At 71.6% G+C, this 112078-nt stretch carries 101 protein-coding genes and 2 pseudogenes (1 of these 103 only partly in view); 48 read left to right on the top strand and 55 right to left on the bottom strand.

Annotated features, from left to right (window positions below):
* Positions 1 to 368: 368 nt before the first annotated feature.
* Entirely contained in the window at positions 369 to 9950 is a 9582-nt protein-coding gene (locus ACIBAF_RS06825) for a polymorphic toxin-type HINT domain-containing protein (RefSeq protein WP_399462054.1), read from the top strand.
* A complete protein-coding gene (locus tag ACIBAF_RS06820) occupies positions 9947 to 10504 on the top strand; it encodes a hypothetical protein (RefSeq protein ID WP_399462053.1) in 558 nt (185 codons plus the stop codon). Before ACIBAF_RS06825 ends, ACIBAF_RS06820 begins: the two co-directional genes overlap by 4 nt.
* Here the strand turns inward: ACIBAF_RS06820 and ACIBAF_RS06815 are convergent.
* The 7 genes from ACIBAF_RS06815 to ACIBAF_RS06785 form a co-directional block, all read right to left on the bottom strand.
* The gene (locus ACIBAF_RS06815) at positions 10481 to 11335 is read right to left on the bottom strand and encodes a MerR family transcriptional regulator (RefSeq protein ID WP_399462052.1); all 855 of its coding nucleotides are present in this window, start codon (positions 11333 to 11335) and stop codon (positions 10481 to 10483) included. The two genes, ACIBAF_RS06820 and ACIBAF_RS06815, sit on opposite strands and share 24 nt — an antisense overlap.
* A gap of 89 nt (positions 11336 to 11424) precedes the next feature.
* Positions 11425 to 12384: an amidohydrolase family protein gene (locus tag ACIBAF_RS06810; RefSeq protein ID WP_399462051.1), complete on the bottom strand. Its 960-nt coding sequence runs from the start codon at positions 12382 to 12384 to the stop codon at positions 11425 to 11427.
* Positions 12385 to 12438: 54 nt separating this feature from the next.
* Positions 12439 to 14025 carry a Na+/H+ antiporter gene (locus ACIBAF_RS06805; RefSeq protein WP_399462050.1) on the bottom strand — a complete coding sequence of 529 codons (1587 nt, stop codon included), beginning with the start codon at positions 14023 to 14025 and terminating at the stop codon, positions 12439 to 12441.
* Positions 14026 to 14092: 67 nt separating this feature from the next.
* On the bottom strand, positions 14093 to 14464 hold the full coding sequence (locus ACIBAF_RS06800; RefSeq protein ID WP_399462049.1) for a DUF2255 family protein: 372 nt from the start codon (positions 14462 to 14464) through the stop codon (positions 14093 to 14095).
* A gap of 11 nt (positions 14465 to 14475) precedes the next feature.
* Positions 14476 to 14907: a nuclear transport factor 2 family protein gene (locus tag ACIBAF_RS06795; RefSeq protein ID WP_399462048.1), complete on the bottom strand. Its 432-nt coding sequence runs from the start codon at positions 14905 to 14907 to the stop codon at positions 14476 to 14478.
* Positions 14908 to 14981: 74 nt separating this feature from the next.
* Positions 14982 to 15998 (bottom strand): zinc-dependent alcohol dehydrogenase family protein, encoded by a 1017-nt coding sequence (locus ACIBAF_RS06790; protein ID WP_399462047.1) that lies wholly within the window; start codon positions 15996 to 15998, stop codon positions 14982 to 14984.
* A 63-nt stretch (positions 15999 to 16061) separates the two neighbouring features.
* Positions 16062 to 16394, bottom strand: a complete 333-nt coding sequence (locus ACIBAF_RS06785; RefSeq protein ID WP_399462046.1) for a carboxymuconolactone decarboxylase family protein — start codon at positions 16392 to 16394, stop codon at positions 16062 to 16064.
* Between the two features lie 247 nt (positions 16395 to 16641).
* Between ACIBAF_RS06785 and ACIBAF_RS06780 the strand changes: the two genes are divergently transcribed.
* Positions 16642 to 17469, top strand: a complete 828-nt coding sequence (locus tag ACIBAF_RS06780) for a helix-turn-helix domain-containing protein (RefSeq protein ID WP_399462045.1) — start codon at positions 16642 to 16644, stop codon at positions 17467 to 17469.
* A 97-nt stretch (positions 17470 to 17566) separates the two neighbouring features.
* A complete protein-coding gene (locus tag ACIBAF_RS06775) occupies positions 17567 to 18436 on the top strand; it encodes a helix-turn-helix transcriptional regulator (RefSeq protein ID WP_399462044.1) in 870 nt (289 codons plus the stop codon).
* A gap of 263 nt (positions 18437 to 18699) precedes the next feature.
* Here the strand turns inward: ACIBAF_RS06775 and ACIBAF_RS06770 are convergent, their stop codons facing one another.
* Together ACIBAF_RS06770 and ACIBAF_RS06765 are read right to left on the bottom strand one after the other, a co-directional pair.
* On the bottom strand, positions 18700 to 19398 hold the full coding sequence (locus ACIBAF_RS06770; RefSeq protein WP_399462043.1) for a type 1 glutamine amidotransferase domain-containing protein: 699 nt from the start codon (positions 19396 to 19398) through the stop codon (positions 18700 to 18702).
* A gap of 25 nt (positions 19399 to 19423) precedes the next feature.
* Positions 19424 to 19816, bottom strand: coding sequence for a nuclear transport factor 2 family protein (locus tag ACIBAF_RS06765; RefSeq protein WP_399462042.1), 393 nt, complete (start codon positions 19814 to 19816; stop codon positions 19424 to 19426).
* Positions 19817 to 19902: 86 nt separating this feature from the next.
* Here ACIBAF_RS06765 and ACIBAF_RS06760 point away from each other — a divergent pair, with 86 nt between their 5' ends.
* Together ACIBAF_RS06760 and ACIBAF_RS06755 are read left to right on the top strand one after the other, a co-directional pair.
* Positions 19903 to 20874, top strand: coding sequence for an aldehyde dehydrogenase family protein (locus ACIBAF_RS06760; RefSeq protein WP_399462041.1), 972 nt, complete (start codon positions 19903 to 19905; stop codon positions 20872 to 20874).
* A gap of 96 nt (positions 20875 to 20970) precedes the next feature.
* Positions 20971 to 21096: a hypothetical protein gene (locus tag ACIBAF_RS06755; protein WP_399462040.1), complete on the top strand. Its 126-nt coding sequence runs from the start codon at positions 20971 to 20973 to the stop codon at positions 21094 to 21096.
* A 252-nt stretch (positions 21097 to 21348) separates the two neighbouring features.
* Here ACIBAF_RS06755 and ACIBAF_RS06750 read toward each other — a convergent pair whose 3' ends face one another.
* Positions 21349 to 22569: a metallophosphoesterase gene (locus ACIBAF_RS06750; protein WP_399462039.1), complete on the bottom strand. Its 1221-nt coding sequence runs from the start codon at positions 22567 to 22569 to the stop codon at positions 21349 to 21351.
* 236 nt (positions 22570 to 22805) lie between these two features.
* Here ACIBAF_RS06750 and panD point away from each other — a divergent pair, with 236 nt between their 5' ends.
* The 3 genes from panD to ACIBAF_RS06735 are packed head-to-tail and all read left to right on the top strand — an operon-like array spanning position 22806 to position 24274.
* Positions 22806 to 23225 carry an aspartate 1-decarboxylase gene (gene panD / locus ACIBAF_RS06745; protein ID WP_399462038.1) on the top strand — a complete coding sequence of 140 codons (420 nt, stop codon included), beginning with the start codon at positions 22806 to 22808 and terminating at the stop codon, positions 23223 to 23225.
* A 38-nt stretch (positions 23226 to 23263) separates the two neighbouring features.
* A complete protein-coding gene (locus tag ACIBAF_RS06740) occupies positions 23264 to 23611 on the top strand; it encodes a GNAT family N-acetyltransferase (RefSeq protein ID WP_399462037.1) in 348 nt (115 codons plus the stop codon).
* Positions 23612 to 23614: 3 nt separating this feature from the next.
* Positions 23615 to 24274, top strand: a complete 660-nt coding sequence (locus tag ACIBAF_RS06735) for an aspartate/glutamate racemase family protein (RefSeq protein ID WP_399462036.1) — start codon at positions 23615 to 23617, stop codon at positions 24272 to 24274.
* A gap of 445 nt (positions 24275 to 24719) precedes the next feature.
* Here the strand turns inward: ACIBAF_RS06735 and gndA are convergent, their stop codons facing one another.
* On the bottom strand, positions 24720 to 26159 hold the full coding sequence (gene gndA / locus ACIBAF_RS06730; RefSeq protein ID WP_399462035.1) for an NADP-dependent phosphogluconate dehydrogenase: 1440 nt from the start codon (positions 26157 to 26159) through the stop codon (positions 24720 to 24722).
* A gap of 190 nt (positions 26160 to 26349) precedes the next feature.
* On the opposite strand from gndA, the gene ACIBAF_RS06725 reads away from it, so the two are divergent.
* Positions 26350 to 27573: a transglycosylase family protein gene (locus ACIBAF_RS06725; RefSeq protein WP_399462034.1), complete on the top strand. Its 1224-nt coding sequence runs from the start codon at positions 26350 to 26352 to the stop codon at positions 27571 to 27573.
* Here the strand turns inward: ACIBAF_RS06725 and ACIBAF_RS06720 are convergent.
* Entirely contained in the window at positions 27563 to 28684 is a 1122-nt protein-coding gene (locus ACIBAF_RS06720) for a DMT family transporter (protein WP_399462033.1), read from the bottom strand. The two genes, ACIBAF_RS06725 and ACIBAF_RS06720, sit on opposite strands and share 11 nt — an antisense overlap.
* A 209-nt stretch (positions 28685 to 28893) precedes the next feature.
* Here ACIBAF_RS06720 and ACIBAF_RS06715 point away from each other — a divergent pair, with 209 nt between their 5' ends.
* The 5 genes from ACIBAF_RS06715 (at position 28894) to ACIBAF_RS06695 (ending at position 35227) form a co-directional block, all read left to right on the top strand.
* Positions 28894 to 29691 (top strand): (2Fe-2S)-binding protein, encoded by a 798-nt coding sequence (locus tag ACIBAF_RS06715; protein WP_399462032.1) that lies wholly within the window; start codon positions 28894 to 28896, stop codon positions 29689 to 29691.
* 38 nt (positions 29692 to 29729) lie between these two features.
* Positions 29730 to 30881, top strand: coding sequence for a glycogen synthase (gene glgA / locus ACIBAF_RS06710; protein ID WP_399462030.1), 1152 nt, complete (start codon positions 29730 to 29732; stop codon positions 30879 to 30881).
* Positions 30882 to 30933: 52 nt separating this feature from the next.
* Positions 30934 to 32154, top strand: coding sequence for a glucose-1-phosphate adenylyltransferase (glgC, locus tag ACIBAF_RS06705; RefSeq protein ID WP_399462029.1), 1221 nt, complete (start codon positions 30934 to 30936; stop codon positions 32152 to 32154).
* 103 nt (positions 32155 to 32257) lie between these two features.
* Positions 32258 to 33616: a wax ester/triacylglycerol synthase family O-acyltransferase gene (locus tag ACIBAF_RS06700; RefSeq protein WP_399462028.1), complete on the top strand. Its 1359-nt coding sequence runs from the start codon at positions 32258 to 32260 to the stop codon at positions 33614 to 33616.
* Positions 33617 to 33718: 102 nt separating this feature from the next.
* Positions 33719 to 35227 carry an SDR family NAD(P)-dependent oxidoreductase gene (locus ACIBAF_RS06695; RefSeq protein ID WP_399462027.1) on the top strand — a complete coding sequence of 503 codons (1509 nt, stop codon included), beginning with the start codon at positions 33719 to 33721 and terminating at the stop codon, positions 35225 to 35227.
* 95 nt (positions 35228 to 35322) lie between these two features.
* Here the strand turns inward: ACIBAF_RS06695 and ACIBAF_RS06690 are convergent, their stop codons facing one another.
* A complete protein-coding gene (locus ACIBAF_RS06690) occupies positions 35323 to 36081 on the bottom strand; it encodes an SDR family oxidoreductase (protein ID WP_399462025.1) in 759 nt (252 codons plus the stop codon).
* Between the two features lie 25 nt (positions 36082 to 36106).
* A complete protein-coding gene (locus ACIBAF_RS06685; RefSeq protein WP_399462023.1) occupies positions 36107 to 36556 on the bottom strand; it encodes a hypothetical protein in 450 nt (149 codons plus the stop codon).
* Between the two features lie 437 nt (positions 36557 to 36993).
* On the opposite strand from ACIBAF_RS06685, the gene ACIBAF_RS06680 reads away from it, so the two are divergent.
* On the top strand, positions 36994 to 37167 hold the full coding sequence (locus ACIBAF_RS06680) for a hypothetical protein (protein WP_399462022.1): 174 nt from the start codon (positions 36994 to 36996) through the stop codon (positions 37165 to 37167).
* Between the two features lie 85 nt (positions 37168 to 37252).
* Here ACIBAF_RS06680 and ACIBAF_RS06675 read toward each other — a convergent pair whose 3' ends face one another.
* Complete coding sequence (locus ACIBAF_RS06675) at positions 37253 to 38596, bottom strand: amidase (RefSeq protein WP_399462021.1); 1344 nt, start codon at positions 38594 to 38596, stop codon at positions 37253 to 37255.
* A gap of 139 nt (positions 38597 to 38735) precedes the next feature.
* On the bottom strand, positions 38736 to 39449 hold the full coding sequence (locus ACIBAF_RS06670; protein WP_399462020.1) for a FadR/GntR family transcriptional regulator: 714 nt from the start codon (positions 39447 to 39449) through the stop codon (positions 38736 to 38738).
* A gap of 259 nt (positions 39450 to 39708) precedes the next feature.
* Between ACIBAF_RS06670 and ACIBAF_RS06665 the strand changes: the two genes are divergently transcribed.
* The 4 genes from ACIBAF_RS06665 to ACIBAF_RS06650 are packed head-to-tail and all read left to right on the top strand — an operon-like array spanning position 39709 to position 42567.
* The gene (locus ACIBAF_RS06665; protein WP_399462019.1) at positions 39709 to 40467 is read left to right on the top strand and encodes an SDR family NAD(P)-dependent oxidoreductase; all 759 of its coding nucleotides are present in this window, start codon (positions 39709 to 39711) and stop codon (positions 40465 to 40467) included.
* Positions 40464 to 41435: an aldo/keto reductase gene (locus ACIBAF_RS06660; protein WP_399462018.1), complete on the top strand. Its 972-nt coding sequence runs from the start codon at positions 40464 to 40466 to the stop codon at positions 41433 to 41435. Before ACIBAF_RS06665 ends, ACIBAF_RS06660 begins: the two co-directional genes overlap by 4 nt.
* The gene (locus ACIBAF_RS06655; protein WP_399462017.1) at positions 41432 to 41746 is read left to right on the top strand and encodes an L-rhamnose mutarotase; all 315 of its coding nucleotides are present in this window, start codon (positions 41432 to 41434) and stop codon (positions 41744 to 41746) included. Before ACIBAF_RS06660 ends, ACIBAF_RS06655 begins: the two co-directional genes overlap by 4 nt.
* The gene (locus ACIBAF_RS06650; RefSeq protein ID WP_399462016.1) at positions 41743 to 42567 is read left to right on the top strand and encodes an amidohydrolase family protein; all 825 of its coding nucleotides are present in this window, start codon (positions 41743 to 41745) and stop codon (positions 42565 to 42567) included. Before ACIBAF_RS06655 ends, ACIBAF_RS06650 begins: the two co-directional genes overlap by 4 nt.
* Here the strand turns inward: ACIBAF_RS06650 and ACIBAF_RS06645 are convergent.
* Complete coding sequence (locus ACIBAF_RS06645) at positions 42555 to 43976, bottom strand: lipase maturation factor family protein (RefSeq protein ID WP_399462015.1); 1422 nt, start codon at positions 43974 to 43976, stop codon at positions 42555 to 42557. The two genes, ACIBAF_RS06650 and ACIBAF_RS06645, sit on opposite strands and share 13 nt — an antisense overlap.
* 97 nt (positions 43977 to 44073) lie before the next feature.
* Between ACIBAF_RS06645 and ACIBAF_RS06640 the strand changes: the two genes are divergently transcribed.
* Genes ACIBAF_RS06640 through ACIBAF_RS06630 form a run of 3 tightly spaced genes read left to right on the top strand, consistent with a single transcriptional unit; the run spans position 44074 to position 47551 of the window.
* Positions 44074 to 44517 (top strand): hypothetical protein, encoded by a 444-nt coding sequence (locus ACIBAF_RS06640; RefSeq protein WP_399462014.1) that lies wholly within the window; start codon positions 44074 to 44076, stop codon positions 44515 to 44517.
* A gap of 46 nt (positions 44518 to 44563) precedes the next feature.
* On the top strand, positions 44564 to 46651 hold the full coding sequence (locus tag ACIBAF_RS06635; protein WP_399462013.1) for a SpoIIE family protein phosphatase: 2088 nt from the start codon (positions 44564 to 44566) through the stop codon (positions 46649 to 46651).
* A gap of 36 nt (positions 46652 to 46687) precedes the next feature.
* The gene (locus ACIBAF_RS06630; RefSeq protein WP_399462012.1) at positions 46688 to 47551 is read left to right on the top strand and encodes an Fpg/Nei family DNA glycosylase; all 864 of its coding nucleotides are present in this window, start codon (positions 46688 to 46690) and stop codon (positions 47549 to 47551) included.
* A gap of 59 nt (positions 47552 to 47610) precedes the next feature.
* On the opposite strand, the gene ACIBAF_RS06625 is transcribed toward ACIBAF_RS06630, so the two are convergent.
* The 3 genes from ACIBAF_RS06625 to ACIBAF_RS06615 all read right to left on the bottom strand — a co-directional run bounded on the left by ACIBAF_RS06625 (position 47611) and on the right by ACIBAF_RS06615 (position 49626).
* Positions 47611 to 48270 (bottom strand): zf-HC2 domain-containing protein, encoded by a 660-nt coding sequence (locus ACIBAF_RS06625; protein ID WP_399462011.1) that lies wholly within the window; start codon positions 48268 to 48270, stop codon positions 47611 to 47613.
* Positions 48271 to 48411: 141 nt separating this feature from the next.
* Complete coding sequence (locus ACIBAF_RS06620; protein ID WP_399318474.1) at positions 48412 to 48927, bottom strand: hypothetical protein; 516 nt, start codon at positions 48925 to 48927, stop codon at positions 48412 to 48414.
* Between the two features lie 147 nt (positions 48928 to 49074).
* Positions 49075 to 49626, bottom strand: a complete 552-nt coding sequence (locus tag ACIBAF_RS06615) for a sigma-70 family RNA polymerase sigma factor (RefSeq protein ID WP_399462010.1) — start codon at positions 49624 to 49626, stop codon at positions 49075 to 49077.
* 222 nt (positions 49627 to 49848) lie between these two features.
* Between ACIBAF_RS06615 and ACIBAF_RS06610 the strand changes: the two genes are divergently transcribed.
* Complete coding sequence (locus ACIBAF_RS06610; protein ID WP_399462009.1) at positions 49849 to 51000, top strand: CapA family protein; 1152 nt, start codon at positions 49849 to 49851, stop codon at positions 50998 to 51000.
* A gap of 37 nt (positions 51001 to 51037) precedes the next feature.
* On the opposite strand, the gene ACIBAF_RS06605 is transcribed toward ACIBAF_RS06610, so the two are convergent.
* A complete protein-coding gene (locus ACIBAF_RS06605; RefSeq protein WP_399462008.1) occupies positions 51038 to 51511 on the bottom strand; it encodes a universal stress protein in 474 nt (157 codons plus the stop codon).
* 194 nt (positions 51512 to 51705) lie between these two features.
* On the opposite strand from ACIBAF_RS06605, the gene ACIBAF_RS06600 reads away from it, so the two are divergent.
* Positions 51706 to 52551, top strand: a complete 846-nt coding sequence (locus tag ACIBAF_RS06600; RefSeq protein ID WP_399462007.1) for a polysaccharide deacetylase family protein — start codon at positions 51706 to 51708, stop codon at positions 52549 to 52551.
* 33 nt (positions 52552 to 52584) lie between these two features.
* On the opposite strand, the gene ACIBAF_RS06595 is transcribed toward ACIBAF_RS06600, so the two are convergent.
* Positions 52585 to 53253 (bottom strand): class F sortase, encoded by a 669-nt coding sequence (locus tag ACIBAF_RS06595; RefSeq protein WP_399462006.1) that lies wholly within the window; start codon positions 53251 to 53253, stop codon positions 52585 to 52587.
* Positions 53254 to 53587: 334 nt separating this feature from the next.
* On the opposite strand from ACIBAF_RS06595, the gene ACIBAF_RS06590 reads away from it, so the two are divergent.
* Positions 53588 to 54094 carry a hypothetical protein gene (locus ACIBAF_RS06590; protein WP_399462005.1) on the top strand — a complete coding sequence of 169 codons (507 nt, stop codon included), beginning with the start codon at positions 53588 to 53590 and terminating at the stop codon, positions 54092 to 54094.
* 95 nt (positions 54095 to 54189) lie between these two features.
* Here ACIBAF_RS06590 and ACIBAF_RS06585 read toward each other — a convergent pair whose 3' ends face one another.
* The 3 genes from ACIBAF_RS06585 to ACIBAF_RS06575 form a co-directional block, all read right to left on the bottom strand.
* A complete protein-coding gene (locus ACIBAF_RS06585; RefSeq protein ID WP_399462004.1) occupies positions 54190 to 54732 on the bottom strand; it encodes a hypothetical protein in 543 nt (180 codons plus the stop codon).
* A gap of 212 nt (positions 54733 to 54944) precedes the next feature.
* Positions 54945 to 55709 carry a hypothetical protein gene (locus tag ACIBAF_RS06580; protein ID WP_399462003.1) on the bottom strand — a complete coding sequence of 255 codons (765 nt, stop codon included), beginning with the start codon at positions 55707 to 55709 and terminating at the stop codon, positions 54945 to 54947.
* A gap of 21 nt (positions 55710 to 55730) precedes the next feature.
* Complete coding sequence (locus tag ACIBAF_RS06575) at positions 55731 to 56375, bottom strand: hypothetical protein (protein WP_399462002.1); 645 nt, start codon at positions 56373 to 56375, stop codon at positions 55731 to 55733.
* A gap of 277 nt (positions 56376 to 56652) precedes the next feature.
* On the opposite strand from ACIBAF_RS06575, the gene ACIBAF_RS06570 reads away from it, so the two are divergent.
* The 3 genes from ACIBAF_RS06570 to ACIBAF_RS06560 all read left to right on the top strand — a co-directional run bounded on the left by ACIBAF_RS06570 (position 56653) and on the right by ACIBAF_RS06560 (position 60920).
* Positions 56653 to 57648 (top strand): SCO0930 family lipoprotein, encoded by a 996-nt coding sequence (locus ACIBAF_RS06570; RefSeq protein ID WP_399462001.1) that lies wholly within the window; start codon positions 56653 to 56655, stop codon positions 57646 to 57648.
* A gap of 327 nt (positions 57649 to 57975) precedes the next feature.
* Positions 57976 to 58788, top strand: a complete 813-nt coding sequence (locus ACIBAF_RS06565) for an SAM-dependent methyltransferase (RefSeq protein WP_399462000.1) — start codon at positions 57976 to 57978, stop codon at positions 58786 to 58788.
* Positions 58785 to 60920 (top strand): putative bifunctional diguanylate cyclase/phosphodiesterase, encoded by a 2136-nt coding sequence (locus ACIBAF_RS06560; RefSeq protein ID WP_399461999.1) that lies wholly within the window; start codon positions 58785 to 58787, stop codon positions 60918 to 60920. The genes ACIBAF_RS06565 and ACIBAF_RS06560 overlap by 4 nt, the downstream gene beginning before the upstream one ends.
* 47 nt (positions 60921 to 60967) lie before the next feature.
* Here ACIBAF_RS06560 and ACIBAF_RS06555 read toward each other — a convergent pair whose 3' ends face one another.
* Positions 60968 to 61837: a LysR family transcriptional regulator gene (locus ACIBAF_RS06555; protein ID WP_399461998.1), complete on the bottom strand. Its 870-nt coding sequence runs from the start codon at positions 61835 to 61837 to the stop codon at positions 60968 to 60970.
* A 140-nt stretch (positions 61838 to 61977) separates the two neighbouring features.
* Between ACIBAF_RS06555 and ACIBAF_RS06550 the strand changes: the two genes are divergently transcribed.
* Positions 61978 to 62868, top strand: coding sequence for an NAD(P)H-binding protein (locus tag ACIBAF_RS06550; RefSeq protein WP_399461997.1), 891 nt, complete (start codon positions 61978 to 61980; stop codon positions 62866 to 62868).
* A gap of 4 nt (positions 62869 to 62872) precedes the next feature.
* Here ACIBAF_RS06550 and ACIBAF_RS06545 read toward each other — a convergent pair whose 3' ends face one another.
* Positions 62873 to 63757 (bottom strand): LysR family transcriptional regulator, encoded by an 885-nt coding sequence (locus ACIBAF_RS06545; protein WP_399461996.1) that lies wholly within the window; start codon positions 63755 to 63757, stop codon positions 62873 to 62875.
* Positions 63758 to 63887: 130 nt separating this feature from the next.
* On the opposite strand from ACIBAF_RS06545, the gene ACIBAF_RS06540 reads away from it, so the two are divergent.
* From ACIBAF_RS06540 to ACIBAF_RS06515, 6 genes and pseudogenes are all read left to right on the top strand, one after another.
* Positions 63888 to 64559: a succinate dehydrogenase gene (locus tag ACIBAF_RS06540; RefSeq protein ID WP_399461995.1), complete on the top strand. Its 672-nt coding sequence runs from the start codon at positions 63888 to 63890 to the stop codon at positions 64557 to 64559.
* Entirely contained in the window at positions 64560 to 66509 is a 1950-nt protein-coding gene (locus ACIBAF_RS06535; RefSeq protein WP_399461994.1) for a fumarate reductase/succinate dehydrogenase flavoprotein subunit, read from the top strand.
* Positions 66506 to 67255, top strand: a complete 750-nt coding sequence (locus ACIBAF_RS06530; RefSeq protein ID WP_399461993.1) for a succinate dehydrogenase/fumarate reductase iron-sulfur subunit — start codon at positions 66506 to 66508, stop codon at positions 67253 to 67255. Before ACIBAF_RS06535 ends, ACIBAF_RS06530 begins: the two co-directional genes overlap by 4 nt.
* Before the next feature lie 313 nt (positions 67256 to 67568).
* Complete coding sequence (locus ACIBAF_RS06525; protein WP_399461992.1) at positions 67569 to 68342, top strand: GNAT family N-acetyltransferase; 774 nt, start codon at positions 67569 to 67571, stop codon at positions 68340 to 68342.
* Positions 68342 to 69252 (top strand): annotated as a pseudogene (locus ACIBAF_RS06520) (lysophospholipid acyltransferase family protein). Before ACIBAF_RS06525 ends, ACIBAF_RS06520 begins: the two are co-directional and overlap by 1 nt.
* Before the next feature lie 11 nt (positions 69253 to 69263).
* Positions 69264 to 70319: an NAD-dependent epimerase/dehydratase family protein gene (locus ACIBAF_RS06515; protein WP_399461991.1), complete on the top strand. Its 1056-nt coding sequence runs from the start codon at positions 69264 to 69266 to the stop codon at positions 70317 to 70319.
* 22 nt (positions 70320 to 70341) lie between these two features.
* On the opposite strand, the gene ACIBAF_RS06510 is transcribed toward ACIBAF_RS06515, so the two are convergent.
* Together ACIBAF_RS06510 and ACIBAF_RS06505 are read right to left on the bottom strand one after the other, a co-directional pair.
* Positions 70342 to 71355, bottom strand: coding sequence for an LLM class flavin-dependent oxidoreductase (locus ACIBAF_RS06510; protein WP_399461990.1), 1014 nt, complete (start codon positions 71353 to 71355; stop codon positions 70342 to 70344).
* Positions 71356 to 71406: 51 nt separating this feature from the next.
* Positions 71407 to 72612 (bottom strand): right-handed parallel beta-helix repeat-containing protein, encoded by a 1206-nt coding sequence (locus tag ACIBAF_RS06505; RefSeq protein ID WP_399461989.1) that lies wholly within the window; start codon positions 72610 to 72612, stop codon positions 71407 to 71409.
* 108 nt (positions 72613 to 72720) lie between these two features.
* Here ACIBAF_RS06505 and ACIBAF_RS06500 point away from each other — a divergent pair, with 108 nt between their 5' ends.
* Positions 72721 to 73212 carry a hypothetical protein gene (locus tag ACIBAF_RS06500; RefSeq protein ID WP_399461988.1) on the top strand — a complete coding sequence of 164 codons (492 nt, stop codon included), beginning with the start codon at positions 72721 to 72723 and terminating at the stop codon, positions 73210 to 73212.
* Positions 73213 to 73218: 6 nt separating this feature from the next.
* Here the strand turns inward: ACIBAF_RS06500 and ACIBAF_RS06495 are convergent, their stop codons facing one another.
* The 5 genes from ACIBAF_RS06495 to egtA form a co-directional block, all read right to left on the bottom strand.
* Positions 73219 to 73434, bottom strand: coding sequence for a dodecin (locus tag ACIBAF_RS06495; protein WP_399461987.1), 216 nt, complete (start codon positions 73432 to 73434; stop codon positions 73219 to 73221).
* A gap of 82 nt (positions 73435 to 73516) precedes the next feature.
* Positions 73517 to 74479: an L-histidine N(alpha)-methyltransferase gene (gene egtD, locus ACIBAF_RS06490; protein WP_399461986.1), complete on the bottom strand. Its 963-nt coding sequence runs from the start codon at positions 74477 to 74479 to the stop codon at positions 73517 to 73519.
* The gene (gene egtC / locus ACIBAF_RS06485; RefSeq protein WP_399461985.1) at positions 74476 to 75267 is read right to left on the bottom strand and encodes an ergothioneine biosynthesis protein EgtC; all 792 of its coding nucleotides are present in this window, start codon (positions 75265 to 75267) and stop codon (positions 74476 to 74478) included. Before egtC ends, egtD begins: the two co-directional genes overlap by 4 nt.
* The gene (egtB, locus tag ACIBAF_RS06480) at positions 75267 to 76640 is read right to left on the bottom strand and encodes an ergothioneine biosynthesis protein EgtB (protein WP_399461984.1); all 1374 of its coding nucleotides are present in this window, start codon (positions 76638 to 76640) and stop codon (positions 75267 to 75269) included. Before egtB ends, egtC begins: the two co-directional genes overlap by 1 nt.
* Entirely contained in the window at positions 76637 to 77947 is a 1311-nt protein-coding gene (gene egtA / locus ACIBAF_RS06475; protein WP_399461983.1) for an ergothioneine biosynthesis glutamate--cysteine ligase EgtA, read from the bottom strand. Before egtA ends, egtB begins: the two co-directional genes overlap by 4 nt.
* Before the next feature lie 340 nt (positions 77948 to 78287).
* On the opposite strand from egtA, the gene ACIBAF_RS06470 reads away from it, so the two are divergent.
* Positions 78288 to 79142, top strand: a complete 855-nt coding sequence (locus ACIBAF_RS06470; protein WP_399461982.1) for a TIGR02452 family protein — start codon at positions 78288 to 78290, stop codon at positions 79140 to 79142.
* Here ACIBAF_RS06470 and ACIBAF_RS06465 read toward each other — a convergent pair.
* The 3 genes from ACIBAF_RS06465 to ACIBAF_RS06455 all read right to left on the bottom strand — a co-directional run bounded on the left by ACIBAF_RS06465 (position 79127) and on the right by ACIBAF_RS06455 (position 81492).
* Positions 79127 to 79579 carry a type II toxin-antitoxin system PemK/MazF family toxin gene (locus ACIBAF_RS06465; RefSeq protein ID WP_399461981.1) on the bottom strand — a complete coding sequence of 151 codons (453 nt, stop codon included), beginning with the start codon at positions 79577 to 79579 and terminating at the stop codon, positions 79127 to 79129. The genes ACIBAF_RS06470 and ACIBAF_RS06465 overlap by 16 nt on opposite strands.
* A 46-nt stretch (positions 79580 to 79625) precedes the next feature.
* Positions 79626 to 81119: a flotillin family protein gene (locus tag ACIBAF_RS06460; protein WP_399461980.1), complete on the bottom strand. Its 1494-nt coding sequence runs from the start codon at positions 81117 to 81119 to the stop codon at positions 79626 to 79628.
* Between the two features lie 154 nt (positions 81120 to 81273).
* Positions 81274 to 81492 (bottom strand): hypothetical protein, encoded by a 219-nt coding sequence (locus ACIBAF_RS06455; protein WP_319347097.1) that lies wholly within the window; start codon positions 81490 to 81492, stop codon positions 81274 to 81276.
* A gap of 204 nt (positions 81493 to 81696) precedes the next feature.
* On the opposite strand from ACIBAF_RS06455, the gene ACIBAF_RS06450 reads away from it, so the two are divergent.
* A complete protein-coding gene (locus ACIBAF_RS06450) occupies positions 81697 to 83085 on the top strand; it encodes a glycoside hydrolase family 43 protein (RefSeq protein ID WP_399461979.1) in 1389 nt (462 codons plus the stop codon).
* A gap of 107 nt (positions 83086 to 83192) precedes the next feature.
* Complete coding sequence (locus ACIBAF_RS06445) at positions 83193 to 83864, top strand: phosphatase PAP2 family protein (RefSeq protein ID WP_399461978.1); 672 nt, start codon at positions 83193 to 83195, stop codon at positions 83862 to 83864.
* A gap of 61 nt (positions 83865 to 83925) precedes the next feature.
* Here the strand turns inward: ACIBAF_RS06445 and ACIBAF_RS06440 are convergent, their stop codons facing one another.
* From ACIBAF_RS06440 to ACIBAF_RS06420, 5 genes are read right to left on the bottom strand one after another with little or no spacing between them, the layout of a single operon-like run.
* On the bottom strand, positions 83926 to 85323 hold the full coding sequence (locus ACIBAF_RS06440) for an MATE family efflux transporter (protein WP_399461977.1): 1398 nt from the start codon (positions 85321 to 85323) through the stop codon (positions 83926 to 83928).
* A complete protein-coding gene (locus ACIBAF_RS06435) occupies positions 85323 to 86381 on the bottom strand; it encodes a cysteine synthase family protein (protein ID WP_399461976.1) in 1059 nt (352 codons plus the stop codon). The genes ACIBAF_RS06440 and ACIBAF_RS06435 overlap by 1 nt, the downstream gene beginning before the upstream one ends.
* A 17-nt stretch (positions 86382 to 86398) precedes the next feature.
* On the bottom strand, positions 86399 to 87805 hold the full coding sequence (locus ACIBAF_RS06430; RefSeq protein WP_399461975.1) for a Y4yA family PLP-dependent enzyme: 1407 nt from the start codon (positions 87803 to 87805) through the stop codon (positions 86399 to 86401).
* On the bottom strand, positions 87802 to 88833 hold the full coding sequence (locus ACIBAF_RS06425) for an ornithine cyclodeaminase family protein (protein WP_399461974.1): 1032 nt from the start codon (positions 88831 to 88833) through the stop codon (positions 87802 to 87804). Before ACIBAF_RS06425 ends, ACIBAF_RS06430 begins: the two co-directional genes overlap by 4 nt.
* Positions 88830 to 89819 carry a TauD/TfdA family dioxygenase gene (locus tag ACIBAF_RS06420; RefSeq protein ID WP_399461973.1) on the bottom strand — a complete coding sequence of 330 codons (990 nt, stop codon included), beginning with the start codon at positions 89817 to 89819 and terminating at the stop codon, positions 88830 to 88832. The genes ACIBAF_RS06425 and ACIBAF_RS06420 overlap by 4 nt, the downstream gene beginning before the upstream one ends.
* A 216-nt stretch (positions 89820 to 90035) precedes the next feature.
* On the opposite strand from ACIBAF_RS06420, the gene ACIBAF_RS06415 reads away from it, so the two are divergent.
* The 4 genes from ACIBAF_RS06415 to ACIBAF_RS06400 are packed head-to-tail and all read left to right on the top strand — an operon-like array spanning position 90036 to position 94940.
* Entirely contained in the window at positions 90036 to 91592 is a 1557-nt protein-coding gene (locus tag ACIBAF_RS06415) for an ABC transporter substrate-binding protein (protein ID WP_399461972.1), read from the top strand.
* Positions 91577 to 92593 carry an ABC transporter permease gene (locus ACIBAF_RS06410; protein ID WP_399461971.1) on the top strand — a complete coding sequence of 339 codons (1017 nt, stop codon included), beginning with the start codon at positions 91577 to 91579 and terminating at the stop codon, positions 92591 to 92593. The genes ACIBAF_RS06415 and ACIBAF_RS06410 overlap by 16 nt, the downstream gene beginning before the upstream one ends.
* Positions 92590 to 93411 (top strand): ABC transporter permease, encoded by an 822-nt coding sequence (locus tag ACIBAF_RS06405; RefSeq protein WP_399461970.1) that lies wholly within the window; start codon positions 92590 to 92592, stop codon positions 93409 to 93411. The genes ACIBAF_RS06410 and ACIBAF_RS06405 overlap by 4 nt, the downstream gene beginning before the upstream one ends.
* Positions 93408 to 94940 carry an ABC transporter ATP-binding protein gene (locus ACIBAF_RS06400; RefSeq protein ID WP_399461969.1) on the top strand — a complete coding sequence of 511 codons (1533 nt, stop codon included), beginning with the start codon at positions 93408 to 93410 and terminating at the stop codon, positions 94938 to 94940. Before ACIBAF_RS06405 ends, ACIBAF_RS06400 begins: the two co-directional genes overlap by 4 nt.
* Positions 94941 to 95037: 97 nt before the next feature.
* On the opposite strand, the gene ACIBAF_RS06395 is transcribed toward ACIBAF_RS06400, so the two are convergent.
* From ACIBAF_RS06395 to ACIBAF_RS06380, 4 genes are all read right to left on the bottom strand, one after another.
* The gene (locus ACIBAF_RS06395) at positions 95038 to 95646 is read right to left on the bottom strand and encodes a dihydrofolate reductase family protein (RefSeq protein WP_399461968.1); all 609 of its coding nucleotides are present in this window, start codon (positions 95644 to 95646) and stop codon (positions 95038 to 95040) included.
* The gene (locus ACIBAF_RS06390; protein WP_399461967.1) at positions 95643 to 96521 is read right to left on the bottom strand and encodes a metalloregulator ArsR/SmtB family transcription factor; all 879 of its coding nucleotides are present in this window, start codon (positions 96519 to 96521) and stop codon (positions 95643 to 95645) included. The genes ACIBAF_RS06395 and ACIBAF_RS06390 overlap by 4 nt, the downstream gene beginning before the upstream one ends.
* Before the next feature lie 84 nt (positions 96522 to 96605).
* Positions 96606 to 97967: a 6-phospho-beta-glucosidase gene (locus ACIBAF_RS06385; protein WP_399461966.1), complete on the bottom strand. Its 1362-nt coding sequence runs from the start codon at positions 97965 to 97967 to the stop codon at positions 96606 to 96608.
* Complete coding sequence (locus ACIBAF_RS06380) at positions 97964 to 98716, bottom strand: DeoR/GlpR family DNA-binding transcription regulator (RefSeq protein ID WP_399461965.1); 753 nt, start codon at positions 98714 to 98716, stop codon at positions 97964 to 97966. Before ACIBAF_RS06380 ends, ACIBAF_RS06385 begins: the two co-directional genes overlap by 4 nt.
* Positions 98717 to 99093: 377 nt before the next feature.
* Here ACIBAF_RS06380 and ACIBAF_RS06375 point away from each other — a divergent pair, with 377 nt between their 5' ends.
* The 3 genes from ACIBAF_RS06375 to ACIBAF_RS06365 are packed head-to-tail and all read left to right on the top strand — an operon-like array spanning position 99094 to position 102258.
* On the top strand, positions 99094 to 100371 hold the full coding sequence (locus ACIBAF_RS06375; protein ID WP_399461964.1) for an extracellular solute-binding protein: 1278 nt from the start codon (positions 99094 to 99096) through the stop codon (positions 100369 to 100371).
* A 1-nt stretch (position 100372) separates the two neighbouring features.
* Complete coding sequence (locus ACIBAF_RS06370; RefSeq protein ID WP_399461963.1) at positions 100373 to 101428, top strand: carbohydrate ABC transporter permease; 1056 nt, start codon at positions 100373 to 100375, stop codon at positions 101426 to 101428.
* A gap of 50 nt (positions 101429 to 101478) precedes the next feature.
* The gene (locus ACIBAF_RS06365; protein ID WP_399462116.1) at positions 101479 to 102258 is read left to right on the top strand and encodes a carbohydrate ABC transporter permease; all 780 of its coding nucleotides are present in this window, start codon (positions 101479 to 101481) and stop codon (positions 102256 to 102258) included.
* Positions 102259 to 102375: 117 nt separating this feature from the next.
* On the opposite strand, the gene ACIBAF_RS06360 is transcribed toward ACIBAF_RS06365, so the two are convergent.
* The 9 genes and pseudogenes from ACIBAF_RS06360 to ACIBAF_RS06320 all read right to left on the bottom strand — a co-directional run bounded on the left by ACIBAF_RS06360 (position 102376) and on the right by ACIBAF_RS06320 (position 110342).
* Positions 102376 to 103563 carry a flotillin family protein gene (locus ACIBAF_RS06360; protein ID WP_399461962.1) on the bottom strand — a complete coding sequence of 396 codons (1188 nt, stop codon included), beginning with the start codon at positions 103561 to 103563 and terminating at the stop codon, positions 102376 to 102378.
* 14 nt (positions 103564 to 103577) lie between these two features.
* Positions 103578 to 103826, bottom strand: coding sequence for a hypothetical protein (locus tag ACIBAF_RS06355; protein WP_079663964.1), 249 nt, complete (start codon positions 103824 to 103826; stop codon positions 103578 to 103580).
* A gap of 172 nt (positions 103827 to 103998) precedes the next feature.
* Positions 103999 to 105345 (bottom strand): DUF3500 domain-containing protein, encoded by a 1347-nt coding sequence (locus ACIBAF_RS06350; RefSeq protein ID WP_399461961.1) that lies wholly within the window; start codon positions 105343 to 105345, stop codon positions 103999 to 104001.
* Between the two features lie 198 nt (positions 105346 to 105543).
* Positions 105544 to 107022, bottom strand: coding sequence for a sensor histidine kinase (locus ACIBAF_RS06345; protein WP_399461960.1), 1479 nt, complete (start codon positions 107020 to 107022; stop codon positions 105544 to 105546).
* A complete protein-coding gene (locus ACIBAF_RS06340; RefSeq protein WP_399461959.1) occupies positions 107013 to 107738 on the bottom strand; it encodes a response regulator transcription factor in 726 nt (241 codons plus the stop codon). Before ACIBAF_RS06340 ends, ACIBAF_RS06345 begins: the two co-directional genes overlap by 10 nt.
* A 66-nt stretch (positions 107739 to 107804) precedes the next feature.
* The gene (locus ACIBAF_RS06335) at positions 107805 to 108926 is read right to left on the bottom strand and encodes a PP2C family protein-serine/threonine phosphatase (RefSeq protein ID WP_399461958.1); all 1122 of its coding nucleotides are present in this window, start codon (positions 108924 to 108926) and stop codon (positions 107805 to 107807) included.
* Between the two features lie 83 nt (positions 108927 to 109009).
* A pseudogene (locus ACIBAF_RS06330) lies at positions 109010 to 109126 on the bottom strand (IS701 family transposase); the annotation flags it as partial.
* A gap of 75 nt (positions 109127 to 109201) precedes the next feature.
* Complete coding sequence (locus tag ACIBAF_RS06325; RefSeq protein ID WP_399461957.1) at positions 109202 to 109897, bottom strand: DUF6338 family protein; 696 nt, start codon at positions 109895 to 109897, stop codon at positions 109202 to 109204.
* 34 nt (positions 109898 to 109931) lie between these two features.
* The gene (locus ACIBAF_RS06320; protein WP_399461956.1) at positions 109932 to 110342 is read right to left on the bottom strand and encodes a hypothetical protein; all 411 of its coding nucleotides are present in this window, start codon (positions 110340 to 110342) and stop codon (positions 109932 to 109934) included.
* A gap of 429 nt (positions 110343 to 110771) precedes the next feature.
* Here ACIBAF_RS06320 and ACIBAF_RS06315 point away from each other — a divergent pair, with 429 nt between their 5' ends.
* A protein-coding gene (locus ACIBAF_RS06315; protein WP_399461955.1) for a CHAT domain-containing protein crosses the window boundary here: on the top strand, positions 110772 to 112078 show its 5' portion. Its footprint extends 1219 nt past the window's final position; only the first 1307 of its 2526 coding nucleotides appear in the window; its start codon is at positions 110772 to 110774; its stop codon lies off the right edge, out of view.

Raw genomic sequence — 112078 nt, 5'->3', positions numbered from 1 at the left:
TGGAAAGGGAGGTCGACTCTGCGGTGTGGAGTTAATGCCATGTGGATTCGTCGTGTCCTTCCGTCGAACAAGGCGCCCCGGGGCAGCCTGTTTCGTGGCTTCCGGCGGAAGCCCCCCTGTGCGCTCGAACCGTAAGTGGCGGTCAGGAAGCCTACGTTCGGCGCCGAGGGGAGATGATCACGATGAGATAACGCTCAGATGAATGAACTGGGCAAAGAGTCGACAAAGGATCCGACGACCCGTCAGGCTCCCCTCTGATCGTTCTTTCGTCCTGGGGGGGGGCCGTGCCGACGTACCGGACACTCGCGCGCAGGTTCTTGGTGTCAAGACTTCTGCGTTCAGGTTGGGGCAAGGCCGTCGCACTCGCCGTGACAACGGTCATCGCCGTCGGTTCGCTCGCCATCGCGGGGGCGGGGATCCCCCTCTTCCCGGGAGAGCCGGCCGCCGCCGAGGGCCCCGGCCAGCGCTGGGGCAGTGCCGAGGGGCTCAGCCACTTAGCGGGGGGTGCGCGCAACGACGACGCGCCGCGGTCCCTGCGCGCCAAGTACCCGCTGAAGAGCCCGCCCGCCGCCCGGCCCACGGTCCGCAAAAACGCGGTTGAAGTCACCGCGCCGGCCCCCGCGCAGGTCAAGGGCTTCGACCGCAGCACGAGCAAGGAGATCGTCTCGGAGCGGGACGCCCGCAGCCGCACGTACGCGAACGAGGACGGCACCCGCACCAGCGAGATCTCCACCGACCCGATCAACTACCAGGACGCCCGCGGGGTCTGGCGGCCCATCGACAGCGCACTGGTCGAGCAGCAGGGCGGCTGGGCGAACGCCGCCGACTCCGTGGACCTGCGCCTGGCCGGCCGCGCCGACGCCGCACAGCTCGCCTCCGTGACCCTGCCGTCCGGTGAGTCCTTCGGCTACGGGCTGAGCGGCGCCGCCTCCGTGGCGGGCGCCGCGGACGGCGCCCGCGTCGCTTACGAGCAGGTGCTCCCCGGCGCCGACCTCTGGCTCGACTCGCAGGCCGGCGGGGTCAAGGAGACCCTCGTCCTGAAGTCCGCCACCGCCCCGAACAGCTTCGTCTTCCCGCTCCATCTCAAGGGCCTCACCGCCCAGGCCGACGGCGGATCGATTCTGCTGACCGACGCCAAGGGCCGCACCCGCGCCGTCATTCCGGCCGGGTTCATGGAGGACGCAGCCCGCGCCGTCTCGCACGCCGTCACCTACGAACTCGTCCAGCGGCAGGGCGGCGGCCAGGCGCTGAAGGTCACCGCCGACCGGGACTGGCTCGCCGACCCGGCCCGTGCCTACCCCGTCCGCATCGACCCCTCCGTCGACACTGCCTCCGCCTCCACCTCCATGACGGTCCGCAGCGGCGGTTCCGTCGTCGGCTCCAGCGAACTGCAGGTCGGCAAGGGCCCGGACGGCGCCTCCGCCGCCTACCTCGGCTTCCCCGGCCTCGACGAGGAGCTCAGATACCACCAGATCTTCGGTGTGCAGCTCCAGGTCGTGAACTTCGACTCGGCCTCCTGCAAGCCGCGTTCCGTCTCCGTCCACCCGGTGACCGGGTCGTGGACCGCCGGCACCGGCACCGCCTACCCCGGCCCCTCCGTCGGCGGCGCCCTCGCCTCGAAGTCCTTCGCCTACGGCCACATAGGCTTCGGCCAGTCGACGTCCGCCTGCCCCACCGCCGGTGAGCTCTTCGACCTCGGCAAGGGCGGCCGCGACCTGGTGCAGCGCTGGGTCAACGGCGCCCAGGCCAACTACGGCCTGTCCCTGCGGGCCTCGGCCACCGACTCGCTCGCGTTCAAGAAGTTCACCGGCCACGCCACGGCCAACCCGCCCAAGCTGTACGTCACGCACTCCCCGTACAACGCGTCCTACGGCTTCCCCAAGCCCGTCCCCGACCCGCCGGTGCTGCAGAACCAGGCCGGAAAGGTCAAGGTCGCCGTCACCAACAAGGGCGCCCAGACCTGGACGCCGTCCACCTACTACCTCGCCTACCGCGCCTACGACAAGAAGGGCAAGCTGGTCACGCAGCAGCGTGCGGGCAGCCTCACCGGCAACGTGGCCCACGGCGCCAAGGCGACGGTCGACGCCACCATCAAGGCGCTCCCGCCCGGCGTCTACATGCTCGACTTCACGATGGTGCGCCAGGGCGGCACGGTCTTCACGGACGAACAGGTGCCGCCGGGCCGCCTGACCATCCAGGTCTTCGACATCGCACCGGTGGTCAAGGAGCAGTTCCCGCCCAACGGCTACCAGGCCCAGACGCTGACCCCGCAGCTGTGGGCGGCCGGCACCGACATCGACGCGCCGCCCGGCTCCACGCTCCAGTACAAGTTCGAGATCTGCGAGTCCGACAAGGCCGGCAAGCCGATCGCCTGCACTGCCTCCGCCTATCAGACGAGCTCCGCCTACCCGGTCCCGTCCGGCCGGCTGAAGTGGGGCAAGACCTATCTGTGGCGCGGCTTCGTCAAGGACGCGTCCAACGAGGTGCCCACCCAACAGGTCGCGCTGGTCGCCGCCGTTCCGCAGCCCGAGATCACCTCGCGGCTCTCCGGCGCGCAGGGCAAGGAGTTCGACCCGGGCGTCGGCAACTTCACCTCCAGCGCGACCGACGCGTCCCTTGCCGGCGTCGGTCCCGACCTGACGCTCATCCGCACGTACAACAGCCTCGACCCGCGGCGTGACCTCGCCTTCGGCGCCAGCTGGACGACCCGCTTCGACATGCGGCTCACGCCGGACGACGACGGCAGCGGCAACGTCGTCATCCGCTACCCCGACGGCCAGGACGTCCGCTTCGGCAAGAACACGGACGGGACGTACGCCCCACCGCCCGGCCGCTTCGCCAAGCTGGCCTTCGACTCCACGGCCAACACCTACACGCTGCAGGACAAGTCGGGTACGACGTACGACTTCAGCACGACCGGCCTCCTGGCCAAGATCACCGACGCGTACTCCAACTCGGTCACCTACACCTACAGTGCGGGCAAGCTCGCGACCGCGACGAACAACCGCACCTCCCGCTCGCTGACCTTCACCTGGACCGGCGCGCACATCACCAGGGTCCAGACCGGCGCCGTCGACGGCGCCCCGCTGGCCTGGACGTACAGCTACACCGGCGATCTGCTGGACAAGGTCTGCGACCCGCTGAACGGCTGCACCCAGTACGCCTACGGCGCCGGCAGCCACTACGCCACCACCGTGCTCGACTCCCGCCCCGAGTCCTACTGGCGCCTGGGCGAGGAGGAGGGCACCGCGGCCAACAGCGCCAACGAGGCCAACCTCGGCAAGGACCGCGGAACCTACCAGAACGTCACCCTGAAGGCGGCCGGCGCGATCACCGGCGACCCCGGCACCGCCGCGACCTTCGACGGCGCCGCCTCACGCGTCGACCTGCCCGCCGGCACGCTGAAGAAGAGCCGCGACGCGTCGGTCGAGGTGTGGTTCAAGACGATCGCCGGCGGCGTCGGCGGCCCGCTCGTCGGCTACCAGGACAAGGCCTGGGGCACCACGCCCGGCACCGGCGTCCCGATGCTGTACGTCGGCACCGACGGAAAGCTCCGCGGCCAGTTCTGGACCGGCACGGCCGGGCCGATCACCGACATCACCAAGAACGTCAACGACGGCCAGTGGCACCACGCGGTGCTGTCGATGTCCGGCTCTGCCCAGAGCCTCTATCTGGACGGCAAGCTCTCCGGGACCCTCACGGGCAAGCAGCCGCTGCAGACCAACCTCACCTACAACCAGATCGGCGCCGCCCACGCCACCAGCCCCGCCTCCTGGCCGGGCTGGGGCCCCACCGCCGCCCAGTCCTTCGCGGGCGCCATCGACGACGTCGCCGTCTACCACCGCCCGCTGGGCTCCGCGGCCGTCACCGCCCACTACCGCGAGGGCGGCCGCAGCGCCGACGTCCTGACGAAGACGACGCTGCCCAGCGGCCGCATCGCCTCCGAGGTCCAGTACGACGCCACCCGCGACCGCGTCCAGGAGTACACCGACCGCAACGGCGGCACCTGGGAGATCGGCACGCCCGCGGTCTTCGGCAACGACAAGGACCTGCGCCGCACCGTCGAGGTGCGCGACCCGATGGACGCCCCGTACTTCTACGAGTACGACGGGTTGTCGTCGCGGCTGCTGCGCTACGGCGAGCCGATGGCGCTGGGCGCCCGGGAGTCCGTCACCGAGGCCCCCTCCCCGTCGCCGACCGACCCCGGCGAGGTCTGCACCCAGCCCGACCCGGGCGACCCGGCCTTCTGCACCAATCCGCCCGGTCGCGGCGGTGAGGGGCCGGACTTCATCCGGTACCCGGTCGACGGTGTCGCCATCCGCTCCTTCGCGTACGACGACAACGGCTTCCAGACCGGCATCACCAGCGAGAACGGTGAGAAGGTCACCCTCGGCTACGACGACCGCGGCAACGTGACCAGCCGGACGACCTGCCGTTCGGCCGGCGACTGCCAGACCTCGTACACCACCTACCCGACGCCGGCCGGCGACTTCGACCTGCGGGGCGACCAGCCGGCCGAGACCCGCGACGGCCGTTCGACCGGCCCCACCGACAACCGCTTCCTCACCAAGTACACGTACAACACCAGCGGTGCGCTGCTCACCCAGACGGCGCCCGACGGCGGCACGGCCAGGAACACGTACACGACCGGCGCCGAGCCGGCCGTCGGCGGCGGCAACACACCCACCGGCCTGCCGCTCACCACGGCCGACCCGCGCGGCAAGATCACCCGCTACCAGTACTACAAGAACGGCGACCTGGCCTGGGTGACCGATCCGTCCGGCAGCGTCACCAAGTACACGTACGACGCGCTGGGCCGCAAGCTCGCCGAGACCGTCGTCACGGACGCCCAGCCGGCCGGCACGACGTCCGCCTTCACCTACGACAAGCTCTCCCGGGTCCACACCCTCACCGACCCGGCGGCGACCAACGCCGTCACCTCCGGCAAGCACCAGCGGCGGACCACCACGGACTACGACGCCGACGGCAACGTGGTGCGCACCGAGATCAGCGACCTGCTGGGCGGCGACGCCGCACGCGTGATGACCTTCGACCTCGACGACCACGGCCGCCCGGAACGGGTCAGCGACGCCGAGGGCAACGAGACGACGTACACCTACGACGTCTTCGGCAACAAGACCTCGATGGTGGACGCGGGCGGCAACCACTACGACTACGTCTACACCGCGCGCAACATGATGGCCGAGACCAGGCTGCGCGACTGGGACGACGACGGCGGCGACGACAGCTACACCGTCCTGCAGTCGTACGCCTACGACATGGGCGGCCGGCTGGCCCGGCACACGGACTCGATGGGCCGCTCGCTGCTGTACCAGTACTACGGCGACGACCTGGTCAAGTCGATCACGCTCAAGGACTTCCACAACCCCGACGGCACCAAGCGCGACATCGTCGTGGAGTCCAACACCTACGACGGCGCCGGCAACGTCCTGACCGAGACGAGCGGCAACGGCAAGCTCGTCACCGCGTACACCTACGACCCGGTCGGCCGGGTGAAGTCCGAGGTCATGGACCCCGACGGACTCGCGCGGCGCACGACGTACACCTACGACCTCGCCGGCAACGTGCTGACGACGGCCTCCAGCGGCTCCCCCTCCAACGTCCCCTGGCCGGTGAGCGTCAGCGGCGACTCCGTCCGCTACGAGTACGACGACGCGGGCAACGTCCTCCACGAGACGGTCGAGAACGGCGCCGACTCGCGAACCACCGACTACGCCTATGACGACCGCGGTCTCACCACCGTCAAGACGGACCCGGCGGGCAACAAGACCGAGTACGGATACGACGAGCTGGGCCGGGCGGTCTCCGTCACCGCGCCCGCCGTCCGGACCGAGTCCGGCGGCGGCACGCCCGCCACCTCCCGGCCGACCACCTTCACCGGTTACGACACCTTCGGCGCGGTCACCGAGTCGGTCGACGCCCTCGGCAACGTCAACCGCACCGCCTACGACCGGCTGGGCCGCGCCGTCACCGGGACCGCGCCCTCCTACACGGCGCCGGGCTCCACCGAGACCGTCGCCCCGACGGTCACCAACACGTACGACGCGCTCGGCAACGTCACCGAGAGCACCGACCCGCTCGGCCGCGTGACCAAGTTCCAGTACGACCGCCAGAACCGGCTCACCGTGAAGGACGTGCCCGTCGGCACGGGCGACGAGCGGGGTCAGTGGAAGTACACGTACACCCGCACCGGCGAGGTGCTGACCGTCACGGACCCGAACGGCGCCCGCGCCGAGACGACCTACGACGACCTGGACCGCCCGGTCACCACCACCCAGATCGAGCGCAAGCCGCAGCCGGGCGCCTTCACCGCCCGCAGCGAGTACGACGACGCGGGCAACGTGGTGAAGCAGACCTCGCCGAGCGGCGCCGTCAGCAATTACACCTACGACAGCCTCAGCCAGCTGACCAGGCTGCAGGAGCCGAGCGGCGCCGCCACCCTGCTCGGCTACGACGCCTCGGGCCGCGAGGTGCGCCACACCGACGGCATGGGCCGCACCTCGGCGAAGATCTACGACCAGCTCGGCCAGCTCGTCCAGGACCAGGACCTGGACACGGTCAACAACCAGCTGCGCAAGGTGAGTTACACCTACGACAAGGCGGGCAACCTGGTCACGTCGACCAACCCGCTGAACCGCACGACGACGTACGCGTACGACGCCCTCAACCGGCTGACCAGCCAGACCGAGCCGGTCTCCGACACCAAGTCCATCACCACGTCCTTCGGCTACGACGCGCTCGGCAACCGCACCCGCTACACGGACGGCCGCGGGAACTCGACGATCTACACCGTCAACACGCTCGGCCTCGCCGAGTCGGTGATCGAGCCGGCGACCGACCGCGACCCGTCCCCGGCAGCCCGTACCTGGACGACCGCGTACGACGCCGACGGCCAGCCCGTGAAGCTCACCGCGCCGGGCAACGTGGTCCGCGAACGCGAGTACGACAAGGCAGGGCAGCGGGTCCGGGAGACCGCTACGGGCGCCGACGTGGCGACCCCCGAGAAGCGGTTCCAGTACGACCCGGCGGGCCGGCTGGTCGAGGCCTCCTCCCCGAAGGGCGACGACACCTACGAGTACGACGACCGGGGCTCCCTGCTGAAGGCGACCGGCCCGTCCGGCGACGCGACGTACGCCTACGACAGCGACGGCCTGCTCACCAGCCGCACCGACGCGGCCGGCACCGCCGGCTTCAGCTACGCCAAGCAGCAGCTGACCTCGGCGACCGACCCGCTGACCGGTGTGCGGCAGAGCTACACCTACGACGGCGCGGGCGCGATCAAGAAGGTCGACTACGGCGCGGGCCAGTCCCGCAGCTTCACCTACGACGACCTGGGCCGGCTCGACACCGACACGCTGAAGAACAGCGCCGGCCAGACGATGGCCTCGACCGACTACGGCTACGACACCGACGACCGGCTGGCGTCCAAGACCACGGTCGGCACCGCCAAGGCCGGGACCAACACCTACGGTTACGACCAGGCCGGCCGCCTCACCTCCTGGACGGCCGACGGCACGACCACGGCGTACGGCTGGGACGACAGCGGCAACCGGGTGAAGAACGGCAGCAAGACCGCCGCCTTCGACGAGCGCAACCGGCTGCTGTCCGACGGCGACTACACCTACGACTACACGTCACGCGGGACGCTCGCGTCGCGCACCAGCTCCGGTCTGAAGGAGGACTTCACCTTCGACGCCTTCGACCGGCTGGTGAAGGCGGGCGAGTCCGGAACGCAGTACACGTACGACTCGCTGGACCGGATAGCGGACCGCAACGGCGCGGACTTCTCCTACGCGGGCTTCGCACCCGACCCGGTCAAGGACCAGAACGCCACGTACGGTCGCGGCGCGGCGGACGAGCTCCAGTCGATCGCGGACAACGGCGGCACGGCCCAGCTGACGCTGGAGGACAAGCACGGCGACATCGTCGGCAGCATGTCCCCGACGAACGGCGCGGCGCCCGCCCTGGGCGAGTCCACGGCCTTCGACCCGTTCGGCCAGGTGCTCGGCACCGCCGACATGGACGGCAACGTGGGTTACCAGGGCGACTGGACCGACCCGGACACCGACCAGGTCAACATGCAGTCCCGCTGGTACGACCCGGGAACCGGAGCCTTCGACTCCCAGGACTCGTACAACTACAGCTCCGGCGCCTCGATCCTGGCCAACCGCTACACCTACGGCGCCGGCGCCCCGCTGGACTACACCGACCCGGACGGCCACTGGCCGAGCTGCGGCTGGTGCAAGAAGGCCGCGAGCTGGACGAGCAAGAAGATCCACCAGGGTGTCAACTACGTCTCCAAGACGGCCCAGTCGGTCTGGCACGGCGTGCAGTGGGCGTGGAACAACCCGGGGGCGGCGTTCAAGCTGGCTCTGAGCTACGTCGGCAAGGCCGCCAGCTGGGTCTACCGGAAGTCGGGTCTGAAGACGGTCGTCGACGCCACCGTCAACGCCGTCAAGTGGGTGGGCCAGAAGACGGGCATCACCGAATGGGCCCGTGAGAAGGCGAGACAGGCCGCCAGGGCGGCTTACCAGGCCAAGGTCTACGTCACGAAGAAGGCCAGACAGGCGGCCTCGTACGCGGCGCAGCACAACCCGATCCCGGCGATCCTCGCGGCCACCAAGCCGCTGATCGCCGTCGGCAGGGCGATCGTCACGGCCGACCCGAACCTTCCGGCGATCCTCGTCGGCGCGGCCGTCCAGGTGGTCGCCGATGCCGCCAAGGCCGCGGACGCCATCCGCGACGAGGTCGTCAAGCAGGTCGGCAGCGTCGTGGAGACCGTCTCGGACGCGGTCGACTGGGGCGAGGTCTGGGACGGCGTCAAGACGGTCGGCAACATCGTCGGCGACGTCACCGGCTTCAACGACATCAAGAACTGCGTCACCACCGGCGACATGGAGTCCTGCGCCTGGGCGGCGGCGACCGTGGGCGGCATCGTCCTCGGCGGCGCCGGCGCGGCGGCGGTCCGGGCGGCGAAGGCCGGACGGATGGCGGCGAAGGCGGCGAAGTACGCGGACGAGATCGCGAAGGCGGCGAAGAAGGGGAAGAAGATCCTCGACGAGGCCGAGTCGGTGGGGGAATGCGTCTCCACCGCCAGGGACGTGGCCTCTCTCGCCAGCGCCAACAGCTTCGTACCCGGTACCGAAGTCGTGATGGCCGACGGCAGTCGCCGACCGATCGAGAAGGTCGAGGAGGGCGACGAGGTCCTCGCCACCGACCCGACGACCGGTAAGACCTCCAAGCAGAAGGTCACCGACACGATCGAGGGCAAGGGCGAGAAGCACCTCGTCAAGCTCACCATCGACACGGACGGCGACAAGGGCGACGCCACCGACACGATCACCGCGACCGAGGGCCACCCCTTCTGGGCGCCGGAGCTGAAGAAGTGGCTGAAGGCCGGGGAACTGAAGCCGGGTCAATGGCTGCAGACCGGCTCGGGTACGTGGGTCCAGGTCGACGCGGTCAGCGCCTGGACGCAGCAGGCAGCGGTCTACAACCTGACGGTCGACACGGCGCACACGTACTACGTGGCGGCGGGCGGGACGTCGACGCTCGTTCACAACTGTAAGCTCAGCTACGGCGAAGCCTCGGAGAAGGCGAACCGGGCACTGGCCGACAAGCTCGACGAAATGCATTCGACCATGTCTCGCTCCAAGATTCGCGAATTCGCGATGGGGTCTGCCGCTGTCGACCGGAAAACCGGGAACGTGGCAGTCGGCATGAAGAGGACCGGAGACGGGGCTTTCTGTGCGGAAGACATGTGCCGAGCCGATCTTGTCGCCAGAGGCGCCAACCCGGAAGACATCGTCTACAGTGTGCCGCTTCGCCCGTTGAAGCGAACCCCTGCCCCTGTGTGTCAGCGCTGCGAGGGTCGAACCACTCGCGATCAGTTCGCTCCTGGAACTGAATGGGAGAGTGATCTGGAGTGAAAACGTCCGAAGAGTGGGATTGGGAATCCCTTACCACCCTGAGTGTTCCTTCGAGTCACCTTCGACAGCACCTCGGGCGACTGCTCGGGAAGGATGCGGAGGAGCGCAGACGCGCAGGCGGGCTGCTCTACTGCGAGGTCGCCAATCAGGGGCAGCTGTACAGCGCCGCTGCCCCGTGCGTCGACGTCATCGCGGAGCACGTGGAGTCCGGAGGGGGTTTCAGTTCCGACTCCGTCGCCTTGCTTGAATCGATCCTCAACGCAAGGTCCCCGGGACTCCAGGTAAGCGTTGGCGGAGTCATGGTGGACGTTGCCGAGTACTGCAGGAAAAGAATCCTCGATCTCCTCCCGGAGATTCTCCGGGAGGCCGACGGCGAGGACATCGAACTCTTCCGGGAGGTCTGCTTCCTGATTCCCCAGTTGGCCGACTCGTCGCCTGAAGTGATTGAGTTCCTCGATCTCTCGATCTCGCGATATGAAGGCGATGTGCGGCGCGCCTCCACTGAGGCTCTGGAAGAGGCCCGGGAAGTGCTACGCGACGGGCATATGCCTTAACCGCGGTTGATCAGGCCCGGTCACCGGCGCCTGTAGTTCCGTCACCCAGTCGTCGCGGTTCTCGGGGCACTCCAAGCCGAACTCGCGGGGGTATCCGGTCGACTGGTAGCCGTTGGCGTCGATCCAGCGGGCCAGGGTCTGGGCGGTGGGGAGGACGGTGTCCATCGAGCCGCGGTGCACGATGGTCGCCGCCCGGCCGAGGGACGGCAGGTCGAAGATCCGGAAGGCGCCCTCCTGGAGAGGGGCGGAGACCTGGAGGGCGGCGTGGACGCTGATCCTGCCACCGCCCTCCGGGGCGTCCTCATAGGAGGCCACACCGCGGCCCGTGGGGGTGATGCCTGCCTCCTCCAGGCGCCGGCACAGCTCGTCGTAGAGCGGCCCGATGACCGGGCCGATGTCCTCGGGCTCGAAACTCGCAGCGGTCGCGGTCAGCTCCGCCACCCGAACGGCAGGGACGCTCTTGACGACGACGTCGTTCGTGGGCATGTGCCCCTCGCTCTCGATCGCTCGGAGCCTCGCCTCGACCTGGACCAGCCGGGCTCCCGCGGCAGCCATCGCGGTCTCCAGTTCGGCCCGCCGCAGCCGCAGCATGCCGCGCAGCTCCTCGGCGCTGACCTTCTCGTCCACGATGTCCTGGACCTGCTGGAGGGTGAAGCCGAGGTCCTTGAGCGCGATGATCCGGTTGAGGCGGGCGAGCTGGGCTGCGGTGTAGTAGCGGTAGCCGCTGGCGGGATCGACGTGGGCCGGGTGCAGCAGTCCGGTCGCGTCGTAGTGACGCAGCATCCGGATCGAGACGCGGCCGTGCCGGGCGAATTCTCCGATGGTGAACATGATGTCTCCGAGCTGACCGCCTGACACGGTGTGAGGGTCAAGAAGCTACTCGGTCGCCGGGGAACACATGACCATCCGCGTTCTGACCGTCACTGTCTTCTCCCCGGAAACAACTGCTCGGCGTTGGCTGTCGTCAGGGAACGCCAGGTGGTCCCGTCCACCGGTGACTCGGCCGCGTCGATCGCGGCGATATGGGCGTCCGCCAGCGGCGTCGGCGTCCAGCAGTAGTCGCTGCCGAACAGCACGCGGTGCGGATCGACGAGTTCGAGCAGGGCCGGGACCTGGCGCGGGAAGGCGGTGCCGGCCATGTCGTAGTAGAGGCCGCGCAGTTGCTGTACCGCGTCGGGGGTGGGCGGCTGCTGCGCAGGCAGGAAGAGCCTCATGAACTCGTTGACGCGGTCGGCCAGGACGGGAATCGCGCCGCCGCAGTGCGGGACGATCACCCGGAGGTTCGGGTGACGTGTCAGGACGCCCGCCATCACCAGGTCCGTGACGGTGCGGGCCGTGTCGAAGATGTACTCGACCATGGGCCGCGGCCTGCCGAGGGCGGACTGTTCCCAGCACACGGGGGAGGTGGGGTGCAGGAAGACCACGGCTCCTCGACGGTCCAGTTCCGCGAAGACCGGCTCGAGGCGCTCATCGCCCAGGTAGATCCCATGGGTGTGCGTCAGCAATGCCACGCCGTCGGCGCCCAGTTCGTCGAAGGAGAAGGCGATCTCCTCCAACGCCCCGTCCACGTCCGGCAGCGGAAGCGATACGAAGGCGCCGAAGCGGCCCGGGTGGTCCCGCGTCAGCTCGGCGGTGTACTCGTTGACGCGCCGGGCGAGGAGGCGTGCCGCCTTGTCGTCGCCGAAGTGCACGCCGGGGGACGACATGGAGAGCATCGCGGTCGCGATGCCGTTGCGGTCCATCAGGTCCAGGTGGGCTTGCACGGACCATGACGGCCAGCCGCCCATGCCGTCGGGGTGGGCGTGTCCCGCCGCCGCTGCCTGCTGGACGTAGAAGTCGGGAAGGAGGTGGGCGTGTACGTCGATGAGGCCGGGAGGCATGGCAGCGGATCCCCTCCGTGGGTTCGGGTGGTCGAGGCCGGGTGTGCGTTCGGCCTACTCCACCTGCTCGCCTCCGGCCAGCCGGACCTCTTCGTTGTCCAGGGCGGCCTGGAGCCGGCGGAGCACGGTGTCGTCGATCTGCGACTCGTCGCGCAGGCGGACGACGGTCGCGCGCTTCGTGGCGATGAGGGCGAGGCGGAGGTCGGTGTAGTGGCGGTTGTGGAGCAGGGCGGGATCGTCGTCGGTACCGGCGTTCCTGGCGCGTACGGTCGCCAGATTGGCCTCGTACTCCTGGCGCAGCCACTCCATGACCTTCGGGGTGGTGCCGCGTTCGGCGGCGAGTCGCGGCAGCGCCTTGATGGCTTCCTCGGTCGCCGTGCTCTCGGCGAGGATCTGCTCCTCGTCGACGGACGTGTCGCGGGGCAGCCGGGCCCAGCGCACCACGCCCGGCAGCAGCAGCCCCTGCACCACCAGGGTCACGACGATGACGCCGGAGGTGACGAAGACGATGAAGGCGCGGTCGGGGAACGGCGCGCCCGAGTCCACGGTCTGCGGTACGGAGAGAGCCACGGCCAGCGACACCGCGCCCCGGAAGCCCGCCAACCCGCTGACGACACGCGCCCGGTGACTCATTCTCCGCAGCCGTTGCTGCGGACGCCGGTCGATCGCGCGGACGAGGTAGGTGGAGGAGAACAGGAACGCGAACCGCACCGCGACCAGCACCACGCTGACCGCTCCGATGGCGATCAGCGCGTCTCGCAGGTCGGATCGGCTCAGGTGACGCAGCGCGTACTGCAGTTCCACTCCGACCAGGACGAACAGCGCGCCGTTGATGATGAACGTGGCCAGCGGCCAGAAGGCCAGTGCCTGGCGGCGGTGCTCGGCGCGGATGATGCTCGGGGCCACCTGGGCCATGATGAGGCCGCTCACGACCACCGCGAGGACGCCGGAGGCGTGGATCATCTCGGCCAGCAGATACGCGGTGAACGGCGCCAGGATCATGACGAGATTGCCGAGCAGGGGATCGTCCAGCCGGCGCCGCAAGTTCATGTTGACCCAGGCGACCGCTATGCCGACCGCGGCGCCGCCGCCGTACGCCAGCAGGAACAGCGCGCCGACGTGTGGAACGGTGAGATGCTCCTCGCCGACGGTGAGGCCGACGGCCAGGCCGAAGACGACCAGCGCGGTGCCGTCGTTGACGAGGCTTTCCGCGCGTAGCACGGTGATCTGACGGCGCGGCAGTGAGCCGGCCAGAGCGCCGACCGCTGTGGCGTCGGTGGGAGCCACTGCCGCGCCCAATGCCCACGCCGGTCCCCACGGCAGTCCCAGCGCGTGCCCGGCGACCGCGACAGCGCCTGCGGTGACGATCACCAGGACCGTGCTGAGCAGGACGATGCCACGCAGGTTCGTACGGATCTCCCGGATGGACGTGGTCAGGCTCTCCCAGTACAGCAGCACGGGGAGGAAGAGCAACAACACCACTTCGGGCGGGAGTTGGGTCTGACGGACGGCCGGGACGAGACCGAGGAGCGTACCCACGATGAGCAGCACGACGGGCGGCGCGACGCGGAAGCGCTGTCCCAGGACGTTGCCCACGAGCACGGCCGCACCCAGGACGACGACGAGTTCGAGACCGAGCATGGCGCTTACTCCTGTGGGGGACTGGCCGTCGGCGGGGGCTCAGCGCCCTCCACCGGGATCGTCTTGGTCATCCGGGCACCAGCCGCAGCGTCGTCGAGCGCGCCGCCACCATGGGGTCGACGTACGCGCCGCCGAAGCGGCCGTACTTGGTGCGGTACGCGGTGTCGATGCGGTCGTTGACGCCGGCGTCGGGTACCTCGGCGAAGGTGACGTCCTTGTCGACCTCGCCGGAGCGGATGTGCCCCTGATGGCTTGCGCGGGCGGTGCGCCACCAGCCGCCGTCCGTGCCGCGGAAGGAGCGGACGTACAGGTCCTCACCGTCGCGGACTACCCAGATCGGCACCGGCTCCCGCAGCGTGCCGTCGCTGCGGAGCGGCGCCATCTCCAACTCGTCCGCCCCGGCGATACGGTTGAGTTCGTCTTTGGTCCATGCCGTCATCGGTGGTTCTCTCATCTCTTGATCGCGGGAAGGGCGAGCGGCTCACCGAGGTGGGTGCGGGTGATTCCGAGTGAGTCCTCGAAGACGCGGTAGTCGCTGATCAGGCCGTCGGCGACGGTGAAGCGCAGGATCATCTCGCTTTCGAGGACGTGTCCCGAGGGATGGAACCGGGAGGCGTACCGTCCCGGTGCCAGGACCCGCCCGTCGGCCTCCACCATGGTCCCCAGCTCGAATGCCAGCGGCTCGACGGCGGCGAAGAACGCGGTGAGGGACTGCCGGATCTCTTCTGGACCGGTGCGGCTCCCGGCCCAGGGGGTCAGGGCCGGATCGCCCGGAATCGTCCAGGTCGCGTCAGGCGCGAAGTGGGAGAGGACGCGCTCCATGTCGCGCGCGCCGAGGGCCTCGAGGTACGCCTCGACGGTGGTGATCGCCTCGCTGGTCATGGCTGCGGTCCGTTCCGTTCGGCGGCTGCGACGGTCGGACGGCCGCTGCCGCCCGGTGGTGTCGGCGCTCCAGGTCAGGGACGCAGCAGCGTCTTGACGGCGCGGCGCTCGTCCATGGCCTTGTAGCCTTCGGCCGCCTCGTCCAGGGGCAGGGCGAGGTCGAAGACCCTGCCCGGGTTGATACGGCCGCTGAGGACGCGGTCGATCAGGTCGGGAAGGTAGGCGCGCACGGGGGCGGGGCCACCGCGCAGACCGACGTGCGAGAAGAAGAGCTCCTGGCCGTCGATCCGCGTGCCGTGCGGAAAGCCGACGAAGCCGACGTTGCCGCCCGGGCGAGCGGACTGCAGGCCCTGGTGCATCGACTCCTGCGTGCCGACGCACTCGAGCACCGAGTCGGCGCCGATGCCGTTGGTCAGTTCCTTGACGCGGGCGACGCCTTCGTCGCCACGCTCGGTGACGATGTCGGCGGCGCCGAACTCCAGGGCCAGCCTCTGCCGGGACTCGTGCCGGCTCATGGCGATGATCCGCTCGGCGCCCAGTTCCTTGGCGGCGATGACCCCGCACAGGCCCACCGCGCCGTCACCGACGACGACGGCGGTCGAACCGGGTTCGACCTCGGCGGCCTTGGCGGCGTACCAGCCGGTGCCCATGACGTCGGACAGGGTGAGCAGGCTCGGGACCAGCTCCTCGGACGGTTGGTCCGCGGTGGCGACCAGGGTGCCGTCGGCGAGGGGGACGCGGACGTACTCGGCCTGGGCGCCGCTGACCCACTGCGCCTGCCGGCATGAGGTGTGGTAGCCGGCCTGGCAGATCGGACAGGTGTTGTCGGAGGCGACGAACGAACCGATGACGAACTGGCCCGGCCGCACGCCGGAGACGTCGCTGCCGACCTCCTCGACGATGCCGACGTATTCGTGGCCGATCGGCTGCGGCTCGGCGACCGGCAGGACACCCCGGTAGCTCCACAGGTCGGAGCCGCACACACAGGCGGCGACGGTGCGGATGACCGCGTCCGTCGAAGCCGTGATCTTCGGCTCGGGGGCGTTCTCCACACGGATGTCACCCGGTGCGTGAATGATGGTTGCTCGCATGGTGCCTTCCCAGCTCTCGTCGTGTCTGTCGTGGTGTCAGGGGCGGGTACGGGCGGAGAGGCGTCAGCCGGACTGGTCGGACTTCTCCACGATTTCCTTGAGCTGGGTCATCGCTGTCATGGCGTTCGGCCATCCGGCGTAGAAGGCCAGATGGGTGAGGGCCTCGATCAGCTCGTCCTTGGTGACGCCGTTCTCCAGCGCCTTGCCGAGGTGGAAGCCGAGCTGGTCGGTCCGGTACAGGGCGGCGAGAGCGGTGACGGTGACCAGACTCCGGTCGCGCGGGGACAGGCCCGGCCGCTCCCAGATGTCGCCGAACAGGACGGTGTCGGTCACCTCCGCGAGCTTGGGGGCGAACTCCTGGATGGCCGGCGGCGCGAACTTCTTCCGTTCGGACATGGGGTGGTGCTCCTTGCGCGTGGGTGGGGGGATTCAGGCTGCCCGAAAGGAATCCGGCCCGGGGGCCGGCCGTACCGCCTTTTCGCGTGAATCCTCTGCCAGGACGATTCCGGGCGCCGAACTCGCCATCGACCCTGCCCCCTTCGCGGGAACCTGCAAAGGGTAGAATTCCATCCGGGGAATCACTTATCCAGGGGAACAATCCTTACCCCCCTACCGGAGACCGGACGGTGCGAAACTGGCCGACATGACCAGCGACGCGCATCTGAACGAGCTGGGAGAATTCCTCAAGGTGCGGAGGGCCGAGTTGAGCCCGCGCACCGTCGGCCTGCCCGACACCGGTGGTCGGCGTGTGCCCGGCCTGCGCAGGGAGGAGGTCGCCCTGCTCGCCGCCATCAGCTCCGACTACTACACGCGGCTGGAGCAGGGCCGGATCCAGCCGTCCGCGACCGTGCTGGCCTCTCTCGCGCATGCCCTGCATTTGGATGATCACCAGCGTGACCACCTGTTCGAGCTGGCCGGCCGACGGATGGCGCGACAGCGCGTACCGGGTACGCAGAAGGCTCAACCCCAGTTGCTCCGACTGCTCGACGATCTCACCGTGAGTCCCGGTGTGGTGATCGGCCGCCGCATGGACATCCTGGCGTGGAATCCGGTCGCGGCCGCGCTGCTCACCGACTTCGCGAAGGTGCCCGAAGACCAGCGCAACTGCGCCCGTATCCTTTTCACCGACCCGTCCATGCGGACGCTGTACGCGGACTGGCGGGCCGTCGCGCGAGGCTGCGTGGCCCATCTGCGCATGACGGCCGCGAAACACCCGGACGATCCGCGGCTGACCAGCCTGGTCGGCGAACTCTCCATACAGGACAAGGACTTCGGTCAGTGGTGGGGAAGCCGTTACATGCCCTTGCACAAGTTGGGCGCGAAGAGGTTCCACCACCCCGTCGTCGGCGAACTCGTCCTCGACTGGGACACCTTCACCGGCAGCGCCGATCCCGATCAGGAACTCGTCGTCTGGACGGCGGAGCCCGGCACGGCGTCGTACGACCGGCTACGGGCGCTCGCCTCGGTCTGATTCGGTCCGGCCGACTCGGGAAATGCAAGTGATTGCCAGACCCTGGGAGAAAACTCTCCCCCTCACTTTTCAGCGCATTGCTGCGACACTGGCTGCTATGTACACCAAAGAACATTCGCCTGAACTGGGAGAATTCCTCAAGGTGTGCCGGGCCCAACTCAGCCCGCGAACCGTGGGTCTGCCCGATTCCGGGGCGCCCCGTCGGGTGCCGGGGCTGCGTCGCGAGGAGGTCGCCCAACTCGTCGGGATCAGCACCCACTCCTACGCGCGGCTGGAGCAGGGGCGTGCCCCTGTGCCGAGGTCGATGCTCGGCGCGCTCGCCCGTGTCCTGCACCTCGACGACGAGCAGCGCGACCACCTCTTCGAGCTGGCCGCGAGCGGCGGGCGTGAACCGCGCCGGCGACCGGTGCAGAAGGCTCATCCGCAGCTCAGACGCATCCTGGACGAGCTGACAACGACCCCCGCAATCGTCCTGGGGCGGCGCCTGGACATCCTCGCCTGGAACCCGCTGGCGGCCGCGCTGCTCACCGACTTCGACCGGGTCCCCGAGAAGCAACGCAACTACGCCCGGCTGCTCTTCACCGACCCAGCCTTCCGGGAGCTCTGCCTCGACTGGAGGACGAACGCCCGAGCCTGCGTCGCTCACCTGCGCCTGGAGGCCGCCAGGCATCCCGGCGACCCCGGGCTGGCCGTGCTCGTCGGCGAGTTGTCGGTGGTCGACGCCGACTTCCGGCAGTGGTGGGCAGGCCGCCAGATGACCGGCCTGCGGATGGGCACCAAGCGGCTGCGCCACCCGGTCGTCGGCGACCTCACCCTCGACTGGGACAGCCTGACCTGCAAAGCCGACCCCGCACAGAAGCTGCTGATCGCGACCGCCCCTCCCGGGAGCCCGTCCCATGACGGGCTGCTCTTCCTGGCGTCGTGGACCGCGGACCCGCACACGCCGGCCCCCGACGCGACAGCTTGACCGGGACGGGGCAGCGTGACGGTGGGAGCTGTCGGCGGAGCTGACGGGCGTGAACGCGTTCGCTGCGTGATTCCGCGCGTGTGTGGCCGGACGCCGTACGACGTCCGGCCACAGCCGTGAGGTGACGTTGAGGGCCGCCGCCGCTGTGCCGCGGCGGCCTGTTCGGCCGGGAACGTCCTGGCGACATGCGCTGCATCTGGGGTGGAAAGGCTCGACGGCTCGGGGTGCGTACCGGGCCGCCGAGAGAGCACACAGCGCAGCTGTCAGCTCAGTGCCTTGACGAGCTCGTGGGCCAGGGGGACGGCCGAGCCCGGGTTCTGGCCGGTGTACAGGGTGCGGTCGGCCACCACGTGCGGGGCGAACGGATCGGTCTCCCGGTAGTCCGCGCCGAGTTCGTTGACGAGGCGGTCCTGTAGCAGCCACTTCGCGCGGTCCGCGAGACCGTTCTGCTTCTCCTCGGTGTTGGAGAGGCCGGTCAGGCGGTAGCCGGTGAACGGGGACGTGCCGTCGGGGCCGATGGTGGCCAGCAGTGCCGCGGGGCCGTGGCACACCAGGGACACCGGCTTGCCGGAGGCGAGCCACTCGGTGAGCAGCTTGCCGGAGGCGGCGTTGTCGGGCAGGTCTTCCATCGGGCCCCAGCCGCCGGGGTAGAAGACGGCCACGTAGTCGTCGATGTTCACGTCCTCGATGCGCATCGGGTGCGCCAGTTCGGTCGCCTCGTGCAGGGCGATGCGCATGCGCTCGGCGCCTTCCTCGCCCCCGTTGAAGTCCGGGGTGAGGCTGAGGGCGTCGGCCGTGGGCGGCACGCCGCCGGGCGTCGCCGCCGCGATCTCGTGTCCGGCCTCCTTGAAGACCTGGTAGGGGCCGATTGCTTCCTCGGCCCAGAAGCCGGCCGGCTGGCGGGTTCCGTCGGCCAGCGTCCAGTGGTCGGACGCGGTGATCACGAAGAGGATCTTCGCCATGGGTGGGTCTCCTTGGGGGTTGCTCTCAGCCCTTGAGGGCTTCCTGGAGGACGTGGCTGTCGGCGGCCTGCCGCATGCTGACGGCCTTGCCGTCGCGGACGGTCCACAGGTGGATGAACCGGACGTCGGCCTTGGTCCCGGTCTTCGTCTCGGCGTGGTAGTGGCCGAACGCGAAGACGTGGCCCTCGTCGTCCGCGTAGAACTCCTCGGGCACCGCGCCGAAGGATGCGACGTTCGGCATCGGGGTGCCGAAGAAGTTCTTCGCCACGTCGTCCCAGCCGTGGTAGACGCCGCTGTTGGGGAAGCCGGGGGTGATGTCCCAGACGAGGTCCGGCGCCATGACCTCACTGGTCACTTCCGGCGCCATCCGGGATTCGTACACCCGGCGGATGAGGGCGAGGTTCGGGGAGTCGGACATCAGGCGCTCCTTACGGGGGGATCGGACAAAGGAAAAGAAGGCCTGGTGATCAGGCGGCGAGAGCGGCACGTCCGGCGCAGAAGATCGTGGGCGGCCGAGGTGGCGAAATAACGGACCTTCCGGCCGTCCTGCAGAACCTGAACGGGTACGGTGCCACCGGCGCAGCGCTCATCGAGGCCGGCCTGGACAAGCTCGCGTTCACCGGCAGCGTCGCCACGGGCAAGACGGTGGCCGCCCAGTGCGCGCAGACCCTGACCCCCGTTCTGCTGGAACTCGGGGGCAAGGACGGCGTCGTCGTCGCCGAGGACGCCGACCTGGACGAAGCCGCCAGGCATGTCGTCTGGGGCGCCATGCAGAACACCGGCCACGGCTGCATCAGCCTCGAAGTGGCCTACGTCGTCGAGTCGGTTCACGACGAGTTCGTCGAGAAGATCAGCGACCTCGCCCGGCAGGTACGCGTCGGCAGCGACGAAGGCGCGGAGATCGGGCCGGTTCCCCTGCCCACTCAGATTCCGATCATCCGGGAGCACATCCAGGATGCTCTCGAGCGCGGCGCGACGGCCACGGTCGGTGGCCTCGACGCGGTCGGCGACCACTATGTCGCGCCGACCGTCCTCGTCGGTGTGAGCCCCGAGTCCCGCGCGGCGACGGACGAGACGTTCGGGCCCACGCTGGCCGTCATCAAGGTCGCCGACGCCGAGGAGGCCATCGCTCACATCAACGCAGGGCGGTACGGACTGGGCAGCGCCGTCTTCAGCCGTGACCGCGGGGAAGCCATCGCCCGTCGCCTCCGGGTGGGAATGACCAGCATCAACGATGCCTTGGTGTTCTCCATGAATCCCGCGGTGCCCTTCGGCGGTCGCGGTGACAGCGGTTACGGGCGCAAGCAGGGCGAGGAAGGACTGCGGGAGTTCGCGTACCCGCACTCTTTCACCGCCAAGACGGGCCCGGCCCAGTTCTCGGCCTCCGCCTTCGGCAGGCCTGCGGGCGCGCTGGCGGGAGCCCTCGCCGGCGTACGCGACAGGATCCTGGCCGAGGGCGGCGAGAAGACCGGCTGATCGACTGACGAGTGCGCCACCGGGTCCGCGACGGCACACCACCTCGGACCCGGTGCCGGTGGCGTACCGTCGTCGGCGTCGACTGTCCCGGCAGCGGTGGAACGCCGCGTTCGACGGCCCCGCTGTCGCTCGACGACCTCGCCGACCAACCTGCCGATGCTGGAACGGGCCGACGAGTGGCTGCAACTCATCACGGACTTCCTCGGCAAGCACGACGCCTGAACGGCGGACGCGCCGCGGGGCCGCGCGGCGAGCAGCGGCGTGGTCCCGCAGGGCGCCCGTCGCACCCTGCCGCGCTCGGTGCGGGAGGCGATGGAGCGGTACCAGGAGAGGCACGACACCGCACACAGGATGGCTATCTCCTGCGCTGCCCAAGCGGCTACTACACGCAACCGATGGAACGCCGCCGTGTGCAGAAGCACTGTCGTGGCGGAATGGATGGGCCACAAGTCCCTTGTGCTGGCCCGCCTAGTGCTATGGCGTGGTGGACCGTTGTGGGGAGCGGAGCACGAGCAGGGTGATCTCGCTGGGGGCGAAGACGCGGAACGGCGGGCCCCAGAATCCGGTGCCGCGGCTGGTGTAGAGGAGGGTGCGGGTGCCGTGGTGGCTGAGGCCGGCGACGGCGGGCTGGTCGAGGCGGACCAGGTGGTGGAAGGGCCAGATCTGCCCGCCGTGGGTGTGGCCGGAGAGCTGGAGGTCGATGCCGGCGGCTGCCGCCCGGTCGATGAACTTCGGCTGGTGGGCCAAGAGTAGGACGGGCAGGTCGGGGTCGGCGCCGTGCAAGGCTCCGGCGAGGTGGGCGCGGTGGCCTACCAGGCCGGAGGACTCGGCGGTGACGTCATCCACGCCGGCGACCACGAGAGTGTCACCGCCGCGTTCGAGCAGCAGATGGCGGTTGCGCAGCGGCTCCCAGCCCAGCTCGTCCATCAGATCGACCCAGCCCTGGGCCTCGCTGTAGTACTCGTGGTTGCCGGTGACGTAGACCCGGGCCCGGGTGGCCCGCACGGTACCGAGTGGTGTGGCCTGGGCGCGGCGGCGTTCGGCCGTGCCGTCCGCGATGTCACCGGTGTGGCAGACCAGGTCGGCTTCCAGAGCGTTCACCCTCTCGCACACTCGCGCTGACCAGCGGGCGCGATCGAGCGGGCCGTAGTGGGTGTCGGTGATGAGGACGACGCGGGTGCCGTCCAACCCGGCACCCAGTCGCGGGAGTCGCACCTCGATACGGCGCACGCGTGGCACGCGGCGCGCCTCGACGTACCCCCAGGCCAGCAGTACAGCGCTTACGCCGAGGACGGCCCACGTGACGATCCGGGCCCGGTCCAGACTCTCGCCGACGTCGACCACGGTCAGGGCCGGCCGCAACAGGACGCCGAGCAGAACGGACCAGGTGAACAGCACCCAGCTGGCGCCCAGCAGGGTGTCACCGATGATCGCCGCCCGGTCCTGCTGGCGTCGGCCGTGGCCGCGCACCATCGCGAGCGGCATACCGACGAGGCCCAGGACGAACAGGGCGGTGCCGGCCAGCGTGACGGGCAGCGGCCAGTGCTGGCCGGTGTACAGGAGCACCCAGCACGGCGCGGCCCACAGCAGGAAGGGGGCTATCAGGGGGATGAAGCGCATCAGGCGGTGCAGTCGGCTCCGCCGTGGGGCCTGCGCTTCACCCTCGGCGGGTCGGGTGCTGCTGGTGTCGGTCACGCTTCCCCTCCCTGACCGGGTGCCGTCTCGCGCACTGTATCCGGTCACCCTCGGCCCCGGCGGACCGGCGTTCATCGGAGCGGCCCCATGGGGCGAAGGGCTCACGTCACTGACGGCGGTGAAGAGTGCGTGGGCATCTGCAGCTACTGCGACCGCGCCGAAGGCATGCCGATGTACAGTGACCGGTGCCTCTGACCTGCAAAAGCTGGCAGGGAGCCGTCTTCCAGGAGTCCAAAGTGCTGCGTACTCTGTTCAAGTCCAAGATCCACCGTGCCACCGTCACCCAGGCCGACCTGCACTACGTGGGATCGGTGACCATCGACGCCGAGCTGCTGGACGCCGCCGATCTGTTGCCGGGCGAGCTCGTTCACATCGTCGACATCACCAACGGGGCACGGCTGGAGACGTACGTCATCGAGGGGGAGCGGGGCTCGGGCGTCGTCGGGATCAACGGTGCCGCCGCCCATCTCGTGCACCCCGGCGATCTGGTGATCATCATCAGTTACGCTCAGGTGACCGACGCCGAGGCGCGGGCTCTGGAGCCACGGGTCGTGCACGTGGACCGCGACAACCGGATCGTGGCCCTCGGGGCCGACCCCTCGGAGCCGGTACCGGGCTCCGACCAGGAGCGCAGCCCGCAGGCCGTGTCGGTCTGACCGAAGCAGGCATCGCACCCATCGCACCGGGAGTGCCCATGAGCGACATCGAGATCCGCGACGACCGGGCGGCGGGCCGTCTGGAGGCCCTCGGCGACGGCGGTGAAGTGGTGGGCCGCATCGAGTACTTCGTCCTGGAGTCGCCCGCACCCGCCCTGGTCCCGGTGCACACCATCGTCGAGCCGGCCCACGAGGGCAAGGGCATCGCGGGCTCGCTGGCGCGCCGGCTGTACGCCGTCTCCGCGCGCGAGGGCGTCCCCGTCGCCCCGCTCTGCCCGTACGTCGTGAAGTGGGCCGCCCGCCACCCCGAGGAGGTTCCGGCGGCGGACCCCGAGCTGCTGAGCGCCGCCAAGGACTGGCTGCGTGCGCACCCCGGGCGCTTCTGAGCGGTGACACTGGCGCTGCTGCACACCTCGCCCCTCCATGTGCCGGTCTTCGAGGCGCTGCGCGACGAGGACCACCCCGGCCTGGAACTGCGGCACTTCGTCGACGAGTCACTGCTCGCGCGTGCGCGTGAGCTGGGTCCCGAGGCGGTCGCGGACGACGTGCGGACCGCCTTGTCCCGTGCCGCCGCGGAAGGGGCCCGGGCCGTGCTGTGCACCTGCTCGACCATCGGCGCGGTCGCCGAGGCGGCAGCCTGCGTGACCGGCGTCCCCGTCGTGCGCGGCGACCGTCCGATGGCCGCCGCGGCGGTGGCTGCCGGGGAACGCGTCGTCGTCCTGGCGACGGTGGAGAGCACCTTCGCCCCGACCGTCGGGCTGATCGAGGAGGAGGCCCGGCGCGCCGGGCGCCCCGTCACGATCCGCACGCTGCTGGTCGAAGGCGCCTGGGACCGCTTCGCGGCGGGAGACACCCAGGCGTGCGCCCGCCTGGTCGCGGACGCGGCCGACAGGGTCGCCGACGCCGACTCGATCGTGCTGGCCCAGGGCTCCATGGCCCCGGCCCAGCACCTCGTCCGCACGGCCGTACCGGTGCTGTCCAGCCCCCGGCCGGGCCTCGCCGCGGGCGCCCGGGCCGCACGGGGCGCACGGGCCGCGCTGGCCGGGTGAGCCCACCCGGGTGAGTGTCCGGGGCGGAGTCGGGTACGCGGGGGAGTAGTCCAGAGCCGAGCTTCTCGACTGCCCGGAGGACACCATGACGAACCCGCAGCCCGACCCGGTCCCGCCCGGACCCGTCCCCGGGCCACCGGACCCGTACCCGAGCCCGGTGCCGACCCCACAGCCCCCGCCTTCCCCGGAGCCGCCGTCCCCCACGCCGACTCCGCAGCCCGGCCCGCCGCCGGAGCCGTCCCCGTCCCCGATCCCGCCGGGCCCCGAACCGGTCCCGAGCCCGGAACCGGGGCCGCCGCTCACCTGAGCAGGCCGGTCGGCCATCGGCCTCGGGCAGCGCGGGGGAGCGGGGGGAGCCGGGGGATCGGGGGCATTTCACGGTGAACCCCGTCACGGGAACGGTGACGGGGTCCTCGGCGTCCTCCACCGGCGGGGGCGGCTCAGGTCAGGCCGTCACCTCCGACCGGTCGCCGCCCCACAGGGTGTGGAACGCGCCCTCCTGGTCCACCCTCCGGTACGTGTGGGCCCCGAAGAAGTCCCGCTGCCCCTGCGTGAGCGCCGCGGGCAACCGCTCCGCGCGCAGCGCGTCGTAGTAGGCGAGCGCCGCCGCGAACCCGGGCGTCGGCACGCCCTGGAGCGTCGCGGACACCAGCACCTCGCGCCAGGGGTCCTGCGCGGCCGCGATCTCCGAGGCGAAGGTCTCGTCCGACAGCAGGCTCGGCAGGTCCGGCCGGGCGTCGTAGGCGGCGCGGATCCGGTCGAGGAAGGCGGCGCGGATGATGCAGCCGCCGCGCCAGATCGCGGAGACGGCGCCGAGGTCGATGTCCCAGCCGTACTCCTCGCTGCCCGCGGCGATCTCGTGGAAGCCCTGCGTGTACGACACGATCTTCGAGGCGTACAGGGCCTGTTCCACGCGGTCGGCGAAGGCCTGCGCCTCCGCCTCGCCCAGCGCCGACGCCTTCGGCCCCGCCAGGTCGCGCGAGGCCTCGCGCAGCGCCGCGTGCCCCGACAGCGACCGGGCGAAGACGGCCTCCGCGATGCCCGACACCGGCACGCCCAGGTCGAGGGCGATCTGGACCGTCCAGCGGCCGGTGCCCTTCTGCTCGGCCTGGTCGACCACCACGTCCACGAAGGGCTTGTCCGTCGCCGCGTCCACGTGGGACAGCACCTCGGCGGTGATCTCGATCAGGTAGGAGTCGAGGCGGCCCGTGTTCCAGGTGCGGAAGATGTCCGCGATCTGCGCGGGTTCGTACCCGGCGACGTCGCGCAGCAACTGGTAGGCCTCGCCGATCAGTTGCATGTCGGCGTACTCGATGCCGTTGTGGACCATCTTCACGAAGTGGCCGGCGCCGTCCGGGCCGACGTGGGTGACACAGGGCGTTCCGTCCGCCGCCTTCGCGGAGATCTTCTCCAGCATCGGGCCCAGCGACTCGTACGACTCCGGGGAGCCGCCCGGCATGATGCTCGGGCCGTGCAGGGCGCCCTCCTCTCCGCCGGAGATGCCCGCGCCGACGAAGTGGATGCCCTGCTCGCGCAGTTCGCGCTCGCGGCGGCGGGTGTCGGCGAAGTGCGCGTTGCCGCCGTCGATGATCATGTCGCCGGGTTCGAGCAGCGGGGCGAACTCCCGGATCACCGCGTCGGTCGGCTCACCGGCCTTCACCATGACGACCAGGCGGCGGGGCCGCTCCAGGGCCGCCACGAACTCCTTGGCGGTCTCGGCGGCGACGAACTCGCCCTCGTGGCCGAACTCCTCGACCAGGGCGTGCGTCCGTGCCACCGTGCGGTTGTGCAACGCGACCGTGTAGCCGTTGCGTGCGAAGTTGCGGGCGAGATTGCGGCCCATGACCGCGAGTCCCGTGACACCGATCTGCGCTGTCGTGCTCATACGGTTGGCTCCTCCGGGGGGTGTGCCCGTCAGTATCGTCCTGGGGACCATCTTGACGGGTTTCGTGACGGGATTCCCGGCGGGGCGCCCCGAGCTTCCGGGCGCGTCGGAGCGGCCGGTTGTCGTCTTGTCATGGCCAGTTCGCGGCCCTTATTTTTGCCCCTCCTGACGCTCGTCGAGGGGGACCTCCATGGCCGTACGCGGCCGGCACCGCCGGTATCAGCCGAACAGGATCAACCGCGCCTCACTCACCGTCACGGCGGGCGGCGCCGGCATGGCGATACCGCTCATCGGCACCGGAGTCGCCCAGGCGGCCGACGTGGACACCTGGAACAAGGTCGCCGCGTGCGAGTCGACCAACGACTGGAACATCAACACCGGCAACGGCTTCTACGGCGGGCTGCAGTTCACCCAGTCCACCTGGGCGGCGTACGGCGGCACGCGGTATGCGCCCCGTGCGGATCTGGCCACCAGAGACCAGCAGATCGCGGTGGCCGAGAAGGTCCTGGACGGACAGGGGCCCGGCGCCTGGCCGCTGTGCTCGGGCAAGGCCGGACTGAGCAGGGGCGGCGACGCCCCCGACGTCCATCCGAACGGCTCCTCGGCGAAGCCGGCCCACGGCACGAAATCCTCCAAGTCCTCCGCCAAGTCCTCCGCCAAGGGCGCGAAGACGTCCCTCGATGACGTGCAGCCCCACAGCACGCCCCAGTCCCGGGCCGGCACCGCCGAGATGTACACCGTCGTCCGCGGTGACACCCTCTCCGGCATCGCCGACACCGAGGAGGTCAAGGGCGGCTGGCAGGGGCTGTACGCGGCCAACCGGACGACCATAGGCAGCGACCCGGACCTGATCCTGCCGGGCCAGCGGCTCAGCCTGAGCGAGCGGGCGGCCGCCGCGGGCAGGGCCCCGAGCACCAAGGCTCCGAGCCGCAAAGCCCCGAGCGCCAAGGAGAGCAAGCCGGCCAAGGGCGCCAAGACCAGGGACGCCGACGACAAGGCGACGACCGGTCAATCCCTCGTCGCGCCCGTCAGCGCCGCCACCGGAACGCCGTACCACGCGACCGGCTCGTCCTGGTCGAAGGGCTACCACACGGGCGTGGACTTCCCCGTGCCCACCGGCACGTCCGTGAAGGCGGTCAAGGCGGGGAGCGTGGTGAGCGCGGGCTGGGGCGGTTCCTTCGGCTACCAGGTGGTCATCCGGCACGCCGACGGCCGCTACACGCAGTACGCCCACCTGTCGGCGATCTCCGTGCGCGAGGGGCAGTCGGTCGGCGGCGGCCAGCGCATCGGCCGGTCGGGCTCCACCGGCAACAGCTCGGGCCCGCATCTGCACTTCGAGGTGCGGACGGGGCCCGGTTTCGGGTCGGACGTCGACCCGGTCGCCTACCTGCGCGCAGGCGGCGTCAGGATTTGACGCGCACCCGGTGCCGGTCGACGGCCGGCATCGGGACGAGCAGTCCTCCGTAGACCGGGGTGTAGTACCACGGCCGTTCGTCGTCGGGGTCCGACCGGTCCCCGTCGCCGGCCGAGGCCGATGCCGATACCCGCCGGTCCTCCCGCACGTCCTCCAGGAGCGAAGCGACCGGCTGTTCCGGGATCTCGATCCGCTCGGGGACCCGCGGGGCGGGAAGGTCGGCCGGAGCCGCCTCCGCCTGGGCTGCCGCCTGCGCTGTCGTCTTCGCCGTCTCCGGCTGGGCGCCCTGCAGGCGTTCCGTCGTGAGCAGGATCAGTCCGCCCGCCGCCACCACACCGCAGCTCAGGGCGAGCGCGGTGCCCGTGGTGCCGTAGCGGAAGGTCTCGCCGAACATCGTGATGCCGACCGCGGCCGCCACCACCGGGTTGATGACCGTGAGCGTGGCCAGCGGGGCCGCGAGGCCCGCACCCCGGTAGGAGGCCTGCGAGAGCAGCATGCCGGCCGTGGCCAGTACGCCGATCACGGCCAGGGTGGGGATGTCGGCCGCCGTGACGCCGCCGCTCCAGTCGACGGCGACGGTCTTGGTGAACACCGACGACATGCCGAACGCGATGCCCGACGCGGTCGCGAGCAGCATGCTGCGCACGGCCGGGTGTCGGTGCGCGGCCCGCGCGGCGACCATCAGGGTCACCACTGCGGCGGCGGTGACCATCGCCACCGTCACCCGCTGCGCGGTGCTCAGCGTCTGCGCGTCGGCCGCCCCGACCAGGGACAGCAGCCCTGCGAGACCGACCGTCGCCATGATCGCGCCCCGCCAGGCCGTCGCCCCGGCCTTGCGGCCGACGAACAGGGCGGCCATGGGCAGCGCGAACACGATGGTCAGCGCGCCGAGCGGCTGGACCAGGCTGAGGGGGCCGTAGGCGAGGGCCACCACGTGGAGGAGCCCGCCGAGACCGTTCAGCGCGACCGCGGCCCACCAGCTCGGCCGGCGCAGCGGGGCGTACTCCTCGGCGGGCGAGGACACCGCGACCCGCTCCTGCACGATCGCCCCGCCCGCGTATGCGACAGCGGAGACGAGCGACAGGACGACGGACAACGCGAGGGCGCTCATGAGCTGCTCCTCTGCGTGAGGCGGGGGCGCGGGGCCCGGCGCGGCGAACGGTCGGCTCTCATAACCAACACGATGCCTTCTCGATCTGTTCCCGTCGTCGTCCCTGAGCACGCAATGAGTCCTACTGCCGATGGAGTACGACGGGCCCGCCGTCCTCCCTCAGGCGGGTGACGTACCAGGGATCCCCCTGATCACCGCCCCTACTCGCCTTGGTACTACTGCACTTCGTGGACCTCGACCCCGATCTCGCCGCGCTCCGCCCGCTCGGCGGCTTCTTCGTCCTGCGCACCCTACGAGGCGACCCAGGAGAGCCGCCCGGACCGCTGCCGACCCTCGCGCGGGCCTACGCGAAAACCCCCGATCGCGCCGCCTCGGATGTTTACGGAGATCCGCATGGCTACGCAGATCCTCTGGCTTTCCGGGTCCGAAAGGTCGCCCGGGCCCTGCGCGCCCCCGAGGACCGGATCGCCGTCTCCGTGGCGCAGCAGGGCCTGGCGGCCCGGCTGTGGTCGGTGACCCTGGGCTGCGCCGTCCTGTACGGGCGCGTCCCCGACCTCGCCCCGGGGCTGCTGCGTTGGGACCCGGACGCCGGCGCCCCGGACGACCTGTGGCTGACGGAGGTGCGGTCCCTGCCCGGGGCCGCGGCGACCGTTGCCGCGGCCGTCCTCGTCGGCCACCTCGAACCCCTCTCGGCGGCCCTGCGCGCCCGCCGGCCGGTGGCGCCGGGCCTGCTGCGGGGCAACGCCGGATCGGCGCTGGCCGGAACCGCCCGGCAGCTCGACCAGTGGGCCCGGGCGCACGGCCGCCCCGACGTCGCCGCACGCGCGCGTGCCCTCACCGCCGAGCTGTTCACGCACCCCCTCCTCGCCGACACCGGGACACCGACCGGCGCCGCGTTCCGCCGCCGCAGCTGCTGCCTGTACTACCGGGCGCCCGGCGGGGGTCTGTGCGGTGACTGTTGCTTCACACGACCCCCGCGCTCTTCCCCACGCGCCCCGTCTGGGTGACCATGAAGGGAGCCGACCGCTGAGACTGGGGGTTCCGGGTGCGAGTGGGACTGCTGACCCGGGAGTATCCCCCGGACGTGTACGGCGGAGCGGGCGTCCATGTCGAGTTCCTCGCCCGCGAGTTGAGGCGGCTGGTCGACCTCGACGTGCACTGCTGGGGCGAGGGCCGCACGGACGGCGTGCTGCGCCACCGTCCCTGGTCCGTGCTCGACGGCGCCAACGACGCGCTGCGCACCTTCTCCGTGGACCTCGCCATGGCGGCCGCCCTCGAAGGCCGCGAACTCGTCCACTCCCACACCTGGTACGCCAACCTCGGCGGTCATCTCGCCAAGCAGCTGTACGGCGTCCCGCACGTGGTGACGGCGCACTCGCTGGAGCCCCTGCGGCCCTGGAAGGCCGAGCAACTCGGCGGCGGCTACGCCCTGTCGAGCTGGGCCGAGCGGACCGCGGTGGAGGCCGCCGACGCGGTGATCGCCGTCTCCGCCGCGATGCGCGAGGACATCCTCGCCTGTTATCCGACGCTGGCCCCGGATCGGGTCCACGTCGTGCACAACGGCATCGACACCGGTCTCTACCGCCCCGACCACGGCACCGACGCCCTCACCCGGATCGGCCTCGACCCGGACCGCCCGTACGTGCTGTTCGTCGGCCGCATCACCCGGCAGAAGGGCGTGCCCCATCTGCTGCGCGCCGTACGGGACATCGACCCGGCGGCGCAGGTCGTGCTGTGTGCGGGAGCGCCCGACACCCCGGAGATCGACCAGGAGTTCCGGGACCTCTTCGCGGAGTTGAGCCGGGCCCGGGGCGGGGTGCACTGGATCCCGAAGATGCTGCCGCGCCCCGAGGTGATCCAACTCCTCACGCACGCGGCCGTGTTCGTCTGCCCCTCGGTGTACGAGCCCCTCGGCATCGTCAACCTGGAGGCGATGGCCTGCGGCACCCCTGTCGTGGCCTCCCGGGTCGGCGGGATCCCGGAGGTCGTCGAGGACGGGGTGACCGGGACGCTCGTCACCGTGGACGAGGGCTTCGAGGCGGGCCTCGCGCGGGCGCTGGACGCGATCCTCGGCGATCCGGCGGCCGGGCGCCGCATGGGCGAGGCCGGGCGGGCGCGCGCGGTGGGGGAGTTCGGCTGGGACGCCGTCGCCCGGCGTACGGTCCGCCTGTACGAGGAGATCCTCAAACAGGCGTAGCGGGCCCCGCACGGGGGAAGGTCATGGATCAACCAGGGTGAGGGGAGCGGCCATGCGTCGTGGTGGGCCTTCGGTACTCGGGATCGTGCTGGCGGGCGGTGAGGGCAAGCGCCTCATGCCGCTGACCGCGGACCGCGCCAAACCAGCCGTCACGTTCGGCGGAACGTACCGGCTCGTCGACTTCGTCCTGTCCAATCTCGTCAACGCCGACGTCCTGCGCATCTGCGTGCTGACGCAGTACAAGTCGCACTCGCTGGACCGGCACATCACCACCACCTGGCGGATGTCGAGCCTGCTCGGCAACTACGTCACCCCGGTCCCGGCCCAGCAGCGGCTCGGCAAGCGCTGGTACCTGGGCAGCGCCGACGCCATCCTGCAGTCGCTGAACCTGGTCTACGACGAACGGCCCGAGTACGTGGCCGTGTTCGGCGCCGACCACGTGTACCGCATGGACCCGCGCCAGATGCTCACCCAGCACATCGACAGCGGCGCGGGCGTCACGGTCGCCGGGATACGGGTCCCGCGCAGCGAGTCCTCCTCCTTCGGGGTGATCACCCCGGCCTCGGACGGTCAGACGGTCGAGCGGTTCCTGGAGAAGCCCGCCGATCCGCCCGGCCTCGCCGACGACCCGGACACCGTGTTCGCCTCGATGGGCAACTACCTCTTCACCACGAAGGCCCTCATCGAGGCCCTTCAGCGGGACGCCGAGGACGAGAACTCCGTGCACGACATGGGCGGCTCGATCCTGCCGCAGCTCACCGAGCGCGGCGAGGCACAGCTGTACGACTTCAGCGGCAACCACGTCCCCGGCGAGACCAGCCGCGACCAGGGCTACTGGCGGGACGTCGGCACGCTCGACGCGTACTACGACGCCCATATGGACCTGATCGCCGAGCGTCCCGCCTTCAACCTGTACAACCGCAGCTGGCCGATCTACACCCATTCGGGCCAGCTCTCCCCGGCCCGCTTCGCCGCGGGCGGCATGGCCAGCGAGTCGATCATCAGTGCGGGCTGCCTGATCCGCGGGCAGGTGACCCGGTCGGTCCTGTCGCCGGGCGTCGTGGTCGACCCGGGAGCGGTCGTCCAGGGCTCGATCCTGCACGACAACGTCCACATCGGGCGGGGCGCGGTGGTGCGCGGGGCGGTCCTGGACAAGAACGTCGAGGTCCCTCCGGGTGCGACCATCGGCGTGAACCCGGAGCGCGACACGGAGCTGTACACGGTGTCCAAGAACGGCGTGATCGCCCTGGGAAAGGGCCAACGAGTGTCCTGAACTTAATGACGTGTTAACTGTACGTAGTCTGATCGTACTTGACCGTAATCGCCCGGGCGCGCTTGACTGCTTGCCTCACCCTTCGTCGTTGCGAGGCAAGTCCTTGACTGCTGATGATCTGCTGGCTCCCCTCGACCTGGCGTTCTGGAACCTGGAGTCGGCCGAGCACCCCATGCACCTGGGCGCGCTCGGCGTCTTCGCGGCGCACTCGCCCACCGCGGGAGCGCATGCGGCCGACCTGCTCGCCGCCCGCGCGGCCGCCGTCCCCGGGCTGCGCATGCGGATCCGGGACCTGTGGCGGCCCTTCGACGCCGGCCGGCCCCTCGACCTGCGCAGCGCGCTCGCCTTCGGCGGCGCGACCCGGGAGCCGGACCCCGACTTCGACCCCGTCCACCACGTCACCCTGCACGCCCCCGCCGCCGACTTCCAGACCGAGGCCGGCCGGCTCATGCAGCGGCCCCTGGAGCGCGGCCGCCCGCCCTGGGAGGCACACGTGCTGCCGGGCGCGGACGGCGTCTCCTTCGCCGTGCTCTTCAAATTCCACCACGCCCTCGCCGACGGACTGCGCGCCCTGACGCTGGCCGCGGCCGTCCTGGACCCCATGGATCTGCCGGCGCCCCGGCCCCGCCCCGCCGAGCCGCCCGGCAGGCGCATCCCCGACGTGCGCAGACTGCCCGGCCTGCTGCGCGGGGCCGTCTCCGACGTGGGCCGCGCCCTCGACATCGGCGCCTCCGTCGCCGTCCACACCCTGGGCATGCGCCCCACCCCTGCCCTCACCGCCCGGCCCACCGGCACCCGTCGCACCGCGGGCGTCGTCATCGACCTCGACGACGTGCACCGGATCCGCAAGACCGAGGGCGGCACCGTCAACGACGTGCTGATCGCGGTCGTCGCCGGGGCGCTGCGCCGCTGGCTCGACGAACGCGGCGACGGCAGCGAGGGCGTCGTCCCCCGCGCCCTCATCCCCGTCTCCAAGCGCCGCCCGCGCACCGCCCACCCGCAGGGCAACCGGCTCTCCGGGTACCTGATACGGCTTCCCGTAGACGACCCGGACCCGCTGCGCCGCCTCGGCACGGTCCGCGCCGCCATGAACCGCAACAAGGACGCTGGGCCCGGCCGGGGCGCCGGCGCCGTCGCCCTGCTCGCCGACCACGTCCCGGCCCTCGGTCATCGCCTCGGCGGTCCGCTGGCCGGCCAGGCCGCCCGGCTCTGGTTCGACATCCTCGTCACCAGCGTCCCCCTGCCCAGCCTCGGCCTGAAGCTCGGCGGGAACCCCGTGACCGAGGTCTTCCCGTACGCCCCGCTCGCCCGCGGACAGGCCCTGGCGGTCGCCGTCTCGACCTACCGCGGACGCGTCCACTACGGGCTCGTCGCCGACGCCGAGGCCGTCCCCGACCTCGACCGGTTCGCCCGCGCGCTGACCGCCGAGGTGGAGACACTCATCACGGCCTGCGGCTCTTGACGGGAACGGGTTTGGAGGAGGGGCCCGGCGCTCCGTAAAATTCCCCGTTCGAGGCGGGCGCGGTCGGAGCGCCGCACGGGTGATCAGGGAAGCGGCAGCGCGATGACGGTGACAGAGGACGGCTCGACGGCGATCACGGAGGAGGTCGTGGACGAGGTCGTGTACGGGCCCGGCATCGACCCGGAGCGGCTCGCCCTCTGCCTCTCCGTGCTGGAGGAGCTCGACAAGCTGGACGTCGACCACCCCGACGCGATCGCCGTGCGCCGCGCCACCGCCGGCATCTACCGCACCGTGAAGCAGCGCCGCCGCCAGGAGCGCCGGGCCGCCAAGACCGCCCACGACAAGGCGGTCACGGAGGCCACGGCGACCGGCTCCGCCCAGCGCATCGACGACGAGACCGAGGGCATCCTCCCGTCGTCGATCACCGAGGAGGGCAGGGTCGCGGGGATACTCCAGCGCCCCCGCTCCTGCTACACCTGCAAGACCCGGTACGTCGAGGTCGACTACTTCTACCACCAGCTGTGTCCGGACTGCGCGGACCTCAACCGCGCCAAGCGCGACGCCCGAGCCGACCTGACCGGCAAGCGCGCCCTGCTCACCGGCGGCCGCGCCAAGATCGGCATGTACATCGCGCTCCGGCTGCTGCGCGACGGCGCGCACACGACGATCACCACGCGCTTCCCGAAGGACGCGATCCGCCGTTTCAAGGCCATGGACGACTCGGCGGACTGGCTGCACCGTCTGGAGGTCGTCGGCATCGACCTGCGCGACCCGGCGCAGGCCGTGGCCCTCGCCGACCAGGTCGCCGAGGCCGGCCCGCTCGACATCCTCGTCAACAACGCGACGCAGACCGTACGCCGTCTGCCCTCGGCCTACGCCGCCCTGGTCGACGGCGAGAGCGCTCCGCTGCCCGCCGGTGAGCTGCCCGCCCACCACGTCATCGGCGCCTTCGGCTCCGGTGCGGTCGACGGCCTCGCCGCGCTGCCCGTCGGCATCAGCGGCCTCGACGCACAGCAGGTCGCCGATCTCGCCCTCGTCGCCGGCAACGCCAGCGTCGCCCGGCACCTCGACGGCACCGCCATCGACGCGGGCGGCCTGGTCCCCGACGTCGTCGACACCAACACCTGGGTGCAGACCATCGAGCAGATCTCCCCGGTGGAGCTCCTCGAGACCCAGCTGTGCAACTACACGGCGCCCTTCATCCTGATCAGCAAGCTGCGGCCGGCCATGGCCGAGGCCGCCCGTGCCGCGACGAGCGGGCGGGCGTACGTCGTGAACGTCTCGGCGATGGAGGGGGTCTTCGGCCGCGGCTACAAGGGCGCGGGGCACCCCAACACGAATGCCGCCAAGGCCGCGATGAACATGGTCACGCGGACCAGCGCGCAGGAGATGTTCCAGGCCGACGGCATCCTCATGACCTCGGTCGACACCGGGTGGATCACCGACGAGCGGCCCCACTACGACAAGCTGCGGCTCGCGGAGGAGGGGTTCCACGCACCGCTCGACCTGGTGGACGGGGCGGCTCGGGTGTACGACCCGGTCGTGCGGGGCGAGGCGGGGGAGGACGTGTACGGGGTCTTCTTGAAGGACTACGCGCCCGGCAAGTGGTAAGCGGAAGCGGTGTACGCCGGTGGTCGGGTGCGCGTGCGTGGGGGCTGGTCGTGCCCCGCGGCGGAGCCGCTGATCGACGCGGCCCCCGCGCCCCTTCAGGTTGCGGTGCGTGCCGCTCGTACTCTCGTGCCGCCGTCCACCACCAGGTCCGTGCCCGTGATCCACTTCGCCTCGTCGGACGCCAGCCACACCACCGCCCTCGCCACGTTTTCCGGCTCGCCGATCCTGCCCAGGGGCAATCCCGCCGCTATCTCTTCCTCCCTCGGCTCCCACATGAAGCGGGCCATCTCGGTCCGCACCAGTCCGGGGGAGACGGAGTTGACGCGCACCCCCGGCCCCAGCTCCCCCGCGAGCTGTTGCGTGAGGTGGAGGAGGGCCGCCTTGCTCGTGCCGTAGGCGCCCACGCCGGGGCCCACGTGGGTCGCGCCCTCCGTGCAGATGTTGATGACCACACCGCCGTGCTCGCGCATCCAGCCCCGCCACGCGCACTGCACCAGCCGGAGCGGCGCCTCGACGTTCACCGTGAACGCCTCCCGCCACAGCATCGGGTCGGCGTCCATGAGCGGGCCGAAGGGCTGGTTGGTCGCCGCGTTGTTGACCAGGACGTCCAGGCGGCCGAACTCACGCAGGCACAGGTCCGTCAGTTCCTCGGGATGGCCCAGATCCCCGACGCCGCCGGCCAGGCCCACCCCGCCCAGCTCCTCGGCGGCCCGCCGCACCTCGTCCGCGTCCCGCGCGCTGACGCACACCCGTGCCCCGGCGTCCGCCAGCGCCCGTGCCACCGCCCGGCCGATGCCCCGCGTGCCGCCCGTGACGACCGCGGCCCTGCCTCGTAACGCGCGCGACGACGTCATCGCCGTACGGTCTCACGGTGGGGCGTCAGTCGACAGCCCCGAGACGTGAGGTGCGGGCCGCCACCAGTTCCAGGACCGTGCGCCAGTCCTCCAGCACGCCCGCGTCGAACCCGGCGACCCGGCCGTCCTCGTCGGCCTGGCGCAGGCTGAGCAGGTCGTCGTCGGCGGGTGTGCCGAGCCAGGGGTGCAGGCCGACGAGACGGGAGACACGAGGGCCGAGCAGGGGGCGTACGGCGTCGGCGGCGCGCTCCGAGCGGCCGGCGGCGTCGGTGGGGCACAGAAGGTGGCCGATGGGGTGGACCAACCCGGTGAGCTGGAGCTCCTTGTCGGCGGGGCGGCTTCGGCGCAGCAGAGCCGCCGTCTGCAGCGCGTGATCGTGCAGGTCGACGCCGGGCCCAGCGCGGTCCGGGGCGCCCCGCACGCCCCGGCAGGCGTACAGCAGGTCCATCAGCTCCTCGACGCTGCGCAGCTCCATGCGTCTGTCCTTCCGCGAGACAGCCGTTGCCGGACGCCAGCAGATCATGGCCGGCTTGCGACCGGACGAACGGGACCTGAACTGCACGGCCGTAGCCCGGACGGGTGAATTTAAAAGGCGTGTAAGGGTGTAAAAGGGTTCAATTCTCCTACGAAGAGCTGAGAGTGGCGTGCCATGGTTACCTCAAATCTTCAGCCCTATCGAGCGGACCCCCGCTCATTTGGTTACCCTGTAGCGGACGGACAACAAAACGGAGTGCCACCCACACCCACAGTCCGTCATGGGACAAGCCGCTTCACAACGGCCTGCTCTCCACAGGAGTTGCCGGCGCCACCGCGTCCTTGACCGACTTGAGCCAGACCCGAGGGAGCGTCAGGTGCCGGACCGCAGACCGGTCGGCACGCCCCGAGGGTGACCCGACACATAAGGAGTGCGCGGTGACACCGGAGAAGACGAATCGCGAGCAACGCCCCAAGGAACGCTCGGAGCGGGCCGGCCGCAGGCCCGGCGAGATCGGCAGCCTCGACGTGTGGGCCCGCTCCGCCCCGATCCGCCTGGCAGGCTACGAGGACGACCTCGCCGAGCCCCACATCCTGCCCAGCGTGGACTGACCCGCTCGCGATCGCTCACCGCATGGGCGTGCACCCGGCACGCCCATGCCGAGCCCGTACTCTCTCCCGGCCGCCTCCGCGTCGCTCAGTCGAGCGGGGCCGTCCGCCGCCACGGACGCAGCTGCTCCAGCTGCTCCGCCACCCGCAGCAGTTCGCCCTCCGACCCCGGCCGGCCCACCAGCTGCACGGCCGCGGGAGCGCCCGACGGCAGCGTGCCGAAGGGCACCGCCATCGCGGGCCAGCCGGTCAGGTTCCACGGCGGGGTCAGCGGCGAGTAGTTCGTGTTCACCAGGATGTTGCGCAGCCAGCCCCGCTCGTGCCACGCCGCCGCCTTCGGCGGCCGTCGCGCGAGCGCCGGTGTGAGCAGCACGTCGTACTTGGCGAAGAACGGCTCGAGGCGGCGGCGCAGTTCGTCCCGCGCCGAGCCGTCGCGCACCCCGTTCATGAAGCGCCGGCCTAGGGCCGCGTGCACCCGGGTGCGCCGGGTCAGCAGGCGCGGGTCGAGCGGCGCGGCGTCCACGGCCGTGCCCGCCGTCCAGTGCGCGAGCGAGGTCATGCTCAGCGACAGCGGGTACGGCGGTTCGGCCCGCTCCACATGATGTCCCGCCCGGACCAGCACCCCGGCCGCCTCCCGCGCCGCGCCCGTGTACGGCCCGCTCACCGTGACCCCGGCCACCGGGCTGCGCACGGAGACGGCGATCTTCAGCGCGCCGGGTTCCCCGGCCCGTACGGCGTCGGTGTCGGCCAGGACCGACAGCATCAGCCGAGCGTCCTCGACCGTCGTCGCCAGCGGGCCGTTCTCCGACATCCCGAACCAGTCGCCGTCCCCGATCCCGGCCGGGACGACGCCGTGGCCCGGCTTGATGGTGACCAGGCCGCAGTTGGCCGCCGGAATGCGCAGGGACCCCATGCCGTCGTTGCCCAGCGCGATCGGCGCCATCCCGGCGGCGACCGCGGCAGCGCTGCCGCCGGACGAACCGCCGGCCGTGCGCGAGACGTCCCACGGGTTGCGGGCGGTGCCGTGGACGCCCTCCGTGGTGCCGAAGACACACAGCTCCGGCACGTTCGTCAGACCCACGACCACCGCACCGGCCGCCCGCAGCCGGGCCACGGTGACATGGTCCGCGCCGGCCGGGGCGTCCGGCGTCGCGGCCGAGCCGACGCGGGTGGACTCGCCCCGCACGGCCAGGTTGTCCTTGACCGCCACCGGAACCCCGGCCAGCGGCAGAGCGGCCAGGTCGCCGCGGGCGGCCACCTCGTCCGCCTCGGCCGGCGCCGCCTGCGCCCGCACCGCACGGAACGCCCCGATCCGGCCGTCCAGCCGCTCGATTCGCGCGAGATGCTCCGCCACCACCTCGCGCGGCGTGACCTGCTTCTCCCGCACGGCGGCGGCGATCTCGACGGCGGTCCGGCCGACCCAGCTGGTCACAGGCAGCTCCCTCGGTGTGCGTGCACTACTCGCGAGTACGTTGTGTAGGGAGAACTGTGCCCCGCCCGGAGCGCCGCGTCGAGGGGCGACCGTACGCCCCGCAGGTCTCAGCGGGGCGGGCCCGGTCAGACAGGGGCGGTCAGAGACTCACCTGGGCCCTCAGCCACTCCTCCACCTCGCCCACGTGCGCGGCAGCCGCCGCCCGCGCGGCCTCCGGGTCGCGGGCCGCCAGGGCGCGGTGGATCGCCGCGTGCTCGCGGCGCGTACGGGCGAACGCGCCCTCCTCCTGATAGCCGCGCCAGACACGGGCCCGGAACGTGCGCGAGGACAGGCCCTCCAGGATCGCCGCCATCGTCTCGTTGCCGGCGGCCCTCGAGATCGCACCGTGGAAGGCGAGATCGTGGGCGAGGATCTCCTCCGGGTCGTCCGTGGCGTTCATGGCCGCCAAGTGCCCCTCCACGACGGCCAGTTCATCCGGGGTGATACGGGCGGCGGCCAGTGCCGTCGCCGTCGACTCCAGGATCCGGCGCACCTGGAGCAACTCGACCAGACGCGGGCCCCGCGAGAGGTCGGCCACCACCCCGAACGTCTCCAGCAGGTCACCGGCCTTCAACGCGGTGACGTAGATGCCCGAACCGTGCCGGGCCTCCAGCACCCCCAGGACGGTGAGCGCGCGGATCGCCTCACGCATCGAACTGCGCGAGATGCCCAGCTGCGCCGCGAGGGCCCGCTCGGTCGGCAGCCGCTGACCCGGCTCCAGCAGACCGTCGGCGATCATCGCCTTGATCCGCTCGATGGCCCGCTGCGTCACCGTGCCTCTGGGGGCGGGCGCGCGGGGCGGGGTGTCTTCCACGAGGCCTCTCCTGTCGCCGGTGCGCCGCAGTCCAGCCACGGAGGTGGTCGGACCACTTGAGACAATAATGCGCCGAATCTCCACCCCAAGGGTGTCGTCGGAACGAAGTGGTCTGATAAATATGCGACAACCGCTGGAACGCCCCCACCGACAGCCCCCAGGACCAGTGCGACGCCAGACCGGCCGGGCGGCCGCGGTACATGTATCTGGGCGGCGACTTCTGGGCCGCCGACCTCAAGAGCCGGAAGGAGAAGGCGGCGTGAGCGACTTCGAAGGGCTGACGGCCCTGGTGACGGGGGGCGCCTCCGGCATCGGCCGGGCGACCGCACAGCTCCTGGCCGAGCGCGGCGCCCGGGTCGCCGTCCTCGACCTGGACCCGTCGGGAGTGCAGAAGCCCCTCCTCGGCTACCGGGCCGACGTCGGCGACGACGCCTCGGTGCGGGAGGCGGTCGCGGCCGCCGTCACCGACCTCGGGGGGCTGGACGTCCTGGTCAACAACGCGGGCATCGGCGCCCAGGGCACCGTGGAGGACAACGACGACGCCGAATGGCACCGTGTCCTCGACGTCAACGTCGTCGGCATGGTCCGCACGGCCCGCGCCGCCCTGCCGCACCTGAGGCGCTCCGCGCACGCGGCGATCGTCAACACCTGCTCCATCGCCGCCACCGCGGGCCTGCCGCAGCGGGCCCTGTACAGCGCGACCAAGGGCGCCGTGTACTCGCTGACCCTCGCCATGGCCGCCGACCACGTGCGGGAGGGCATCCGCGTCAACTGCGTCAACCCCGGCACCGCGGACACCCCGTGGGTCGCCCGGCTGCTCGACGCGGCCGACGACCCGGCCGCCGAGCGCGCCGCCCTGGCGGCCCGCCAGCCCACCGGCCGCCTGGTCAGCGCGGCCGAAGTCGCGGGCGCCATCGCCTACTTGGCGAGCCCCCTGTCCGGCGCCACCACCGGCACCGCCCTCGCCGTCGACGGCGGCATGCAGGGCCTGCGGCTGCGCCCGGCAGGCCCCCGATGACCGGCCTCGGCCGCAGCGGCGTGCAGGTCACCGCTCTCGGCCTCGGCGCAGCCCCCCTCGCCAACCTCTACTCCGAGGTCACCGACGAGCAGGCGTACGACACCGTGACCGCCGCCTGGCGGCGGGGCGTGCGCTACTTCGACACCGCGCCGCACTACGGGCTGGGCCTGTCGGAGCGGCGCCTCGGCGCCGCCCTGAGGGACTACCCGCGGGCGCAGTACACGGTCTCCACGAAGGTCGGCCGCCGCCTGGAACCCGTGGACCCGCCGGCCGGCGACGACCTGGCCAACGGCTTCGCGGTGCCCGCCGCACACCGGAGGGTGTGGGACTTCAGCGCCGACGGCGTACGCCGCTCCCTGGAGACCTCCCTCGAACGCCTCGGTCTCGACCGCGTCGACGTCGTATACCTCCACGACCCCGACGACCACGCCGAACAGGCCTTCCGTGAGGGCTATCCCGCGCTGGAGAAGCTGCGCTCGGAGGGGGTGGTGGGCGCGATCGGCGCCGGGATGAACCAGGCCGAGATGCTCACCCGGTTCGTCCGCGAGACCGACGTGGACGTGGTGCTCTGCGCGGGCCGCTACACCCTGCTCGACCAGCGAGCCCGCGCCGAACTGCTGCCCGCGGCCGTCGAGAAGGGCGTGTCGGTGGTCATCGGCGGCGCCTTCAACTCGGGCCTGCTGGCCGACCCGAGGCCCGGAGCGACGTTCGACTACGCACAGGCGCCGGCCGAGTCGCTGGAGACGGCCCTGCGGATGAAGGCGGTCGCCGACCGGCACGGCGTCACCCTGCGCGCCGCCGCGCTGGCCTTCTGCGCCGCCCATCCGGCGGTCGCGAGCGTCCTGGTCGGCGCCCGCTCGGCGGCCGAGGCCGAGGACTGCGCCGAGCAGTTCGCCGCTCCCGTCCCGGCCGCCCTCTGGGACGAGCTGAGGGACACCGGTCTGTTGCCCCCACAGGAGGCGTCATGAGGATCGCCCTGCACACCAAGGTCCGCGCCGACCGGATCGCCGAGTACGAGGCCGCGCACCGCGAGGTGCCGAAGGAACTCACGGACGCCATCCGCGCGGCCGGAGCCACCTCCTGGACGATCTGGCGCAGCGGTACCGAGCTGTTCCACGTCCTGGAGTGCGAGGACTACGCACGCCTCCTCGCCGAGCTGGAGAAGCTGCCGGTCAACATGGTGTGGCAGGCGCGGATGGCCGAGCTGCTCGACGTGGTGCACGACTACTCCGACGACGGAGCCGGCGCGGGCCTGCCGGTCGTCTGGGAGCTGCCATGACCGTCGACGCCCACCACCACGTCTGGGACCTGTCCGTGCGGGACCAGGACTGGATCGCCGAAGGCAGCCCGCTCCGGCGGGACTTCGCCGTCGAGGACCTGCTGCCCGAGGCCAGCGCGGCCGGGGTCGACCGTACCGTCCTCGTCCAGACGGTCACCGTGGCCGAGGAGACCCCCGAGTTCCTCGCCCTCGCGGCCGGGCACGAGCTGATCGCGGGCGTCGTCGGCTGGACCGACCTCACCCGCCCGGACGTCGCCGACGAACTGGCCCGGCTGCGGGAGCTTCCCGGCGGCCGGTACCTCAAGGGCGTCCGGCACCAGGTCCAGGGCGAGCCGGACCCGGAGTGGCTGCTGCGGGCCGACGTACGGCGCGGTCTCGCCGCCGTCGCCGACGCGGGGCTGGTCTACGACCTGATCGTGCTGCCCCACCAGCTCCCCGCCTGCGCCGAGGCGGCCGCCTCGCTGCCCGGACTCACCTTCGTCCTCGACCACCTGGGCAAGCCGCCCATCGCCTCCGGCGCGCTGGAGCCCTGGGCCCGCGACCTCCGGAACCTCGCCGCGCTGCCCAACACGGTCTGCAAGCTCTCCGGCATGGTCACCGAGGCCGACCCCGCCTCCTGGACCGTCGACGACCTGCGCCCGTACGCCCATACGGTGCTGGAGGCCTTCGGACCGGCCCGGCTGATGTTCGGCTCGGACTGGCCGGTGTGCACGCCCACCGCGTCGTACGGCGAAGTCCTCGACCTCGCACGGCAGTTGACCGACCCGCGCGAGCACGCCCAGATCTTCGAGGCCACCGCCGTCCGCGTCTACGACCTCTGAGCCACCCTGGCCAGCCGCGTCGGCGGCAGATACTCCCGCACATACGTCCGCTCCCAGCACGCGCCCGTCTCCCGCAGCTCACGCCAGGTCGTGTAGCGGTAGCGGAAGAGGCGGGCGCGGATGTGGCGCGGGGGCTCGTCGGGCGGGAACGGTGAGCGGCGCAGCAGCTTCAGGGTGTCGCGGTCGTTCTCCAGCAGCCGTTCCACCAGGGCGCCGAACCACGGCCCGGCGTACGCGGGGGAGAGCGCGGCGAACCACATCAGCCAGTCCAGGCGCAGATGGTAAGGGGCGAACTGTCGCGGCCAGCGCCGGGGATCGCCCGGCTTGCCCTTGAACTCGTACTCCCGCCAGTCGGACTCCGCACGCGGCACGTCGTCGAGCGTGCCCTCGACCACCACCTCGTAGCGGATCCGGCTCACGCTGCCGAACGCGCCGTAGGTGTTGACCAGGTGCAGCGGGTCGAAGGAGCGGTTCATCACCTGGCGGCGGGAGAGCATGTTGACCACCGGGTGGTAGCTGAGGAACAGCAGGAGCGCTGCCGCCGCGAGGACCACGAACTCGAACCAGAGCGGCGTGGCGGGGCCCGAACGGTGGTCGGTGGGGAGTTCGAGCGCGGGCACGGCCAGGACGACGGCGATCCAGTTCAGCCAGGAGAAGTTGCCCGACAGCACCAGCCACAGCTGGGTCAGGATCATCAGGGAGGCAGCAGCCGTCGCGACCGGCTGCGGGGTGAACAGCAGGAACGGCACGACGAGTTGGGTGAAGTGGTTCGCGGCTGCCTCGATCCGGTGCAGCGGCTTCGGCAGGTGGTGGAAGAACCAGCTCAGCGGGCCGGGCATCGGCTGGGTCTCGTGGTGGTGGTAGAGACAGGTCAGCTTCCGCCAGCAGGCGTCGCCCCGCATCTTGATCAGGCCGGCGCCGAACTCGACCCTGAACAGGATCCAGCGCAGCAGGAAGAGCACCAGGATCGGCGGGTCCACCTCGTCGTTGCCGAGGAACACGGCGAGGAAGCCGGTCTCCAGCAGCAGGGACTCCCAGCCGAACGAGTACCAGGTCTGACCGACGTTCACGATCGACAGGTACAGCGCCCACGGCACCAGCCACATCACCATCCCGGCCCACAGCGGCAGTCGGCCGTCCAGCCCCGCCAGCAGCGCCGCCGACACCGCGCAGCCCGTCCAGGCGACGGCGGCGAAGAGGCGGTCGGAGTAGCGCAGCTGGAACAGGCTCGGGGCCGCGCGGAACGGAACCCGCTCGACGAAACGGGGGATCGGCAGCATCCCGCGCTCCCCCAGCAGCGCCCGGAACTGCCACGCCGCCGTCAGGAACGCGACCAGGTACACACCGGCCAGGGCCCGCTGGAAGACCAGCCGGCTCAGCCAGTACTCGGGTGCGGTGAACCAGTCCACGGCGGTGCGCTCCTCTTCTCCATTCTGACCTCGTCACCGTGCGTGTTCCCCGCTTCCGTTTGCGTGACGCAGGTGGGTGAAGCAGACAATAGTGGTCGTGCGACTACCCACTGCCACCCTCATGACCGCCTGCGCCCTCTCGGCGGCGCTCCTCGTCGTCGGCCCCGGCGGCGAAGGGCAGAAGGAACCCGTGCCGGGCTCGCAGGTCGTCGCCCCGGCGGTCGAGGGGCGTGTCCTCCTGACCGACCCCTTCGACGACACCCTCGGCCACCTGTCCGTCGACCCCTTCGACGCCGACCCCGCCGAGGCCGATACGGACTCCGGCGCCGCGGTCGACGCCGATCCGGGCCTCGACCGCGGCCTCGAACCCGCTGTCCCTGACGCGCCCGATGCTCCGGGTGTCCCGGACGTCCCCGACGAAGCGGATGAAGCCGACTCCGGCGCCATCGGCCCGGAAGTCGTCCAGGAGGTCCCCGATCCGCCCGACGGGGGCGGGCTGATCCCCGACGGACCCGACGAGTCCGACATCATGCCCGGCTGAAGGCCCCCAGGTCGAAGAATCGGGCAAACCCTGGCAAGGTGGCTCCATGGTTGATCGGGGAGCGAGCGCCCTGTCCCTCCCGGACGACTGGCCCGCCCGCCCGGATCCGATCCTGGCGCTCAACCGCATGGGCAGCTTCGACTGGGACCTGGACACGGGGCTGTTCCACATGGACGCCCGAGCCCACGAGATCTTCGACCTGCGGCCCGACGAGTACGACGGCGACCCCGGCACCCTCGCCGTGCGGGTCCCGCCGGTCGAGGCCATCCGGCTGGACGAGCTGGTCTCCCAGGCCATCAAGGACGGCAGCGAGAACTACGGCGCCTACTTCCGTATGCGGCTGCGCGACGGCGCCCTGCGCTGGACCCACACCCAGGGCTACATCCGGCGCGACGACACCGGCCGCCCGCGCCGCATCGTCGGCATCGTGCGCGACGCGACCGACGAGCTGAACGACCTCGCCGCCCGCAGTGAGGAGGCCGCCCTCGACGATGCGCGCCGCGAGCAGACCAACGTCGTCCAGCTCACCACGGCGGCCCTGGCCCACGCCCGCACCGTGCAGGACGTCATCGACGTCCTCAAGGACACCCACGGCCTCACCCATCTCGGCGCGACCAGTCTCGTCATGGGTCTGGTCGAGGCCGGCCGGATCCGGCTGGTCGCCGAGGGGCCGGAGGGCAGCTTCGTGCCCGGCACGCTGGTCACCCGGATCGACGAGCCGTACCCGATGAGCGAGGTCGTGCGCACCCTCACCCCCCGCTTCATCGAGTCACCGGAGGAGTTCGCCGGCGGCTACCCCGTGCTGTGGCCGCATCTCACCGATCTGAAGATCACCTCCGCGGCCTATCTGCCGCTCATCGTGCAGGCCCGGCCCATCGGCGCGATGGGCCTGCTCTACAGCGACCGCCGCGGCTTCACCCCGGAGGAGCGCAACATCCTCGTCGCGCTCGGCAGCAGCATCGCGCAGAGCCTGCAACGGGCCATGTTCTACGAGCAGGAGAAGGACATCGCCCAGGGTCTCCAGCAGGCCATGCTGCCGCGCACCATCCCCAGCGTGGCCGGCGCCGACGTCGCCGTCCGCTACCGCGCCGCCACCATCGGCGGCTCGCTGGGCCGCGACATCGGCGGCGACTGGTACGACCTGATCCCGCTGCCCGGCGGGCGGGTCGGCGCCGTCATCGGCGACGTCCAGGGCCACGACACGCACGCCGCCGCCGTCATGGGCCAGCTGCGCATCGTCCTGAGGGCCTACGCGGCCGAGGGCCACACCCCGGCCACCGTGATGGCCCGGGCCTCCGTCTTCCTGCACGAGCTCGACACCGACCGCTTCGCCACCTGCCTGTACGCGGAGGCCGACCTCTCCACCGGCGTCGTCCAAGTGGTCCGCGCGGGACACATCGACCCCCTGCTGCGCGCCCCCGACGGGACCTGCCGGCGCATCTCCGTGCCCGGCGGGCTGCCGCTCGGTCTGTCCGCCGAGTTCGGCAGCCTCGAGTACCCGGTCGGCACCGTCGAGCTCGACCCCGGCCACACGCTGCTGCTGTGCACCGACGGTCTGGTCGAGCGGCCCGGCTCCGACGTCGACGACGGCATGCGAGCCCTCGCCGCCATGGTCGCCGCGGGCCCCGCTGACGTGCGCAAGCTCGCCGACCAGCTCATCGAGATCGCCGAGGAGCGCGGCGGGGACGACGACGTCGCCCTGCTCCTGCTGCGCAGGCGCGGCCCGGAGACTCCGCAGGCCGGGAACCGGCTCCAGCAGCATGTGGCGCCCGGCGACCCGGAGGCCCTCTCCGAGGCCCGGCACATGATCCGCGCCGCCGTCCGTGCCTGGGGCGCCGGGGACCGCTCCGACGAGATCGAACTGGTCGCCGACGAACTGATCACCAACGCCCTCATGCACACCGAGGGCGCGGCGATCGTCACCGTGCGGGTCGTCACCGGCGGCGAGCGCCGGTTGCGCGTCGAAGTCGAGGACTCCTCCAGCGCGCTGCCGCGCCGCCGTGAGGCCGGTGAGTCGGGCGTCTCGGGGCGCGGCCTGCTGCTGGTGGAGCTGCTCACCGACGCGTGGGGGGTGGAGGCGCGGGGCGGCGGCAAGTGCGTGTGGTGCGAGTTCGTCGTACGCGAGCACAGGTGAGCGAGCACCGGTGACCTCTCGTGGCACTCTGGACGTATGCCGGAACTCCCCGAGGTGGAAGCACTCAAGGACTTCCTGGCCGAGCATCTCGTCGGCCACGAGATCGTGCGCGTGCTGCCCGTCGCGATCAGCGTGCTCAAGACGTACGATCCGCCCGTCACCGCCGTCGAGGGGCAGGAGGTCACCGCCGTGCACCGGCACGGCAAGTTCCTCGACCTGACGACCGGAGACGGCCTGCACCTCGTCACGCACCTCGCCCGCGCGGGCTGGCTGCGCTGGAAGGACCGCCTCCCCGACGGCCCGCCGCGCCCCGGCAAGGGCCCCCTCGCCCTACGGGTCGCCCTGGAGACGGGGGCGGGCTTCGACCTCACGGAGGCCGGCACACAGAAGCGGCTCGCGGTGTACGTCGTCGCCGACCCGCAGCAGGTGCCCGGCGTCGCCCGGCTGGGCCCCGATCCGCTCGCCGCCGACTTCGACGAGCCCCGCTTCGCCGCACTCCTCGGCGGCGAGAGACGCCAACTCAAGGGCGCCCTGCGCGACCAGAGCCTGATCGCGGGCGTCGGCAACGCCTACAGCGACGAGATCCTGCACGCGGCGAGGATGTCCCCCTTCAAACTCGCGGCGTCCCTCACGCCCGAGGAGACCCACACCCTCTACGAGGCCCTGCGCACGACGCTCACCGAGGCGGTCGAGCGCTCGCGCGGTGTGGCGGCGGGGCGGCTCAAGGCGGAGAAGAAGAGCGGCCTGCGCGTCCACGGCCGCACCGGCGAACCCTGTCCGGTGTGCGGCGACACCGTACGTGAGGTCTCCTTCAGCGACTCCTCGCTCCAGTACTGCCCCACCTGCCAGACGGGCGGCAAGCCGCTGGCGGACCGAAGGATGTCCCGCCTGCTGAAGTAGACCGCCGTCGCGCGCCGCCGACCAGCATCGAAGTGACCTGAACTCACTCCGGGCCGGCGTCAGTGGGCGTCGAGCGTCACCAGGTGCTCTCCGGTCGCCGTGCGCAGCTCGTAGCGGACGATCTCGTCGGAGTGCCAGGCCGCGGCGCCCTGCATGGTGTTGGGGCGGGCGTCGTGCTTGGGGACGACCCAGCTGGTGATCGTCTGCTCGGAGCCGTCCGCGCCGATGGCGATCAGGCGGCAGGAGCGGGGGCCGGCCCCGTCCTTGACCTTGAGCTCCACATGGCTGCCCCACGGCTCGTCCTCGGTGGTGATCTGCGCCCACACCCCGGACTTCTCGTCCGTCGCGGTGACCCGCACGGCGGCCTCGCCGTCGCTGCCGCCGCCCGCCATCATCGCGATGACCGGAGCGGCCAGGGCGACCACCACCGAGGCGGCCACGGCGTACAGCACCCGCCGGCGCACGGCGCGGTGCCGGGCCGCGACCTCGCCGAGCAGTCGGTCCAGCAGCTGCGGGCCGGGCCCGGCGAAGGGGTGCACGGCGCGCGGGGTGGCGCGCCGGTAGAGCATCATCTGTCGGGCAGTGGGGCCGAACTCGGTGACCTGCGCCGCGCATTGAGGACACTCCATGAGGTGGTCCTCGAAGCGGAAGGCTTCCGCTTCGTCCAGCACGCCGAGCGCGTACGCGCCGACGTCGCGATGCCTCTCCAGGGACCTCATGCCGAAACCTCGTGCCGTTGAGTGCCAGTGGGGTTACTCCTTGCTCCCACCGGTACGCACCCGGCAGACGAATCACTCAAGCCGCGTACCGAATCGTGACCCAGATGTTCGGAGCGGTACGGCCCGCGGATTGGTGTGAATCTAAAAAAGATGGATCGCGAGGTGCCCGAGGGGCAGTCCGAGCTGCCAGGCGGGTGTCCAGACCTTGGGTCCGTCCTCCTCGCCGACCATCGGGGCGCCGCCCGGCACCGCGTTGAGGTCGGGAGCCAGCAGCTCCGTCTCCTCCAGCCAGCGCCAGGCCGCGGCCGCCAGTTCGAGATCCGGGGCGGGCCCGTCCAACGCGGCCGCTTCAGCCGTCAGTTGAGACATACGTTCACCGACCCAGTCCTGCCACGGCTGGTCGTACGCCGTGAGCGAAAGCCAGGTCTCCAGTTGAGTGACGACCCGGATGCCGGGCAGTTCGCCGTCCGTGTCGGAGAGGAAGATGGTGAGCGCCAGGGCGTCGCGCCCGGCGCGGAACTCGAAGGACGTCGGCGGCATCAGATCGCCGGTCCGCAGCAGTTCGTCGGCGATGTACTCGGCGTACAGCCAGGCCATGGGGACGGTGAGTTCACCGCCGCCGGTGCCGTCCGTGTCCTGGTGACCTCTGTGCAGCATCCCTTCCTGCCTTCCTCCGGTGCGTGCGCGTCGCCCGATGCCGGGATTCTGGGGAGGACCCCATCCGGAACACGGATAAGGACACCCGATTACTCAACGGGGGTCCTCGGCAAGGCGCTTTACGGAGGCTTGACCGAGCCGTGGGTTTCAGTGCAGGTCGGCCGCGTATCCCGGAAGCACCCGGCGCAGGGCGCGCAGCGCGTAATACGCGCGGGACTTCACCGTACCCGGAGGAATTCCGAGGGCCTCGGCGGCCTCCGCCACACTCGCCCCTTGGAAATACACCAGCACCAGGACTTCACGGTGTTCCGGAGTGAGTGTCTTCACAGCCTCGCGCACATCGAGGGCCGCGGCGGCCCGCTCGGCGTGGTCGGCGTACACCGGCGCGTTCTCCAGCACCGCGTCCCCGACCTCCGCCGGCCGCGCCTGGCGGGCCCGCCGCGCGTCGATGGCGAGCCGCCGTCCCACGGTGAGCAGCCAGGGCCGTACGGAGTCGAAGGCGTCGGCGCGCAGCGCCTCGGGATGCTGCCAGGCGCGCACCAGGGTCTCCTGGACGAGGTCCTCGGCGCGCTGGCGGTCGCCGTCGGACAGCCTCAGCAGCAGCGCGAAGAGCGGCCGGCCGTGTTCGCGCTGCAGTGCGGCGAGTTCGTGCTCGGCGGTCGTCGGCCCGGTCGCGGTGAGGGTGGTTCCGGCGGTCATGGGCGTATGGCACCGCAGTGGGCCGGTTCGGGACAGTCCCGGCACAGGGATCTGCGGCGGACGGTCGATCGCGTCGACGAACGGTTCGACGAACGGTCGGGGCTACGCCGATCGCGGGCATAGGCCCTGGACGCAGGGAGCGGCGGGGCGGTCCGCCGCCTCTCATGGATTAGGACTGATACGTGCGTAAATATGACAATTTCTGTGAAGTGGAGTGATCAGGTGTTCGCACGCAGACACCAGGTGGCGCTGGTCCTCACGGCCGTCCTCGCCTCGGCCGCCGCCTGCCAGGCCCGAGACCACCGGCCGACCGAGCGGCCCGGCCGCCCGGCGCCGTCCGCCGCCCGCGGGTTCACCCTCGTGGCCTCCGGCGACGTCCTCCCGCACAGCACCATCATCGACCGCGCCCGCTTCGACGCCGGCGGCGCCGGCTACGACTTCCGCCCGATGTTCGAGGGGATCAAGTCCGTCGTCTCCCGTGCCGACCTCGCCCTGTGTCACATGGAGACCGTCTACGGCGCGAACGGCGCCTACACCGGCTATCCCGTCTTCAGGTCCCCGCCCGAGATCGCCCCGGCCCTCGCCGCCACCGGCTACGACGGCTGCTCCACCGCCTCCAACCACAGCCTCGACGACGGCGCCGCCGGCGTACGGCGCACCCTCGACGCGCTCGACGGCGCCGGCGTACGGCACGCGGGCACCGCGCGCACCGAGTCCGAGGCCAACTCGGTCACGCTGCTGCGCGCGGGCCCGGCGATGGTCGCCCACCTCGCCTACACGTACGACACCAACGGCTACCCGCCCCCGCCGGGGCAGCCCTGGGCCGTCAGCCTCATCGACGAGAACCGGATCGTCGCCGACGCCAAGGCCGCCCGGAAGGCGGGCGCCGACGTGGTCGTCGTCTCCGTGCACTGGGGCACCGAATGGCAGGACGCGCCGGACGACCGCCAGCTCGCCCTGGCCCGCACGCTCACCGCCGCCCGCACGGCCGGCCGCCCCGACATCGACCTGATCCTGGGCACCCACGCACACGTCCCCCAGGCCTACGAGAAGGTCAACGGCACCTGGGTCGTCTTCGGGCTGGGCGACCAGATCGCAGGAGAGATGTTCGACCACCAGGGCGTCCAGGACCCGCGCGGCAACCAGTCCACCGTCGCCCGCTTCACCTTCGCGCCGCCCGCCCGGCACGGCGGCCGGTGGCAGGTGCGCAAGGCGGAGTTCGTGCCCCAGATGTTCGACATCGACGCCGGCCGGGTGGTGAACCTCAACAACGCCCTCGCCCGCGGCGCCGACGTCGAGGGAGTGCGCGACCGGATCAGAGCCGTGGTCCTCAGCCGGGGAGCGGCCAAGGAGGGGCTGGTGATGGGGGAGTGAGAGGAGGGGAGGCAGGATCTTCGGGGTGACGGGGGCGCTACGGCACCACCGTCACCGGCCACCGCCCCGCCTTCACCAGCCGGATCGCGACGGACCCCACGATCCGGTGGCCGGCCTGTTCGGAGGCGCCCACCACCACCGCGTCCGCCTTGAGCTGGTCCGCCGCCTTCACCAGACCGCTGTAGGGGTCGCCGCGAAAGGTGTGGAACTCCCAGCGCACGTCGAATATCCCGCGCGTCTGCTCGGTGGCGTGCCGGATCTGTGCGACCAGGTCCTCGGCGATCGCGTCGGTCGTGTCGGCGACCGGCACCCCGAGCGCCGCGCCCGCCGCCAGCACCGGCTGCACGTACACCACGGCGAGCAGCGCGTGCTGGCGCCGGGCCAGACCGGCCGCGTAGGCCGCGGCCCGGAGCGAGGTGTCGGAGCCGTCCACGCCGACGACGATGACCTTGGGGCCGTCCGTGCCCCGCTCGAACTGGTGCGCGGGCTGCTGCGAGTGCTGTTCCGTCACGGCCCAGAGGTTATCGGAACCCGCAGGTCCGGATGGGACCCGCCCGGCCGATCAGGCCGCGCGCGGGCCGCTTCGTCGCTCACGCGGCGGCGCGTCGCACCGATCGATCTCGCACTGCGCCGATCGGGTGGAATCGTGCCCCCGAAACGGTGTCGGTGTGGTGCGTCGGGGCTTCGTGGGGCGACTGATGACTCATGAAGAAGGACCAGTTGTTCACGCGGCGCCGGGCGTTGCTGGCCGGCGCCGGAGCCGGTGCCGCCGCCGTCGGAGCGGTCGGAGTGTTCGGGTGGGGCGGGGACGGCAAGCCGGTGAAGACCGCCGCCCCCGCCGCCGCGGGCGCCCCGGCGCGCAGCCTCCCGCTGAAGCCCTCCGCCTACCGTCTCCAGCCGCTGACCGGCTACGGCCCGCCGCGCGCCGCGCCCGCCCGCACCCCGGTGCGCCGCGAACCGCTGCTGAGGATGACCGGCCGCGGCCGCACCATGGTGCTGACCTTCGACGACGGCCCCGACCCCCGCTACACCCCCGGCATCCTCGACACGCTGGCCGAGTACGACGTGCGCGCGATGTTCTTCGTGTGCGGCGAGATGGCCGTCGACAACCAGGACCTGCTGGAACGCATGGCCGACGACGGTCATATCGTCGGCAACCACACCTGGTCCCACCCCCTGCTCACTCAGCTCACCCGCCGTCAGATCCGCTCCGAGATGATCCGCACCAGCGACGTCATCGAGGACAGCTACGGTGAGCGGCCCCGCTGGTTCCGCGCCCCCTACGGCGCCTGGAACCGCGCCGCCTTCCAACTCGGCGCCGAACTCGGCATGGAACCCCTCGCCTGGACGGTCGACACCCTCGACTGGACCACCCCCGGCACCGGCGCCATCGTCGAACGGGTGGAACAGGGCGCCGCCCCCGGCGTCGTGGTGCTCTCGCACGACGCCGGGGGCGACCGCTCCCAGAGCGTGCGGGCGCTGCGCAGATATCTGCCGCAGCTCTTGGATTCCGGCTATCACATCACCGTGCCGCACCGGCGGTACACCTGACGCAAGGCCCCCGCCCGCCCGGTCGGGAACCGCTCAACGGACCTCGACCAGGCGGGCGAAGGCGACGACGTTCCCGTCGTAACCCTTCGCCTTGGAGAAACCGCCGCCGCAGGTGATGACCCGCAGTTCGGGCGAGCCCTTGGAGGCGTAGACGCGGTCTCCGGGGAAATTGTTCTTCTCGAACACCTCGATGCCGTAGACCTCGAAGACCGCGGTCTTTCCGTCCTGCCGCGCCACCTCGACGCGGTTTCCCTTCTTCAGGGCTCCGAGACCGTAGAAGACGGCCGGACCCAGTTTGTTGTCGACATGGCCGACGACGACCGACGTCCCCTTCTCGCCGGGCGAGACCCCGCCCGTGAACCAGCCGGCCAGGTTCGGGTCCTCCGGCGGCGGTGCGGCCACCCAGCCGTCCGTGTCCAGACCGACCGGCAGGACCGGCGCGTCCACACTGATGGCGGGGATCCGTACCCGGTTCGGCACGGCGTACGCCAGTGGAGCCGGAGCCCGGCCGAGGGCGCCGCCGGCACGGCTGTCCGCGGCCGCCGCCGAGGCCGGCTGCGGCGGACCGATGTCGAACTCCCCCGACCCGTTCCGGATGAGCGCGAGACCGGTCAGCAGAACAAGCGCTATCACGCCCCAAGGGGCGCGCTTCTTCTGCCGCTCCTTTTCTTCCGCCGCCTCGGACAGCTCGTACGCATACATTCGCCATCCCCTTTCGACGCGGCCGTCGCCACGTCCCTTTCGCGCATACGAGAACGCTAAGTCCCGAGCGGGTAACCGGCGACGGGGCAGCGGCGAACGGGTGGCTCCGACGTCCTTCGGTGCGCCATCCGAGTTGCCGACGGCAGGAATTTTCTGACAGTCCGTGACCTGCGGCGATATCCCCTTGTGCGCATGTCGCCCGGCGTGTCCTCTCACCAGGACGGACCATTCCCGAAATGCGGGCGCAGGCACGGCATCTGAGGGTCTTTTCGGGAGGCGCTTTCTCGCCGACATGCCGGGGACGGGCCCCGGGGCGTCTTCCGCGGAGGATCACATGCGTACCACTCGTGTCCTGGCGGCCGCGGCGGTCTCAGCCGCCTCGGTCGCCGCCCTCGGCCTCGGCGCCCCCACGGCGCTCGCGCGTGACGGCATGGGCGTCAGCCCGAGCAACATCGTCGTCCTGCCCGCCGTCATCGCCCGCGGCGGACAGATCACCGTCACCGTCGACGGCTGCCCCAGCGGCGGCACCATGACGTCGCCGGCCTTCGGGACGGCCAACCTGACCCCGATCAACGGCGCCAACCAGACCGCCAAGGGAACGGCGACCATCAGCGCCAACGCCCGCCCCGGCACCTACGACATCACCGTCAACTGCTCCGGCCGGACCCTGACCCGCCCGGCCGCCTTCACCGTCATCGGCGGCGTCCGCGGCGGTCTGGGCGGCGGCGCCAGCACCGGCGCCACGCCGACCGACATGGCCATCGGCGGCGGGCTCGTCGCCGCGGCCGTGGTCGGCGGCGGGCTGTTCTGGATGCGACGCCGCGCCGAGCGTCGCATCTGAGCTCCACCCCCGCACCCTCGAAGACCGCACGTCACACAGGCCTTCGCCCCGGTCCCTGCTGGGATCCGGGGCGAAGGCCTGCGCACGGCGGAGCGTCAGCCGCCGTCCTCCCCGGCGCGACGCCGGGACAGGTAGTACGCGGCGCCGACCGATCCGGCGATGAGCGCGGCGCCCAGCCCGATCTCCTCCAGGTCGAACCCGGCGACGGCGCCTCCCTCGCCGGCCTGCACACCCCGCGCCACCGGACGGGGCGCCGGCGTGAGATCGACCGGACGGCCGCCGGAGATCGTCAGCTCCTTGACGGCGCTGATGCCGCCGCAGGCGAACGTCACCCGGTACGACACGCCCACCCGGGCGTCCCGGTCGACCAGGGCCGCCGCCGACGAGGACCCCCTCGGGATGACGACCGTGTCGAACACCCCCGACGAGACCGTCACGGAGCCTGTGCAGCCACTGGCGCCGCGGTCCACCTGAAGGGTGATCTGCCCGCCCGCCACGATGGTCAGGGGCAGCACGTCGTAGCCGTTGGACATGACGTAGTGGTTGTCGTCGCCGCCGATCGCGACGGCGGCCGGTGCGGAGAGGGTCAGGGCGGTCACGCCCAGCAGTGCGGCCGAAGCGACGCGTATCGCGCGCATGTGGATCCTCCGGTCCCCGAGGAGCAGCTGTGCGGACCTGTTCCGCTCGCGCCGTAAATGCACCTCGTGACCGAAACGCTAGGAACAGGTGTGCGCTCCCGCGATCGCAGTCGCGCGAACGGGTCAAGCGCGTGGGCCGCACGGGGGACGCCGTTCATACGACCGGGGGACGGCCGCGGCGTGGCGGCCGCCCCCGGCGCGGGAACGAGACCTCAGCCCTTGATCTGCGGGAAAAGGTGGAGGAACGGCTCCGCCGACGCGGTGACGCCCCGGCTGTAGGGCGCGTCGAAGTCCCAGATCAGGAAGAGCAGGAAGGCGATGAGCGCGGAGAACAGCCCGGCCAGGACCAGTTCACGGGGGGTTCGCCGGATCTGCAGCGCGAAGACCATGCCGATGGTGATGACGGCCCCGGCCAGCAGCCCGAACCACACCACGCCGGGCATGGTCGCCCCGGTCGAGGCCGCGCGGGCGTTGCGCGCCTGGTCCGCCGCGGCCATCTGGTCGAGCAGCGGCTGATAGGCCTGCGCCTCGAAGTCGGACGCCGGCTGGTAGTCGGTGACGTCGACCCGGACCCGCTGCAGGAGTTCGTCGCCGCGCTTGGTCACCTCGCCGTCGTCGGCCATCTTCTTCCACTCGATGTCGACGACGTGTCCGACATAGGCGTTGACATCCGCCCGAATGCGGTCACGGACGTCGGTCGGGTAGACCCGCACGCGCTCGGAGATCTCGTGCAGCGCCTGGGCCTCCGCCTGGACGTGGTCCTGGGCGACGCTGCGCGCCTCCCAGACGCCCGCGATGGCCAGGCCCAGCACGATGGCGTACACCACGCCGATCCACATCGTCATGTACTCGATGACGTCCGGGGTCTCGGAGGGGTCCTCGTCCTCGGGCGCCCTGCGGTGCCGTACGAGGGTGACGATGACCACCACCGCACAGGCGGCGAGCATCGCGAGGGTGAGAACAAGCCATTCCGGCAAGTGATGCCTCCAGGGTCATCGTTAGCGCGGTCGCAGCGCGGCGACGGCGATCACCGCGGGCACGGTGATGAGCAGGACGTAGACGACCGGCGACTGGCCGCCCCGGGCGGGCCGCTGGTGCACCGAGGAGCGGTACGCGGGATAGGTCACCGGGGTCGCGGAGGGGCGTGGCGCGGGGGTGGGCGTCGGGGTCGGCGTCGGGGTGGGCGCGGGGGCCGGCCGGGGGAGTGGCGCCGCGGGCCGGGGCGGCGGGGGCGCCGGTGGCCTCGGGCGCGGCTTCGGGTGCGGTGTCGGCGCCGGCGGCCTGGGCTCGGGAGGCGGCGGCTTCGGGGTGGGCGGCGGCTTCGGGGTGGGTTTCGGGGGCGGGCTCGGGGGCGGCTGGGGAGGTGGCGTCGGCTTGGGCGGCGGCTCCGTTTTCGGCGGGGTGGGGCTCGGGGTGGGCGTCGGCGTCGGCTTCGGGCACACCGGGGGAGTCGGCCACGCGTCGCCTCCCGCGACCGCCACCGCCTCGATGCCGCCCGGGCCCGTCGAGGCGTATGCGCACGCGTCGGCCACGGCTGCCCCGGCCGGTGCGGCCGCGAGGATCCAGGCCACGGTCACCAGTGCCAACGCCCTTGTGGCGAGGGCGGATCGGGTCTGCTGGGGTCCATGCACGACGGAGATCATGCGGCCTCTCGTACCTGCCTACGCCTGCACCCGGCGGGGAATGCCCCGAACGGGGGAAGTTCGGGGTCAGGGGTTTGCCGAGGGTGCGTCCGCGCATCCGGTCCCTCGCGTGCCTGTGCGACCCGGTGACGGGCCGGCTCGGAGCCCGGGTCACAGCTCTCAGAAAGATTTTCGTGCCGGGTTTGAACACAACGACCGCCCGCATGCGTACTCAGGGCCGTGCGGCGGCGCAGCAGGGCGCTGCAACACCCTTGTGACGATCGGGGAGTTGTTGACGATGAAGACCACCTGGCGGAGCGCCTCACTCGCGGCTGGCACCGTGGCCGTTCTGGCGCTGACGACGGCGTGCGGATCCGAAAGCGGCACGTCGGCGTCGAGCCAGAACGTCGGAGCCACGGCTCCGGCCGGTGGCATCGGCGGCGTCGGCAGCGGCTACGGCGGGGTCGGCGCCAGTGCGAGCGCCAGCGCGCCCGGCGGTGTCGGTGCGGGTACCGGCACCGGTACCGGAGCCCAGACCGCGGGCGCCGGTGAACTGGCCATCTCCGCGAACGGCGAGCTCGGCAAGATCCTGACCGACAGCGCCGGCAAGACCCTCTACCGCTTCGACGCGGACACCGCAGAACCGCCGAAGTCGAACTGTGACGGCGACTGCGCCACCACCTGGCCGCCGGTGTCCGCCGACGACACCAGCGCCGGCGACGGCATCGACAAGTCGCTGCTCGGCGAGATCACCCGCCCCGACGGCACCAAGCAGCTCACCGTCGGCGGCTGGCCCGCCTACTACTACGCCAAGGACGCCAAGCCCGGTGACACCACCGGCCAGGGCGTCGGCAACAAGTGGTTCGCGCTGGCCCCCGACGGCAAGAAGGCCAAGTCGGACTCGGCCTCGGGCTCCGGCACCGCCCAGGCGGGCCTGTCCGTCCGCAAGGACGCCAACCTCGGTGACATCGTCGTCGACAAGGCCGGCATGACGGTCTACCGCTTCATCAAGGACAAGGCGTGGCCGAAGCCGGTCTCGAACTGCAACGGAGCCTGCCGGGACAAGTGGCCGGTGGTCGAGCCCGTCGACTTCTCCGAGACCAAGGGGATCCAGAAGAAGGGCTACATGAACTTCACGCGGTCCGACGGCGACAAGCAGCAGACCATCAACTGCTTCCCGATCTACACCTTCTCCGGTGACAAGGCCCCCGGCGACATCAACGGACAGGGCGTCGGCGGTACCTGGTACGCCGTGGCCCCCAACGGAGACCTGGTCGGCGCGCCCAAGCAGTAGAGATCGCCTCCCCAGGGCTGATCCCCGCAGCTGCTGAATCAGCGCGAACGGCCATAGATCCGCCCCCTCCACGCCGCACGGAGGGGGCGGATCGCCGTTTTCCCGTTCATACCGCGTATGCGTAGACTTTCGCCGCCCTGGGGGCCGCGTCGGAACTCTCCGGAACGCCCCGGGCACATTTCGTAGCCCCTCGGGGGTCGTCGATTCGGCACGTGCCGCAGGCAGTGACCGGGAACGGACGGTCAATTTCCGTTTCCACTCGCCCGTTTGGCGGGCGATCAGTAGCCTCAGCTCGAACACCGGATCGCCTACGCCTTGGAGAGATAGATGGAGCGTCCCGCCTGGGCCCCTCGGAGCATCGACATCTCGGTGCCGAGTGTCTCGCGGATCTACGACTACTACCTGGGCGGTTCGCACAACTTCGAGGTCGACCGGGAAGCGGCGCGCAGGGCCATGGAGTTCATGCCGGGACTCCCCAAGGTCAGCCAGGCGAACCGGGCGTTCATGCGCCGCGCCGTGCGGTACGCGGTCGGCGAGGGCATCACCCAGTTCCTCGACATCGGCTCCGGCATCCCCACCTTCGGCAACGTCCACGAGGTCGCCCAGACGGCGAGCCCCGGGGCGCGCGTGGTCTACGTCGACCACGACCCGGTGGCCGTCGCGCACAGCGAGGCGGTGCTGGCGGGCAACGCCGACGCCGACGTCGTGGCCGCCGACCTGCGCAAGCCGCAGGAGATCCTCGGCAGCCCGCAGGTGGAGCAACTGATCGACCTGGAGTGGCCGGTGGCGCTGCTGCTCGTCGCCGTGCTGCACTTCATGGAGGACGCGGACGACCCGTACGCGGCGGTGGCCGAGTTCGGCGCCGCGCTCGCGCCCGGCAGTCTGCTCGTGCTCACGCATGCCTCGTACGAGGGAATCCCGCTGCCGCCGGAGCGGGCCGAGGGCGCGGTGGACGTATACAAGGACATTCGCAACCCGCTGGTCATGCGCTCGCGTGCCGAGATCGAGCGGTTCTTCGAGGGGTACGACATGGTGGAACCGGGACTGGTGCCGATGCCGCACTGGCGGCCGGACACGGCGCCGGAGGACGAGGACCCCTGGGCCTTCTCGGGTTTCGCCGGCGTGGGGCGTACGGCGTGAGTGCGGAGCCGGACGGGCCGGAGGACAGACTGCGGCGGTTCGTGACGATCTGGAGCCGGGCCGTGTTCCCGGTGACCTCGACGTCGCTGACCCGGCCCGAGCTGGAGGAACAACTGCTGCCGCTGGCCCGGCGGTTGAGCGAGGCGCTGCTGGAGCGGGCCTTCGACGCGGACGCGGGCAAGGCGGTGGGCGCCGCCCTCGTCGACGCGCACTGCACCGACCCCGAGGCGCTCAGCCGCTCCCTCGACTGCGTGGACGCCTACCTGGTGCTCTACTGCGGCGAGGACGGCCCCCAGGAGGACCTGCGCACCCGTGCCTCGCGGCTGCAGCACGCCATGGCGGCCGGGTACGCGCAGGCGCTGCGCCAGCGCACGCTCGCCGAGCAGGAGGCCATCGCCCAGGCCGCGTTGCGGGCCCAGGGCGTGGTCGCGCAGGCGCTGCACGCGAGCGAGGCCCGCTTCCGCGCGGTCTTCGAGGGCGCCGCGATAGGAATCGGCATCGCCGACCTGGAAGGCAACGTCCTCCAGGTCAACGGGGCGTTGCTGCGCATGTTCGGCGGCTCCGAGCAGAGTCTGCGGGGCCGCAAGGTCCAGGACCTGACCCATCCCGAGGACGCGCCGCAGACGTGGAAGCTGTACTCCGAGCTCGTCCGCGGCGAGCGCGAGCACTACCACACGGAGAAGGCGTTCAGCCGTCCTGACGGAACGGTCCTGTGGACCAACCTGACGGTGTCGCTGCTGCGCGACGCCGACGGCGACCCGCAGTACCAGCTGGCCCTGATGGAGGACACCACCGAGCGCCGGCTGCTGAACCTCCGGCTGCGCTACGAGGCCACCCACGACGCGCTGACCGGCCTGCCCAACCGCACCCTGTTCTTCGAACGCCTGGAGAAGGCCCTGGGCGCCCGCGAGGACCAGCGCTTCGGTCTGTGCTATCTCGACCTGGACGGCTTCAAGACCATCAACGACAGCCTCGGCCACGCGGCCGGCGACCGGCTGCTCGTCGAGGTCGCCGACCGGCTGCAGTCCTGCGCGACGGCGCCCGGCGAGATGGTCGCCCGGCTCGGCGGCGACGAGTTCGTGGCGCTGACCACCGGCCCCGACACCCGTCGTGAGGTCGACGAACTCGCCGCGCGCATCATGAACGCCCTGCTCGCGCCGGTCAGCATCGACGGCCGTGAGCTGACCGTGCGCGGCAGCATCGGCATCGTCGAGGGGCCGGCCGGGGAGCGCAGCGCGGCGGAGGTGCTGCGCAGCGCCGACATCACGATGTACCGGGCCAAGTCGGCGGGCGGCAACCGCTTCGAGCTCGCCGACCCGGAGGCCGACGCCCGCGCGATCACCCGGCACGGGCTGACCACGGCGCTTCCGGCGGCTCTCGAACGCGGTGAGTTCTTCATCGAGTACCAGCCGCTCGTCCACCTCGGCGACGGCAGTGTGCGCGGCGCGGAGGCCCTGGTGCGCTGGCTGCACCCGCAGCACGGGGTGCTCGGCCCCGACCGGTTCATCCCGCTCGCCGAGCACACCGGGCTGATCGTGCCGCTCGGCCGCTGGGTCCTTCAGGAGTCGGTCCGGCAGGCCGGCGAGTGGCGGGAACACAACGGGGACACCGACCCCGTGCGCATCAACGTCAACCTCTCCCCGTGCCAGCTCACCCACCCCGGTCTGGTGCAGGACACCGTCGACATCCTGGAGCGCGCGGGCGTCGAGCCGGAGGCGCTGTGCCTGGAGGTGACGGAGTCGGCGCTGATCGGCGCCGACGACGACCTGCTCAAACCCCTGCGTCAACTCGCCGAGATGGGCGTCGACATCGCCCTCGACGACTTCGGCACCGGCTACTCCAACCTGGCCAACCTGCGCCGCCTCCCGGTGAACGTGCTCAAGCTGGACCGGTCCTTCACCCAGGGAATGCAGCAGTTCCCGGCGGACCCCGTCGACCTCAAGATCGTCGAGGGCATCGTGTCGCTCGCCCACAGCCTGAACCTCGCGGTGACGGTGGAGGGCGTGGAGACCGGCGCGCAGGCCGAGCAGCTGCGCATACTGGGCTGCGACACGGCCCAGGGCTGGTACTACGCCCGCCCCGGCCCGCCGGACCGGCTCCACCAACTGGCCCTGGTGGACGCGACGGGGTGAGGTGAGCGGAGTGGCCGGGCGCGCGGGAGGCCGCGCCCGCCCGGCCGTCAGCCCGCTTCCCGTTCCCGCAAGGGCGTCACGGTGGCGTTCTCCCCGGCGGCTTCCGCCACCGACACGGCGGCGCGGACGAGGGCGGCGGTGGCCGTCGAGCGGGACTGCTGCGGCCAGACGATGGCCAGGGACGCGGGCGGGGCGTCCGGCACCGGGCGGTAGACGACGTTCGGGCGGGGGTAGCGGACCACGACGGAGGCGGGGAGCAGGGGCACGACACGGCCGAGGCCGACCAGGGTGATGAGTTGGGCGAGGTCGCGGCCCTGGCTGCGGATCTCGTCCAGGTACCGGTGCAGGTCGCCGGGGCGCAGGCCCAGGTCGGCGAGGGTCACCCGGTCACGGGCGGCGAGCGGGTGGTCTGCCGCGAGAGCGGCGACGTACGGCTCGGTGGTGAGCCTCTCGGAGTCGAGGCCGGTGCGGTCGAACGGCTCGTAGATCAGCGCGGCGTCGGCCTCGCCGAGCCGCAGCAGCCGGGGCTGCTCCCGCCATCCGCTCAGGCGGACGGTGACCGGCAGTGCGGACGGCTCCTGCGCGTAGCGCGCGCACAGCGCCTCCAGCAGCCCCGCGTCGCCGTCGGCCTTCACGGCCAGCACCAGCTTCGGGCCGTCGGCGGCCCGCCGCGCGCGCCGGCCCGCGGCCTCCAACGCCTCCAGCGCGAACCGGGCCTCCGTCAGGAGGACTTCGCCCGCCGGGGTGAGCGCCACGCTGTGGGTGGTCCGCTCGAAGAGGGCGGCCCCCAGCTCCGACTCCAACTGACGGATCGCCCGGGACAGCGGCGGCGCCGAGATGCCCAGCCGCTCTGCGGCGCGGGTGAAGTTGAGCTCCTCGGCCACGGCGACGAAATAGCGCAGCGGACGGGACTCCATGGGCGGCTCCCTCGGTTCGGTATTGCTCTGAGGGTAACAACCGCGACCGAACGGGTCCTTCAGTTCACCGCCGCCGGGCGGCAGGCTCGACGACATCCCACCGAGGGACATCCCAACCGAGCCTGTTTCAGGAGCAGTTCATGATCGTGGTCACCACACCCACCGGGCAGATCGGCCGTGAGGTCGTCGCCCGCCTGCTAGCCGCCGGCGAGGGCTCCGCACCGGTCCGGGTGATCGTCCGCGACCCCGGCTCGCTCGCCCCGCAGGTGCGCGAGCGCGTCGACGTCGTCCAGGGGTCGCACGCCGACGCCGCCGTGCTGAAGGAGGCCTGTCAGGGCGCCGACCGGGTGTTCTGGCTGGTGCCCCCGTCGCCCTTCGCCGAGCACGCCGACACCTACTTCGGGGCCTTCACCGAGCCGCTGTGCGAGGTGATCGGGACCCACGGCGTCGAACGGGTCGTCGCCGTCTCGACCCTGGGCCGGGGCGTCGCGAGGAACGCCGGACTGATCTCGGCGGGGCTGGCCATGGACGAGACGATCGCCGCCACGGGCGTCCACTACCGGGCGCTGTGCCCGCCCGCCCTGATGGAGAACACGCTCCGCCAGCTGGCCGCGATCCGCGACACCGGCGTGTTCGCCACCCCGCTCGTGACCGACCGCGTGCTGCGGCTGTGCGCCACCCGCGACATCGGCGCCGCCGCCGCCCGGCTGCTGCTGGACGACTCCTGGACCGGGCGGGCGGACGTCCCTCTGGTCAGCCCGGACGACCTGACCCCCGAGGGCATGGCCGGCGTCCTCGCCGAGGTGCTCGGCCGGCCGGTGCGCACGGAGTTCGTTCCCCTCGCCGAGCAGCGGGCCGGGCTGCTGCGCGCCGGGGCGGCCGAGGGCTGGGCCCGCGACTACATCGACATGGTGAGGGCCCAGAACGACCAGGGCATCTACGGCTCCTCCCAGCCCACCACCCCCGACCTGGCCCCCACCACCTTCCGCCAGTGGTGCGAGGAGGTGCTGCGCCCGGCGGCCGAGGGCTGAGGGCTCATCTCTCCAGCAGCATCCGCTGCAACTCCCGCGCGGCCCGCGGCGGAGCCACGTCGCTGCGGTGCGCGAGGGCGATCGTGCGGTGCAGGCCGGGCCGGGCGAGCGGGGTGACCCGCAGCCCCCGGCCCGAGCGGGCGGCCACCATCCGGGGGACCACGGCCACCCCGAGCCCCGCCCGCACGAACCCGAGCACCGCGTCCATCTCCCCGCCCTCCACCGCGAAGTCCGGCTCGAAGCCCTCCGCCCGGCACGCGGCCACGGTGAGTTCCCGCAGGTCGTAGCCGTGCCGGAACATCACCAGGCGTTCGCCCTCCAGATCGGCGACCCGGACCGTGCGCCGCCCGTCGCCCGGCTTCGACGCCTCGGGGGAGGACACCACGACCAGGTCCTCCCGCAGCAGTTCCACCGTCGTCAGCGCCGGGGACGGGGTCGGCAGCGGCAGGACGACCAGGGCGAGGTCCAGGGCGCCGCGGGCCAGCTCCCGGACCAGGTCGTGCGAGCCGCCCTCCTCGATCAGCAGCCGGATGCCCGGATAACGGTCGTGGAAGGCGCGCAGCACGTCCGGCAGCAGACCCGTGCACACGCTCGGCGTCGCCCCGAGCCGCACCCGGCCGCTGCGCAGCTGCACCAGCTCCTGCACCTCGTACCGCGCGGTCTCGGTGTCCGCCAGGATCCGCCGGGCCAGCGGCAGCAGCGCCTCGCCCGCGTCGGTGAGCGTGATGTTGCCGCGCGCCCGCAGGAACAGATCGGCGCCCAACTCCCGCTCCAGCGCCTTGATCTGCTGCGACAGCGAGGGCTGCGCCACGTGCACGAGTTCGGCGGCCCGGGTGAAGTGCCGGGTCTCGGCGACCGCCACGAAGTACTGGAGCTGCTGGAACTGCATGCCGCAACCCTACGCCTCGATAGCCACAGCCTATGGAATCGAGGCGGACCATGTCTTGGACCGATGGGGTGGCCCGGCCCTAGCGTCTTGACCCATGGCTCTGGCAACGCGGACGGACCGACGGCCGTCCATGGCACGCACCGTGTGGGACTCCTCCGTCGGCAAGAAGACCGTGATGGCCGTCAGCGGCGTGATCATGCTGCTGTACCTGGTCGTCCACATGATCGGCAACCTGAAGATCTTCTTCGGAGCGGGCGAGTTCAACCACTACGCGCACTGGCTGCGCACGGTCGGCGAGCCCTTCATGCACTACGAGTGGACGCTCTGGCTGATCCGCGTGGTGCTGGTCGTCGCGGTCGTCGCCCACGCCGTCTCCGCGTACCAGCTCAGCCGCCGCGACATCAGGGCGCGGCCCAGCAAGTACGTGCACAACAAGCCGCGGGCGAGCTATGCCACGCGCACCATGCGCTGGGGCGGGATCATCCTCGGCCTGTTCATCGTCTGGCACATCCTGGACCTGACGACCGGCACCGTGCACAGCGGCGGCTTCCAGGAGGGCCACCCGTACCAGAACGTCGTGGACACCTTCTCCACCTGGTACGGCAACGTCATCTACATCGTCGCGATGCTCGCCCTCGGGCTGCACGTCCGGCACGGCTTCTGGAGCGCCGCCCAGACCCTCGGCGTCGGCAGCCGCACCCGCGACCGCGCCCTGAAGACCGTCGCCGACGTCCTCGCGCTGCTGCTCACGGCCGGCTTCATCGCCGTGCCCGTGGGCGTCATGACCAAAGTGGTGAGCTGAATGACCGACTACGTGGACTACGAGACCGGCGAGCCCCTCGCCGACGCCAAAGCCCCCGCCGGCCCCGTCGCCGAGCGCTGGGACACCCGCCGCTTCGAGGCCAAGCTGGTCAACCCGGCGAACCGGCGCAAGCACACCGTGATCGTCGTCGGCACCGGCCTCGCCGGCGGCTCCGCCGGGGCCACCCTCGCCGAACAGGGCTACCACGTGGTCCAGTTCTGCTACCAGGACTCCCCGCGCCGCGCCCACTCCATCGCCGCGCAGGGCGGCATCAACGCGGCCAAGAACTACCGCAACGACGGCGACTCCATCCACCGGCTGTTCTACGACACCGTCAAGGGCGGCGACTTCCGGGCGCGCGAGTCCAACGTCCACCGGCTCGCGCAGATCTCCGTCGAGATCATCGACCAGTGCGTGGCGCAGGGCGTGCCCTTCGCCCGCGAGTACGGCGGTCTGCTCGACACGCGCTCCTTCGGCGGCGTCCAGGTGTCGCGGACCTTCTACGCCCGCGGCCAGACGGGCCAGCAACTCCTGCTGGGCGCGTACCAGGCGCTCAGCAGGCAGATCGCCGCGGGCGCCATCGAGATGCACCCGCGCACGGAGATGCTCGACCTGATCGTGATCGACGGGCGGGCGCGCGGGATCGTGGCGCGGGACCTGATCACGGGGAAGATCGACACGTACGTCGCCGACGCCGTCGTCCTGGCGAGCGGCGGTTACGGAAACGTCTTCTACCTGTCGACCAACGCCATGAACTCCAACGCCACCGCGATCTGGCGGGCGCACCGGCGTGGCGCGTACTTCGCCAACCCCTGCTTCACGCAGATCCATCCCACCTGCATCCCGCGCACCGGCGACCACCAGTCGAAGCTGACGTTGATGAGCGAGTCGCTGCGCAACGACGGCCGGATCTGGGTGCCGAAGGCCAAGGGCGACGACCGTCCGCCGAACCGGATCCCCGAGGACGAGCGCGACTACTACCTGGAGCGCATCTACCCCTCCTTCGGCAACCTGGTCCCGCGTGACATCGCCTCCCGCGCCGCGAAGAACGTCTGCGACGAGGGCAGGGGAGTCGGCCCCGGCGGGCAGGGCGTCTACCTGGACTTCGCCGACGCCGTCGAGCGGATGGGCCGGGCGGCCGTCGAAGCCAAGTACGGCAACCTCTTCGACATGTACCAGCGGATCACCGACGAGGATCCGTACGAGACGCCGATGCGGATCTACCCGGCCGTGCACTACACGATGGGTGGTCTGTGGGTCGACTACGACCTGCAGACCACCGTCCCGGGCCTGTTCGCGATCGGTGAGGCCAACTTCTCCGACCACGGCGCGAACCGCCTCGGCGCGTCCGCGCTGATGCAGGGCCTCGCCGACGGCTACTTCGTGCTGCCGGCCACCATCAACGACTACCTCGCCCGCAACCCGAACCAGGACGAGGTCGGCGACGAACACCCCGTCGTGCAGGAGGTGTTGGCGCAGACGCAGGACCGGTTGAACCTGCTGCTGTCCGTCGACGGCGACCGCACCCCCGACTCCTTCCACCGTGAAGTCGGCGAGCTGATGTGGGAGTTCTGCGGCATGGCCCGCACGGACGCCGGACTGCGCAAGGCACTGGAGCGCATTCCGCAGATCCGCGAGGAGTTCTGGCGCCGCATCAAGGTGCCCGGAACCGGCGAGGAGTTCAACCAGTCCCTGGAGAAGGCCAACCGGGTCGTCGACTACCTGGAGCTCGCCGAGCTGATGTGCCTCGACGCGCTGCACCGGGCCGAGTCCTGCGGCGGCCACTTCCGCGAGGAGTCCCAGACCCCGGACGGCGAGGCGGCCCGCCGCGACGACGCGTTCGGGTACGCGGCCGCCTGGGAGTTCACGAGTACCGGCTCCGCCCCCGTCCTGCACAAGGAAGACCTGGTCTTCGAGTACGTCCACCCCACCCAGCGGAGCTACGCATGAAGCTCACCCTGCGCGTCTGGCGGCAGCACGACGCCGACGCCGACGGCGCCATGTCCACGTACGAGGTGGACGGCATCTCGCCCGACATGTCCTTCCTGGAGATGCTCGACACTCTCAACGAGGAACTCATCCTGCGCGGCGACGACCCGGTCGCCTTCGACCACGACTGCCGCGAGGGCATCTGCGGCGCGTGCTCGCTCGTCATCAACGGCGACGCGCACGGCCCGGAGCGCACCACCACCTGCCAGCTGCACATGCGCTCCTTCAAGGACGGCGACACGATCGACGTCGAACCGTGGCGGGCCGCCGCGTTCCCGGTGATCAAGGACCTGGTCGTGGACCGGTCGGCCTTCGACCGGATCATCCAGGCCGGCGGGTACATCACCGCCCCGACCGGCGCCGCGCCGGAGGCCCATGCGACGCCGGTGCCGAAACCGGACGCCGACTTCGCCTTCGAGCACGCGGAGTGCATCGGGTGCGGGGCATGCGTGGCCGCCTGCCCGAACGGGGCGGCGATGCTGTTCACCTCCGCCAAGGTCAACCACCTGAACGTCCTGCCCCAGGGGGCGCCCGAGCGGGAGACGCGGGTGCTGGACATGGTGGCGCAGATGGACGAGGAGGGGTTCGGCGGGTGCACGCTGGCCGGTGAGTGCGCGACCGCCTGCCCCAAGGGCATCCCGCTGGTCTCCATCACCAGCATGAACAAGGAGTGGCTGCGCGCCACCAGGAAGGTCGCCAAGCGATAGCGCCGCAGCGGGTACGGCGGGACCACCGGACGTTCGCCGACAAGGTGCGGACGGGCGGGGCCGGGAGTGGTGCTCATCCCCGGCCCCGCCAGGCACCCACAGCGCTGCCGGAACGTGCCCGACAAGGCGGCCGGGACCGGCGAGGCGGGCCGTCGGCGGGCGACGACCTCCGGCATTGACTCCCGGCATTCAGCATTCGCACATCCACGGGTCCCGCGCCGGACACGCCGAGGCCAGCCGACCGCGGAAGAAAGCAGGTGCAGATTCCCCATGCACTGTCCCCATGCTTTTCCGCTCGGCGCAGGAGACCTCCATGACCGCCATGCCCGTCTCGCCCCCAGCCCTCGCCGTCCCGCCCGGCGGTTCCGGCTACCTCGTGTCGCTCGCCCGCGACCTGGACGACGTCCGGGCCGCGCAGCGGCTGCGTCACCAGGTGTTCGCCGGAGAGCTGGGCGCCCGGCTCGACGGCCCTGAACCGGGCCTGGACACCGACGCCTTCGACGCGTACTGCGACCACCTTCTCATCCGGGACAAGGGCACCGGCGAGGTGGTCGGCACCTACCGGCTGCTGCCGCCCGAGCGGGCCGCGGTCGCCGGACGGCTCTACTCCGACGGCGAGTTCGACCTGAGCCGGCTCGACGCGATCCGGCCCGGCCTGGTCGAGGTCGGCCGCTCGTGCGTGCACCCCGCCCACCGCGACGGCGCCGTCATCGGCCTCATCTGGGCCGGGATCGCCCGCTACATGGTGGACCGCGGCCACGAGTGGCTCGCCGGCTGCTGCTCGGTCCCGCTGGCCGACGGCGGCGCCCTGGCGACGGCGACCTGGGACCGGGTACGCGAGAAGCACCTGGCGCCGGAGGAGTTCCGGGTCCGGCCGCTGCTGCCCTGGACGCCCGACGGCGCCGGCCCGGTCGCCCGCACCGAACTCCCGGCGCTGCTGCGCGGCTATCTCCGCCTCGGCGCCTGGGTGTGCGGGGAGCCCGCCCACGACCCCGACTTCGGCGTCGCCGACCTGTACGTGCTGCTGTCGATGCGCCGGGTCAACCAGCGCTATCTGCGGCACTTCCTCTCCCTCGTCCCGGCCTGATGAGCGTCTGGCTGCCCAGCGCACCCTGCACCCCGCGGGCGTGCGTGGAGACGACGGCGTCCCTCACGGCCGTACCGCGGGCCGTGCTGCGGCTCACGTCGGTGGTCGTGCTGGTCCTGGTCGGGGTCGTGCTGTCGCCGGTCGGGCGATGGATGCCGGCCCGCGTGGTGCGGTCCTGGAGCCGGGCCGTGGTGCGGGCGGCGGGGTGCGGATCCGGGTGACCGGCTCACCCGCGCCCACCGCCACCGGGCTGCTCCTGGTCGCCAACCACATCTCCTGGCTGGACATCCCGCTGCTGGCCGGCGTCCGCCCGGCCCGGATGCTCGCCAAGGCCGAGATCCGGCGGTGGCCCGTGGCAGGCGCGCTGGCCGCCCGCGGCGGCGTCCTGTTCATCGACCGCGACCGGCTGCGCGCACTGCCCGCCACGGTCGCCCGGATCGCCGACGTGCTGCGGGCCGGGCGGGCGGTCGCCGTGTTCCCGGAGGGCAGCACCTGGTGCGGCCGCGCCCAGGGACACTTCCGGCGGGCCGTGTTCCAGGCCGCGCTGGACGCCCGTGTGCCGGTCCAGCCGGTACGCATCCGCTACGTGGACCGCGCGGGCGGGCCCAGCACCGCGGCCGCGTTCGTCGGCGAGGACTCGCTGCTCGCCTCGCTGTGGCGGGTGGTGTCGGCGCGGGGGCTGGTCGCGGACGTCGAGGTACTGCCGGCGCTCGCACCGGGCGGCCACCCCGACCGTAGGTCGCTGGCCGCCGACGCCGGGGCCCGGGTGCTGGGCGGGACGCAGGAGCGGCGGATCCTCGCTCGGGTCGACCGGCACGGCCCGCTCGGCGGACGCCGGTTCGACGAATTCCCGGTAAGCGAGGGGGTGACGGCCGTCCCTGATGGGACCATGACGCGACCCGACCTCTGAGGGGAGCGCGCGTGAGCAGAAGCCCGGTCGGCCGGACGGTACTCGTGACGGGAGGCAGCGGCTTCGTGGCCGCCCATCTCGTGCAGCAGCTCCTGGAACGCGGCCACCACGTCCACACCACCGTGCGCAGCACGGCGAACACGGCCAAGCTCCGTCCCCTGCACGCGCTGCGGGACGCCCATCCCGGCCGGCTCGACCTCTTCGAGGCGGACCTGCTGACGGAGGGCTCCTTCGACGAGGCGGCGAAGGGCTGCGCGGTGGTCTTCCACGTGGCCTCGCCGTTCCTCATGCCGGAGAAGATCAAGGACGGCCTGCGGGACGTGGTGGAACCGGCCCTGCGGGGCACCCGCAACGTCGTGGCGGCGATCGAGCGCACGGAGACCGTCGAGCGCCTCGTCTTCACCTCCACGGTCGGCGCGATCTTCGGCGACTACGCCGACGTACGGGAGATGGACGACCAGACCCTGTCGGAGAGGTACTTCAACACCACCAGCACGGTGGAGAACAACCCGTACCACTACGCCAAGACCGTGGCGGAGCAGGCGGCCTGGGAGGCCGAGGCCGCGCAGAAGCGCTGGCGCATGGTCTCCGTCAACCCCGGCCTGATCCTGGGCCCCTCCCTCACCCCCGCCTCGGACTCGGGCAGCCTGTTCCTCCTGGACGAGCTCTTCAAGGGCTACTTCTTCTACGGCGCCCCCGACTTCAGCTTCACCACCGTCGACGTACGGGACGTGGCGGCGGCCCACATCGCGGCGGCGGAACGCCCCGAAGCGCACGGCCGGTACATCGTGGCGGCCGAGGAGATGACCTCCTTCCGCCAGATGGCGAGAGCCCTGCTGAAGCACCACCCGCGCAACCTGCGGCTGCCCCGGACCGCCCTCCCGCACTGGCCGGTCCGCGTCCTCGGCCCCGCCTTCGGCCTCTCCCAGGACTACATCCGGGCGCACCTCGGCATCCGCTTCCGCGTCGACAACCGCAGAAGCACCGAGGAACTCGGCGTCGCCTACCGCCCGATCGAGGAAACCCTGCTGGACCACTACCGCTCCTGGCAGGAGCAACGGAACTAGTGCTGTCCCGGGCGAGCGGCGGTCAGCTGCCGCTCCGCTCGCTGTGCACGATGCCGGCCAGCCGGCGGTAGGAGTCCAGGAGCGCCGCGCGGTCGTACGTGCTGGTCGTGACCAGGACCTCCTGCGCGCCCGTCTCCTTCAGCACCGTCTCCAGTTCGTGGGCGACCTGTTCCTCGGCGCCCGCGAGGTGACCGGTCAGGCCGGATTCGTAGAAGCCGCGCTCCTTCGCGGTCATCGTGCGGGCCTCGGCCTCCTCCGCGGGCGGCAGCGGGGGGAAGGTGCCCCGGGTGCGCGAGTGGGCCATCGACCAGGCCTCCGGGATCAGCAGCCGTCGGGCCGCCTCGGGGGTCGCGGCCACGGCGATCGTCCCGGAGATGACGACGTACGGCTCCGACGCCCAGGCGGAGGGCCGGAAGCGGGTGCGGTAGTGATCGACGCCCCGCTGCATCTTCTCCCTGTCGCGCAGGTCGCCGATGACCATCGGCAGCCCCGCGCGGGCGGCGATCTCCGCGCCCTCGCCCATGGCCAGCACGAACGGGGGCACGGTCAGGCCCTGCGCCGGGTACGCGTGCACCCGGGCAGGGGAGGCGCCCCGGAACCAGCCGAGCAGTTCCGCCAGCTGGGCCGCGAAGTCGTCGGCGTCGTCCTTGTCCCGGCCGAGCGCCCGGCGCACCCCGTCGGTGAAGCCCACCGAGCGGCCCAGGCCCATGTCGATCCGGCCGGGGAAGAGCGATTCCAGCACGCCGAACTGCTCGGCCACGACCAGCGGCCGGTGGTTGGGCAGCATCACCCCTCCGGTCCCCACGCGGATCGTGTGCGTCGCACCGGCCACGGCGGCCGCGAGCACGGTGGGCGCCGAACCCGCCACGCCGGGCACGCCGTGGTGTTCGGAGACCCAGAACCGGTGGTAGCCGAGGCGCTCGGCCTCCTGCGCCAGCGCCACGGTGTCCCGCAGCGCCTCGGCGCCGGTGTGCCCCTCGCGGATGCGGGAGCGGTCGAGGACGGAGAAGCGGGCCGAGGCGATCACGGAACTCATACAGGTTTCAACGCCTGGCGGCCCGCAGGATTCCTCAGCGGGCGCACCGGGTCAGAACCGTGCCCCGACGGCCGCCTCGTTGCGCGGGACCAGGAACGACGGCGCGGACGGCAGCGTCCCGTCGGCCGCGCGGGCGCCGGTGAGCGGTCCGGCGTCCGTGCTCAGCACCGAGGACGCGTTCCACGTGCCGCCCAGCTCCCAGGAGTTGCCGCTGGAGACGGTCGCCGAACCCAGCGCAGAGGCGCGGGCGTCGGCCACCGCGAGGTTGCCCGTGAGGACGGCCTTGGCGCCGGAGGTGTCGAAGTCGAAGCCCGTGCCCGCGGCCGCGTAGGACGTGTTCCTGGTCAGGGCGAGGGCGCCCGGGTTGCCGTTGTCCGTGAAGCCGTGCGCCGCGTTCTTGAAGGCGACCGAGCCTCGCACGGTGTGCGCCACCGCCGGCGCCGGACTGCCCCCGCCCAGCTTGAACCCGTTGCCGTCACCGGCGAAGTCCGGGAAGTTCCAGCGGTTGAAACCGTTTCCGTACGCGACCGTGTTCTCGATCCGCACCGGCGAGGTGAACTTCCAGGCGTCGAAACCGTCGTCGACGTTGTTCCACAGGCGGGCGCCGCGCACCACGTTTCCCGTGCCGCTGCCCTCCTTGACGGCCAGCCCGTCCGCGCTCTCGCCGTTCTTGCGGGGGTCCCGGTTGGCGTAACTGTCCAGGTCGAGGATCTGGTTGTTCGCGGAGGCGCCCTGGAGCTGGAAGCCCGACTCGTAGTTGTCGTGGGTGGAGAGCCGGGAGAAGACGTTTCCGTTGCAGCCGTCGCAGTACACGCCGTACGGGCCGTTCACGATCTCCAGGTCCGAGATCCGCCAGTACGAGGCCTCCTGGTGGATCGCCCCGCGCTCCGCGCGCGGGATGCTGCCGCCGACCGGGGTGTGGCTCGCCGGCAACCGCTCGCCGTCGATGCGGACGCGCTCACCGCCGTAGACCCCCAGGGTGATGGGCTGCGCGGCGGTGCCCGAGGCGGTGATGGTGATGTTGTCGGTGAGGGCGTACGTGCCGCCGCGCACGGTGATGACGTCGCCGGGCGCGGCCAGGTCCACCGCCCGCTGAACGGTCCTCAGCGGCTGGGCGAGCGTGCCGGGCGCCGCGTCGTTCCCGTTCGTCGCCACGACCAGAGTCCTGGGTGCGGCGGACGCCTCGCCCGCCGGGCCCACCACCGTCGCCAGTGCCGCACTCAGCACCGCCGCCGTCCAGATCGACGCATTGCGCATGGGCTCTCCGCCTCCGCCAGTCCACTGTCGCCTGCCTGCTGTCGCAGGGCAGTGGGCGCCGGGGGAGGGAAGGTTGCCGGGGTCGGCGATCTGTTTAGGGTGAGCGTCGTGACCGACAGCAGCAAGAAGCCCCTCGCCGTGTTCGACCTGGACAACACCCTCGCCGACACGGCCCACCGACAGCGGTTCCTGGAGCGCGCACCGCGCGACTGGACCGGGTTCTTCGCGGCCGCGCCGCAGGACCCGCCGATCCCGGAGGGCATCGCGCTGGCGCTGGCCCACGCCGAGGAGTGCGAGGTCGTCTACCTCACCGGCCGGCCCGAGCGCTGCCGCCGGGACACGCTGGAGTGGCTCGCCGCGCAGGGGCTGCCGGAGGGACGCGTCCACATGCGGCGCAACGACGACCGCAGGCCCGCCCGGCGCACCAAGCTGGAGATCCTCAAGCGGCTCGCCGGCACCCGGGAGATCCGGGTGCTGGTCGACGACGACGAGCTGGTCTGCGACGACGCCGAACGGGCGGGATTCACCGTCGTACGGGCGCGCTGGACCGCCCCTTCCGCCGCGCTGGAGAGCGCGCAGGAGCGGGAGGGGCGGACCTGAGAGCCGTCAGTCGGACTCCTCCAGCCGGAAGCCGACCTTCAGGCCCACCTGCCAGTGCTGGATCTGCCCGTCCTCGATCTGGCCCCGCACCTGGGTCACCTCGAACCAGTCCAGGTTGCGCAGGGTCTGCGAGGCACGGTTGATCCCGTTGCGGACCGCCTGGTCGACGCTGTCGGGCGAGGTGCCGACGATCTCCGTGACCCGGTAGGTGTGGTTCGACATACGGGTGCTCCTCTCCGCCGTGACGGCTGTGTCACGCGTCACTCAACCGTGCCTCAGTCTGCCGTGGAGCGCGAGCCGTCCGTCACCTCACCGTGCTCAGCGACAGGGCGAAGCGACCCTGGGCGTCCGTCCACCAGTGGGTCAGTTCCAGCCCCGCGGCGGACAGTTCCGCGCGCACGCCCTCCTCCCGGAACTTCGCCGACACCTCGGTGCGCAGTTCCTCGCCGGCCGCGAAGTCGACGGCCAGGTCGAGCGCGGGCACCTTCAGGGTCTGCGCCGCCCGGGAGCGCAGCCGCATCTCGATCCACTCGTGCTCCGGGTCCCAGAGCGCGACGTGGTCGAAGGCCACGGGGTCGAAGTCGGCGTCCAGTTCACGGTTGACCACGGCCAGAACGTTCTTGTTGAACAGGGCCGTCACCCCGGCCGCGTCGTCGTACGCCCGCACCAGCACACCCTCGTCCTTGACGAGGTCCGTACCGAGCAGCAACGCGTCGCCCGGCGCGAGCAGCGCGCGCACCGAGGCGAGGAACACCGCGCGCTCGGCCGGCAGCAGGTTGCCGATCGTGCCGCCGAGGAAGGCGACGAGGCGCGGGCCCGGGGTATCCGGCAGGGACAACTCCGCGGTGAAGTCGGCGATCAGGGCGTGGACGGTCAGCCGTGGCCGCTCGGCGACCAGGGCCTGCCCGGCCTGGGTGAGGGCGCTCTCGCTGACGTCGACGGGCACGTACGTGTCGAGTTCCGTCATCGCGTCGATCAGGTGGCGCGTCTTCTCCGAGGAGCCCGAGCCGAGCTCGACGAGGGTGCGGGCGCCGGCCGCCGCCGCGATCTCGCCGGCCCGGTTCACGAGGATCTCGCGCTCGGCGCGGGTCGGGTAGTACTCGGGCAGTTCGGTGATCCGCTCGAACAGCTCGCTGCCGTGCGCGTCGTAGAACCACTTGGGCGGCAGCGTCTTGGGGGCGGCGGTCAGGCCGCGCTGGACGTCGGCGCGCAGGGCGGCGTCCGTGGCGTCCTCGGGGAGGGTGCGGGTGATCTGGAACGGGCTCACGTGCCGGTCTCCTTGCGGGGTGCGGATGCCACGTCCGGGCTCGGGTCCTTGAGCGGGGTGAGCAGGACGTCGGCGCGGCTCGCCGCGAGCAGGGTGCGGTCGGGGACCTCCTGCCAGCGCGGATCGTCGTCGTAGGGTTCGGAGGCCACGACCGTGCCCCGGCCGGGCTCCGCCAGATACCAGAGGGTGTCGCCCCAGGCGGTCGCCGTGATGGTCTCGCCGTTGGTGAGGAGCAGGTTGAGCCGGGAGCCGGGGGCCGCCGCGGCGACCTCGACCACCGTGTCCGCCAGCGCCTGACTCTCGGTGTCCCCGCCGCGCAGCCGGGCCAGGACCAGCGCCCACACGAACGCCGAGTCGTTGCGGGCCTCCATCGACAGCAGCTCGGCGCCGGGCAGGGAGCCGGTGAGCGGCTCCAGCGAGTGCGGCCAGCCCGCCACCGCCCCGTTGTGGCTGAACAACCAGCTCCCGGCCGCGTACGGCGCCGCCGCGGCCTCCGCGTCGGCCCCGGCCAGCGTCGCGTCGCGGACGGCGGCCAGCAGTGCCCGGCTGCGCACGACCCGGGCGAGGTCGGCGAAGGACAGGTCGGCCCAGATGGGCCCGGCCCGGCGGTAACGCGCCGGCACCGGGTCCCCCTCGGCGTACCAACCCACCCCGAAACCATCGGCGTTGACCGTCCCGTACCGCTGTCTGCGCGGTGCCCACGACTGGCGGTAGAGGGCGTGCGGGGGCTCCGCGAGGAGCCGGCCGAGCGGCTCCTCGCGGCCCACATAGGCGAGGTGACGGCACATCAGGCGGCTCCGGCCGAGCGGGCGGTGCGGAACCCGGAGAAGATCTGCCGCCTGATCGGGTAGTCCCAGTTGCGGAACGTGCCCCGGCAGGCCACCGGGTCCACCGCGAACGAACCGCCGCGCAGCACCTTGTACTCGGGGCCGAAGAACACCTCCGAGTACTCCTTGTACGGGAACATCCGGAAACCGGGGTAGGGGAGGAAGTCGCTGGCCGTCCACTCCCACACGTCGCCGATCAACTGCCGCACCCCGAGCGGGGATTCACCGGCCGGGTAGCTGCCGGCCGGGGCCGGGCGCAGATGGCGCTGGCCCAGGTTGGCGTGTTCGGGGCCGGGATCGGCGTCGCCCCACGGGTAGCGCATCGAGCCGCCGGTCGCCGGGTCGAAGCGGGCCGCCTTCTCCCACTCGGACTCGGTGGGCAGCCGGCGTCCGGCCCAGCGGGCGTAGGCGTCGGCCTCGTACCAGCACACGTGCAGCACCGGCTCGTCGGGCGGCACCGCCTCGGTGACCCCGAAGCGGCGGCGCAGCCACTGCCCGCCGTCGCGCCGCCAGAACAGCGGGGCGTGGATGCCGTGCCCGCGGATGTGCGCCCAGCCCTCCTTGGTCCACCAGCGCTCTTCGTCGTAGCCGCCGTCCTCGATGAACGCCTGGTACGCGGCGTTCGTCACCGGGGTGGTGTCGATGTGGAAGGCCGCCACCTCGCGCCGGTGCGCGGGCCGTTCGTTGTCCAGCGCCCAGGGTTCGCCGGACGTGCCCATCGTGAACGGGCCGCCGGGGACGAGGACTTCGGACGGGCCGGTGAACAGCGGCACCGGGTCCGGGTCGGGAGCGGTGAGGGCCTGCGGGCCGGTGCGGAGCTGATGGGTGATCAGCATCGTCTCGTCGTGCTGCTGTTCGTGCTGGGCGATCATCCCGAAGGCGAAGCCGGCCTCCGTCAGCCGGGTGCCTCGGAAGTCGGCCGACTCCAGCACGTCCATCACCCGGCCGCGCACCTCCGCCGCGTACCGGCGGGCCTCGGCGGGCGGCAGCAGGGGCAGCGAGGGCCGTTCGGCGCGCGAGTGCTCGAAGGCGTCGTACAGGCCGTCGATCTCCGGGCGCATCGCCTCACGGCCGGCCACCGCGCGCAGCAGCCACAGCTCCTCCTGGTTGCCGATGTGCGCGAGGTCCCACACCAGCGGGGACATCAGCGGGGAGTGCTGGGCGGTGAGGTCGGGCTCCGCCACGCAGCTCGTCAGCAGCGTGGTGCGCTCGCGGGCCGTGGTGAGCGAGGCGAGCACACGGGCGCGGAGGGTCTCCGCGTCCGGGGCGGCCGCAGCGTCCCCGGCCGGCTCGGTGTCCGGGGCGGGCTCGGTGTCCAGTGCGGGCTCGGTCATGTGCGGAGGTCCTTCCCGTACGCGCGGGTGTCCGTGCCGCGCAGGCGGTCGAGCTGGTCGTCGGCGGGGGTGCGGCCCTTGAGGACGTAGCGGTTGAAGTAGTCCGTGACCGCGTCCATGACGCCGTCGTCGGCGCCGAGGCGGGGCAGGGCCCGCAGCGCCGTGGTGAAGCAGGCGACGGCGACCTCGTGCAGCTCGGGGTCGGTCAGCCCGTGCCGGGCCGCGTCGATCCACAGCGGATTGTGCGGGGCCGGCAGCGGCTGGGCGCGCTCGGCCAGCGGCTTCACGGTGCGGTAGGCGTTCTCGGCCGCCTCCGGGTCGTCGAACAGCGCCGTCGTCACGGCGAGCGGGACGATCCAGCCGTCGTCGCCGGGCTGCGCGTCGATCATGCGCAGCTCCAGGTGACCGCGCGGTCTGACCGGCGGGAACAAGGTGGTGAGGTGGTAGTCGAGATCCTCCCGGGTCGGCTCTCCCGCCCGGGTCCACTCCCGGAACGTGAGCCGCTCGGGCACGTCCCACGGCCCGCTGTCGCGCCGGACGCACATCACCGGCGCGTCCAGCACGTGTCGGGCCCAGGTGGCGCGTGGATCGCCGTCCAGGACGGGTCCGCCCGCCCGGCCGGCGCCGATCTCCATCCACAGCAACTGCCGGGTGGAACGCCAGCCGGTGGGGCTGCCGCCGAGCAGCGGGGAGTTGGCGAAGGCCGCCACCAGCACCGCGCCCAGCGTGTGCGACAGCCACCAGCGCCGTCCGTGTCCCAAGGGGCCGGGCTCCTCGTACCCGGCGTCCAGGCAGACCTGTACGGAGGCCGAGGTGCACATCATGGCGCGGCCGGCCGGGCCCGTGCGGTCGAGGCAGGCCTCCATGGCGTCGTAGCGGGGCTCGTGCAGGAACCTTCGGGGTGGGCGCCAGGGGTCCGTGCCGTTGCCGGAGAGGGCGAGCCCGTGCTCGGCCAGGGCCGCGCGGACGGCGGCGAGGTCGGCGGAGACGGTGCCCACGCATTCCATCAGGGAGGCGGCGGGCGGTGAGCTCAGTTCCAGCTGGCCGCCGGGTTCGACGGTGAGCGGCGAGCCCAGAGGCACGGTGCGCAGTGCGGCGTACGCGGTTTCGAGTCGTTCAGTTGTGACGGGAAGCTGCGGCGAGCGCAGCTCGTGGACGAGCCATTCCACCTCGACCCCGACGGTGCGGGGCGGGCCGGTCTTGAAGCAGATGCCCCTGACCAGGGCCTCCACCTCGGCTTCGGTGAGGGCGGTGTGGCGCTCGGTACCTCCGGTGCTGTCGGTACAGTCGCTGACCGAATCGGACATGTCGGGATCCTCCTGAGATTCCACCATGCCACCGGTCCGGCCTCGGTGCGGCCGGACCGGCATAGCTCGTTCCACCCAAGACCCTCGATTCGAATCGCACAAGGGTGCACAACGGCACTTTTGGGACCGGGAATGCTGGATTCCCTGCTCATTCCATGCCGATGTCGAGCTGTTCTCTGTGTGTTTTCGGCGTGTCGGCGCGGCGTTGCCCGACCCGGAAAATCCTGTTGCACCAGGTGTCCAGCATCGCTCACGATGCGTGTATGAGCACGGCGGGGGAGACGGGCGGGGCGCGAGTGACCGCGCGGCGCGTGACCATGGAGTCCACGGGGGTGGCGCCATGAGCGCGCGACTGCGCGGCATCGCCCGCGAGACGCAGGAGATCGTCGCTGCGGGCGGCTACCGCGCGTCCGACGGGAGCGAGGTGTCCCTCGCGGCGCCGATCGAGGCGGCCCGGGCGGGAACGCGGACGGCAGGACCGGCGCCGGTCGCCGTTCCCGCCCCGGTGACGCCGATCGCGGACACGCTGATCGAGGTCACGGGCGAGAGCAGCCTGGAGGCCGCCCGCCGGCTCGCCGCCGCCGGCCCGGTCGCCGCCCTGAACTTCGCCTCCGCGCGCAACCCCGGCGGCGGCTACCTCAACGGCGCCCAGGCGCAGGAGGAGGCCCTGTGCCGGGCCTCCGCGCTGTACACCTGCCTGCTCACGGCCCGGGAGTTCTACGACCACCACCGCGCCCACCGCGACCCGTTCTACACGGACCGCGTCATCCACTCACCGGCCGTGCCCGTCTTCCGTGACGACCGCGGCCGACTGCTGGACGACCCGTACGCCGTCGGCTTCCTGACGGCCGCCGCGCCCAACGCCGGCGTGGTGCTGCGGACGACGCCGGAGCGCACGTCCGAGCTGCCGCGCGCGCTGGCGGTCCGTGCCGAGCGCGTCCTGGAGACGGCCGCCGCGCACGGCTACCGGCGGCTCGTCCTGGGCGCGTGGGGCTGCGGGGTGTTCCGCAACGATCCCGCGCAGGTGGCGGGGGCGTTCCGGGCGCTGCTGGGCCCCGACGGGCGGTTCGGGCAGACGTTCGACCATGTGGTGTTCGGGGTGCTGGACCGGACGCCGCGCAGCGTGGTGCGGAGCGCCTTCGAGGAGGCGTTCACCCCGCTCCAGGGTCTGACGGGCGCTCAGGTCCAGCCGTAGCGCTCATGCAGCCGCTGGCGGACCAGGTTGAACCGCATCCGGTCCAGCGCGCAGGCCTCGCGGCGCATGCCGTCCTCGTGGAGGCGCAGGATGCGGTCGACGTCCACCCAGGAGTCCCGTCCGGTCCGGTCCCAGGGCCCGCTCCCGATCGCCACCCACTCCCGGTCGCCGTCATGCCGCTTGCTGGACAGCTGCACGGCGAGAAAGGCGCCGCCCGCCTCCCGGGCGACGACGAGCACCGGGCGGTCCTTGCCCCGGCCGTCGTTCTCCTCGAAGGGCACCCAGGTCCACACGATCTCGCCGGGATCGGGGTCGCCGTCGTGCGCGGGGGAGTACTCGGTGCGCACCCGGCCGACCTCGCGGGGGTCGGCCTCGGTCGTGGCGGAGGGGCCGGAGCGGCCCGGGACGTCTGCATCTGCATCGGTAAACGCGGTCACGGGGGCACCTTAGAGGCTGCCCCCGTGACCGCGTTTCACCGCTGGGTCACTTCTCCTCGACCGGCACCCGCTGCGAAGGCGGGGCCGACGGCGGGCTCGCGATCCCGTTGAGGGGCGAAGTCCCCTGCGGGGCCTGCCCGTTCTGGTTCATCGAGGCGAGCAGCTGACGGGCCAGGCCGAGGCCCGTCCCGCCCATGGTGAGCGCCTTGGCGAAAACGTCCGCCATGCCGTCCGCGCCGTTGAGCAGCACCATGTTGTCGACGTTGCCGAACGCGGACGCGCCGGCCCGTACGATCTCCGGCCAGTTCTCGGCGAGTTGCTGGGCGACGACCGCCTCCTGGTTCTCGGCCAGCGCGGCGGCCCGGGCCTTGATGGCCTCCGCCTCCGCAAGGCCCTGCGCCTTCGTCGCCTCGGCCTCCGCCAGACCCCTGGCCTGCGCGGCGGCCGCCTCGGCCTCACCGGTGGCCCGGGTCGCGGCCGCGGTGGCCTCACCGCGGGCCCTGGTCGCCTCGGCCTCGGCGCCGGCGGCCTGCTTGAGCCGGCTCGCCTCGGCGGCGGACGCGAGCTCGGTCTCCTTCGCCTTGGCCTGCGCCGCCGAGATCCGGGCGTCGCGCTCGGCCTCGGCCAGCGTGCGCTTCTCGTACGCCTTCGCGTCCGCGGGCTTGCGGACGTCCGCCTGGAGCTGCTGCTCCCTGCGGTGCGCCTCAAGTTCGGCGACCCGGGTCTCCTGGACGACGACCTCCTGCCGGGCGGCCGCGTCGGCGAGAGGCCCCGCCTGACGGGCCTTGGCGCCCGCCTTGTCCCGCTCGGCCTGGTAGCCGGCCTGCAGGATCTCGCTGTCCCGGGTGGCCTCCGCCATCCGGGCGAACGAGGCCTGCTCCGCCTCCGTGGCGAGACGGTTCGCCTCCGCCTGGGCGATGCGCGCGTCCCGCTGCACGGCCGCCGCGTGCGGCATCGCCAGGTTGCGGATGTAGCCGGTCGGGTCCTCGATCTCGTGGATCTGCAGAGAGTCCACGATCAGGCCCAGCTTCTCCATCTCCGTACCGCAGGCGGCACGGGTCTGACCGGTGAGCTTCTCCCGGTCGCGGATCATGTCCTCCACCGTCAACCCGCCCACGATGGACCGCAGATGACCGGCGAAGACGTTGTGCACCCGCTCCGACATCAGCTTCTGCTGGTCGAGGAAACGCCGGGCCGCGTTGGCGATGGACACGAAGTCGTCGCCCACCTTGAAGATGACCACGCCCCGAACCTTGAGCGGAATGCCCTGGTGCGTCACGCAGTCCACATGCAGTTCGGTCTCGTTCAGATCCAGCGACAGCTTCCGCACCACCTGCACGCCGGGCATCACCAGCGTGCCGCGCCCGGTGACGATACGGAAGCCCATCCCCGCTTCCAGGCCCTCTGTGCGGTGGTTGGAACCGGAGATGACGAGTGCCTCGTTGGGTTCCGCGACCCGCCACATCATCTTGAACAGACCCAGCAGAACGAGAACGGCGACAACCGCCGCCCCCGCAACGACGCCGACGATCATCGGCATACGCCCCCTTTGGATGGTGCCCTCTCGGCACCGAACGAAGGGAGTGTGCGCCTGCCCGAGTCCAGGTTGAAGACGCTGTGGAATCCTTGTTGCAATCTTGACGCTTACGTTCCCGAAGGCGCACCAAACCGCTCTCACCTGCGCCGCAGCAGGCTCAACTGTCGTACGCCGGGGTGACGTAGACCGTCCTGGGCGGCAGGTGCTCCACCACCATCACCACCGTGCCGCACTCGATGCGGCCCGTGCCGTCCGCCGGGTAGGCGAGGAAGTGCTCGGCCCCGCCGCGCACCCGGACGATCACCTCGCCCACGAGTCCCGGCCCGATCGCCCCGGTGACCCGCCCCATGAGCCCGACCATCGACGCATCGTCCATGGTCACAGGGTACGGGTGGAACCAGCTCGTCCGGCCGGGCGGTCCGCGGTTTTCCCGCGGCCATGGCTCGTGCCACAGCCGTCCCACAGGCATCTTCTGTTACCGCGCGAAGGATTGACGTGTTCCTGTCTCACCCCTACCTTCCGATCGATGTTCCGAACTGTGTTCGGAATCTCGAACCTTGAGCCGTAGGAGAGCCGCACCATGACGACACGTCCCCCCGCCCCGTCCCGCCGTGCCCTGCTGCGCGCGATGGCCGTGCTGCCCGCCGCGGCACTCGTGCTCGGTGAGGCGCCCGGCCTGCTCGGCACGGCCCTCGCCGCCGCGCCGGCCGCCGGGTCGGCCACTCGCTACACCATCGTCCCGTTCCTCAACAGCAACGACGGCACGGTGAACGTCTACCAGTCCGACGACGCCACCGACTTCCGACTGGTGCAGTCCTCCGCCTACACCCCGCCCAGCAACCGCATCCGCGACGCGAGCGTCTTCAAGCACACCAACGGCTACTACTACATCACCTACACCACCCACACCTGGCAGGACGCCAGCACCACCATCGGCTTCGCCCGCAGCTCCGACCGGGTCAACTGGACGTTCCTGTACGACTACACGGTCCCGATCGCGAACCTCTCGCGCGCCTGGGCGCCGGAGTGGTTCGTCGACAGCGACGGCAGCGTGAACGTCATCGTGTCCTGCTCGGTGACCAGCGACGAGTGGATCTTCACCCCGTATCTGCTGAAGGCCACCAACTCCGCGCTCACCACCTGGAGTTCACCGGTCGCCCTGTCCGGCATCGGGCCGAACCACATCGACACCTACATCGTGAAGACCGGCTCGACGTACCACGCGTTCACGAAGAACGAGACGGCGAAGTACATCGAGTACGGCACCGCGTCCAGCCTCGCCGGCCCGTACACGATCACCAAGACCGGCGACTGGGCGGGCTGGGGCAGCTACCGCGAGGGGCCGTCCGTCATCCAGCTCGACAACGGCGGCTGGCGGATCTTCTTCGACGGCTACGGCGACGGCAACTACTACTACAGCGACAGCTACGACACCTTCGCCACCTGGACCGCGCCGAAGGCCCTGCCGGGCATCTCGGGCACGGCACGCCACTTCACGGTGATCAAGGAGACGGTGACCGGCGGCCCGGGCATCACGAAGAACGCCACCCGCTCCCTGCGCTCCGCCAACTACACCACCCGCTACTGGCAGGAGCAGTCCGCCCTGCTCAACCTGCCCGTGGTGACCGGCTCCAGCACCACCGCCGAGAAGCAGGCGTCCACCTTCACCGTCGTGGCGGGTCTCGCGGACGCGAACGCCTACTCGTTCCGCGACGCGTCCGGCAACTACCTGCGCCACTACTCCTTCCGGGGCCGCTTCGACGCCAACGACGGCACGTCGACCTTCGCCAAAGACGCCACGTTCATCGCCCGGACGGGCACGACGAGCGGGGCGATCCGCTTCGAGTCGTACAACTACCCCGGCTACTACCTGCGCCACTACAACTACCAACTCCGCGTGGAGCAGCCGGACGGCACGGACCTCTTCCGCCAGGACAGCTCTTTCGTGCCGGTGACGGCCTGGGCCTGACCCGTCCTCCCTTCGGGCGATCGCTCCTCGGCCCTCTTTCGTCTACAGTGCGCAGCATCGTCTACGTGCCTGTAGTCAACCGAGCTCGTCCCGGTAGGAAAGAGGTCGTGGCCATAGCGCTCCTGCTCGCCTGCGTCTGCCTCGTGCTGTTCGTCGCCCTCGCCACGGTCGTGGCCGTGCGCGAGGGCGCGCCCCTGCCGGGCGACCGCGCCCTCCACGCCTGGTCGCTCGCGCACCGGCCGCCGGTGGCCGAGGCGCTGGCCCGCGGGGTCACCGCGACGGGCGGGGGCGTCTGGCCGTATCTGATCGCTGCCGCGGCCGGGGTGATCGCCGGACGATCACCCCGGGAGCGGGTCTGGTCCGTGGCGGTCGCCGTGGGCGTCCTCCTCGCAGGACAGTCCATCCGCTCCGGACTGATGGAGCTGCTCGCCCGCGCCCGCCCGGCCCCCGCCGACTGGGCGGCACGGGCCTCCGGCTACGCCTTCCCGTCCGGCCATACGACGACGTCGGCGCTGGCCGCCGGTCTGCTGGCCTGGGCGGTGGTGCGGCGGACGGCGCCCGGCCAGGCCCGGACGGTGTGCGCCGTAGCCGCCTGCTGGGCCATCGCCGTAGGCCTGAGCCGTGTGTATCTCGGCGTGCACTGGCCGAGCGACGTCCTCGGCGGCTGGCTACTGGCCGCCGCCTGGCTGAGCCTGTGCGCGCAGGTCGTAGCCCGCCGCCTGCCCAGGTTCACGACGCGTACACCGCAGGAGCCGGGCGAGCGGGATCCTGGCCGTTGAGGCAGGTCACGCCCCGTGTGACCTGCCTCAGGGCTGCAGCCCCACGACCCGGCTGCTTCCCTCAGGAGGTTGCGACGGCCGGGGGCGCGGTGTGGAGGGCGAGGGCGTGGTCGAAGCGGCGCAGGAGGAGCAGCGCGGTGGTGGCAAGGCCGATGAGGAGGCCCAGCCAGATGCCCACGGTGTCCCAGCCTGCGGCGAGACCGAGGAGCGCGGCGGCCGGCAGGCCGACGAGCCAGTAGCCGACCAGGGTGACCCGGAAGCCGCCCTTGGTGTCGTCCAGGCCGCGCAGCAGGCCGACGCCGATGTTCTGGGTGCAGTCGAAGAACTGCAACACCGCGGCGATCAGCAGAAGATGCGTGGCCAGGTCCGTGGCGGAGGCGTTCTCGCTCTCGATGAACGGCGCCAGCACCAGCCCCGGAACGGTGACGTAGACCAGCGCCACGACCGCCATCACCGCGGCGGCGCACGCCAGCGCCGTCGACTTCAGCCGCCGGGCCGCCGCCGTGTTGCCGAGGGCCAGTTCACGGCTGACGCCGAGGGACGCGGCGTGGGAGAGACCGACCGCGATCTGGAACACGATGTACACGAGCTGGTTGACGGCCGTGTGCGCGGCGAGCGCCGCCGTGCCGAAGCTGCCCACCAGCAGCGCGACCACGGAGAAGAACCCCGCCTCGGAGCCGTAGGTCGCGGCGATCGGCGTGCCGAGCGAGACGAGCCGCCGCAGGGTGGCCGGGCGGGTCTTCCAGATGCTCAGCGACAGCAGCGGGGCCAGCCGTGGGTCGCGGCGGGCCGAGGCGTACAGGGCGAGGCACGACAGCGCGTACACCGACGTCGTGGCGAGCCCGATGCCCGGCAGACCGAGCTTGGGCAGCCCCCAAGTGCCGTGGATGAACACCCAGTTGAGGCCCGCGTTGACTGCGATGGAGGCGATCGTGATGCGCAGCAGGGCCTGCGGGCGGCGCATGCCGACGGTGAACTGGCGGATCGCCTGGAACCACAGACAGGGCACCAGTCCGGGCGCCATCGCGTACAGCACCGGCTTCGCCGCGTCGACGACGTCCGGGTCCTGGCCGAGGAACACCACGGCGTGCCCGATCAGCACCATCAGCACCGCCCCCGCCAGACCGGCGAGCGTGGACAGCAGCAGGCTCGCCCGGACCAGGTCCCGGACCTCCTCGTGAGCGGCCTCGGCCGCGGCGCCCTCGGTCTCGGCGCGTGCGTCGGCCGCGGCGACCTGGTTGCCGACGGCCGTGACCAGGCCGACGCCCATGGTCCGCAGCTGGTTGAAGATCACCATGGCGAGACCGCCGGCGGCGAGGGCCTCGGTGCCGATCAGGCCCATCATGACCGTGTCGGTGGTGGTGAGCGCGACCTGCGCGAGCTGGGTGAGCGCCAGCGGGACGGCGAGCGTGGCCAGGGCGCGGCCGTCGGTGAGGAAGCGGGCGAGGACGGGGGGCATCAGTTCTTTTCCTGCGGGGTTCGTGGAGAGTCGGTGCGGCGGAGCTTGGCCATCAACTCGTCGACCTCGCCCTCGACTTGGGGCGAGAGGAGGTCGCGGTCGGCCATCCAGTCGTCGTCGAAGACGGTGTCCATGTACTTCTCGCCGCCGTCGTTGATCAACGCGACCACAGTAGTGCCGGGCGGCAGGGCGGACATCCGGGTGAGGGCCTCGTACACCACCCCGCCCGCCGAGCCGCCGAGGAGCAGCCCGGTGCGGCGGGCGACGGCCCGGGCGGTGGCGAACGCCTCGACGTCCCCGACCTTCGCCCCCTCGTCCAGCAGCGCGTAGTCGACCATGGCCCCGATCGTCGCGCCCTCCGGAGTGCCGGTGCCGGACTGGTAGTAGTCGTGCGCGGGCGGCCCGAAGGCGATCGAACCCTTCGGCTCGACGCCGACGATCCGCACCCCGGGCACGGTCTCGCGCAGCACGCTCCCGGTTCCGAACAGCCCGCCGCCGGTGCCGACCGCGCCGATGAGGATGTCGATACGACCGTCCAGCGCGGCGTCGAGCTCCCGGGCCACCGGGTGGTAACCCACCCCGTTCGCGGGGTTGTTGTGCTGCTCGGTGAAGTAGGCGTTGTCGGACTCGGCGGCCAGTCTCTCCGCGAACTCCTCGCGGGCGGCGGTGGCCAGTTCCTCGTCGCCGGCGTCGGCCACGTACACCAGTTCCGCGCCGAGCGCCTTCATCGCGCGCAGCTTGTCGACGGCCGCGTGATGGTCGACGACGGCGGTGAAGGCGTAACCGCGTTCGGCGGCCACGACGGCCAGCCCGAGCCCGGTGTTGCCGGAGGTCGACTCGACGATCCGGCCGCCCGGGCGGAGCAGTCCGCGTTCCTCGGCGTCGAGGACCATCTGCCGGGCCATCCGGATCTTGGCGGTGCCGGTCGGGTTGAACTGCTCCAGCTTCAGCAGCAGCCGGGCGTCGCTCTCCGTCCGGCACAGCTCGAACAGCGGGGTGGCGCCGATGAGTTCGGAGACCTGCCGCACGATGGGCGGCCGGTGCAGGGGGTCGTCCATGGAGGCTCCAGGGATGCTCAGAGGGGATGACGGTCGAGGCGCCAGCGGAAGGGGGAGGACTGCGACGAGAGGGAAAGCTGGGAGGCGCGGGAAAGCTGGGAGGCACGGGAGGGCTGGGCGGACGCCGACGGTTCGACGACGACCTTCGGCGGCAGCGGCAGCTCGTGGAACGGCGACTCGTTGGAGTCCATCTGGTAGCCCGCGGTGTTGAGGTAGACCAGGAGGTCGCCGACGGCGGGCCGGCGCGGGAAGGGGATCTTGCGCCAGGTCAGCATGTCCGACTCCAGGCAGGTGGCGGCCCCCACGCACGCCGGGTACGGCCCCGCGTCGGCGACCGGACCGGACCCGGCCGGCACGAGCACCGGGTCCGGCAGGAACTCGCTGTCGAACCACTGCTCGGACAGGCTGAGGCTGCTGCCGTCGACGGTGAGCACCGCGTACCCGTCGCGCTCCTTCACGCCCTGCACCCGGAACACGGTGAACCCTGCCTGGTCCAGCAGGGCCCGGCCCGGCTCCACGAGCAGCGTGACCCCGGCCGCCCGCAGCAGCGCGGCGAGGCTCGTGCGCTCACCGGCGGGGGCGGCCGCCAGGATCATCCGCAGGGCGTCGGCGCCGGCGACGGGGGAGTGGTAGGGGTAGAAGCCGCCGAAGGACTTCTCCGCGTGGAAGTGCTCGGCCCGCCGGCTCTCCTCGAAGCGCCGCCAGTCCTCGGCCGTCACGTAGTCGACGGCGAAGCCGCCGCCGACGCTGACCCGGTCGGCCCGCAGGCCCAGCTCACGGGCGCGCCCGCACAGACGGACCGACTCGGCGGCCAGATCGGCGCGTTGGCGGACGTCGTAGCCGGAGAGGTGGAAGCTGAACCCCTCCATGTCGACGGGGGCCTCGACGCAGCGCGTCAGGGCGCTCGCCAACTCGCCGTCGTCGAGGCCGAAGCGGCTGTGCGGCTGCTCCGGGGGCAGACGGCGCAGCAACACCCGTGCCGTACGCCCCAGTTGACGGGCCAGCGCGATCAGCCGGTCCAGTTCGTCGAGGGCGTCCACGGCGATCAGCGCGCCCTGGAGCACGGCGACGCGCAGCAACGCGTCCGTCTTGGCGGGGCCGGTGACGACGAGGTCCTCGCCGCGGACCCCCGCGGCCAGCGCCTCGCGCAGCTCCCCGTGGCTCGCCACGTCCACGCCGAGGCCGGCCACGGCCGCCCGTTCGGCGTAGACGGCCGCCTTGTTGGCCTTCTTGGCGTAGTACACCCGTCCGTCGACGCCCGCCTCGGCGAACACCTCCCGGAAGGCCGCCGCGTTGGCGTCGAAGCGCTCCGGGAACAGCACGTGGTAGGGGCCGCCGAGTCCGTGGCTCAGCTCGTGCAGCAGCGCGTCGGCCAGCAGCGAGCGCACCTCGGGGGTGGTGTGCGAGGGGAGCGCCGTGGTCATTTCCACAGCGGCACCGCCGTGCCGAGCCCCTGGGCGAGGGCGAGTTGGGCGAACCGGTGGCCGAGCGCGATGTCGGTGACGACGAGTCCGCTGTTGTACGCGAAGATCCGCTGCCCCGGGTCCGAGCGGCCGACGGCCCGGCCGGCCAGCACCTCGGGGAACTCGGCGTCCACGTCCCGCAGTTCACCGTTCGCGTCGGCCATGTCGGTGCCGGTGACGCTCATCTGGGCGGCGCTGGTGGCGATGACGCGGTCGGCCCGGTGCAGGGTCGAGGGCGCGATGCCGTAGCCGACGAGGATGGACAGCGCGGCCGGTTTGAGCCACTCCGCGTGCACGGACGCGGGGGTGTTGGGGCCGGCCGTGGCGAGCACGATGTCCGCGTCCTCGGCCGCCGCCCGCAGGTCGGTCACGACCTCTGCCTCCCGGCCGGGGAAGTGGGCGTGCAGCTGTTCGCGGACCGCCCGGATGCCGTCCGGGTGCGTGCCGAACAGCATCAGCCGCTCCAGGTCCGGCCGCGTGGTCAGCAGGAACGGCAGCGCCAGCCGTCCCTGCGTGCCGGTGCCGACGACCAGCGCGCTGCGGGCGCCCGGGGCGGCCAGTTCCCGGGCCAGCAGGGCCGAGACCGCCGGGGTGCGCAGGGCGCCGACCCGCCCGCAGTCCAGCATCGCGACCGGCAGTCCGCTCTCGTCGTCGTACAGGGTCAGCGTCGTGTAGTAGTGCTGCTTGTCGCGGTCCTCGTGCAGGCCGTGCTTGTACGACGTCTTCACCGCGACCACGCCCCGCACTCCGTCGCGGCCGAGCATCGCGTACGCCACGGAGTGGCCGTCCTCGGGCTTCACGGTGAGCTTGCGCGGGTTGTCCGACCTGCCGTCGGCCAGGGTGCGGTAGGCCTGCTCCACCACGGAGACCACATCGGACAGCGAGATGTCGATACCGGCCACGTCGCTGGTGCTGAGGATGCGCAGAGTCGTGTCGTCGGACGGCATGGTGCTCCCCCTGAGTGCCTGGTCGGAGTGGGTGTCGGTCACGCGAACGCCTCGACGGCCGCCTGGCCGTAGCCATGCTCGAACCGTTCGGCCTGCGGGCGGGTGCGGCGGCCGGGCACGCGCACGGAGGAACGTTTCAGCCAACGGTCCGTGCCGTCGTAGCGGGCCTTGAACGGGACCCGGCCGTGGACGACGAGGTCGTTGTCGACGACCAGGACGTCGCCCGGCGTCAGGGCCACCGCCACGGAGACGCGAGCGAGTTCGGCCTCCAGCCGGCCGTAGGCCGCGCGGTACTCCTCGGGCGCCTCGTCGAGAGGCGTGTAGGCGGGGTCGAAGCGCAGGGTCGGCCCGTCCGGGGACTGCCAGATCGTCGGTACGGGCGGCGGGGCGCCGTCGTAGCCCTGTGCTTCGGCGTAGGCGTCGTCGGGCAGGATCGGCAGCACCGGGCGGCCGAGCGACTCCAGGTCGTCCGCGTCGAGTCGGGTGTGGCGGATGCTGGCGGCCGTGGTGGCGACGGAGTCCGGGTTGCGCAGGCAGCCGAGGACCAGCAGATGGGCGCGGCCGGGGTGGAAGGCGTCCTCGGTGTGCGGGCTGAGCAGCACGTCGCTGCTGGCGCCGGTCTGCTCCTCCTCGTGTCCGGGCGAGGGCACGATGTTGTGCACGAACCGGCCCTCCTGCTGCCCCTCCCAGGCGAGGGGCGTGCCCATCACCGTGGACAGCAGGAGCAGGACCACGTCGTGCAGCGCGCCTGAGTTCCCGGCGGTGGACCAGTGGCCCGGGGTGGCGCCGAGCGCCTCGTCGTCGACGGGGAGGCCGCGCAGCACGAACAGTCCCTCGGCGGTGTCGACGGGGCGGCAGGCCTGCCGGACGTCGTCGCTCAACTTCGCTGCGGCGTCCGGGACTTGGGCGAGCAGTAAGGGGTGGGTGGCGACGCCCTCGAAGGCGTCGAGCAGGGCGCGGGCCGTGGTGAGCAGTTCGGTCACGGCGCGCGGGTGGAGCTGACGTACAGGCGTTGCTGCCGTCGGCATGGGTGATCCGTCCGTTCGATGCGGGTGGGGGGTGCGGGTGCTGGGCCTCCGGTGAGGGAGGCGGCGTCAGCCGGACGGAAACATAGCCAGCACACAGAAATTAGGCAAGCCTTACCTAAGTTGATCTAGATCACAGCCGTCATCCACTTGTATGATCGTCGTAATTCAGGGTAGGCAAACCTAAGCATGTGTCTCGCCTGTGAAATCGAGGACGAAGTGGACCTGACCAGACGTCAACTCCTGTGGGCCGGTGGCGCCATCGGTGCGACCGCCCTGCTGGCCGCCTGTGGAGGCGGCGATGACGCCGAGCCGGCCGGGTCCGCCACCGGCGGCTCGACCAAGCCGCGCAAGGGCGGCACACTCCGGGTCGGGGCCCTCGGCCGGGCCGGCGCCATCACCCGCGACCCGCACGGCTCGCAGGCCAACGAGAGCGACTACCTGATCATCAGCCTCGTATACGACGCGCTCACCGTGCCCGGCGCCAAGCCGAACACCGCGCCCCGGATCGCGGCCGGTTGGGAGCCGTCCGCGGACCTGAAGACCTGGAAGTTCAAGCTCGCCGCGGGGGCGAAGTTCCACGACGGCACACCGGTGACCGCCAAGGACGTCGTCTTCTCGCTCAAGCGGCTGCGGGCCACCCCGTCCGGCGCCTCCCGGCTGCCGGGCATCCAGGCGAAGAACATCACCGCCGAGGGCGCCGACACCGTCGTCCTGGTCTCCGACTACGCCAACGCCGAGCTGCCCCTGCTCACCCGCCTGACCACCTTCGTCATCCCCGACGGCACCACCGACAAGGACATCGCGAAGGCGCCCGGCACCGGCCCCTTCAAGCTCGACTGGTTCCGCTCCGGCAACGCCCGACTGGTCCGCAACGACGACTGGTACGGCGGCGACGTGCACCTCGACGCCATCGAGGTCAAGATCTTCGAGAGCCCCCAGGCCATGGCCAACGCCCTGCTGGCCGGCCAGATCGACCTGGCCTCCAACGTCGGCGCCGTCGCCGCCCGGACGGCCGCGTCCCGCAAGGACGTGACGACCGTCCGCCGCCCCAACGACATGGCGATGCCGATCGTCATGCGCACCGCCGACGGCCCCTTCGCCGACCCCAAGGTGCGCGAGGCGCTGCGGCTGGCCGTCGACCGCAAGGCCATGGTCGACCAGGTCCTCTCCGGCTACGGCACCGTCGCCAACGACGTCCTCGGCACCGGCGACCCCGCCTACGACAAGGGCATCCCGCAGCGGACCCGCGACCTCGCGCAGGCCAGGAAGCTCCTCGCCGAGGCCGGCTTCGACACCTCGAAGACCTACGAACTGATCACCACCGAGGACATATCCGGCCTCGCCGAGTCGGCCACCCTCTTCGCCACCCAGGTCCGCGAGGCCGGCGTGAAGGTGAAGGTCGTCAAGCAGGAGTCGGCCGTCTTCTGGGACAGGACCTGGCTCAAGGGCGACCTGTACACCACCTACTGGGGCACCAACGACTCGGTGGTCTTCTTCGCCAGCAAGACCATGGTCTCCGACAGCGGGCAGAACGAGGCCGGCTGGAAGTCCAAGGAGTTCGACGCCGCGTACCAGAAGGCCATCGGCACCGCCGACGCCGCCCAGCGCACCCAACTCCTCGCACAGCTCCAGCAGATCGAGCACAACACCTCCGGCTACCTCCTGTGGGGCATGGCCGACGGCATCGACCTCGCCGGGGCGAAGGTGCGCGGACTGCCCACCCTGCCCGGATACGGAAGGGTGCAGCTCCAAGGCGCATGGCTGGCCAGTTGACCCCCGACACCGCCGCGCCGGCCTCCTCCCGTCCGGGGAGGCCGGCGCGCGCCCCCGCCCCGGCCCGGCTCCTGGCCCGCCTCGGCGCCACGCTGCTGAAGCGGCTCGCTTTGCTGGCGCTGCTGCTCGCGCTGGTCTTCTGCACCGTCGAACTGCTCCCGGGCGACGCGGCGAACGCGACCTCCGAGCGCGGCGAGAGCGCCGCCGACCTCGCGGCGCGCCGTGAGCTGCTCGGCCTGAACCGGCCGGTCCTGGAACGCTTCTGGGACTGGATGACCGGCCTGCCCACCGGCGACCTCGGCATGTCCGCGCGCGGCGAGAAGGTCACCGACCTGCTCTCCCACGCGTTCCCCAACACCCTTCTCCTGGGCGGCATCGCCCTGCTGCTCACCGCGGTCCTGTCGCTCGCCCTGGGCTGCTGGGCCGCCCTGAAGCCGGGCGGCCGACTGGACCGGGCCGTGTCGGGCGCCGCGACCGCGGTCCTCGCCCTGCCCGAGTTCGTGGTGGCCGTCGCCCTGGTGCTGCTGCTGTCGCTGTGGACGGGCTGGCTGCCCGCCGTCACCCTCACCGGCGCCGACGGATCCCCCGCCTCCTGGGACATGCTCGTCCTGCCCGCCCTGGCCCTGACGATCCCGCAGGTCGGCTGGAACACCCGGATCGTGCGCGCCGCCCTCGCCGACGAGGCCCGCGCCCCGCACGTGGAGACCGCCGTCCTCGACGGACTCCCGCCCCACCGCGTCCTCACCCACCATGTGCTCCCCGGCGCCCTGCCCGCCGTCGCCGCGGGCCTCGCCACCTCCACCGGCATGCTGCTGGGCGGCGCGGTCGTCGTGGAGACCATCTTCAACTACCCCGGCATCGGCTCGGTCCTGGCCTCCGCCGTCACCGACCGCGACAGCCCGGTCATCGCCGGGGTCACCGCGCTGTCCGGCGCCGTCATCACCGGTGTCCTGCTCCTGGCCGACCTGGTCCGCGACCTCGTGACGGGAGACCGACGATGAGCGAGAAGACCCCGCGCACGGGCGTAGCGCTGCGCATCGCGCCCGCCCTCCTCCTGACGGGCCTCGCCCTGATCGGCCCCTGGATCGCCCCGCACGCCGTGGACGCCCCCGTCACCGCGCCCTACGCCGAACCCGGCTCCGCCGCGGTCCTCGGCGGCGACCAGCTCGGCCGGGACGTGCTCAGCCGACTGCTGGCCGGCGGCCGCGACCTCGTCCTGTCCTCCCTGCTCGTCGCGGCCCTGGTCACCGGCTCCGCCGCGATCCTCGGCGCGATCGGCGCCCTACGGCCGCGCGTCGGACGGCTGGTGGAACGCACCGCCGACCTGCTTATGCTGCTCCCGGCCGTGCTCGGGATCCTGCTGGTCACCCTGTCCTGGCCGGGCGGCGGCCGGCTCGCCGTGATCGCCGCCGCCGTCGTGCTCGGCGTGCCGTACGCCGTCCGGCTCGCCGCGAGCGCGGCAGCGCCCGTCGCCGGGGCGGGGTACGTGGAGGCAGCGGCCGCCGGCGGCGAACGCCTCTGGTACCTGGTCGTGCGGGAGATCCTGCCCAATCTGCACGCCACCCTGCTCGCCCTGTTCGGCCTGCGGTTCGTCGCCGCCGTGTACCTGGTGGCCACCGCGGGATTCCTCCAGGTAGGACCCCAACCCCCGGCCGCCGACTGGGCGTTGATGATCCGGGAGAACTCTCCCGGCATCCTCCTCAACCCCTGGTCCGTGATCGCCCCCGGCATCGCCGTCGGCCTGCTCGCCCTGAGCGTCAACCTCGCGGCCTCCGCCCTCGCACCCCAGACCGGCCGAAAGGCGGTGACCGTCCTGTGAGCCATGCGTCCGACCGGTACCCGAAGCGCGCGAGCACCCCGGACGACCCGCCGGCCGTCGAGGTCACCGACCTCACCGTGGCCGCCCCGGACGGCCGGCTCCTGGTGAAGGAGGCGTCCCTGACCGTCCGCCCGGGCCGGCTGGTCGCCCTCACCGGCCCCTCGGGCGCCGGCAAGACGACCCTGCTGCGCGCGCTCACCGGCCTGCTGCCGCCCGGCACCGCCCGCACCGCAGGCCGCGTCGACGTCCTCGGCCACGACGTCTTCGCCCTCCCCGAGAAGGAACTGCGCACCCTGCGCGGCACCCGCCTCGCCTACGTCGGGCAGGACCCCGGCTCCGGCCTCAACCCCCGGATGCGGGTCCGTGCCCTCGTCCGGGAACTCGCCGCCGACCGCGGCGCGGACGCGGTCGCCGCCCTCCTCGCCGAGGTCCGCCTCCCGGACGACGGCCGGCTCGCCGCCCGCCGCCCCGGCGCCCTCTCCGGTGGACAGCAACGCCGCGTGGCCCTGGCCCGAGCCCTGGCCCGCCGCCCCGACGTCCTCCTCCTGGACGAGCCGACCGCCGGCCTCCACCCCGAACTCCGGGACGAGATAGCCGAGTTGCTGTCCCATCTCGCCCGCGAGCACCGGCTCGCCGTCGTCTTCTCCTGCCACGACCCGGCCGTCGTCGAACGGTTCGCGGACGAGGTCGTGGAGCTCGGCGCCCCCCTGCCCGCACCGCGCCTCACACCGGCCGCCCGGGCGTCCGTCGCGCCCGCGGTCGAGGGGAGCGCGCCGGCCCTCGAAGTACGGGGCCTGCACGTGGCGTTCCGCGGGACGCCCGCCCTCACCGGCGTCGGCCTCACCGTCGCCGCCGGCTCCGCCGCCGGCATCGTCGGCGTCTCCGGCTCCGGCAAGACCACCCTCGTCCGCACCGTCGTAGGACTCCAGCGCAGCGCCTCCGGCACCGTGCACGTGGCCGGCGCCGCCGTGAGCACCGGCCTGCGCGGCCGCACCCGGGAGCAGCGGCGCGGACTGCAACTCGTCACGCAGAACCCGCTCGGCGCCCTGAACCCCAGCCGCACCGTCGCCGCCGCCGTGGGCCGACCGCTGCGTCTGCACCGACGCTGCCCCACCGGCGAGGTCCCCGAACGCGTGGCCGGACTCCTCGAACAGGTCGGTCTGCCGCCCGCGTTCGCCGACCGCTACCCGCACGAACTGTCCGGCGGGCAGCGCCAGCGGGTCGCCGTCGCCCGGGCGCTGGCCGCCGAGCCCGACGTCCTGATCTGCGACGAGGTCACCTCCGCGCTCGACCCCGACACCGGCCGCTCGATCATGGACCTGCTGACCGGGTTGCGTGAGCGGCACGGCATGACGCTCGTCCTCATCAGCCACGATCTGCCCCTCATCGCCGACCGCACGGACACCGTCACCGTGCTGGAAGCGGGGCGCGTCGTGGAGTCCGGACGCACCGCCGACGTGTTCCACGCCCCCCGACACGAGGCGACGCGGGCCCTGCTGGGCACGTACGCTCCCGCGGCCGGCCCCTGACGGGAACGGTCAGCCGCCGCGTCCGAACTCCTGCGTCTGCGCGGGGAGTCCACGACAGGCCGGCAGCGCCCGCAGTGACCTGACACAGGGCGGGGGTTCAGCGGACCCGGTCGTAGACGAGCGCCAACGTGCCGTGCTCGCCCGCCGTCTGGCCGGCCAGCGTCCACTTCCCTGCGGGCAGGCCGTCGTCGAAGAGGCGCGGCCCGCCGCCGAGGAAGACCGGGAAGACCGTGAGCGCCAGCCGGTCGACCTGGTCGGCCGCCAGCAGCGCCTTGATGACGCTCGCGCTGGAGAGCACGAGAATGTCGCCGCCCTCGGTCGCCCTCAGGTCCGCGACCGCCTCGGCGGCCGGCTTGTCGACGATCGTCGTCCGCTCCCACGGCGCCTCGCCGAGGGTGGAGGAGAGCACCACCTTGTCGGCGTCGACGAGCCACTTCGCGAAGGCCTCGTCGCGCGGGTCGGCGCCCTCCATGCCGATGACGGTGGGCCAGAAGCCGAGGAAGCCCTCGGCGTTGACCCGCCCGAGCAGGGCCGTCGTCGCCGGCTCCCAGAGGCTGGTCAGGTGGTCGCGGGCGACGTCGGTGATCGCGTACGGCATCACCCAGCTCATGTCCAGGGGGTTGTCCGGTCCGGCGTAGCGGCCGTCGAGGGAGAGGCTCATGTTGGTGACGACCCTGCGGCCGTAGGCGGCGGTCTGCCCGGTCATTTCGTGCTCCTTGTGTCCGTGTCGGCGCCGTCGGAGGCACCGGTGTCGTGGGTGTCGTGGACTTCCGCGGCGAGAGTCGCCGCGAGCTTGTCGAGGCTCTGACCGAAGCCGATCTCGATGCCCGCGACGAAGTCCGCGGAGTCGACGGTGCTGTCGGTGATCCGGTAGCGGACGTCGAGGTCGGTGCCGGTGCCGGTGCGCGTGAGTCCGAGCTCGACGTGCGAGGTGAAGGCGAGGCTCCCGTCGGGAAGCAGCGGGGAGAGCCGGTAGCCGAGGCGCTCACCCGCGTGTACCTCGTGGACGACGCCCTCGGCGCGCCCGGCGACCAGGTCGGAGCCGTCGGCGTCCTCGGCGTCGCGGTACTCCAGGACGACCCGCCCACCCTCGCGCGCCTCGAAGACGAGCTCGCTGACGCGGAGGTCGTCGGGCGTCCACCAGCGGGCGAGCAGGTCGGGCTCGGTCAGGTGGCGCCACACGAGCTCGGGGCTCCCCTTCAGTGACCGGAGGAACCTGAACGAGCGGCCGTCGGCCCACCCCGGCTCCTCGGCGGCCGGCCGCTCCGCCCGGAGGCTGAGCCCGTGGCGGTCGTAGGCCGAGCGTGGGCCGTCGGCCCGGTCCGCGATGTCGGCGAGCCTGCTGAGCTCGGCGGCCAGGCCCCGCAGGGCGGCGGACCGCAGCGCGTAGACCCGGCGCTGGCCGGTGCGCTGGGACGTGACGACGCCGGCCCGTTCCAGGGTCTGCAGGTGCTTGGTCGTCTGTGGCTGACGCGCCTCGGCCAGCTGGGCGAGAACCCCGACGGAGCGGGGCCGTTCGGCCAGCAGGCTCACGAGCCGCCAGCGCGCCGGGTCGGCGAGCGCGGTGAGAAGTGCGTCCATGACGGCTAGTATTCCTGACAGGGAATATTCGTGTCAAGGAATATAGATCGGGATCGGCCCACGTGACCGCCGCTCGGGCGAGTGTCAGCGGCCCAGGTAGGCGAGCTCGGGGAAATGCCGCTGGTAGGCGTCCAGCAGGCGCTTGGCGACGGCGTAGGAGTCGATCAGGGGGTGGATGGTCAGGGCCCTGACGGCGTGCGCGCGATCGCGGGTGGTGGCGGCCCGGATCACCGCGCGTTCGACGGCCTTGACCGAGCACACCAGACCGGTGCCGTGGTCGGGCAGCGGGGCGCCGGCGATGGGGTGGGCGCCGTTGCCGTCCACATGGCAGGGCACCTCGATGACGGCGTCGTCGTCGAGGACCGGGATCCGGCCGCGGTTGCGGACGTTGAGGATGAGGGTCGTCCGCTCGTCCAGGGCGATGGCCCGCATCAGGGCGAGGGCCACCTGCTCGTAGCCGCCGGACTCCAGATCGCAGGAGTCGCGTTCCCCCATGCCGACGGCCTCGCGGTTCTCGGCCATGTAGGTGACCTCGCGCTCCAGCCGGGTCGCGTCCCAGGCGTTCCAGGCCGCGCGGGGCGCCGGCGCGGCGCCGGCGACGGCGCCCAGGGAGTCGTAGAAGTGCTGCTGCTGGGAGTGGAGGAAGGCCCCGCGGGTCTGCTCGGCGGCCCCCGCCGAGCGCACCGACTCGCGGCTGAAGTAGTAGTAGTGCAGGTACTCGTTGGGCATCGCGCCGAGCGTGCGCAGCAGGTCGGCGCCGAAGAGTTTGCCCTCCTCGAAGGAGGTCAGCGCGGCCTCGTCCGCGAACAGGGACGGCAGCAGGTCCCGGCCCTCGGCGTACAGGCCGCGCAGCCAGCCCAGGTGGTTCAGACCCACGTAGTCCAGGCGGACGCGCGCCGGATCGACGCCGAGCGCCCCGGCCACGCGGCGGCCGAGGCCCACCGGGGAGTCGCAGATCCCGATCACCCGGTCCCCGAGATGGGCGGTCATCGCCTCGGTGACCAGGCCGGCCGGATTGGTGAAGTTGATGACCCAGGCGTCGGGCGCCAGGGCGGCGATGCGGCGGGCGATCCCGACCGCCACCGGGACGGTGCGCAGCCCGAAGGAGACGCCGCCCGCGCCGACGGTCTCCTGGCCCAGCACGCCTTCCGCCAGCGCGATGCGTTCGTCCGCCGCGCGGCCGGCGAGCCCGCCGACGCGGATGGCGGAGAACACGAAGTCCGCTCCGGTGACCGCCTCGTCCAGGTCGGTGGTGGCGGTGACGGTCGGCGGGTCGGGATGCCCGGCCGCCTGGTCGGCGAGGACCTTGCGGATGGTGTCCAGCCGGGAGGCGTCCAGGTCGTACAGGGTCACCTCGGTGACGCGTCCCTCGCCGCGGTCGCCCAGCAGCGCCCGGTACACCAGCGGGACCCGGAAGCCGCCGCCGCCCAGGATCGTCAGTCTCATACCTCGACCACCTCGACTCCCGCCTCGCGCAGGCGATTACAGGTCTTCGCGTCCCCGGGCGCGTTGGTCACCATGACGTCGAGCTCCTCGGGGCCGCACACCCGGGCCATCCCGGTGCCGGGGAACTTGCCGGCGTCCGCCACCAGGACCACCTGGGCGCTGGCGGCGATCATCGCCCGCTTGACGGGCACCTCGACCGCGGTGGTGTCCAGCACCTGTCCGTCGGGGCGGACGCCGCTGGTGCCGAGGAACAGCCGGTCGGCGTGGACCTGGCGCAGGTTGTCCTCGGTGAGGAAACCGACCAGCGAGCGGTAGTCCCGCCGCACCACGCCGCCCAGCAGGATCAGCTGGACGTCCTTGTCGTCCTGGAGCTCCTCGTAGACGGCGAGGTTGCTGGTGATCACGGTCAGGGACCGGCCGCGCAGATGGCGGGCCACCCGGTGAGCGGTGGTGCCGATGTCGAGCAGCACGGTCTCGCCGTCCCTGACGAGGTTTGCGCACCAGACGGCCAGGGCGTCCTTCGCCTCGACCCGGACGCCGGCCACGTCGGCGAACGGGTCGTCCTCGCCCACGACGGGGGCGGCGCCGCCGTACACCCGCTTGAGCAGGCCCTCGTCCTCCAGTTGTGCCAGGTCGCGCCGGATCGTGGCCTGACTCGCCCCGACCTTGTCGGCCAGAGCGACCACCGAGGTGGGCCCGTCCGCACGCAGAGCGCGCAGGATCAGCTGATGTCTTCGGTCAGGGAGCATGCGGCAGACCATACTCGCGAACTCGCCAAACTCAAGCAAAGTCGCGCATGAATGTCTCGATATCTGCTTGACCCTTGTCAAACCCGCGCACTGGGTGCACTCTCTTGCGTAATTCGGAGCCAGGCCCGGACCCCACTCCGGTCGGCCGAAGCGGATGAACGGCGTATTCCGCCGTCACGACGCGTCGGCGCCGTCTGAGAGGACCAGGTCACACACCCCGGGTGGCTGAAGGGTTACCACCCACGCCGATGCTCTTCAGCCACCCGGCCCTCCCCGCCACGCCCCATCGCGGCCCAGGACTCACCGTCCCTGTCGGACATGCCGGACACGCCGTACCCGCCGAACTCGCCGAACCAGCCGAAATCTAGGAGAAGACAGTGGACCTTTCCCGCAGACGATTCCTTCAGGCCGCCGTACTGACGGCCGCCGCGGCCGGCGCCACCGCAGCGTGCGGCGGCGGCTCCGGATCGAGCGGCAGCAAGGACAGCAAGAACCTGAGCCTCTGGTACTGGTCCGGCGGGCTGAGCGACAAGGTCGTCGCGGACGCCAAGAAGCACTTCTCCGACATCACCCTCAAGACCTCCGTGGTCGGCGGCGACTTCAAGACCAAGCTGCTCACCGGCCTCAGGGCCGCCCAGTCCGCCCCGGACATCACCGGCGTCAAGGGCGAGGACATCGCCTCCTTCCTGCCCAACGCCGACCGCTTCGTCGACCTGAAGACCGTCGGCGCGGACAAGCTGATACCGCAATACCTGTCCTGGAAGCTGAAGCAGGCCACCACGCAGGACGGCAAGCTGATCGGCTTCCCGATCGACATCGGCCCCTGCGCCACCTTCTACCGCGAGGACCTCTTCGCGAAGGCGGGGCTGCCCACCGACCCGGCGAAGGTCTCCGCCCAGCTGTCCACCTGGGACGACTACTTCAAGGCCGGCGTCGAACTGCACAAGGCCGTGCCGAAGACCTACCTGATCAACAACATCGGCTCCGTGTTCTCGATGATGATCGGCCAGGGCTCCCAGCGCTTCATCGACGAGGACGGCAAGTTCATCGGCGACCAGGACCACATCCGCACCGCCTGGACCACCGCCGTGAAGCCCTACACCCTCGGCATCGACGCCAAGATCAACGACAACACGTGGAACGCCGCGATCAGCAACGGCGCCCTCGGCACCGAGATCGGCGCCGCCTGGCACGCACTGGACATCAGCAACGCCGCCCCGGGCACCAAGGGCATGTGGCGGGTGGCGAGCCTGCCCGGCGGGCCGTCCAACCTCGGCGGGTCCTTCCTGGCCATCCCCGCGACCAGCGGCAACCCCGAAGAGGCCTTCAAGATCATCAGCTGGATCCTCAGCCCGGAGAACCAGGCCCGCGGTTTCACCGACGCGGCCCTGTTCCCGACCGCCCCCGCCGCGTACAAGCTGCCGGCGCTGACCGGCGGCGACGCCTTCTTCGGCGGCCAGAAGACCATCGAGATCTTCGGCCCGGCGGCCGAGAAGATCCCCACCGCCTACGAGGCCCCGGCCGACGCGGCGGTCTCCGCGCCCTACTTCAGTGAGCTGACCAGCATCGAGGCCAAGGGCAAGGACCCCGAGCAGGCCTGGAAGGACGCGGTCGACCAGGCCAAGCGGATCGCCCAGCGGCAGGGAGTGAAGTGACATGTCGTCAAGCCCGGTAGCCGGCCCGGCGCCCACCGGACCGACCTCCGGATCCGACACCGGACCCACCGGGCAGCCGGCTCCGGACCGTCTCCACGGTCCGGGCCGACGCGCCCCCCGGATCCGGCCGGTGTCGGCCGGGGCCCGGCGCGGGCCGGGACGGCGGGTCGCCAGACACTGGCCGCAGTACCTGGCCATCTCGCCGTACTACCTGATCTTCTCGGTCTTCATGCTCTTCCCGGTGATCTACACCGTGTACCTGGCCTTCCAGAAGTGGGACGGCATCGGGGACATGCACTTCGTCGGGTTCCAGCAGTTCCGTTTCCTGTGGGACGACCCGGTGTTCTGGCTGTCCGTCCGCAACACCCTCGTCATCTGGGTGCTGTCGACCGTGCCGATGCTCTTCATGGCGCTGGTGCTCGCGGTGCTGGTGAACTCCACCAAACGCCTCACCGCGTTCTACCGGGTCGCCCTGTTCATCCCCAGCATCACCTCGCTGGTGGCCATCGCGATCTTCTTCGGCGCGATCTTCAGCAACAACTTCGGCCTGATCAACGCCATCCTGCGGGCCCTGCACGTGTCGGCCGTGCCCTGGATGAGCAACGAGTGGACGATCAAGCTGGTGATCGCCGCGCTGATGACCTGGCAGTGGACCGGCTACAACGCCATCATCTACCTGGCCGGCCTGCAGGCGATCCCCTCGGAGCTCTACGAGGCCGCCCGCATGGACGGCGCCGGACCGGTCCGGATCTTCTTCTCGATCACGATCCCGCTGCTGCGGCCCATCATCCTGTTCACCGTGGTGGTCTCCACCGTCACCGGTCTGCAGAGCTTCACCGAGCCACAGGTGCTCTTCGGCAGCGAGGCGGCCACCAACCCCAACTCCGGCGGCCCGGGCCAGGCCGGTCTGACCACCTTGCTGTACTTCTACCACCAGGCCTTCGACAACAACGACTTCGGCTACGGCGCCGCCATCGTCTGGGCCTTCTTCCTGCTGATCCTGCTCATCGTCCTCATCAACTGGCGTCTGGTGCAGCGTAAGGAGCGACGGTCGTGAACAGCCAGAACCGTAAACGCCTGCGGGGGCTCAGCGTCCACGCCCTCTTGATGACCGGCGTCGTCATCTCGGTGTTCCCGTTCTACTGGATCGTCGTCATGGCGACGAACACCTCGCAGGACATCTACAGTTACCCGCCGAAACTGTGGTTCGGCGACCACCTGCTGACCAACGTCCAGCACCTGTTCGACAAGATGGACTTCTTCGGCTCCCTGTTCAACACGGTGATCGTCGCGGTCTGTACGACGGCGCTGGTGCTGTTCTTCGACTCGCTGGCCGCCTTCGCCTTCGCCAAGTACGACTTCCCCGGCAAGAAGTTCCTCTTCGCCGTGCTGCTGTCGATGTACATCCTGCCGACCCAGCTGGCGATCATCCCGCAGTACGAGATCATGGTGCAGCTGGGCTGGCTGGGCACGCTCAAGGCGCTCATCGTGCCCGCCGCCGCCAACGCCTTCGGCATCTTCTGGATGCGCCAGTACACCTCCACCAGCGTCCCCGACGAACTGCTGGACGCCGCCCGCATCGAGGGCGCCGGGTTCTTCCGGCTGTACTGGCACGTGGTGCTGCCGTGCGTCCGTCCGGCCCTGGCGTTCCTCGGCATCTACACCTTCATCGCCGCCTGGAACGACTACATCCTGCCGTTGGTGATGCTGGTCAACCCCGACCGCCTCACCCTCCAGGTGGCGCTGGCCCAGTTGTACGCCGGCCACTCCACCGACTACAGCATGGTGATGTCCGGGGTACTCCTGTCGGTCATCCCGCTGGTGCTGGTGTTCACGTTCTTCGCCCGGGGCTTCATCGCGGACGCCACGAAGGGCGCCCTGCGCTGACGGCGGCGGCGGAGGAGGCGGCGGAGGCGGCGGAGGCGGCGGAGGCGGCGGAGGCGGGGACGAGGCGGGTCCTGGTCGGGCGGGCTTTTGCTCGGGCAGGGCCTGGTCGGGCAGGACTCAGTCGACGTCCACCGGGCCGTCGTCCGTCTTGCGGTCCTTGCCCGGGTGCAGCTGGAGCAGGGCGCTGCCGTTGCCCTCCTCCGAGCGGCGGCCCTCTCCGGAGTCCTGGCCGCCCAGGTTCTGGCGGACCGAGTCGAGGATCGTCAGGCCCTGGGAGACCAGGCCGGCGGCGATCTCGCCGAGGCCGTCCGCGCCGTTGAGGACGTTGACGTTCGCGCCGGCGAGGCCGCCGGCCGCCTCCTTCACGATCTGCGGGAGCTGGTCGATCAGCATCCGGTCGAGCGCGACCCGGTCGTAGGAGGCGGCAGCCTCGGCCTGGATCTTCATGCGCTGCGCGTCGGCGGCGGCGAGCACCCGGATCCGCTCGGCCTCGGCCTCGGCCGGCTTCACGATCTCGGCCACCAGCTGCTGCTGGCGCAGCTTGGCCTGGCGCTGCGCCAGCTCGGTCTGGGCGGCGAGCACCTCCTGCTGGGCGTGGGCCTGCGCCAGCGGTCCCGCCTGGGAGGCCTGGGCCTGGGCCCGGTCCACCTCGGCCGAGTACTCCGCCTTGACGATGGCCGTCTGCCGGGCGTACTCGGCCTGCTTGCGGGCCGCCTCCTGCTCCGCCTCGACCGAGGCCTGGGTGGCCTGGGCCTGGGCGATCTGGGCCTGCCGCTGGATGGCCGCCTTGTGCGGCGCGGACATCGCGTCGATGTAGCCGGCGTCGCCGTCGTCGATCGACTGGATCTGCAGCGAGTCCACGATCAGACCGATCTTCGCCATCTCCATCTTGGAGGTGTCCAGCACCTCCGCGGCGAGCTTCTGCCGTTCGGTGACGATCTCCTCGACTGTCATCGAGCCGATGATCGCCCGCAGGTGACCGGCGAAGATCCGCCCGGTCAGCACGGACATCTGGTCCTGGTCGGAGAGGAATCGCTGCCCGGCGTTGATGATGCTCTCGTGGTCGTTGCCGACCTTGAACGCGATCACGGCACGCACGTGCAGGGCGATGCCCTGCCTGGTCACACAGGTCTCGGTGACCTCGGACTCGCACATCGACAGGGTGAGGAAACGGGTCTTGCGGAAGAACGGGATCACGAACTTGCCGTGTCCCGTCACCACTCGGAACGGCGCGCCCCCCAGTCCCCGCCGGCCCCCCGAGATCAACATCGCCTCGTCGGGAGCGGGAACGCGGTATCCGAACATCTGTCTTCTGCTCCTCAGTCGGCGTCGGCGAGATCGCCGAGCGCGTCCAATGGATCCCTCCACTCGATGACGCCGACCTCGCGACATCCACGCGATTCGATCACCAGGACCGTCGCCCCAGTGGGTAGAGGATCCTCCGACCAGGCGAGGAAGGTCTCGGAACCGCCTCTGACCCGCACCAGGATCTCGCCGGGGCCCGCGGACCCGCGGGTTCCGACGAGCACCTTCCCCGTACAGCCGATCACGGCCTCATCCTGCGGCATCACCGGCCGCCCTCCAACGCTCTGGCCCACGGTTCAGACGATAGACCCCCCAGGGCCGGGGGCCCAACGGGCACGACGAATCGGCCCGTGGGGGGCGGCATACCGCCTTTCCCACGACGCGAAACCGGGCCGGGACGACGGGGGTCCCGGCCCGGTGGTCAGATCGCCGCTGTCACTGGTGGTGCGGCGAGGTCAGGTAGTGCTGCCTGAGCAGTTCCTTTCCGTAGTCGTTGCCGTTGGGCGTGCGGACGACGGAGTGGACGTGCTTCTGCGTGGCGCCGCTGCCCTGGGTCGCGCCGTACGCGCCCGCGAGCGGCCCCGGGGCCTGGCAGTCGACCTCGATCCACACGACCGGGCTGTGCACACGGACGTAGAAGGCGTCGTCGTCGCCGGTGCCGCCGGCCCAGGTGACGTAGGTGTCGTTGAGGTGCTTGCGAACCTCGGCCAGCTTCACCTTCGCCACGTCGGCCTTGGCGCGGCCGATGAAGGCCTGCACGATGCCGAGGAGTTTCGCCTTCTGCGCGGCGGTCAGGGCGTTGCCGCGGATGCCGGTGTACGCCTGCACGGCGTTGTCGGAGAACGCGCCGGCTTTCATCGACTCGTTGGACTTGGCAGCCGACTCGACGGCGACCGCCTGCTGTGCCTCCGTCAGCGAGTTGATGAAGGCCAGGCCGGCGACGACCTCCTCGTGACAGACGGTCACCGTCTCGCCGTCGATCTCCATCGACGTCGGCTCCGAACCCCAGAAGCAGGGGCTCATGACGACCTGGTCGCCGAGGATGAAGTAGTTGACGACGAGGTGGTGGCCGTCGAACTGGAAGCCCCAGGGCTCGGTCGCCGACGGGGTGCCCATCACGGTCCAGTAGTAGGCGTCCTCGTTGAAGGCGGTCGTGTTGTTGATCGCCTCGCCCGCCGCCTGGTTGATCCTGCGGATCTTCTCGGTGGTCTCCAGGCCCTCGGCGCTCAGCGCGGACTTCAACAGGGCGGTGCCCAGGGCCTTCTGATCGTCACTCAGATCGGCGAGGGAGACGCCCTGGCGGTCGTAGGAGTCGATGTTGCTCCACAACCGCCACTCGGTGGCGTGGATCGTGAACTGCGTCGAGGTCTTCTGGGTGTCGGTGAGGCCGGCCAGGAAGGCGTTCGCGGCGGTGAGGACGGGGGCCGTCTTCACACCGGTGGAGTGGATCGCGAACAGGTCGTCGATCCGCTTGCCGTCGGTGGTGAGACCGAAGAAGTCCTCGGTGATCGACTGGTTGCCGGGACCGCCGGCGCCGCCGCCCGGCCCGCCGCTGGGCGCGCCGCTGGGGGCGCCGCTCGGGGACGCGGAGGCGTCGGCGGTGGGGGTGGCGTCGTCGGCCATCGCGGCCCAGGCCCCGGCGCCGCCCATGGTCGCGACGGCCGTGGCGCCGCTGGCGAAGAAGACCTTGCGCATGAAGTTGCGGCGGCTCGCGTGAGCGCGGCGGCCGGCCTCGGACTGCGGCTCGTGGGCCGTCGGTGCACCGGAGTCGAGCTCGGTCATCGTCGCTGATTCCCTTCGTCAGGGGCGCCTCCACGATGGAGCGCCGCCGGGTGATCACTCTGGCCGAGCGAACTGAGGCGGACCTGAAGCGGAGGCGTGACGGCGGTCGGAGCGGGCGCGTGCACAGCGGGCGCGGACGACCTGACCTGCCGTTCTGTGAGAGCGCTTAGAGTTCGGGGGAGCCCGGCGGCGGGGCCGTCAGCCGATGGGGAGCGTCACCGAGAACTCGGTGCGTCCCGGCTCGCTCTCGACCTCGATACGGCCGCCGTGCGCCTGCGTGAGGGCCGCGGCGATGGCCAGGCCCAGGCCCGAGCCGCCCTCCTTGCCGGAGGCACGGGAGCGGGAGCCGTCGGCTCGGGTGAAGCGCTCGAAGATCGTCGGGAGGAGCTCCGGCGGGATGCCCGGCCCGTCGTCCCGGACGCGGATCACGCACCGCGCGCCGGCCGCCGCGCTCGCGTTCTTCGCCGTCTCGACCGTCTCGACCGTCTCCACGACGACCGTGATCTTCGTGCCGGTCGGTGTGTGCACCCGGGCGTTGGCCAACAGGTTGGCCACCACCTGGTGGAGCCGGGACGGGTCGGCGACGACCGGGACCGGGCCGTCGAGGCGCAGCGCGAGCTGCCAGTCGTGCCCGCTCCCCGCGGCCCGGGCGTCCCAGACCGCCTCGGCGACCAGGGTCGCGAGGTTCACCTCGGTCAGTTCCAGGGGCCGACCCTCGTCGAGGCGGGCCAGCAGGAGCAGGTCCTCGACGAGGTCGGTCATCCGGGCCGACTGGGCGGACACGCGCTGCCAGGCCAGCGCCGGTTCGATCGTCCGCTGGTCGCCGTTCATGTATTCGGCGTACCCGGCGATCGAGGCGAGCGGGGTGCGCAGTTCATGGCCGGCGTCGGCGAGGAACCGGCGCATGCGCTCCTCGGTGCGCCGGCGTTCGGCGAGCGACGACTCCACGTGGTCGATCAGCCGGTTGAGCACGACGCCCACCTGGCCGGCCTCGGTCCCGGGGTCGGTGTCCCGGGCGGCGACGCGGGCGAGCGGAGCGACCTCGCCGCGGTCCAGCGGCACCCGGGCGACCTCGGCGGCGGTGGCCGCGACCCGGCCGAGCGGACGCAGTTGCCGCCGGATGACCACCGCGGAGACACAGGCCGCGGCGCCCAGACCGACGGCGGCGATCACCGCTTCGACGACGACCAGACGGTCGATCACCTGCTGGACGTCGGCCATCGGAAGCCCGGCCAGGACGGGCACCCCGTCGCCGCCGAGGGCGGTCACCCGGTACGTGCCGAGCCCAGGGACGGTGCGGGTGTGCAGCGACCCGTCCGTGCCGATGCCCTTCAGGGCGGCGCGCTGAGCGGCGGTGAGGACCTGCTGACGGCCGTCCGCGGTCACCACCTCGGCGGCGATGACCTGCCCGTCGGCGAAACGGGCCGCCAGCGTGCCGGCCGGCTGCCCACGCTCGTTGAGGAACCCCAGATCCGTCGCACCGCCCGTCCGGCGCTGCAACCCGCCCTGGCTGCGCTCGGCGGCGTCGGTGACGCGCTGGTCCAGGTCCCCCAGCAGGTAGACCCGCTGGACGAACACCGTGGTGAGCGCCATCGCCGCACACACCACGACCAGGGTCACCGAGACGAAGAGCACGAGCCGGACCCGCAGGGAACGCCACCGGCCCGTCACGTCCACTCGTCCGCGGCTCTGATCGCGTATCCCACCCCGCGCACGGTGCGGATCATCGGCGCCCGCCCCTTGTCGATCTTCGCGCGCAGGCCGTAGATGTACACCTCGACCAGGTTTCCCTCGCCGTCGAACGAGGCGTTCCAGACGTGGTCGAGGATCTGCGCCTTGCTGAGCACCTGGTGCGGATGGCTCAGCAGGAACCGCAGGAGGTCGAACTCCTTGGTGGTCAGCTGGATCGGCGTTCCGCCGCGCTGCACCTCGCGGGTGCTCTCGGCGAGCACGAGGTCGCCCAACGTGCGCACGAGGCCCTGGTCGGGCGTCTCGGCCGGCCCGGCCCGGCGCAGCAGACCGCGCAGCCGCAGCATGACCTCCTCCAGGGAGAACGGCTTGGTCACGTAGTCGTCCGCGCCCGCCGACAGTCCGTCGATCCGGTGCTCCAGCGCGTCGCGCGCGGTGAGCATCAGCACGGGCAGCCGCCTGTTCTCGCTCCGTAGCCGGCGCAGCACCTCGACGCCGTCCACGTCGGGCAGCATCCCGTCGAGGACGACGACGTGCGGGGCCCAGTCCCGGGCGATGCGCAGCGCGCCGCGCCCGTCCTCCGCCGCGAAGGACCGCCAGCCCGCCTCGGTCACGGCCGCGGACAGCAGCTCGGTGAGCTCGGGCTCGTCGTCGACTATCAGCACGCGAACCGTGCCTTCACGGGTACCGGGGACGCCAGCCATGGGCCGAGTCTCTCCCGGTTCGCTGTGAGAACCGTGTGCACGAGCTGAGCGCGTGCCAGGGGGGGGTCAGCCGAGCGGTGACCGACGGACGGTCAGGACGGCGACGTCGTCGTGCCGACGACCCCCGCCGGCGAACCCGCGGGCGTCGTCGTGCAGCGCCCGGGGCAGCTCGGTGGGGGACAGGTCGAGGTGCTTCATCAGGCGCTCGTCGACCGGGTAGAAAGTGCCGTCGGCGGCGCGGGTCTCGGTGAGGCCGTCGGTGGTCAGCAGCAGCGTCGAACCGGCCGGGAACGCGAACCAGTCCACGGTCGCGGGCTCGGCGGCCAGCTCGGCGAGCCCGAGCGGGACGCCGGAGTCCAGCGGCGGAGTGCTGACGGCGCCCTCGTGCACCAGCCGGGGCGGCACGTGGCCGCAGTTGACGGCCTGCACCTCCTCGCCCGCGTCGACGCCGATGATGAGGGCGGTGACGAACCGTTCGTCGTCGCCGGTCTGTTCGGCGTAGGAGTTGTGCCGTACGACGGAGGCGTCCAGGGCGTCGACGAGCGCGGTGAGCGTGGGCTCGCGGTGGGCCGCCTCGCGGAACGCGCCGATGACGGCGAACGCGGCGCCCACGGCGGCCAGGCCCTTGCCCTGCACGTCGCCGATCAGCACCCGCGTGCCCCAGGGGGAGGCGACGACGTCGTAGATGTCGCCGCCCACGAGCCGGTCCTCCTGCACGGGATCGTAGACGCCGTTGACCAGGACGTCGTCGGTGAGCAGCGGGAGGGGGTGGAGGATGTGCCGTTGCATGGCGGCGGCGGTGGAGCGCAGCCGCAGCATCTCGTGCTCGCGCCCGATACGCCGGTGGCAGGCGTAGACGGAGGCGGCCCCCAGGGCGAGGGTGAGCAGCACCAGCAGCGTCCGGTCGAGCGGTCTGCCGCCCATGCCGGTGCGCAGCAGCACGGTGAGGGTGACGAAGAGGGTGGTCCACGCGGCGACGAACTTCGTCTGTTGGACGGTGCACAGCGCCGACGCCGTCCCCGGCAGGAAGACCAGCAGCCCGAGGAGCCACACCTCGGACCCGGACAGGACGCCGAGGACCTCCACCAGGACCGTCACCGACAGCACCCCGACGACCGTCTCGGCGTTGCTCGGAGGCTCGATGGCATCGAGGGTGTCGGCGGCTCTCTTCCGACGGATACCGATCATGGGAACTCCCGGGCAGGCGGTGATCTCTCTGTACCTTAGACAGCCGACCGACCCGCCGGCCGCCGCCACGACCCCTCAACCCACCGGGCCGCCCGGCCCCGGTATCCATGCCGGTGCACTCCTGCCGAGCGCGTGCCCTTCTTCAGAAAGCCGGCGCCGTCGACGATGAGGACGTCCTCCGGGTCGCCGAGGTTGCCGACAGACTCCTCGACCAGGCGGGTGCAGACCGCGAACAGGCTCCCGTCGGCCTGGGTCACAACGGGACGATGTCTTGGCTAGGGCGCTGTCGCGTCCGGCGGCTCCGGGCCGGCGGTCGGTTCCGGGGAGGGCGTGCGGGGCTGGGGCGGCAGGTCGGCTCCGTGGACGAGGACGATCTGCGGGCCGGGTATCGCCACGAACCGGGCCGGGTGATGGCGCCTCTCCTGCCCGGGCTCGGTGACCGCGAGCGGCCACTGGAGCACCAGGTCGCCCTCGCCGAGCGTGTCCCGTTCGCCGTCGAGACTCAGCAGCTTCCCCTCCCACAGGCGTCCGTCGGTCAACTGCACCGCCAGCCACAGCGAATGCCCCGGCGGGGTCAGCTCGACGGCCCTGCGCAGCGGGGGAGAGGGGGTGTGCCGGACCGACGTGCCCTTGTACCGGGCGACCGCCACCCCGGCCGACACCGCGATCACCAGGCTGATCGTGAACGCCAGGACACCCGACCAGATGGCCTGCCAGGGGTGAACGGTGAGGTAGGGGGAGCCTTTCAGCAGCCCTTCGAGCGGCAGCAGCGCCGTCCAGTGCGGCGCGAGCAGCAGCACTGCCAGCGTCCCCAGGGCGCTCCCCACGGCTCCCACGCAGACCAGGTCCACGAGTTCCAGGAGGGAGGTGCGCCGGCGTCGCTGTCGACGCACCTCGACGATACGGACGTAGACGTACCCGGGTGCGGCGGAGACGAGCAGCACGACGAGCGCGACGACACTGGTCGGCATCTTCTCCCCTTGGCTTCCCCTCTTGCCTTCTCGCCTACCTTCGCGCCTGGGACTCCCCGCCGCTCGGCGGCGGCGGTGGCGGCGGTGGCGGCGGCTGTTGGGCGTTCGCGCTGCCGAAGGGGTTCGGGAGCCCGGCCGCCCCGGGATCCGGCTCGGCCGGCATGTCGGTCCCTCGCGGGTCCGAGTTCTCCTGGAACTCGCCGTTGACGGTCACGAGGTCCTGCAGGTCCGTGTGCGTGTGGATGAGCTCCGCGAGCCCCTCCTCGAACTCGTCGGCGTCCAGACCGCCGCCACGGTCGTAGAGCTCGACCAGAGCGGCTCGGGTCCCGTCGGAGAGCTGGTGCCACCCGGCGCCGTGGACGGCCCTTTGGACCCGCGAGTTGGTGACGCCGTCCGGCACGCCGGAAAAGGCGGGACGTCCGGAATCGGAACGGTTGGAAGGCACGACTGCTGACACCTCCGGAGACGGCTTGCTGAGGGCGCCCGGACATCGTGCCAGTCTCAGTCCTGTCAAGGAGTACCTTTTCTCACACAAATCTGTTCATCGGTACGTAATCTGGGGGACGAGAGCGCGCCTCGCCTCGGCCGTCCGAAGACGTCACCGGGGCCTGAGGCCCGGGCAAGGGGGCACGGCAGAGTGGTCGGGCAGAACAGGCCTTTCGAGTATCAGGACTTCACCGTTCGCCTGATCCGGACGTACCCGACGGACAGCACCGGTGAAACCGGGGGCGGTTCCGGGAGGCTCTGCTTCCACGTGGAAGCGGTGGAGGACGGCGTCCGGGTCCCCGACAGGTCGCTTCACCTCGAGAACGTACGGACGTTCGCGGAGAGGTTCGACGAACTCGGCACCACGGAATCCGATATGGCGCGCATCATGGGGAGCGCACTGCTTCCCAAGCCGGTCGACGCCTATTTCCGGACCGCCCTTGAAGAGGCCCGGCAGCGGCGGGCCGGAGTCCGGCTGTGCATCGAGACCGCCGACCCCGAACTGGCCTCCGTGCCCTGGGAGATCAGCTCGGTGGCGGTGAACGCCGCGGGCGCCGGACCGGAACGGCGGTTCCTGTACGGCCACGAGGCGGTGTCCGTGGCACGCAGGCATGCCGGCTCCTTCCAGCAGACGGAAGCTGAAGGCTTCGCCCACGAGAGCGGGCCGGTGGTCGTGGCCACCGCGCTGGACGTCTTCGACGGCCGCGGGCGCTTCGGACTCCCGGAGAGGAAGGCCGGCGTCGGCGGGCACATCTCCGCGACCAGCGCCCGGCAGGCCGCCTATCGGCTCAAGGACACCCGCTTCGAGCCGGTGGTGACCCAGGACCCCGTCAGCCGCGCCCAGTTGCGCGACGTCCTCGGGACGAAGGCCTGGGCGTTCGTGTTCGGAGGCCACGGCACCCCCGACGGCATCGTGCTCACCGGGCCCGGCGGGGAGGGCCTGGAGCTGATGACCGCGACCGAGCTCGCCGGCGCCCTTGTCGCCGCGAAAGTGCAGGTGGCCGTCCTCGCCGCGTGCCACACGGCCACGGAGAAAGGCACCGGCGTCGCCGACACGCCCAGCGGCTGGAGCAGCGTGGCCGCGACACTCGTCAAAGGCGGAGTCCCGTGGGTGATCGGGATACGCGGCCTGGTCGAGGACAAGGTGGCGGCCGAGCTGACCCGGCATTTCCTGGCCGGGCTGAAGGACGGCGACTCCGTGGAGAACGCGCTGGCCCGGGCCCGTAACGAGGTGCCGAAGCACGGATGGCTCCCCGTGCTCCACATCTCCGGGTCCGCGCCGGACGCCCGGTTCCGGCTGCCGGCGCAGGCCGTGGCACGCGAGGAACTCACGGCGTTCCCGGCCCTGTCGGAGAAGCGGGCCATGGCGGGCCGGTTCGTATACGACGACGACAAGGGTCCGTGCCGACTCGACGTCCTGTGGGGCCTTGACCGGGGCCCGATCCGCGGCGTGCTGGCCGACCGGCCCGGCACCCGGCTCGCCGACGAACTCGACCGCGTGGAGTGGGGCCCGCTGGCGCCCGCCACCACACCCCCCGGGCGGCCGGTGGAGGGGACCACGCTGTTACCCCGGCGGCAGTGGTACGAACTGCCGTGCGACGGCGCGGAGATCCCGGGCTCTGTGGACGCGCTGAACCTCCTGGTCTCCCGCCCGTACGGCTGGAACGCGCACGTGAAGGCGCACTCCGACGGTTC

It is taken from the genome of Streptomyces sp. NPDC051677 (assembly GCF_044453465.1).
Lineage (GTDB): Bacteria > Actinomycetota > Actinomycetes > Streptomycetales > Streptomycetaceae > Streptomyces.
The sequence above is the reverse complement of the archived record's forward strand: the minus strand, read 5'-3'. Positions and strand labels throughout refer to the sequence as shown.

Excerpts from the sequence above, each read along its gene's own strand:
- ACIBAF_RS06815 (WP_399462052.1), bottom strand. The coding sequence starts at position 11,335 with ATGTTCACCATCGGAGAATTCGCCCGGCACGGCCGCGTCTCGATCCGG.
- ACIBAF_RS06810 (WP_399462051.1), bottom strand. The coding sequence starts at position 12,384 with ATGCCTCCCGGCCTCATCGACGTACACGCCCACCTCCTTCCCGACTTC.
- ACIBAF_RS06805 (WP_399462050.1), bottom strand. The coding sequence starts at position 14,025 with ATGCTCGGTCTCGAACTCGTCGTCGTCCTGGGTGCGGCCGTGCTCGTG.
- ACIBAF_RS06800 (WP_399462049.1), bottom strand. The coding sequence starts at position 14,464 with ATGACGGCATGGACCAAAGACGAACTCAACCGTATCGCCGGGGCGGAC.
- ACIBAF_RS06795 (WP_399462048.1), bottom strand. The coding sequence starts at position 14,907 with ATGACCAGCGAGGCGATCACCACCGTCGAGGCGTACCTCGAGGCCCTC.
- ACIBAF_RS06790 (WP_399462047.1), bottom strand. The coding sequence starts at position 15,998 with ATGCGAGCAACCATCATTCACGCACCGGGTGACATCCGTGTGGAGAAC.
- ACIBAF_RS06785 (WP_399462046.1), bottom strand. The coding sequence starts at position 16,394 with ATGTCCGAACGGAAGAAGTTCGCGCCGCCGGCCATCCAGGAGTTCGCC.
- ACIBAF_RS06780 (WP_399462045.1), top strand. The coding sequence starts at position 16,642 with ATGACCAGCGACGCGCATCTGAACGAGCTGGGAGAATTCCTCAAGGTG.
- ACIBAF_RS06775 (WP_399462044.1), top strand. The coding sequence starts at position 17,567 with ATGTACACCAAAGAACATTCGCCTGAACTGGGAGAATTCCTCAAGGTG.
- ACIBAF_RS06770 (WP_399462043.1), bottom strand. The coding sequence starts at position 19,398 with ATGGCGAAGATCCTCTTCGTGATCACCGCGTCCGACCACTGGACGCTG.
- ACIBAF_RS06765 (WP_399462042.1), bottom strand. The coding sequence starts at position 19,816 with ATGTCCGACTCCCCGAACCTCGCCCTCATCCGCCGGGTGTACGAATCC.
- ACIBAF_RS06740 (WP_399462037.1), top strand. The coding sequence starts at position 23,264 with ATGAGCGACATCGAGATCCGCGACGACCGGGCGGCGGGCCGTCTGGAG.
- gndA (WP_399462035.1), bottom strand. The coding sequence starts at position 26,159 with ATGAGCACGACAGCGCAGATCGGTGTCACGGGACTCGCGGTCATGGGC.
- ACIBAF_RS06725 (WP_399462034.1), top strand. The coding sequence starts at position 26,350 with ATGGCCGTACGCGGCCGGCACCGCCGGTATCAGCCGAACAGGATCAAC.
- ACIBAF_RS06720 (WP_399462033.1), bottom strand. The coding sequence starts at position 28,684 with ATGAGCGCCCTCGCGTTGTCCGTCGTCCTGTCGCTCGTCTCCGCTGTC.
- glgC (WP_399462029.1), top strand. The coding sequence starts at position 30,934 with ATGCGTCGTGGTGGGCCTTCGGTACTCGGGATCGTGCTGGCGGGCGGT.
- ACIBAF_RS06695 (WP_399462027.1), top strand. The coding sequence starts at position 33,719 with ATGACGGTGACAGAGGACGGCTCGACGGCGATCACGGAGGAGGTCGTG.
- ACIBAF_RS06690 (WP_399462025.1), bottom strand. The coding sequence starts at position 36,081 with ATGACGTCGTCGCGCGCGTTACGAGGCAGGGCCGCGGTCGTCACGGGC.
- ACIBAF_RS06685 (WP_399462023.1), bottom strand. The coding sequence starts at position 36,556 with ATGGAGCTGCGCAGCGTCGAGGAGCTGATGGACCTGCTGTACGCCTGC.
- ACIBAF_RS06660 (WP_399462018.1), top strand. The coding sequence starts at position 40,464 with ATGACCGGCCTCGGCCGCAGCGGCGTGCAGGTCACCGCTCTCGGCCTC.
- ACIBAF_RS06655 (WP_399462017.1), top strand. The coding sequence starts at position 41,432 with ATGAGGATCGCCCTGCACACCAAGGTCCGCGCCGACCGGATCGCCGAG.
- ACIBAF_RS06650 (WP_399462016.1), top strand. The coding sequence starts at position 41,743 with ATGACCGTCGACGCCCACCACCACGTCTGGGACCTGTCCGTGCGGGAC.
- ACIBAF_RS06635 (WP_399462013.1), top strand. The coding sequence starts at position 44,564 with ATGGTTGATCGGGGAGCGAGCGCCCTGTCCCTCCCGGACGACTGGCCC.
- ACIBAF_RS06630 (WP_399462012.1), top strand. The coding sequence starts at position 46,688 with ATGCCGGAACTCCCCGAGGTGGAAGCACTCAAGGACTTCCTGGCCGAG.
- ACIBAF_RS06625 (WP_399462011.1), bottom strand. The coding sequence starts at position 48,270 with ATGAGGTCCCTGGAGAGGCATCGCGACGTCGGCGCGTACGCGCTCGGC.
- ACIBAF_RS06620 (WP_399318474.1), bottom strand. The coding sequence starts at position 48,927 with ATGCTGCACAGAGGTCACCAGGACACGGACGGCACCGGCGGCGGTGAA.
- ACIBAF_RS06615 (WP_399462010.1), bottom strand. The coding sequence starts at position 49,626 with ATGACCGCCGGAACCACCCTCACCGCGACCGGGCCGACGACCGCCGAG.
- ACIBAF_RS06600 (WP_399462007.1), top strand. The coding sequence starts at position 51,706 with ATGAAGAAGGACCAGTTGTTCACGCGGCGCCGGGCGTTGCTGGCCGGC.
- ACIBAF_RS06595 (WP_399462006.1), bottom strand. The coding sequence starts at position 53,253 with ATGTATGCGTACGAGCTGTCCGAGGCGGCGGAAGAAAAGGAGCGGCAG.
- ACIBAF_RS06590 (WP_399462005.1), top strand. The coding sequence starts at position 53,588 with ATGCGTACCACTCGTGTCCTGGCGGCCGCGGCGGTCTCAGCCGCCTCG.
- ACIBAF_RS06585 (WP_399462004.1), bottom strand. The coding sequence starts at position 54,732 with ATGCGCGCGATACGCGTCGCTTCGGCCGCACTGCTGGGCGTGACCGCC.
- ACIBAF_RS06575 (WP_399462002.1), bottom strand. The coding sequence starts at position 56,375 with ATGATCTCCGTCGTGCATGGACCCCAGCAGACCCGATCCGCCCTCGCC.
- ACIBAF_RS06570 (WP_399462001.1), top strand. The coding sequence starts at position 56,653 with ATGAAGACCACCTGGCGGAGCGCCTCACTCGCGGCTGGCACCGTGGCC.
- ACIBAF_RS06565 (WP_399462000.1), top strand. The coding sequence starts at position 57,976 with ATGGAGCGTCCCGCCTGGGCCCCTCGGAGCATCGACATCTCGGTGCCG.
- ACIBAF_RS06555 (WP_399461998.1), bottom strand. The coding sequence starts at position 61,837 with ATGGAGTCCCGTCCGCTGCGCTATTTCGTCGCCGTGGCCGAGGAGCTC.
- ACIBAF_RS06550 (WP_399461997.1), top strand. The coding sequence starts at position 61,978 with ATGATCGTGGTCACCACACCCACCGGGCAGATCGGCCGTGAGGTCGTC.
- ACIBAF_RS06545 (WP_399461996.1), bottom strand. The coding sequence starts at position 63,757 with ATGCAGTTCCAGCAGCTCCAGTACTTCGTGGCGGTCGCCGAGACCCGG.
- ACIBAF_RS06540 (WP_399461995.1), top strand. The coding sequence starts at position 63,888 with ATGGCACGCACCGTGTGGGACTCCTCCGTCGGCAAGAAGACCGTGATG.
- ACIBAF_RS06535 (WP_399461994.1), top strand. The coding sequence starts at position 64,560 with ATGACCGACTACGTGGACTACGAGACCGGCGAGCCCCTCGCCGACGCC.
- ACIBAF_RS06530 (WP_399461993.1), top strand. The coding sequence starts at position 66,506 with ATGAAGCTCACCCTGCGCGTCTGGCGGCAGCACGACGCCGACGCCGAC.
- ACIBAF_RS06525 (WP_399461992.1), top strand. The coding sequence starts at position 67,569 with ATGACCGCCATGCCCGTCTCGCCCCCAGCCCTCGCCGTCCCGCCCGGC.
- ACIBAF_RS06510 (WP_399461990.1), bottom strand. The coding sequence starts at position 71,355 with ATGAGTTCCGTGATCGCCTCGGCCCGCTTCTCCGTCCTCGACCGCTCC.
- ACIBAF_RS06505 (WP_399461989.1), bottom strand. The coding sequence starts at position 72,612 with ATGCGCAATGCGTCGATCTGGACGGCGGCGGTGCTGAGTGCGGCACTG.
- ACIBAF_RS06495 (WP_399461987.1), bottom strand. The coding sequence starts at position 73,434 with ATGTCGAACCACACCTACCGGGTCACGGAGATCGTCGGCACCTCGCCC.
- egtC (WP_399461985.1), bottom strand. The coding sequence starts at position 75,267 with ATGTGCCGTCACCTCGCCTATGTGGGCCGCGAGGAGCCGCTCGGCCGG.
- egtB (WP_399461984.1), bottom strand. The coding sequence starts at position 76,640 with ATGACCGAGCCCGCACTGGACACCGAGCCCGCCCCGGACACCGAGCCG.
- egtA (WP_399461983.1), bottom strand. The coding sequence starts at position 77,947 with ATGTCCGATTCGGTCAGCGACTGTACCGACAGCACCGGAGGTACCGAG.
- ACIBAF_RS06470 (WP_399461982.1), top strand. The coding sequence starts at position 78,288 with ATGAGCGCGCGACTGCGCGGCATCGCCCGCGAGACGCAGGAGATCGTC.
- ACIBAF_RS06460 (WP_399461980.1), bottom strand. The coding sequence starts at position 81,119 with ATGCCGATGATCGTCGGCGTCGTTGCGGGGGCGGCGGTTGTCGCCGTT.
- ACIBAF_RS06455 (WP_319347097.1), bottom strand. The coding sequence starts at position 81,492 with ATGGACGATGCGTCGATGGTCGGGCTCATGGGGCGGGTCACCGGGGCG.
- ACIBAF_RS06450 (WP_399461979.1), top strand. The coding sequence starts at position 81,697 with ATGACGACACGTCCCCCCGCCCCGTCCCGCCGTGCCCTGCTGCGCGCG.
- ACIBAF_RS06440 (WP_399461977.1), bottom strand. The coding sequence starts at position 85,323 with ATGCCCCCCGTCCTCGCCCGCTTCCTCACCGACGGCCGCGCCCTGGCC.
- ACIBAF_RS06435 (WP_399461976.1), bottom strand. The coding sequence starts at position 86,381 with ATGGACGACCCCCTGCACCGGCCGCCCATCGTGCGGCAGGTCTCCGAA.
- ACIBAF_RS06430 (WP_399461975.1), bottom strand. The coding sequence starts at position 87,805 with ATGACCACGGCGCTCCCCTCGCACACCACCCCCGAGGTGCGCTCGCTG.
- ACIBAF_RS06420 (WP_399461973.1), bottom strand. The coding sequence starts at position 89,819 with ATGCCGACGGCAGCAACGCCTGTACGTCAGCTCCACCCGCGCGCCGTG.
- ACIBAF_RS06410 (WP_399461971.1), top strand. The coding sequence starts at position 91,577 with ATGGCTGGCCAGTTGACCCCCGACACCGCCGCGCCGGCCTCCTCCCGT.
- ACIBAF_RS06405 (WP_399461970.1), top strand. The coding sequence starts at position 92,590 with ATGAGCGAGAAGACCCCGCGCACGGGCGTAGCGCTGCGCATCGCGCCC.
- ACIBAF_RS06395 (WP_399461968.1), bottom strand. The coding sequence starts at position 95,646 with ATGACCGGGCAGACCGCCGCCTACGGCCGCAGGGTCGTCACCAACATG.
- ACIBAF_RS06390 (WP_399461967.1), bottom strand. The coding sequence starts at position 96,521 with ATGGACGCACTTCTCACCGCGCTCGCCGACCCGGCGCGCTGGCGGCTC.
- ACIBAF_RS06385 (WP_399461966.1), bottom strand. The coding sequence starts at position 97,967 with ATGAGACTGACGATCCTGGGCGGCGGCGGCTTCCGGGTCCCGCTGGTG.
- ACIBAF_RS06380 (WP_399461965.1), bottom strand. The coding sequence starts at position 98,716 with ATGCTCCCTGACCGAAGACATCAGCTGATCCTGCGCGCTCTGCGTGCG.
- ACIBAF_RS06370 (WP_399461963.1), top strand. The coding sequence starts at position 100,373 with ATGTCGTCAAGCCCGGTAGCCGGCCCGGCGCCCACCGGACCGACCTCC.
- ACIBAF_RS06365 (WP_399462116.1), top strand. The coding sequence starts at position 101,479 with ATGACCGGCGTCGTCATCTCGGTGTTCCCGTTCTACTGGATCGTCGTC.
- ACIBAF_RS06360 (WP_399461962.1), bottom strand. The coding sequence starts at position 103,563 with ATGTTCGGATACCGCGTTCCCGCTCCCGACGAGGCGATGTTGATCTCG.
- ACIBAF_RS06355 (WP_079663964.1), bottom strand. The coding sequence starts at position 103,826 with ATGCCGCAGGATGAGGCCGTGATCGGCTGTACGGGGAAGGTGCTCGTC.
- ACIBAF_RS06350 (WP_399461961.1), bottom strand. The coding sequence starts at position 105,345 with ATGACCGAGCTCGACTCCGGTGCACCGACGGCCCACGAGCCGCAGTCC.
- ACIBAF_RS06340 (WP_399461959.1), bottom strand. The coding sequence starts at position 107,738 with ATGGCTGGCGTCCCCGGTACCCGTGAAGGCACGGTTCGCGTGCTGATA.
- ACIBAF_RS06335 (WP_399461958.1), bottom strand. The coding sequence starts at position 108,926 with ATGATCGGTATCCGTCGGAAGAGAGCCGCCGACACCCTCGATGCCATC.
- ACIBAF_RS06325 (WP_399461957.1), bottom strand. The coding sequence starts at position 109,897 with ATGCCGACCAGTGTCGTCGCGCTCGTCGTGCTGCTCGTCTCCGCCGCA.